Genomic DNA, 112358 nt, shown 5'->3' on the forward strand with positions numbered 1-112358 from the left:
GTGCGCCGAGGCGTGCAGCAGGACGCGCTGCAGCGCCTGACCGGCGGCCAGCCAGTCCTCGCGGGCGTCGCCCACCGTGGTCAGCACGGCGACCAGCCCGGTGGCGGCGGCCTCCGGATGCTCGGTGTCGCCGCCCCATCCGTGGCCGCGGGCGTAGTCGCGCTGCGCGAAGTGCTGCGGGTAGGTGCGCCCCGGCGCTCTCGGATACGCCTCCGCCGGCACGCCGTCACGCCGGGTGCTGCCGGGCGGCCGGCTCCAGCGGATCACCTCCAGGGTGAACAGGCGGTCCTGCGACTGGGCCTCCTGGGCCGCGTTGGTGATCGCGCCGAGCACGCGGACGGCGGCCGGCGACCGGACCGGCGTGAGATGCGCGCCCTCCATGCGCGCCTGCTCCACCAACTCCTCGACCAGGGCTTCCGGCAGCGCCTGCTCGGTGAACCCGCCCCGGTGCGTGCGGCGCCGCTCGACCTGCGCGTACAGCATGCGGGCGTGCTCGTCGGCCGCCGCACCGGCCCCTGGCCGGACCCTCGCCAGCAGAGAGGGACGGTCCGGATCGGGCAGGAGCGCCACCTCGGGCGGGTGTCCGAGCGCGTACAGCGCGATGCGCACGTCCAGCAGGGCCGCGCCGCAGCTGATCAGCATCTGCCGGCCCGACGGGTCGGCCACCGGCAGGATCCTGTCGAGGTCGGCGCGCAGGCTGATCTCGTCACCGGCCACGGTGAACGACCACGGCTGGGTGTTGTGCACCGAGGGCGCGTGGATCGCCGCCTCCACCGCGGACCGGACCGCGTGCGCGGCCCCGCCGGCCGACGCGCGAGTGTTCATGGGTCTCCCTCCCTGCCGGCGCGCCGTCACCGGCGGCCGGAGCGGCAAGCGTTCGCCTCACTTTCCGTACTCCCCAGGGCGGGACCGGATATCCGGGGCCGCTGGTCCCGCGCGTGCGGGCCGAAAGGCCCATGACCCGGGAGCACGCCCGGGCGGTGACGACCCTCGGGCCGGGTGCGGCGGCCGGAGGGGCTGCTAAGAGCGCGCCATGCGGGACGCCATCTCGACCAGCCGGTTGGCGTACCCCCATTCGTTGTCATACCAGCCGAAGACCTTCACCAGCGTGCCGTCGGCCTCGGTAAGGGCCGAGTCGTAGACGCAGGAGGCGGCCTCGCCGATGATGTCGCGGGAGACAAGGGGATCGGTGCTGTAGCGCAGGATGCCGCGCAGGTCCCCGAGCGCCGCCTCGGCGAACGCGTGGTCGACCTCCTCCAGCTCCGCCGGGCGCGACAGCAGGACCGTGAGATCGGTGAGCGAGCCGTCCTCCACCGGCACTCTCAGCGCGACGCCGTCCAGCCTGCCGGCCAGCTCGGGCAGCACCTCGCCGACCATGCGGGCCGCGCCCGTGGTCGTCGGGACGATGTTGACCGCGGCGGAGCGGGCACGGCGCGGATCCTTGTGCGGGGCGTCCAGCAGCCTCTGGTCGCCGGTGTAGGCGTGGATCGTCGTCATGAAGCCCTTGACGATGCCGAAGTTCTCGTGCAGCACCTTGGCCATCGGCGCGACGCAGTTGGTGGTGCAGGACGCGAGGGAGACGATCTCGTGGCGCGCCGCGTCGTAGACGCCGTCGTTGACGCCGGGGACGATCGTCGCGTCCACGTTCTTGCCCGGAGCGGAGATGAGGACCTTGCGGGCGCCCCCCTTGAGGTGGCGGGCCGCGTCGTCCCTGGCCCGGAACCTGCCGGTGGCCTCGATGACGAGGTCGGCGCCGTAGGCGGCCCAGTCGATGTGCGCGGGGTCGCGGTGGGCGGTGACGGGGATGACCCGGCCGCCGACCTGGATCGTCGAGCCCGACCCCTTGACGGGGACGCCGAAGGGGCCATAGGTGGAGTCGTACTTGAGCAGATGCGCCAGTGTCTCCGCGTCGGTCACGTCGTTGATGGCGACGATGTCCATGTCCGCGGACAGGCCGCGGCGGAGCACGGCCCTGCCGATCCGGCCGAACCCGTTGATTCCGATCTTCATTGTGGTTCCTCCCTGCCGAGCCTCTGGCGCCATGGTGCGGCCGGCGCCGTCCCCCGCTGTAGGGGACGAAGGGCCACGGCGGCGGGCGCAACGGCCCGGGAATCGGGGACTTGCGGCTCTCCACTCCCGGCGGGAACGGCGGTGAACTCGGGGGAGAGGCACTGTGCACGGAGGAGGCCACCATGCGGGTGAAGGTGAACGAGGTCATGACCCGGGACGTCGCGTCGGTCAACGGCAGCACGCCGTTCAAGGACGTCGCGGAGGTGCTCATCGCCCACGGCGTGAGCGCGGTACCGGTCGTCGACGGGGAGAACCACGTCATCGGTGTGGTCTCCGAAGCGGATCTGCTGCTGAAAGAGGAGTTCAAGGAGCAGTACTACCGCGAGGGGTACCAGCCGCCGCTGCGGGCGCGGCTGCGCCACCGCCTCGGCCAGGAGGGCGGCACGGCCCGCGAGAAGGCGCGGGGAGACACGGCCGCCGAGCTGATGACCAGCCCGGCCGTCACCATCAGGCCGCAGGCGTCGGTGGTGCACGCCATGCGGCTGATGGACGAGCACGGCGTGAAGCGCCTGCCCGTCGTCACCGAGGACGGCGTGCTGCAGGGAGTGGTGAGCCGCCGTGACGTGCTCAAGGTCTTCGTCCGCCCGGACGCGGACATCGCCAAGGAGATCATGGAGGACGTCCTGCGCCGGTCGCTGTGGATGGACGCCTCCCGTGTGAGGACCACAGTGCGGCGGGGCGTCGTCACGCTGGCTGGGGAGATGGACCGTCGCAGCAACGCGCACATCGCCGCCCGCGCCGTCATGCGGGTCAACGGCGTGGTGGACGTGGTCGACGAGCTCAAGTGGGACGAGGATGACACTCCCACGTGGGAGTCACGGTGAGCCCGGCGCCGGGCCGTCCGGCACGACGTGGGAGGACGCGATAGCGGGAGCCGGGCTGTCCGGCACGACGAAGGAGAAGATCATGTTCGGGCTTGTCACTGTCGCGGTCGACGGTTCCCCCTCCGCTCTGGCGGCGGTCGACTGGGCGGCCGACGACGCGGCGCGCACCGGGAGCGCGCTGCGCGTCGTGCACGTCCGCGAACCCTGGGCCACCGAGTTCCCGTTCCACCGCGTCGATGGGTTCGACCAGTCCCTGACCGACTTCTGCGAGGGGGTGCTGGCGAAGGCCGCCGAGCACGCCCGCGAGCGGGCCCCGGGCGTCGCCGTCACGACCGAGCTGATCACCGGCGCGGTCGTGGAGCGGCTGCGGCACGAGTCGGAGAAGACCGACACCCTGGTGCTCGGCAGCCGCGGCATGGGCGGCTTCACCGGCCTGGTCGTCGGGTCGGTGGGCATCGCGCTCGCCGGGCACGCCGCCGGGCCCGTCGTGGTCGTGCGCGACCCGCCGCACGAGAGGTTCGGCGAGATCGTCGTCGGCGTCGACGGGTCGCCGCACTCGGAGTCCGCCCTGGAGTATGCCCTTGATCAGGCGCTGCTGCGCGGGGCGCGCGTGCACGCCGTGTACGCCTGGATGGCCCCGATGTTCTCGCCGTTCATGGTCGCCTACACCGATGCCGTCCAGGGCATCTTCGAGGCGGGGCTTGAGCGGGTCAAGCAGTGGCTCGTCCCCTGGCACGAGAGGTACCCGCAGGTGACGCTGGTGGAGTCGGGCGTGTGCGGGCACCCCATTCCCGCCCTGGTGGAGGCGTCCGAGAAGGCCGACCTGCTCGTCGTCGGATCCCGCGGTCTCGGCGGGTTCAAGGGAGCCGTGCTCGGTTCGGTCGGCCACGGCGCGCTGCACGGGGCCCACTGCCCCGTCGCCGTCGTCCGCCCCCGCGTCCATGAAGAGTGACCCGGTCAGCCCGCGCCCCCCGTCACCGCGTGCCGGGATGCCGGCCGGCTCCGGCCGGTCCGCCCGTGGGCTGCCGGACGGGGGGAGGCGGCCCGGCATACGACCCAGTGCCTCCGGACTGCCCGGGATGACCGGCGCTAGTCGCGGGATGTCACGCCCGTCAACGGGTCCAGCGGGCTCTTCGAGCAGGTGGCGGCCGGCCCATGGGCGAGCCGCCGGCGGGAGCCGCGGACGTCACGCCAAGGCGTGACCGTCTCCGTCGGATTTCGAGGCTGATCCCGCGTTCCTCTTCGGTCGTGTCAGCGCTTCTTGCGCAGCGCCGACGCCTTGTGCACGGCGCTCTTGCCGCTCTTCTCGCTGCGCACGAGGTACTGCGGCTCCTCGTCCGAGGCGTCGACGACGCGGCCGGCCCGCTCGGTGCGCTCGGTGATCTTCTCTTCGACCTTTCCGGAGGCGGTGGACCCGTGGCTCTTCCAGGTGACCTCGTCGCCGACGGCCACTTTTCGATGTTCGGTGGTTCTGGCCATAAGGGTGACATGCCCGGCCGGCAAGCCGGGCATTCCACGCGACATGTCTACAAATCACCCTTGGTGCGTGTGGGAGGAGGTCAGGAACGCAGGCTCCAGCGCGGGCCCTGCGAGGTGTCCTCGATGACGACACCGCCCTCGGTGAGGACCTCCCGCACCGCGTCCGCCGTCTCGTACGCCCCCTCCTTGCGCAGCCGTCCGCGCAGGGCGACGAGGGGGTCGACCAGCGGGGCGAGCCGATCTCGAGGGGAGCGCAGGTCGGCCAGGCGGCCGAGCCGGACGACCAGGTGGCGCAGCACCGCACGCGCCTGGTCGACGCCGCCCTCGTCCTCCTCGGTGTCGGCGGCCCAGCGGCTGATCTCGGCCTCCAGCTGCAGCACGGCCTCGCTCAGCGCGGCGGAGTCGCCGCACTCGGCGGCGTCGTCGAACCGCGACTCGCACTGGTGCACCGACTCCGCCAGCGTGGCGCTCGGGGCGTCCTCCTCGGCCTCGGGCGCGACCCGCTCGGCGGGAACGAACCCCGTGACGCCCTTGGCCAGCTCGCGCAGCTCGTCCAGGCCGAGCACGCTGCCGGTGGGGAACACGGTCTGCGCTCCCTGGCGGCGCACCGTCATCGAGCCGCGCCCGCGCACCGTGACGGTCTCGGCCCGCAGGTCGATCTCGACGGCCGTGTGCTCGTCGATGCCCAGCACCGCGGCCTCCTCCGGCAGCTCGCGCTCCATCTGGGACAGCCGCCGCTCACCCAGATAGCAGAAGCGCGTGTCGTGCGTGCCGCCTTCGGTGTTGTCATAGTGAGGGATCACCACGACCGGCAGCCCCAGCGCCGACAGCAGGTCGATGCCCTCACGCCAGTGCGGCTCCGCGCCCACCTTGTAGATCTCGTACACCGGCACCGCCGCCACACCCACCGTGCAGGCCGCCGCCGAGGCCAGCACCGTGGCGCCACTGCGGGAGCCGACCCGGGCGCGCAGCTCGGCGCCCACCTCCGACGCCCGCCACTGGTCCAGCGCGTAGGTCGGGCTTCCCGGCCCTGAGAACACCCAGTCGGCGTCGATGAGGGCGCCGGCGCCCGAGGCGACCTCCACCGCCAGCCCGACGCTGTCCGCGAAGTAACGTCTGGCACGCGCGGAAATCTCAGCGGCGTTCTCCTGGAACGCGTACGGCGTGTCGAGCAGCAGGGCACGCGGTCCACGGCCCAGCCTCCGGACGACTGCTCGATGTACCTCCACCATGGTCGGGCTGGTCTCCCCCGACCCCATGAGCACCAGCACTCCCGCTTTCTCCGGCATCGCACTCGCCTCCTCATGTGGCACCGAGTCCAAGCCACGCACACAAGCGGCACTTACGGCAATAGCAGAGATGCGATGCGTGGTGCCCGCTCCTGCATACTCGTTGCAATAGCCCTGTTGGGGGCGCCACCGGTGGGCCGAGGACGGGATGGAAGCGCATGTTGACAGATGAGATCGCCACTTCCACGACGACGGTGACAATAGAGACACTGGCCTTGAGGGTGGACCTCTCCGGCAGCTGGGCGTACCGCCGGCTGGTCACCACGCCCCTTCCCGGCGAGAGCCCCGACCAGGCCGCCCGCCGCGTGTCCGGGGTGAGCGCCGACCAGACGGCCGTGACCGTCCACTCCACCAGCTGGCGGTACGAGCCGGGCGGCGAGGTCGTGCTGACGTACGCGGTCTGCCCCGACCCCTGGACGCACCTGCCCGCCGTCCGGTTGCCCTACATGCGCGTGGCGAGGGGAGGCGCGCCGGCCACTCCCAGCCCGGTCGACATGACGGTGGCGAACGTGGTGGCCCACGGCATCCGCCATCTGGCGTACTTGAAGGTCACCGACCCGGTCGTGCGCGCGACGCTGGAGGTCGTGCCCGAGATCGCCGCGGGGCTGGACAAGCTCTGCCCGATCTCCAGCCTGGGAGTGACCGTGCCGCAGAGCATGTTCCTCTGACCGGCGGCCATGCGGCACGGCGTCCCCTCGCGGTGGCGCGCCGCGCCGCGGGACGTCTGTTCGTGAAGGACGGCCTGCGCTCGTGAACGGGAGCCCGGGCGCGGATGTCCGGGCGTCCCGGCGAGTTGAAAGTTTCAGCTTGTTCTCCCGCGTCTCACCGCCGGGGCGCGGGCGGGTGCGCCGCGTCGCGGTGGCGTCTTGCGATGTAGCGAGGGCGGGCGGACGTCTCCGGCCGTGTGCGGCCGAGCCGGGAAGGTCGCGCCGCGCTCGCCGGGCCGCGCACGCGCTGTACATCCGTGCGGGATGCGCCGAACATGGGAGCGCTCCCACAACCGACGATTCCCGGCGTCCCCAGGCGGCCCCGCCACCGAAGGCGCAGAAACTCCTTTCCTGACGATCCGCGTGCGGGTGCCGGGGGCGCCCGCACCGCTTTCCCGGCCTTCCCGCGGGCGAAGGCCGATCATGCCGATTGACTTAACCGGTTAATTGCTCCCCCACGAAAGGTGACCAATGAAAAAGCGACTCCGGATGGCGGGGGCGGCGATCATCCCCCTGTTCGCCCTCCTCCTCTCGATGCTCGTCGCCGCACAACCCGCGAACGCCGCCGTGGGGCTGCACGTGAGCGGCAGGAACATCGTCGAGGCGAACGGAAGCAACCTCATCCTGCGGGGCGTCAGCCTCCCCCACGCCTGGTACACCGGCCAGACCGCCTCCTCGCTCGCGGGCATCAAGTCCCTCGGCGCCAACTCGGTGCGCATCGTGCTGAGCGGCGGCCGCTGGCCGGCCAACGGCGCGAGCGACGTCGCGAACGTCATCGCGCAGTGCAAGGCGAACCGGTTGATCTGCATCCTGGAGAACCACGACACGACCGGTTACGGCGAGCAGAGCGGCGCCGTCACGCTGGACGCCGCCGTCGACTACTGGATCAGCGTCAAGAGCGCCCTCGCCGGCCAGGAGGACTACGTCGTCCTGAACATCGGCAACGAGCCGTACGGCAACAACAACGTCAGCGGCTGGACCCAGGCGACCTCGAGCGCGATCAGCCGGCTGCGCGGCAACGGCTTCCAGCACCTGATCATGGTGGACGCGCCCAACTGGGGCCAGGACTGGCAGTTCGTCATGCGCGACAACGCCGCGGCCGTCGCCGCCGCCGACTCCCAGCGCAACACCGTGTTCTCCATCCACATGTACGGGGTCTTCGACACCGCCGCGGAGATCAACGCCTACCTCGGCGCCTTCCAGACGGCAGGGTTGCCGCTGGTCATCGGCGAGTTCGGCGACAACCACTCCGACGGCAACCCCGACGAGGACACGATCATGTCGCAGGCGCAGTCGCGCGGCGTCGGCTATCTCGGCTGGTCGTGGAGCGGCAACGGCGGCGGCGTCGAGTACCTCGACATGGTCACCAACTTCAACGCCAGCGCGCTGACCTCCTGGGGGCAGCGGATCTTCAACGGCGCCAACGGCATCAGGCAGACGGCCAAGGAGGCGACGATCTTCGGTGGCGGCAACCCGTCCGACACGACGGCTCCGACGACGCCGGGCACTCCCGCGGCGTCCGGCGTGACCTCCTCGGGCGCCACGCTGACCTGGACCGCCTCGACCGACTCCGGCGGTTCCGGCCTCGCGGGCTACAACGTCTACCGGGAGCAGGGCGCGACCGACCCGCAGCTCGGCCAGACGGCCACCAACTCCATCACCCTCACCGGCCTGAGCGCGAGCACGCAGTACCAGGTCTACGTGCGGGCCCGTGACGGCGCGGGGAACCTCTCCGGCAACTCCAGCCTGGTGACCTTCACCACCACGGCCGGAGGCGGCGGCGGCGGATGCAGCGTCACCGCCACCGCGCAGAGCCAGTGGGGGAACGGCTACGTCGTCCAGCCGGTCACGGTCACCAACACCGGCACCTCACCCGTCACGAGCTGGACGGTGACCTTCACCCTGCCCTCGGGGCACACCGTCGTCGGGTCGTGGGGCGCCTCACTCACCACCAGCGGGCAGACGGTGACCGCCCGCAACGCCTCCTACAACGGCTCCCTGGGAGCGAAAGCCAGCACGACCTTCGGTTTCCAGGGCGAACGTCCCAGCGGCAACACCTCGGTGCCGTCGGGTTACACCTGCACCGCCTCCTGACCGGCACGGGCGGGGGTACGGCCACTCGGCCGTACCCCCGCTTTTTTATTGCCGCTCATTGCCCTATATGCCTTTGCAACGCATATGACCTCTTTGCTGGGTCTTACCGGTAGATGTCCGTGTCCCTCGCGGCGGTGGGGAAGGTTTTCATTGCCCGACGGCGAGAAACCCGAGGCACCGCGGCGAGAACACGAGGGGAACGCAATGGCGAAGAGCAAGACCATGCCCGAGCTGATGGACGAGAACGACGTGGTGGGGCTGCTGATCCGCCAGCACGCGACCATCAGGGACATGTTCGACGAAGTGGAGCAGGCCACCGGGGACGCACGGGCTGAGGCGTTCCAGGATCTCGTGCGGTTCCTGGCCGTCCACGAGACCGCCGAGGAGGAGATCGTCCACCCGTACGCCAGGCGCGCGCTCGACGGCGGCGACGCCGTCGTCGACGAACGGCTGCGCGAGGAGAACGAGGCCAAGCAGCTCCTCACGCTGATGGAGGAGCGGGGCACCGACGACGCGTCGTTCCCCTCGCACCTGCAGAAACTGCGCATGGCCGTCGAGGAGCACGCCCGGGCGGAGGAGCGCTACGAGTTCGCCCAGCTGGTCAGGGAGACCAGTTCGGCCGAGCGGCGGACGATGGCGCTCGGCGTCAAGGCGGCAGAGGCGCTCGCCCCCACGCACCCGCATCCGGGGGTGGAGTCCGCCACCAAGAACGTCCTGATAGGCACCCCGACCGCCATGATGGACCGCGTCCGCGACGTGGTCCGCCAGGCGATGGGCAGGAAGGGACGCCGCTGACCTGCCCGCCCCGTCCGCTGAACGGCCCGGCGCCCCCCGTCCGCTGAACGCGACCGCGCCGGCCCGCCTCGTCCGGGCGGGCCGGCGCCTGCCGTCCCTCCTCCGCCGGCCTCGCCGGTGACCGGGCGTGGCGGGCCCGGTTCGTCAGTGGTGCGCAGGGCGGCGCATGCTGGGCACGGGGTGCGGGCCCTCGGTCTCCATCCGGTAGTCCTGCCCGAACTTCGCCCGGGTCTCCTCCAGCACCAGATCGCTCGGCGCCGTCTCGCCGCCGTGCAAGCGGTCCTGGAAGCGCTGGAACCGCTCGTGGGCGTCGCGCACGTAGCCCGTCCCGAGCGTGGTCAGGTCGATCTGCGTGGCGAGAATGTCGCGGATGTAGGACTTGTTCGGCTCGAAGGTCACCGGCGCGGGGAACCGCGGCGCCAGCATCTCGGCCGGCTCGCGTCCCTGGTGGCGGCGCATCAGATCACAGGCGATGCGCAGGTGCTCCAGCTCCATGGCGAGATGGAGCTCCCACATCGCCTTCAGCCGGTCGTCCGACTCCGTCTCCATGAACGAGTAGTACATGTAGCACTCGTTGTACTCGTGGTTGACGAGCTGCTCCCACCACGTCTCATTCGGGTCGAGCAGCGACTCGTAGTGGGTAACGTGCTCCTCCTCGATCAGCCCGATCTCCTGGTACAGCTGGCGGGCGATCTGCTCCATGTACTCCGGCCCGACGTTCATGTAGAAGTTCATGGTCTGCTGCTCGGCGGCCATGATCGTCAGGGTGTGCAGCTTGGAGAGCGGGCTCGCGGTGTCCTTGTCGTAGTGGTCGCGGACGTTGTCGATCGGGTGCCGGTGGTGCAGCGGCGTGGGGCGTCCGGGCATGACCTCGGTCAGCGCGTCGACGATCTTCTCGGCCTTGCGGTGCTCGATCAGCTCGTACAGGTTGGCGTACCGGTACAGGTGATCGAAGTCCTCCAGCATGCCGAACTCGAACGCCTGCTTCAGATAGGGGTCGGGCTCCATCCGGGCGACCCACGCGGTCAGGTCGACGGCCACCTGCTCGTAGGCGATCGTGGTCTCCAGCACCGACGCGAGGCCGGGGAGCAGCCAGTTGACCGCCTTCTGCTGCTGCTGCTCGATGTAGCGCACCTCCGCGAGCTGCCGGCGCACGTCCAGGTCGGGGCAGCGCCGCGCGAACTGGTGGCTGAACATCACCGCTTCGATCTCGAGGCCGTTCATGGCGATGACCCGGCATCGGGCGTAGGGATCGGAGTGGTCGGGGTCGAGTTGGGGGACGTTGAGTTCCCGCCAGTTGCGCAGTTGCTGGTCCAGCGGGATTCCCTGCTGTTCCAAAGGGTTGAAAGTCATTGATATGACTCCTTTTGTCCTATTTCGGCAGGCGAGGACCATGTACCCGAGCCGAACGGACCACAACCAGATCCGCAAAACGCCGATTCCACTCCATATCAAGACTTGTTGCTGCGTTTGCGTTCCCGTTTCGATGACCGCGCATGACGGTATTCGCTCGCGATCGGAAAACCCGGCGTCTCAGACCGCCTCCGTCGCCTGCCCCACGCCTTGCAAAGCCCGCGAGAAATGCTGCTCGGCCAGGAAATGCCCGAAACCGATGATCAGCGCCAGCGGCCACTCGATGATCTCGAAGGCGCTGAGCAGGCCCAGCGCGACGTAGAAGGCCACCCGGTCGGGCGACGGCATGACCACCCGGCCGATCAGCGGCAACGTCACGCCGGGACGCCCGGCGGCCCGTCCGGGCCCGGTGTCCTCCGAGGCGTCGCGCTCCGGGGCGGCGGTCGTCTTCTGCGCCATGGCGGCCTCCGTCGAGTCAGAGATGTCAATGCCATCCCCGGCGGAAGATGTCCGGTAACGCCGCTTGGCGGGGACTTTACGGAGCCTCGCGAAGATCACGAAGCTCGGGCCTGCCGTGGCCTGGGGTGACCCCAGGCCTGCCGGCGCGATGCCCCGCCTTCCGCGCCCATGACGTACCGTCCCTTTCATGTGCCGGAGCATCAAGACCCTTCGCGAGCCCTACACCAGTGACGTCACCGAAGAGGACGTGCGGGCCGCCGCGCTGCAGTACGTCCGCAAGATCTCGGGGTTCCGCGCCCCGTCCGCGCGCAACACCGAGGCCTTCGAGCGAGCCGTCGAGGCCGTCGCCGCGGCGACCAACACCCTGCTGGAGGAGCTCCAGCTGAAGTCGCTCACCCGCTGAGCGCCAGGACGGGCTCGGCATCAGTCGTCGATCGCCTGGTAGACCGTGGTCCAGAAGTCGTGGATGAGCCGTGCCGAGTCCGGGACCGACATGCCGACCTGGGTGAGCAGGATGCCGGTGAGCCGGTTGGCGGGGTCGGCGTAGGTCGAGGTGCCGCTTCCGCCGTCCCAGCCGAACTGGCCGACGGGCGCGTAGTCGCCGCGGTAGGTGCGCACCGCCATCCCGAATCCCCAGCCGCCGTGCTGCCCCTGGCCGAACGACACGTGGACGTTGTCGGTGGCCATGGCGGTTCGGACGGCTCGCTGGCCGGGGGTGAGGCGGTCGGTGGTCATCAGCTCGACGGCGGGCCGGGACAGGATCCGCTCGCCGCCGTGCATCCCGCCGTTGAGCAGCATCCGGAAGTAGGCATGGTAGTCGTCGGCGGTGGAGACCAGCCCGCCCCCGCCGCCCTGGAACGCCGGAGGCCGGCTCCACCGGCCCTCTTTGGCCTCGTCCCACACGTTGAACTCTCCGGTGCGCGGGTCGGGGGCGTAGAGGGTCGGCAACCGGTCGATCTCGCCGGCGGGCACGTGGAAACCGGTGTCGGTCATCCCCAGCGGGCCGAAGATGCGTTCACGCAGGAACGTCTCGAACGACCGGCCCGTGACCCGGGCCACCAGCACCCCGAGCAGATCGTTGCTGATGTGGTACTGCCAGCGCTCTCCGGGCTGGTGCATCAGCGGGAGCGTGCCGAGGCGGCGCATCCACTCGTCCGGCTCGGGCATCGGCTCCGGCAGGTCGGGCGTGAGCCCCTGCTCGAAGATCGCACCCATGATCGGCGTGCCCAGCGACGTCATGTCCATGCCGAGCCCGAACGTCGAGGTCAGCAGGTCCCGTACGGTGATCGGCCGCCGTGCCGGCACGGTGTCGTCCAGCGGGCCGTCGATCCGCTTGAGCACCCGCCGGTCGGCGAGTTCGGGCAGCCACTGCTCAACAAGGTCGTCCAGCCGAAGCCGGCACTCGTCCAGCAGGACCATCGCCGCCGCGATCGCGACCGGCTTGGACGTCGAGGCCATCCGGAAGATCGTGTCCCGGCGCATCGGGGCGCCACCGTCGTGGCGCATCGTCCCGATCGCCTCGACGTGCGTCTCACCGCCCCGGCCGACCAAAGCGACAAGCCCGGGAATCCTTCCGGAATCGACATGCCGTGCCAGCACCGCACGCAATCTGCGCAGCCCCGCTTCGGAGAAGCCGCCGTTGCTCGTTTCCATGGTGAAACTCCTTGTTTCCGTTCATGCACAGATAGTGATCGAGGGTGAGCGGCGCCGGTCCAAGGGCCATCTCACAGGGGAGATCAGGCGCCGCCGGGCGCCGTCACGGCGGTGCTCCTCAGAGGCCGCGGGTCACAGGCTGCGGGCGACGATGTCGCCGTAGGCGGTGGTCGCGTGGATGCCGAGCTGGGCGTCGGCGCCTTCGGTGTTCTTGAGCGCGTTGTGGATCCGGCCGAAGGAGGTGCCGGCGTCCAGGGAGGCCGAGACCCCGGCGGCGGCGCCGACCGACACGTCGCCGGCCTCGGTGCGCAGCACGACCGTGCCGCGCACGGCCTCGGCGACGCGGATGTCGCCCTTTCCGGTGGTGATCTCTGCGGGACCGTTGAGACGGCCGACCGAGACGTCACCGGCGAGGGTGGTCAACCGTACGCTCGCGGCCTCGTCGAGTTTGATCGAGCCGTGCGCGCCGTCGAAGGCGACGTCGCCGAACCGTCCGACGGCGCGGAATTCGGCGCTGGCGGCCTTGGCCTCGACGCGGGAGTCCGCGGGAAGCTGGACCGTCACCTCGATGGACCCGGAAGCGCCGAGGAGCTGGTTCTTCGCCGACGCCTCGATGCGCAGGACGCCGTCGCCGTACTCGACCTTGGTCTGCTCCGCCACCTTCACGTCGCGCCCCTTCGAGGCGTCCGCGGGCAGGACCTCGACCGAGGTGTCGGCCCGGTCGGCGGCGATGAACCGGACGCGCCCCGCGGGAATGTCAAGGACGACGGAGATCGGGGCGGGGGTGTCGAACTTCTGCATCGTGCTCTCCTGTGCTCGTTGTTTCCGACACCGGAAACGCTACGTTGCATTCAGGAGTCCTGCAACATCATCGTTGCGAACGATAGGCGTTTACGCAGGTAGTAGCTAGATAATCGTTGCAGTGGCTCTGCCGGTAACGCAACAACAGCTCTCTGTGTGTTGCAATCGCTTGGGAGTGAACGCTATGCTCTCAGCATCGGAGGGACACGAAGGAGATCGCGATGCCGGGAGGCAGGCTCACCCAGCAGGACCGCCAGCAGATCGCGCTGGGGCTGGCCGAGGGCCTCGCCTACGCGGAGGTGGCAAGACGCATCGACCGTCCGACCTCGACGGTCACGCGTGAGGTGATGCGCAACGGCGGCCCCACCGCCTACCGCGCCGACCTGGCCCACCGCGCCACCGAACGCCGCACACACCGGCGCAGGCAGGACGCGCCGAGGGGGGCGGAGGCGCCCCCGCAGCCCCACGGGCGCGACGCCGAGGCCGTGCGCGAGTACGAGGAGACGTTCACCACCATCCTCATGGAGTCGGGCCTGCCCAAGATGATGTCCCGGGTGCTGGGCTGCCTCTACACCACCGACGCGGGAAGCCTCACCACGTCCGAACTCGTCCAGCGCCTCCAGGTCAGCCCGGCGTCCATCTCCAAGGCGATCACGTTTCTGGAGAGCCAGCAGCTCGTCCGCCGCGAACGCGACGAACGCCGCCGCGAGCGCTACGTCGTCGACGACGAGCTCTGGTACCAGTCGATGATCGCCAGCGCCCGGGCCAACGCCCAGCTCGTCGAGATCGCACGGCAGGGCGTCGGCGTCCTCGGCCCCGGCACCCCGGCCGCCGCCCGTCTCGAGAACATCGCCCGTTTCCTCGACTTCGTCTCCGAGAGCATCGCCCGCGCCGCGGAACAGGCACGCGAGGTCCTCCACACGAACGCCCAAGCGGCCCCGGGCGGCACCGCCACGCCCGGTTCGGATCGCGAATAGACGCTCACCGAGCATGCCGCGATCCGTTCGCCTTCCTCGACGGGCGCGAGTGACCGCCGCGCCCCCGATGCGCGCGCCCGCCGACTCACGGCGGTCACTCGTCGGACGCCCCGCCCGTCGCGCCCCCTCCCGGGCCTACTCGGCCTGCTCTTCCTCCGGGGTCCGCCGCGTCTCCGGGCCTTGGCCGTCCTCCTGCTGGGTGCCCAGGGTCCTGCGGTGCTTCGGGCCATCCGGGTCCAGGGCCGGCAGGGCGCACGACAACGTGACCGCGTCCTTCTTGTCGCCGTCCGGAGTCGCCCCACTCTCGCCGGTGCCGTCCTCCACCCGGAGGCTCTCGGCCTTCTCCCCCTTCTCACCGGGCTCCGGCGCCCCCGCGGCCGGCGGCACGCCCTCGCCCTGGGGCGGGACCGGCACCGGTGTCGCCCCCTCTGGCACGGCACCGGTCGGCGGCAGGGCAGGGAAGGCGGGCGCCGCCTCGCCGGGCTTCAGCTCCTTGGGGCCCGTGCCGTCGTCGACGTAGACCTTGCCGTCTTTGTGCACCACCATCATGGTGTGCCCGCAGACGCGGGAGACCCGCGGCGGCGCCGTGGGCTCGTCGCCGGATGCGTTGTCGGCGTTCGCGGAGGCGGTGAGCGTGGCGGCCAGGGCCACCCCGAGCACCCCGGCGGACAGCGCCACGCGCAGGCGTTTGGTGATCATGGGCTTCTCCTTGTGACCGGCCGGCCCGTCACGGGCCGGCCTCGCGGGTCCTTTTGAACAAGGAGCCTGCCGACGGGCACCTGAAGCCACCCTGAAGCCGGCCGAAATGATCTTTAGCCGCCTTTCAGGTGGCTTCAGGCACCCTTGACCCATGCGCGTGCTACTGGTCGAGGATGAGCGCCGCCTGGCGGCCCTGGTCAAGAACGGTCTGGCGAACGAGGGCTTCGCCGTCGACATCGCCCACGACGGGCCCGAGGGCCTGTGGATGGCGGCCGAGAACCCCTACGACGCGATCGTGCTCGACGTGATGCTGCCCCGGCTGAACGGGTACACGGTCTGCCGGCGCCTGCGCGATGGGGGCGACTGGACGCCGATCATGATGCTGACGGCCAAGGACGGCGAGTACGACGAGGCCGAGGCGCTGGACAACGGGGCCGACGACTTCCTGTCCAAGCCGTTCTCGTATGTCGTGCTGCTCGCCCGGCTGCGCGCCCTCGTGCGGCGGGGCGGCCGCGAGCGGCCGGTCGCGCTGATGGTCGGCGACCTGGTGGTCGACCCTGCCGGGATGCGGTGCAGCCGAGCCGGGGTGGACATCGCCCTCACGCCCAAGGAGTTCGCGGTGCTTCACGGCCTCGCCCGGCGGCCCGGCGAGGTGGTCTCCAAGGCCGAGCTGCTGCGGCAGGCGTGGGACTTCGCCTACGAAGGGGATCCGAGCATCGTGGAGGTCTACATCAGCGCGCTGCGCCGCAAGGTGGACACCCCGTTCGGCCGTTCCTCGCTGGTCACCGTGCGGGGCGCCGGCTACCGCCTCGACGGGCGAAGCTGATGCGGTGGTCGGTCCGGGTGCGCGCGACCGTGGCCGCCACCCTCATCGTCGCGGTCGCCCTCGCGGCGGCGGCCGTCGCCCTGACCATGACCCTGCGCGCCAACCTGGAGCGCGGCGCGAACGTGGAGGCCGCGCAACGGGCCGGGCTGGCGGCGAGCCGCCTGGCCGCCGGCCCCGTGCCTGCCCTCCCCGGATCCCGGGCGAAGGGAACCCCTTCGCCCGGCCCGGCGAAGGTGGCCGGCGCCCCCGCCTCGACGAAGGGCGCATCGCTCACGATCATCGACGAGGCCACGTCCGGCGCGCCGAGCGACCTGCGGACGGTCCCCGACCCGGACGTCCATATCGGACTTCCCGAGGACCCGGGCCCCGGCTGGGGCGCCGGGGAGTACACGACGGTCAGCACCGTCGTGGAGACCCACGCCGGGCCGGTGACCGTCATCGCGCGCAGTTCGCTGGGCCCGGCGCACGAGGCGCTGGGGGCGCTGAACCGGCTGCTGATCTTCGGCATCCCGGTCCTGTTGCTGCTGGTGGCCGCGATGACCTGGTTCTTCGTGGGCCGGGCCCTGGTCCCGGTGTCCGGCATACGGGCCCGGCTGGCCGACATCACCTCCCGTGACCTGCATCGCCGCGTGCCCGTGCCGGCGGCGCGGGACGAGGTCGCGGCGCTCGCCCGCACCGTCAACGCCACCCTCGACCGCCTGGAGAGGGCCGTCGAGCAGCACAGGCGGTTCGTCGCCGACGCGGCCCACGAGCTGCGCAGCCCGATCGCGACGCTGCGCACCCGCCTGGAGCTGGCCCCTCCGGGCGAGACGGTCGTCGAGGCGCTGTGCGACGTGCGGCGGCTGCAGTCGCTGGCCGCCGACCTGCTGCTGCTCGCGGCTCTGGACGCCGGGGCGCCGCCGAGGGCCGGCGAGGTGGACCTCGGGCAGGTGGCGGCGGAGGAGTCGCTGCGCCCGCGCCCGCGAGCGGGGGTCCGCGTCGAGCTGGACGTCGAGCCGGACGTGGTGGTGCGCGGCTCCCGCCCGCACCTCACGCGGGTGATCGTCAACCTGGTGGACAACGCCGTGCGGCACGCGTCGTCGTCGGTCAAGGTCCGCGTGGCCGCCGAGGGGCCGGACGGGGACGGCGCCGTGCTGGAGGTGCGCGACGACGGCCCCGGCATCCCCGTGGAGGACCGTGACGCCGTCTTCGACCGTTTCACCAGGCTCGACGAGGCCCGCACGAGGGACGCGGGCGGCTCGGGCCTGGGCCTTGCGATCGTCCGGGAGATCGTCGTCCTGCACGGCGGCGCCGTGGCGGTCACCGGAGCCGGGGGCGGCGCGTGCTTCACCGTCCGCCTGCCCGCGCATCGACAAACTTCCACAAACGACTCATAGCCAAACTATCCGCCTGAACATCATTTATCGTCTTGAAGCATTATCGGAGGGCTTTGGGACGGACTGCACACGGAAAGCCGAGGACCTATATCGAATCGGTCCCAGTTGGCCGATCCCAGAGTAAGGTTCGATTCATGAGCCCTTCAGAGACCTCCCGGCTGGAATCCCGCTCGGGCAGGCTCGGTCCGGCTTTCCGACGCTGGAGGGCGTCCAGATCGTTGCTGTTGTGAGGTCATCGAGGTGCTTGCTGACATAAGTGGGAAACGGTGGCGTTTATCCCGTTTCGTAGCCACTCAAGATTCTTCTGGTGAGCGTGTTCCGCACGAGCGCCGCCCCCTGTCCGATTCACCGGCTCGTGGGCATGCCCCGACCCGTCATCCCCATAGCCGCGCAGCCCGCGTCTGTGGCCGTCGCGTAAGGCCTGAACGCTGTTCGCCGTTTCACCGCCTTGTTACAGTTGCCGCGGAGCACCGGGAAGTCTGGTCGGCATTCCACCGAGATGGACCTATTCCGCGGAGGCATCCCGTGACGAACCACCGGCGTCGACAACGACCCGTCCCGGCAGCGGGGCGCCGCCTATGAGCGCGGTCAATCGCAGAACGCAGCGGCTCATGGGCGCACTGCCCTTCGCTTCCCTGGGCATCGTCACCGCGGTCGACCTCATCTCAGGACCCGACCTCGGGTACCTCTCTCTGCTCGCGGTCGGCCCCGCGTTCGCCAGCCTGGTGGGCGGCGTCCGGCGCACGGTGCTGATCGGCGCCGTGGCGCTGTTCCTGTCGCTGCTCCTCGCCCTGTACTCGGGCGTCCTCGGCGACCGGCAGAGCAACATGAGCCTGATCTCCATCATCGGCGTCACCGCGGCGAGCATCCTGGCCACGGTCGGGCGGCAGCGGCGCGAGCGCGAGCTCGCGAGCGTCCGCTCCGTCGCCGAGGTGGCGCAGCGGGTGCTGCTCAGGCCGGTCCCGCGGCGTGCGGGCCACCTGCGCGCGGCCGTCTCCTACACCTCGGCCAACGCCGAGGCGCGCATCGGCGGCGACCTGTACGAGGTCGTCACCGGCCCGGGCGGGGTCCGGGCCATCGTCGGGGACGTGCAGGGCAAGGGCCTCGAGGCCGTCGAGACCGCGGCGCTGGTGCTCGGCGCGTTCCGCGAAGCCGCCCACGACGAAGCCGACCTGCGCGGCGTCAGCGGCCGGCTCGAGAAGGCACTCAACCGGCGCCTGTCGGGCGAGGAGTTCGTCACCGCCATCCTCGTCGACGCCGACCCTTGCGGACGGCTCACGCTGCTCAACTACGGCCATCCGCCGCCGCTGATCCTGCGCGCCAACGGCGAGATCACGCTGGCCGAGCCCGACGACACCGCCCCGCCGCTCGGCCTGGCCTCCCTGGAGGTCGAGGGCCCCAATCCCCACCAGGTCGATTTCGCCTCAGGAGACCAGATCCTGCTGTACACCGACGGGGTGATCGAGGCCCGCGACCGCTCGGGCCGCTTCTACCCGCTCGCCGACCGGGCGTTCCTGCTCAAGGACGACGATCCGGAGGCCGCGCTGGAGTCCCTCCGGCTCGACCTGGTCGCCCACGTCGACGCGCCCCTGCACGACGACGCCGCGATGCTCCTCCTGCGCTGCCGCGACAACTGATCACCACCCGCCCCCGCCCGCGCGACCCTTGAGCGGGCGGGGGGCTCCTGGTCTCATTCATCCCTTCAGCGGTCTCCCCCGGTTCTTACGAGCTGCGAACGTCTCGCCGTTCCCTCTGCGGATCCGCGGCGCCCGTGACTAGCGTCGGCGGCGTGAGAGCACTGGTCACCGGCGCGGCCGGTTTCATCGGAAGTCACGTCGCCGAGGCCCTCGGCGCGGCCGGGTACGAGGTCACCGGCCTCGACCTGCGGCGGACGCCGTACGGCCCGGCCGGCGACGTGCGCGACGCCGAGGCCGTGGACCGGGCGCTGGCGGGCGCCGACCTGGTCGTGCACCAGGCGGCCAAGGTGGGGCTCGGGGTCGACGTCGCCGACCTTCCCGACTACGTCTCCGTCAACGCCCACGGCACCGCCGTGCTGCTCGCCGCCATGGCCCGGCGCGATGTGCGCCGCCTGGTGCTGGCCTCCTCCATGGTCGTGTACGGCGAGGGGGCCTACGACTGCCGCGAACACGGCCGCGTGCGTCCGGGGCCGCGCACGGCCCGCGACCTGGCCGATGGGGTGTTCGAGCCGCGCTGCCCAGCCTGCGGCGCCGAACTGGCCGGCGCCACGATCGGCGAGGACGCGCCGCCCGACCCGCGCAACGCGTACGCCACCACCAAGCTCGCGCAGGAGCACCTCGCCGCCAACTGGGCGCGCGAGACCGGCGGCACGGTGGTCGCGCTGCGCTACCACAACGTCTACGGCCCGAGGATGCCCAAGGACACGCCCTATTCTGGGGTCGCGGCCATCTTCCGTTCGGCGCTGGAGGCCGGCCGCGCGCCGCGCGTCTTCGAGGACGGCCGCCAGCGCCGTGACTTCGTCCACGTCCATGACGTGGCAGCCGCCAACGTCGCCGCCGCGCGGGCGCAGGGAACGCCCGGCGCGCTGCGGGCGTACAACGTCGCGAGCGGCGAGCCGCACACGATCGGCGAGATGGCGAGCGCCCTCGCGGCCGAGCGCGGCGGACCCGAGCCCGTGATCACCGGCGAGTACCGCCTCGGCGACGTCAGGCACATCGTCGCCTCCCCGGCCCGCGCGACCGGCGAGCTGGGATTCCACGCCACCGTCGCCTTCGCCGACGGCATGAAGTCCTTCGCCGCCGCCCCCCTCGGCTGACCCGGCCCGCTTCCCGCCCCTGCGCGTCCCACGCGGGCGCGCCTACCAGGGCGAGACCACCAGCGCCTGAAGCGCAAGGCCGGTGACGACCTGGACGGCGAGTCGGCGGCGGCCGGCCGCCATGCTCGCGGCCAGCCCGATCCAGAGCGCGTACGGCACCCAGATGCGCTCGACCTCCCCGCGGGTCACCCCGCTCACGTCCAGGGCCAGCACGGCCACCAGCGCCGCTCCCACGAGCGCCGCCAGGGCGCGCGTCCCGGGCATGATCAGCACCGCGGCCTCTCCCCGCCTCGGCCGGGCGGCCTGTGCGGCGGGCGCGAACCGGGACAGGCCGACGGCCGTCGCGAGCCGCGACAGGCCCACGGCCGTCGCGAGTCGTGACAGGCCGATGGCGGTCGCGGGGCCGGTCATCAGGGCCAGGACCGCCAAATTGGCCACCAGGAAGTACGCGTACGGCCGGGCCGAGCCCGGATCGGCCGCCCATTCGGCGTGCGTGGCCAGCACCCCGGCGGGCCAGAGGAACCCCGCGGCGGCGAAGGCCGCGGACACGGCGCCCGCGCCGGCCAGAGCCGCCGCCACCGCCGCAGGGGGAACGCGGGCGACCACGCCTGCCACCAGGGGGATCAGCAGATAAGGCACCAGTCCGTAGCTGAGATACGGCAGGGAGCCGAGCACGATTCCCGCCGCGAGCCCGCAGAGCGGCGGGCGAAACGCCGCAGGCCACGTGCGGGCGCCACGAGGCGCCGCGGACTTCTCGCGCGGGCCGCGTGCCGTCGCGGGGCTTGTGCGCGGGCGGCGAAGCGGCGAGGGCCATGTGCGCGGGCGACGCCGTCCGCGTCCGCCGTGACCGGCGAGGACGAGCAAGGCCACCCCCCAGGCGCCCACTCCCGCGAAGAAGGCGTCCATGCTGGTGGCGATCCACACCGCCGCCGGGGTGAGCGCGAGGTAGGGCAGGGCCCGGCGTGCGGACGACTCGCCCGCCAGCTCGCGCACCACGATCCCTATCGCCACCGTCGCCGAGCACCCGACGGTGACGACCAGCACGGATGCGGGCGACGCCCCCGGCAGCCCGGCCCGCGCGAGCGCCCAGAGCAGCAGAACGGCCAGCGGCGGGTGCCCGCGCACGTGCGTCGGGTAGCCGGGAAGGCGCTCGGTGAACGTCCTGAGCCAGCCCAGCGGGTCGTCGCCCACGGCGGGCAGCACCGCCAGGTACTCCGTCGACCTGGCCAGCGGCGCCGCCAGTCCTTCCGCGGAGACGGCGAGAAGCACCGTCCACACCAGCGCGCAGCCGTACGAGAGCGCGAGCGCGCGCCCGAACCCGCCGTGCGCGGTGAGGCGGGGCAGCGCCCGGACCGCGACGGCGGCGAAGGCCGCGGCGGGCAGCAGCGTCACCGTCAGCACCCGGAAGTGGGCGTGCAGGGGCGGCAGGTGGTCGATGGTGAGCACCCCGAGCGCGTGGAGGACGCCGCCGGCCGCGAAGGCGCAGGCGATCAGCCCCGCCCACGCCGCCACCGCCGCCCGCGCCCCCGGCCCTTCGGCGGACCGTGGCACGGCCGAGCCGGTCGCGGCCGGTCGTGCCGCGGCGGAGCCGGTCGCGGCGACTTCGAAGCCTCGTACGGACGGGGCCGGCGGACGACGCCGTCGCGCCGGTGGTTCGATCACGAGGCCACACTAGGCACGCACCGGCCGCCGCCCACAGGCACGGGCACGCACGTCATCACCTCGTAAGGGTTGGGCGGCCCACGGGCGTCTACGGTCACAGGCATGGAGATCGACGTGGTGCTCCCCTGCCTGGACGAGGAGTCCGCCCTGCCCTGGGTGCTCGAGCGTATGCCCGCCGGCTACCGCCCGATCGTGGTGGACAACGGCTCCACCGACGGATCGGCCGAAGTGGCGGCCCGCCTCGGCGCGCGCGTCGTGAGCGAGCCGAGGAGGGGCTTCGGCGCCGCCTGCCACGCCGGGCTCGTCGCGGCGACGGCCGACGTCGTCTGCTTCATGGACTGCGACGCCTCCCTCGACCCCCGGCAGCTCCCCCGGGTGAGCGATCCCGTCCTCGCCGGGCGGGCGGAGCTGGTGCTCGGCCGCCGAAGGCTCAGCGCGGACGCCTCATGGCCCGCGCACGCGCGCCTGGGCAACGCCGTGCTCGCCGGCAGGCTGCGCCGCAGGACCGGCACGCCGCTCCACGATCTCGGGCCGATGCGGGCGGCGTCCCGCGAGGGCCTCGTCGCGCTCGGCATGGCGGACCGCCGGTTCGGCTACCCGCTGGAGACGGTGCTGCTGGCGGCGGCGGCCGGCTGGCGCATCGCCGAGGCGGAGGTCGACTACCTCCCGCGGGCGGGCCGTTCCAAGGTGACGGGAACGGTCAGGGGGACCCTGCGCGCGATCGGCGACATGCGCCGCGTCATGGCCGCTCAGGGGAGCGCCCGATGAGAGAGGCGCGAGCCCGTGGCCAGGTCGTGGTCATCGCCAAGGAGCCGGTGCCCGGCAGGGTGAAGACCAGGCTGACCCCGCCTTTCACCCCACAGGAGGCCGCGGGGCTGGCCGCCGCGGCGCTGGCCGACACGCTCGACGCGGTGGCCCGCGTCCCGGCCGCGGGGCGCGTGCTGGCGCTGGAGGGGAATCCGGGCCCCTGGGTGCCCGCCGGGTTCGCGGTGGTGCCGCAGCGCGGACGCGGTCTGGACGAGCGGCTGGCGGCGGCCTTCGAGGACGCCCACCGGCGGCTGCCCGAGCCGGTCGTGCTGATCGGCATGGACACGCCGCAGGTCACCCCGGAGACGCTGTCGACGGCCCTTGCCCTGCTCGGCTCCCACGACGCCGTCTTCGGGCCGGCGGCCGACGGCGGATTCTGGCTGCTCGGCCTCCGTTCCCCCCGGGCGGACCTGCTGCTCGGCGTGCCCATGTCCCAGTCCTGCACCGGGGCCGCCCAGCTGGCGCGGCTGCGCGAGGCCGGGCTGGACGTCGTCCTGCTGCCCTGCCTGACCGACGTGGACACCGCGCAGGACGCGGCCGAGGTGGCGGCGGCGGCCGAGGGGACCCGGTTCGCCGGCGCGCTCGCCCGCCTCGGGGCGTTGCGGTGATCGGCGAGCTGTACGCGGCGTCCCTGACCGGGCTGAGGGTCTGGGTCGAGCACGCCGACGGCACGCGCCGGCCCCTGGAGTCGGACCGCTGGCTCGGCCCGGTCGACGGTGACGAGGAGATGCTGTCGCGCTGCCTGCCGCCCGTGCTGGACGTGGGCTCGGGACCGGGCAGGCTCACCGTCGAGCTGACCAGACGCGGCCTGCCCGCGCTGGGCATCGACATCACCCCGCACGCCGTGCGGCTCACGCGGGTCGCGGGGGGCCTTGCCCTCTGCCGTGACGTCTTCGGCCACGTGCCCGGAAGCGGCCGGTGGCGCACCGTCCTGCTGGCCGACGGGAACATCGGCATCGGCGGCGATCCCGACGCGCTGCTGCGCCGGGTACGTGAGCTGGTCAGGCCCGGCGGCTCGGTGATCGCCGAGGTGGCCCCGCCGGGCACGGCCACCCGCGTCGACCGGGTGAGACTGCGGCGGGGACGGTCGGCCGGCGCCTGGTTCGACTGGGCGACCGTCTCGGCGACCGACCTGCCGGAGCTGGCCGGCCGCGCCGGCTTCCCGAGCGCCCACTGCTGGACCGCCGCCGGCCGCTGGTTCGCCGCCCTCGGCTGAGGACGGCGCGCTCAGCCGGGAGGCTCGGTGCCCATGTCCTCGTGGGACGGGCGGGGCGGAGTCGCGGTGGTGCGGAGAACGGCCTGCTGGAGGGCGCGGGTGAGGTCCGCGGTGGTGACCATGCCGACGACGTGACCGGCGTCAGCGACCACGGCCATCAGCTCGCCGGTGAAGGACGAGAGCCCGAGGATGCGGCCGGCCTCGTCGTCCGGGTCGAGCACGTGGTCGGGGGGCAGGGGCCTGCACACGGTCGCGACGCGGCGGTCGTGCCGCTGTCCCGGCGGGATCGACGTCAGCGTCTCGAGGGAGAGCGTGCCCGTCGAGTGCCCGGAGACGTCGACCACGGGGAACACCAGCTGGTGGGAGCGCAGCGCCGTGTTCTCCACGAAGTCGTCGATGTCCTGCCAGGCGGGGGCGACGTCGGGCGACGGGGTCATGACGTCACGCACCCGCCAGCCCTTGAGCCCCTCGTGGGCGGTGCGGACCAGCCCTTCGCCGCGCGCGGCGCTGATGAGGAACCAGCCGATCAGCATCGTCCACGCTCCCCCGGTCCAGGCCAGGAGGATCAGTTCCACACCGCCGATCGCGATCAGCGTCATGCCGAGCGCCTGCCCCGCCCTGGCGGCCGACCTGTCCGCCCGGGTGCGGTCGCCGTGCCTGCGCCACAGGAAGGCGTGCAGCACCCGCCCGCCGTCCAGCGGAGCCCCGGGGAGCAGGTTGAACACGGCCAGCACGAGGTTCATCAGCGCGAGCCACCGCAGGGCCGAGATCAGCAGGGCCGGGCCCTCGGAGGGCAGCGCCGCCAGGAAGAACAGGCCGGACAGGGCGAAACTGGCGAGCGGGCCCGCCACCGACACCTGGAACTCGTCCTTCGGAGTCCTCGCCTCCTCGCCGGCGAACTCGGTGACCCCGCCGAGCAGCCACAGCGTTATCGACCTGACCGTGATCCCCCGGCGGCGGGCGACCAGCGCGTGAGCGAGCTCGTGGGCGAGCAGAGAAGCGAGGAACACGACGGAGGTGGCCACGGCGACCATCCAGTAGCGCACCGCGTTCTCCCCCGGGACGGCCTCGGGCAGGACGGAGAGGGCCAGCACCCCGCCGATCAGCGCGACGATCACCAGCGTGGACCAGTGCGCCCCCAAGGGGATGCCGGCCACGCGGCCGAGCCGGAGACTCTGTCTCATCCGCCCGGGCTCCCGTCCGCCGGGCTGAGGGGACGCGAACGCACGACGGCGACCGGGCTGTAGGCGTGATGGAGCACGCCGTGGCCGACCGAGCCGAGCACGGCGGAGCCGAGGCCGCCCCTTCCCCGCGATCCGACGACGAGCAGGTCGGCCTCGGAGGACGCCTGGCACAGGGCCTCCACCGGATGGGCCCGCACGACCGAGTCGCGCAGGCGCACACGCGGGAACTTCTCCCGCCACGGCGCCAGCTGATCCTGGGCGGCGCTCCTGCCGAAGTCGTAGATCCTTTCCAGGTCGGAGGTGTAGCTCGCGAACATCGGCAGGAAGACGTCCACCTGCCAGGCGTAGATGGCGCGCAGCACGGCGCCCCTGCGGGCGGCCTCCTCGAAGGCGTACCCCAGGGCGGCGTCGGACTCCGGCGAGGCGTCGTGGCCGACGACGATCTCCCCGTACGCGGCGGGCACGCCGGAGGCGGCCCGTCCGGCGTCCCTGACGACCACGACAGGGCAGCGGGCGTGTCCGGCGACGCCCATCGAGACCGAGCCGAGCACCAGGCCGAGAAATCCTCCAAGGCCCCGGCTGCCGACGACCAGCGTCTCGGCGTCCCTGGCGGCGATCAGCAGTTCCTCGCGGACGGTGCCGGTCAGGGTCGCCGTCCGCGTATCAAGCCCCGGGAAGTGCTCGCGGGCCGTGCCCGCGGCCTCGGCGAGCACGGCGGCGGATCGCTCGGACAGCGACTCGCGGAACCCCGGCGGGGTGGCGAGCGGCTGGTCGAACACCCACGGGTCGACGACATGGACGATCAGCAGGCCCCGCTCGCGCCGCATGGCGTCGCCGGCGGCCCAGCGTACGGCCGCCAGCGAGGGTGGTGACCCGTCGACGCCGGCGACAACGTGCCTGTTCATGTTCCGCCACCGTTCTTCAGGACCGGCGCGGGCGCCGCCACCGCCGGTGGAGTGCGGCCCAATCGTCGTCCCACTCGGCGTAGCGGCGGCGGTCGAGCAGCCACCGGACGAGCGCCAGGTTCAGGAAGAGGATGCCCGCGGCCCCGGCCATGACGCCGAATCCGGCGACGACGGAGTCGGCGAGCGTCTGCGGATGCGTCCGCGGAGCGGCGGCCGGGCGTCCTGCGGAGTCGACCCACATCTCAAGGGCGGTACCGGCCTTCGCCTGGGCGGGGACGGCCATGACCTCGGTGTGCGGCCGGCCGTCCGGGGTGTACCAGCGGACCTTGGCCTTGATCCCGAGCACGGCGCCCTGGGAGGAGACCGTGCTGGTGCTGGCGGCGTTCTCCAGCAGGACGGCGGTCACGTGCTTGCGCAGGACCGGCTCCTCGCGCTCGGCGGTGAGGCCCCGCTGGTAGACCACGTGAGCGGCGATGGCGGCGGGCCACAGGCTGATCAGGAGCGCCAGCAGCGTGACCAGCACGGCGACGCCCTCGATGCGGTCGGAGCGGCGGCGTAACGGGTTGCGGTCGAACCGATATCGGCGAGCACACCGCATCGTCCACCTGGCCAAGGATCGCATGGGGCACCTCCCTGTCAGGGAATCTGCTATCCAGATTCGGCCACGGCCGAGCGAACCGGCAGGGTCTTACGGTGCCTCTGCGGTGTGACGTTCGACCCTGCCCTTCACCTGTGCTTTCGTACGCTCTGTTACGCCTCTTAACCAAACTACGACGACTTTTCGGGAAGTGGTAGTCGACGGTGCCATCCGCCATGGCCTGCGGCTTAAGTGACCGATGTGAAGATTGCGAAAGTTGGACGAACTGTGAAGTTTCCAGACAGGTAGCTGTCGGAGCTGCTAAGAAGTTGCGCGGCCAGGTTTCACAGCAGAGAGGTTCGAGATGGACCGCGACGGCAACCCGAGATCCCATGACGAGGATCCTCTGAAGCAGACCGGTCCCTTCAGCATCGACTGGGCCGCGGAGCCGGAGCGCCCGGGTGGCGACGTACTGTCCGACGGATGGACCTCCGGGCACGAGCCCGTCCACGCCCACGGCGACGACTCCGCCGAGTTCGAGCGCCCGGACCACGAGCGGAGCGAGAGGTACGAGGGCCCCGCCGAGCGCACCGACGGTCACGACCGCGCCGACGGGCCCGGCGAGTACACCGAGAGCTATGAGGCGTCGCCCGACGACTACGAGCGGCCGGAAGGCTACGCGCGCCCGGACGGCGACGACTGGGCCCCCGGCGGCGAGCCCGAGGGCGAGGGGCGGCGCCGCGGGTTCCTCGGCTCCGGCTGGACGGGCGACAGCGACCTGGAGGAGGAGAAGGGCAGCAAGAACAAGGGCCTGATCCTCGCCATGGCCGCGATCGTCGTGCTCGCGGTCGCGGGCGGCTGGATCGTGTCCTCCTCGGTCGGCTCCAAGCCCGAGGCCGCGTGCGCCGCGCCCGCCGACTGCTCTCCCGCCGGGCAGAAGGCGCCCGGAGGCACCGGCAGCCCGGCCGCCGACCCGACCGGCGAGGCCACCGGCCCGGCCGCCGTCCCGGAGGAGACCGAGGAGGCGACGCAGGCGCCCAGTGCCTCGCCCACCGCCGCGCCCACGACGACCTCCCGGCCGCGGGCGACCCGGCAGCCGACGCCGCGGCCGTCGCCGACCCGCACCCGCCAGTCGTCGGCCCCGCCCACGCCGAGGTCCAGTCAGCCCCAGCAGGAGCCGGAGGACCCGCGACTGGAGGACGACACGCCGACGACGGAGCCCAGCCCCTCACCCTCGGCTCCTCCCACCACGCAGGCGCCCCCGCCTCAGCCCGCGCCGACCCCGACCGAGAGGAACGGCGGCCTGCTCGACTGGCTCTTCTGAGAGATCACCGGCTGTCCGGCGGCGCCGGAACTCTCCCGGCGCCGCCGCGGCACCCTCGGCGCGACGGCCGTCTCAGCGCCGCCGCAGCCTCTTGGCGCTGTCGCGGGCGGGCCCCCTCAGCGCCGCCGCGGCGTCCGCCGCACCGCCCAGGCGACCGCGCCGGCGGCCAGCACCCCGGCCCCGGCGAGCGCCGACGGCAGGGGGAGGCTGAAGGCCAGCAGCAGGCAGCCGGCCAGCCCGACAACGGGAACGGCCCGGACGGGACGGCCCTCGCCGGCCGCCAGGGTGAACGCCGAGGCGTTGGCGATCGCGTAGTACACGAGCACGCCGAAGGACGAGAAGCCGATCGCGCCGCGCACGTCGGCGACGCCGGCGACGACGGCCACCACCAGGCCCACGGCGAGCGTCGCGCGGTGCGGGACGCGGAAGCGCGGGTGGACGACGCCCAGCGGGCGGGGAAGGTGACCGTCCCTGGCCATCGCCAGCACCGTGCGCGAGACCCCGAGGACGAGCGCCAGCAGCGACCCGAGCGCGGCCGTCGCGGCCCCCACCGTGATCAGCGGGACCAGCCCCGCGGCCCCGGCGGCGCGGACGGCGTCCGCGATGGGCGCGGCTGAGCGGGCGAGACGCTCAGGACCGAGGGCGGCGAGCACGGCGACGGCCACGGCGGCATAGACGATCAAGGTCAGCCCCAGGGCGATGGGGATGGCCCTCGGGATGGTGCGCGCCGGGTCGCGCACCTCTTCGCCGAGGGTCGCGACGCGCGCGTATCCGGCGAAGGCGAAGAAGAGCAGCCCGGCCGCCTGGAGCACGCCGCCCGCCGTCATCCCGGCGGCCAGCGGGGACGGCGCCGCCCCGCCGCCGGCGAGGCAGGCGACGACGGCGACCGCCAGCACCACCAGGACGACCGCCACGATCAGCCGGGTGACCCAGGCCGCCCTGTGCACCCCCGCGTAGTCGACCGCCGTGATCGCCGCCACGGCCGCCACCGCCACCAGGTGCTCGTGCCCTGGCCAGGCGTAGGCCCCCACGGTCAGCGCCATCGCCGCGCAGCTCGCGGTCTTGCCGACCACGAAGGCCCAGCCCGCGAGGTACCCCCAGAACTCGCCCAGGCGCTCGCGGCCGTACACGTAGGTGCCGCCGGAGGCGGGGTAGCGGGCGGCGAGCCGGGCGGAGGAGGTGGCGTTGCAGTACGCGACCAGCGCCGCGAGGGCGAGCGCGGGCAGCAGCCCCGGGCCCGCGGCGGCCGCGGCCGGCCCGAACGCCGCGAACACCCCGGCGCCGATCATGGATCCGAGGCCGACCACGACGGCGTCGCCCGTGCCGAGGCGCCGCGCGAGCGTGGCAGGGGATCCGCCGCTGGAGTCCGGGGCCGGCGACCGCGTCATGGCGCCACTTTAGGCGGTGGCGCGCCCTCCCGGCCCGTCCGGGGGCGGAAGGGGCCGGCGAGACCGGTCAGGGCCGCAGCGCGCCCGCCTGCGTGGGGATCTCCCGCGCCGCGAGACGGCGGCCGGCCCTGCGCCGCCAGACGGTCATGAGGACGATCAGGAGCACGATCGTCGCGGCGGCCGGCCCCGCGCCGAAAACCGCGCCCGCCCCCTGATCCGCGGCCCGGCCGGGCGCCCATGGGATGGCGAGAGCGGCGTACCACTCGGACCCCTGCGCCGGGCCCGCGAGGAACAGCAGAGCCACCCAGACCTGGACGGCCAGCGCGCCCGCAAGCATGCGGACGCGCACGGCCAGTCCGATCGCCCTGGGCAGCGGATCGAGCCCGAGCACGACGACGAAGAACCACGTTCCCGTCAGCCCCATGACGGCCATCGCGGTCAGGCGCACGGCGAGGCTCGACTGCACCGGCTCGAACAGGCCGGTGACATAGAGCAACAGGTACGGCAGGGCGTACACGGCCGTGGCGGCCGCTGGATGTGTCAGCGCGGTCGCCGACGGGCCGCCTGTCGCGCGGCCCAGCAGCGGCGCCGCCTCCCGAAGCGGCGTCACAAGGGCGCCGAGGGCGAGAAGCGCCGGACCGACGGTGCCGATGAGTGCGTACTGCAGGGCGTGCATGGAGAACATCGCCGGGCCGTACGCGGCCACCCCGCCCGCCACGCCGTACAGCAGGACCAGGACGCCGGCCATCGCGGCCGCCGTACGGCCGGCCGGCCATCCCTCGCCTCGGCGGGCCAGTCGCCGCACACCGACGAGGTAGGCGACGCCCACGCCGGCCACGGCCAGGATCATCAGCGGGTCCGGCCGGGTCTCGGTGAGGAGCCGCCAGGGCGTGAACGGCGGCAGCGAGTAGCCGAGCAGTTCGTGCTGGCCGTGCGGCGCGTCGGCACGCGGCGGCGGGGTGCGCGACAGGCCGACCGCCAGCGCGACGGTGCACGCCATCACCCCCACCTCGGCGGCAGCCAGCCGCAGGAACGTCCCACGGCCGCCGCCGTCACCTCCGTCGCCCGGCACCACGGACGCGGCGGACGCGACGGAGGTGGCGGACTCGGCGGAGGTGGCGGACTCAGTAGACGCGGTGGACGCGGCGGATTCGGTGGACGCGGCCGGTTCGGTGGACGTCCCTGGTCGGGCCGGTTCGGCGGCGCCGGCCTCCAGGGCCGCGATGGTGGAGCGGCGGTGGGTCCAGCCGAACCAGCCGAGCACGCCCAGTGCCGCGAGTTTGGCCAGGACCAGCAGGCCGTACCGGGTCGTCCAGAACTCGGCCGCCCCGCCGAGGCGGATCCAGGCGTTGACCAGGCCGGAGGCCCCGACCGCGACATAGCAGCAGAGCGCGACCGCGCTGAACCGCCGCACCGCGACGGCGCGCCCGGCCCCCCGGGACTCCGGGCGGCGCAGGTGGACGATCAGCGCGAACAGGCCGCCCACCCAGAGCGTCACCCCGGCGATGTGCACCATGAGGCTGGAGACGGCGATGTTGTGGTCGGCGGCCGAGGCGGAGTGGCCGACATAGGCGGGCGGCAGGACGGCGAACAGCGCCACCGCGAGCAGCGCCGCCCGGCCCCAGAAGCCCAGACGCAGCGTGGTCGCCACCGCGAGGCCCACCGCGAGCAGCGTCACCAGCAGGAACGCCTGCCCCTGCGGCACCTCTGCGCTGTAGGTGAGCAGGAATCCCGACGCGAGCGCTTCCCCGATCGGCAGCCCGAGCAGGTCGGACATGGTGAGGATCTGGGTGAGCGCCGCGGCGAGGGCCCATCCGAGCGCCCACGGCCCGGCGGCGCGGGTGATCGCGCGCCGCTCGTCCGTGTCGCCGGCCAGCGCCGCCGCCGCGAGCAGGGTGCCGACCGTCGCGACCGCGCACACGTCCAGGAGCACCCGCACGACGGGCAGCCCCGCGGTGGTGAGGGGGCCGGGCGAGGGAAGGCCGGGAATCTGCCGCGGCGGCCAGCCGCCACCGAACAACAGAGCCGCGAAGAGCACGGCGAGCGCCGCGAGCACCACGGCGGCAACCGCCGTGGACACGAACACGATCGAGCGCCGGGGGGAGGCCATGGTCCTGCTTCCTCGTCGTTGGATACGCACTGCCGCTGTTGCCCGCGCCTGATCAAGTATGTCGGCGTTTTCAGGCCGTGGCGAGCTCTCCCCGCTCGTCCCGGCCGCTTTGCCCGCGCCTGGCGGGGACTTGACGGAGTGGATGGCCGACGGCGGCGTTTACCCGTCCCTGCACCGGACAGGTGCAGTAGCGGGACAGAGCCACTGCGAAGGGGGACTGATCATGGGCGCTGACGACAAGATCGCCAACAAGGCCGAGCAGCTCAAGGGCAAGGTCAAGCAGGGCGTCGGTGAGGCGACCGACGACGAGGAGCTCAGGGCCGAAGGCGAGGCCGACGAGGCCAAGGGCAGCCTGAAGCAGGCCGGTGAGCGTGTGAAGGACGCCGCGAAGAACGTGAAGGACGCCTTCAAGGACTGAACCGTTCACGCCTGACGCCGCCACGCGTACCCGCCCGGTGGAAGGCGGGTGCGCGTGGCGGCGCGAAGGCGGGTCAGAGGGCGCGGCGGAGTTTGGCGACCATGTCCTCCTTGTACCGGTCGGCCTCCGCCAGGGTGGCGCCCTCGCGGAGCGCCGCGACGACGTTCTCCTCGGCGTCGGCGTACATGTAGGAGTCGGCGAACACGTCGGTCGAGGGCAGGGCGATCACCCCCGCGCCGTCCATGACGATGGTGGTGCTCTCGTCCACCGTCACGTCCCCGATCTTCACAGGGCCGCCGAGCGCGGCGACGTGCACATCAAATCCTGGCCCGGCCGTCGCCTCGTACAGGGCCCATACGGGCAGGCCGAGGTCGCGGTGGGCGTTGACGTCGCGCACCCCGCCCTCGACCAGGAGGCCGCGCGCGCCACGTGCGAGCGCCGCCCGGGTCAGGATCTCGTCCCAGACCGCTCCGGCCGCCGCCTGGGCGCCGGCAACGACGATCACCTGGTCCGCCAGGCAGTCGTCCATGAGCGTGCGGAGCGGTGCGAGGCCGTACTCGCCTGGTCCTGGTGCGAGTCGTACGGTACGGGCCTTGCCGAACAATCCCGGCGATCGGTGGATGGGGCGCAGCGGCGGGCTGAGCCAGCCCGTCTGGCCCCGTAATTGCAATACGTCCGCGATCGCGGTGGTAGGCGGAACCACGGTATCGATCACCTCTTATAGGTTGATTTCCGGATCTTGCCGACTGAGGTGGGCGCGCTACGCCCCTCGGGTGCGGTGTCAGACCTGCCGGAACGGGCCCTATCCAGTCGGGCCCCGCACGCGCGGCGCGATATGGACGACGCACATGGTTCCCTCCCCCACTTCTCCCGTTTGCCCTGTTTCTACTACTTGTCCTAGTTGTCCCGCTTCTTATGTGCGAAGCCGGCCCCGCGATCCGCCGTCGTCGTGCGGTCGCGGACATTCTGGAATCGAGTTCCGGTGAAGCGCTTCACTCCTTGCTCGTCGCCGCTCGCTCCTCGCCCGTCCGCCGCCCGCCGCCAGAGCCGGCCGCGGGGGCGTCACTCGGCCCAGAGCGTGCGCACTTCCTCGAACACCTTCTGATCGTTGGAGATCTCCACAACGTTGCCGTCGGGGTCGGTCAGGGCGCAGACGTAACCCACGGGGGGCGGCAACTGCGTCGGCTCCCAGTGCAGGCAGCCCAGCTCCCGCGCCCGCCCGGCGATCTCTTCGACGTCCTCGCGGCTCGGCACCTCCATGCCGAGGTGGGCGAACGGCGCCAGCTGCGGCTGCCTGCGGCCCCGGTCCTCGGCGAACTCCACCAGGACGAGCACGAACGGCGTCTCCACCTGCTTGTCGTTGGAGAGCCAGGCGTTGCGCCCGTCCTTGTCCTCGTGCGTGGAGACCACCACGAGCGGGGTCATGGTCGTGTAGAACTCGATGGCCTTGTCGAGGTCGCAGCTGGGCAGCGCGACGTGCGTCCAGCGCGCCTCCGTGAGCTTCTTGCCGAGCATCAGTGCCTCCTTGCCCCGTTCTGCTCGCCTCCGGCCGGTCCTCCTCGGCGGCTCCGCCCGTCCGGGATCCAACCCGTCGTCAGGCGGCCTTCGGCTTCCCTTACGTGGTACGTGCCCCGAATCGCCGCCGCGGAAGGGCCCCCGAGCCCGTCCGCGCCGCGGCACTGATGTCGCCTTCGCGTAGTATCCGATCGGCGCGCCGCCGTGCCTAGAGGGCCGGCAGCCGATTCGACCGGTCCAGCCGCCGGGGCCGTCCCCGGCCACCTCGGGGGGACCCCGCACGGCATTTCCCAGCGAGGGGCCGTGCCGGTACGGTTCCGGCCAGAGCCGGACAAGGCGCGGAGTCTGATCTACTGAAGAGGCGGACTCCACGGGAGGGCGAGACCGTGATCGTCGATCTGATCTTCCTGCTGGGCGCGCTGGCCCTTGTCATCGCGAACGGCGTCTTCGTCGCGGCGGAGTTCTCACTGGTGACCGTCGAGCGCGGCGAGGTCCAGCGGCTCGCCTCGGCGGGCGATCGCGGAGCCCAGGGCATCCTGGCGGCCGTGCGCAAGCTGTCCTTCCAGCTGTCCGGCGCCCAGCTCGGCATCACGATCACCTCGCTGATGCTCGGCGTCATCGCCGAGCCCTCCATCGCCCACCTGCTGCACCCCCTCGTCGAACGCATTCCCGGGCTGCCCGGCCGGGCGGGCGAGAGCGTGTCCGCGCTGCTCGGCCTGCTCGTCGCCACGGTGAGCCAGATGGTGCTCGGCGAGCTGGTGCCCAAGAACGCCGCGCTCTCCCGGCCGATGGCGATCGCCCGCTTCTCCGCGCCCCCGCAGCGCGCGTTCTCCGCGGTGTTCGCCCCGCTGATCAAGGCGTGCAACGCGACGGCGAACGCCCTGGTGCGCGCGCTCGGGGCCGAGCCGCAGGACGAGCTCGCGTCGGCCCGTTCCCCCGACGAGCTGAGCCTGCTGATGAGCCAGTCCGCCGAGGCCGGCGCCCTGCCGGGCGCCACCGCGGCCATGCTGCGCCGGGCGCTGAGCTTCGGGGACAGGACCGCCGCCGAGGCGATGACCCCGCGCACCGACTGCGTGACCGTGACCGACACCGACACCGTCGCCGACTTCCTGACGCTCGCACGCCGCGAGCGCCACCTGCGGCTGCCGGTGTCCGGCGGCGAACTGGACGACATCGTCGGCGTCGCCTCCGTCGTGGACGCCTTCGCCGTGCCCGAGACCGACCGGACGACGACGCTGGTTGCGGCGATCCGGCGCCCTCCCCTGCTGATCCCCGAGTCGCTCGACCTGGAGACCGTCCAAGAGCGGCTTTTCTCCGCTCGCAGGGAGATGGCGGTCGTGGTGGACGAGTACGGCGGCTTCGCCGGCATCGTCACCGTGGAGGACCTGGCGGAGGAGCTGATCGGCGACATCGCCGACGAGTACGACCTGCCCGAAGAGGGCTCGGACGAGCCCCAGGGCGCCCTGCTCGCCTCAGGGACGTCGGTGACCGTCCCAGCGCTGCTGAGAGCCCACGAAGTGGAGGAGCGCATCGGCTTCCAGATGCCGGAGGGGCCGTACGAGACGCTCGCGGGGCTGCTGATCAGCCGGCTCGGCCGGCTGCCCGATCCCGGGGACAGCGTGGTGGTCGATGGGTGGACGCTCAGGGCCGACACCGTGCGCCGCCACCGGATCGAGCAGATCACGCTGACCGCCCCGGCCGCGGAGGAGCACCAGTGACCCTCCTGGACGCCCTGGCCATCCTGGTCCTGCTCGGAGTCAACGGGTTCTTCGTCGGCGCCGAGTTCGCGCTGATCTCCGCGCGCCGCACCCAGATCGAACCGGCCGCCAAGGAGGGGTCGCGGCGGGCACGGGCCGTGCTGGCCGCCATGGACGCGGTGCCGCTGATGCTCGCCGCCGCGCAGCTCGGCGTGACCCTCGCCTCCCTGGCGCTCGGCGCCGTCGGCGAGCCGGTCGTGGCTCACGCGCTCGAGCCGCTGTTCGCCGCGCTCGGCCTCCCCCCCGGCCTGGTCCACCCCGCGGCGTTCGCCCTGGCCATGGTCATCGTGGTCTCCGCGCACGTGATCATCGGCGAGATGGTGCCGAAGAACCTCGCCCTGTCGGGCCCCGACCAGGCCGCGCTGTGGCTGGTGCCCACTCTGCGCGTCGTCGCCCGCGCGACCCGCCCCCTACTGGTGGTGATCAACGCCATCGCGGCGGGCGTCCTGCGGGCGCTGCGCATCCCGCGCATCGAGGAGGTGCGGTCGGTCTTCACCTCCGACGAGATGCCGGCGCTGATCCAGGAGTCGCACCGGCACCGGCTGCTCGACCAGGACGAGCACGACCGCATGATCGCCGCCCTCGCCCTCTACGCGCGCCCGGTGGAGTCGGTGATGGTGCCGATCGGCGAGGTGGTCAGCGTGCCGGCCACCACGCGGGCGGCCGAGCTCCAGGAGTACGCCGGCCGGTACGGCCACTCGCGCTTCCCGGTGAACGGCCCCGCCCCCGGGCGGCTGAGCGGCTACCTGCACGTCCTGGACGCGCTCAACGGCCACGCGCCGGACGAGCCGCTGCCGGCCCGCGACCTGCCGCACGTCGGCCACCGGACGACCATGGCGGACGTGCTGGCGACGATGCGCAGGCGCCGGGCGCAGCTCGCCGCGATCACCGCCGACGACGGCACGGTGGCCGGCGTCGTCACCCTGGAGGACGTCATCACCGGCCTGCTCCACCACGCCCACCAGGACCCCGCCGTCTGACCGGAGCACGGCCACGTGACCGGAGCACGGCCGAGACACTCCACCGGCGCACGGTCAAGACGCTGCGCCGGGGCGTGGCAGGACGTTCAGCGGGAGTGAACAGCGCGCCGACCACGGGTTGACGCCGGACGGCAGGACGGTGAAGACGTCCGGAGGCGGGTTAGACCCGCCGGTGCGCGGGGTAGCCAGGCGCGAATGCAGGTCACGACCCTCCCGAGGCCCCCGCTCTCGCCGCCGCCCGCCACGCGCCCGTCGCCGGCGGGCGTCCGGCAGTCCTGGCTGGACGCCCTTCGCGGGGTCGCCGCGCTGATCGTGGTCTTCGAGCACTCCCTGGACGCGCTGCTGCCGGAGGTCCGGGCGGCGATCAGCCCGTGGTTCGACTTCGGGCAGTACGGCGTGCTGGTTTTCTTCCTGGTCAGCGGCTATGTCGTTCCGATCTCGCTGGAACGGCGCGGCAGCGTCCGCGCTTTCTGGATCACCCGCTTGTTTCGCCTGTACCCCTTGTGGGCGTTGGCGGCGGCCGCGGGCGCCGTCTTCGCCGTCATCGGGGTGTACACCGTCCTTCCCGCCCAGATCGCCGAGCGACCGTGGAGCGCCGCCCTCGCGCACGTCACGATGCTGCAGGATCTGCTCCAGGTGCCGGGCGTCGTCAACGTCTTCTGGACGCTGTCGTACGAGATGGCGTTCTACCTGCTCGTGACCGCGATCTTCGTGCTCGGCGCACGCGGGGTCCGGGCCGGGGCCGGAGCCGCTGTGGCGCTGGCGGTGTGCGCGCCCGTCGCCGGCGCCCTCGTGCCCGCCGGGCTGCTGTCGCGGAGCCTTGGCGCAGGGACGGTCGTGGCCGTGACCGTGACCCTCCTGGCCGCAGGGGTCGCCGCCGTGCTCGTTCGCGACCCGGACGTGCGGCGGTACGGCGCCATCGCGATCGCGGCGCTCGCCCTCGTCCTGCTCACCTTCAACAGCAGGGTCGGCGCCTGGCAGAGCCTGGCCATCTTGGCGACGATGTTCGGCGGCACGGTCCTGCACCACATGGAGCGCGTCCCCGCTCTGCGCGCGAGGTGGTGGTGGGCGGTCGCGCTGGTGCCGGTGTCGTCGGTCGCCGCGGCGGTGTGGCTCGGCCCTGGGTGGGGCATGCCGGAGGCCGGGCAATCGGCGTTCAAGTGGAGCTGGTCGGCCGCCGTGATCGGGGCATGGCTGACCTTCGCCGCCGGGCTCGCCCTGCGCCGCCGGGCCATCCCGCCCGTCCTGGCCTGGCTTGGCCTGGTGAGCTACTCGATCTACCTGCTGCACCCGCTGGTGCTCCAGGTCGTGCGGCGGATCACCATCACATCACCCCTGCTTAACTCATGATTTGCTGCGAATACCCCGACAGGTCATCACATATATGACAGGCATGGCTAGACTTGCTCGCGGCTTGCCGGACGGGTGGATCCGGTGCCTGTTCGTCGGCGTGTGGCCCGAAGGCCACCAGCCCTGGCCATTCCGTGGGGACAATGAACGGCGGGCTTGTCGATGTGCGTCCTACCCAGCCCGTGGAGCCGCCCCCGGGCGGGCCGACCGGCGGCGCGAAGCGCGCACAACGGTGGAAGCCGTGGCTGTGGTGCCTGGTCGCGGCGGTCACGGGGGTCTCTCTCGCGGCAGGCGCCTCGCTCGTCGGCGCGTACACCAAGCTGAGCGGCAACATCAAGCACGTCGACGTGGACGCCAGAGAACTCGGCACCCGCCCCGCCAAGGTCAGCAAGGCGCTGAACATCCTGGTCGTGGGGTCGGACACCCGCGCCGGCGCGAACGTCAAGTACGGGCACCGGGAGTCGGGCGAACGCACCGACACGATCATCCTCGCGCACCTTTCCCCCGACCGGGGCAACGCGCTGCTGATCAGCTTCCCGCGTGACTCACTGGTGCAGTTGCCCGCCTGCACGCCGAAGAACGGGCTGCCCGGCCAGCGGCCGCACATCGGCATGATCAACGAGTCCTTCAACTTCGGCGGCATCGGCTGCACCTGGAAGACGATCGAGTCGCTCACCGGCATCCACATCGACCACTTCGCCAAGGTCGACTTCACCGGGTTCAAGAGCATGGTCAACGCGCTCGGCGGCGTCGAGATCTGCGTCCCCAAGGCGATCGACGACACCAAGGCCATGCTCCACCTGTCCGCCGGCCGCCAGGTCGTCAAGGGCGAGCAGGCCCTCGGCTACGTGCGCGCCCGCTACAGCCTCGGGGACGGGTCCGACATCGGCCGCATCCAGCGGCAGCAGATGTTCATCGCCTCGATGATCAAGAAGGCGATGAGCGGCGCCACGCTGGCCGACCCCGCCCGGCTGTTCCACTTCCTGGACGCCGCCACCAAGTCCGTCACCACCGACCCGCAGCTCACCGTGGGCGTCATGAAGGACCTGGCGACGAGCGCGCAAGGGCTCGCGGCCGGCAACATCCGCTTCGTCACCACCCCGTGGCGTTACTCGCTCACCCAGCCCGGCCGGGTCGAGTGGGTGCAGCCGCAGGCCAGGCAGCTCTTCCGGCTGGTCGCGACCGACACCAAGATCAAGGGCTCGAACGTCAAGACCGGCCGCCAGACCACCAAGGTGCCGAAGTCCAAGATCGAGATTTCGGTGCAGAACGGCACCTACCGGGGCGGACTCGGCCGCCAGGTCGCCGCGGCGCTGGAGCAGCGAGGCTACACGGTCGTGAAGGTCGGCGACCTCAAGCGCAAGCCGTACGCCAAGACGACGATCAGGTACGCCACCGACGGGCAGACCCGCGTGCCGACGCTCGCCGGCGACCTCGTGGTCTCGCGCAACCTTCCGGTGACCGACGTGACGACCACGCGACTCGTGCTGGTGATCGGCGCCGACTGGAAGGGGCTCAAGCCCGCTGCGGTCTCCGAGGACGACCTGAAGGGCATCGACGCGACGCAGGACTCCTGCTCGGCGAACTGAAACCCCCGCCGCCGTGCCCGTCCGTAGTTGGACCGGTGCGGTCCGGGGTACGGAACGGGGCATGTGTCACTCGCCGCACGCCACGCGGTGAGATCGGGCACGGCCGGGCCACCCGCCGATCGGGGCGCCGAGCGGCACAGGGGGCGGGCGATCGCCCGGCGTCACACAGGGACGGTGATCTATGCGACGCGGAGTCATCTTCGACATCGACGGAACGCTGGTCGACACGAACTACCTGCACGTGGTCGCCTGGTGGGAGGGGTTCCGGCGGCAGGGCCACCACATCCCGATGGTGGACATTCACGGGGCCATCGGGCGGGCCGACCGCGCACTGATCGACTATCTGCTCCCACGGGCGACCGATGAGGAGGCCGAGGCGATCTCCGAGACGCACGCCCGGCTGTACAAGCCGCGGCTCGACGAGGTGCGGCCGGTGCCGGGAGCGGGCGAACTGCTGAAAGCGGTCGCCGACCGCGGCCTGACCGTCGTGGTGGCGACCAGCGCGCCCAAGGACGACGCCGAGCGGCTGATCGCCCTCACGGGCGCGCAGGACGTGGTCTCCGAGCTTGTCCACGCGGACGACGTCGACAAGTCCAAACCCCATCCCGAACCCGTGCGGCAGGCGCTGAAGAAGGCCGGCCTGCGCGCACAGGACGCCATCATGCTGGGAGACACTCTCTGGGACATGCTGGCCGCCCGCTCGGCGAAGGTCGGGTGCGTGGGGGTGCGCTCGGGGGGCATCGACACCGCCTCCCTGCTCGACGCGGGCGCCGAAGCCGTCTACAAGGACTGCCAGGACCTCCTCCAGCATCTGGAGGACGGCCCGACAGGACGGCTTCTCCGGAATTGATCCGGCCCGTGCCCCGGTTACCTTGATGGCCTAGCGTGCGTGTGGAGGTCCCCCGCTCCATCGAACCGGATGGGTACTCACGGCGTATTGCCGGATCAAAGGGAGAGTGATCGGACATGGCACAGCAAGCGGTCATCGGCGTGACGGGCCTCGGAGTCATGGGCCGCAATCTGGCACGCAACTTCGCCCGGCACGGATACACGGTCGCGGCGCACAACCGGACCAACACCAAGACCAAGGCACTGATCGAGGAATTCGGTCACGAAGGGGAGTTCCTTCCCGCGGAGACGCCTGAGGCGTTCGTCGCCTCGCTGGCCCGTCCCCGCAAGATGGTGATCATGGTGCAGGCGGGCGCCGCGACGGACGCCGTGATCGACGAGTTCGCGCCGCTGCTCGAACCCGGCGACATCCTGATCGACGGAGGCAACGCCCACTTCGCCGACACCCGGCGCCGGGAGGCGGCCCTGCGCGAGCGCGGCATCCACTTCGTCGGCGTCGGCATCTCCGGCGGCGAGCAGGGGGCCCTGGACGGCCCGAGCATCATGCCGGGCGGGTCGCCCGAGGCCTACGAGTCGCTGGGCCCGATCCTGGAGGACATCGCGGCCAAGGTCGACGGCGTGCCGTGTTGCACCTACGTCGGCCCGGACGGCGCCGGGCACTTCGTGAAGATGGTGCACAACGGCATCGAGTACGCCGACATGCAGCTCATCGCGGAGGCCTACGACCTGCTGCGCAAGGCGTCGGGGATGACGCCAGGCGAGATCGCCGAGACCTTCCGCACCTGGAACGAGGGGCGGCTGGGCTCCTACCTCATCGAGATCACCGCCGACGTGCTGTCCCACGTGGACCGCGCCACCGGCAAGCCGTACGTGGACGTGGTGCTCGACCAGGCAGAGCAGAAGGGCACCGGCCGCTGGACCGTGCAGGCGGCCCTCGACCTCGGCGTCCCGGTCACCGGCATCGCCGAGGCGGTCTTCGCCCGGTCGCTGTCCGGGCACGTCGACATGCGCGGCGCGGCGCGTCAGCTCGCCGGTCCCTCCGGCGGCGGGCTCGACCACTCCTTCGCCGACGACGTCGAGCAGGCCCTGTACTCCTCGAAGGTCGTGGCCTACGCGCAGGGCTTCAACGAGATCCAGGCCGGCAGCGCGCAGTACGGCTGGAACATCGACCTCGGCGCGATGGCGACCATCTGGCGGGGCGGCTGCATCATCAGGGCCAAGTTCCTCGACCGCATCCGCGAGGCGTACGAGTCCGACCCGAACACGCCCACCCTGCTGACCGACGCGCGGTTCGCCGCCGAGGTGGGCGACGCGCAGAACGCGTGGCGCGACGTCGCCGTCACCGCGACCAAGAACGGCATCCCCGCTCCGGGTTTCGCCAGCTCGCTCGCCTACTACGACGGGCTGCGCGCCGACCGGCTCCCGGCGGCGCTGATCCAGGCGCAGCGCGACTTCTTCGGCGCCCACACCTACCGCAGGACCGACCGCGACGGGGTCTACCACACCCAGTGGGAGCTGCCCGACCGTCCCGAGACCCGCACCGACGCCTGACGGCGAAGGTGGAGTGAGGCACCTCGGTGGGGTCCGGCCTGGCGTCTGAACGGACGCGGGGTTCCTTGACGGGACATACCGGTCCCAGCAGGGGGACGCTCACGCACTCACCGGCCGCGGAGCGTGACCTTGCAGGAACCCGGCCGGGCCCGCCGGGCCCCGGTCGGGCCGGCCCGGCCGGGGGACGGGTCACGCGGGGCTCGGGCGGCCGGGTCGCGGGCGGGCCGGGGCGGGCTGTGCGGGCGCGGGGTCGGCCGTTCGGCCGATCAAGCCGGTTCCGGGGTCCGCTAGCCTCGCCTGGACCCCGTCACTCGCGGCCGCCGGTCTCTGCCCCTTCTCTCCGGCGGCCCTCCCCCGGAAGGTGCGCGCATTGATCGGCTGGTTCGAGGCCCTCGTGCTCGGTCTGGTGCAAGGGCTGACAGAGTTCCTGCCCATCTCCTCAAGCGCGCACATCAGGGTGGTGTCGGCGTTCTTCGGCTGGCACGACCCCGGCGCCGCCTTCACCGCGGTGATCCAGCTCGGCACCGAGACGGCCGTGCTCATCTACTTCCGCGCGCGCATCTGGGACATCATCTCCACCTGGACGCGGTCCCTGTGGACGCCGGAGCTGCGCCAGGACTCGGCGGCGCGCATGGGCTGGTACGTGATCGCGGGCAGCGTCCCCATCGGCGTGCTCGGCCTGGCGTTCCAGGACACGATCGAGACCACCCTGCGCGACCTGCGCCTGGTCGGCACGTGCCTGATCGTCTTCGGGCTGCTGCTGGCCGTCGCCGACCGCATGGCGCGCAACGAGCTGACCCTGGACAAGAACCTCAACCTGCCGCACGCCCTGACCTACGGCCTCGCCCAGGCGCTGGCCCTCATCCCGGGCGTCTCCCGCTCGGGCGGCACGACGGGCGCGGGCCTGCTGCTCGGCTACCGGCGCGAGGAGGCGGCGGAGTACTCCTTCCTGCTCGCCATCCCGGCCGTGCTCATGTCGGGTCTCCTGGAGCTGTTCAAGATCGGAGAGGGCCGCGCGCCGGCGTGGGGACCGACGATCGTCGCCACCGTGGTGTCGTTCGCCGTCGGCTACGCCGTGATCGCCTGGCTCATGCGTTACATCAGCACGCACCGTTTCACGCCGTTCATCGTCTACCGCGTCCTCCTCGGCGTCCTGGTCATCGTGGCCGTGAGCATCGACCTGATCCCCGCCGCCTGAGCGCCCCCTCCGCGCCCGCCGCTCGCGCCGCAAAGTTCGGTAGATTGCCGACAACAGGGGCATTCGATGACACGGAGGGGCGCGATGAAGGCCCGTATATCGGGCGTCGCGACGCATCTGCCTGAGCGCACCATGACCAGCGCCGACGTGGAGGCGCGCATCGAGGGGTACGTTCCGCACCGCGGCGTCATCGAGCGGATGACGGGCGTCGCGCGGCGGCACGTGGCGTCCGACGACCAGCAGGCGTCCGACCTCGCGGTCGCGGCGGCGCGGGGGCTGGACCACAGGGACGCCGACCTGCTGATCTTCGCGTCGGCCTCGCAGGACATGGTCGAGCCCGCGACCGCGCACATCGTGGCGGCGAAGCTCGGCCTGTCATGCCCGGTGTTCGACGTCAAGAACGCCTGCAACAGCCTGCTGAACGGGCTCCAGGTCGCCGACGCGCTGGTCCGCACGGGCGCGCACCGCAAGGTGCTCGTCTGCACGGGCGAGATGCCGTCCCGCGCCGTCCGCTGGCGGGTCGGCGGCCGCGCGCAGTTCGTGGACGCCTTCGCCGGGTACACGCTGTCGGACGCGGGAGCGGCCGTTCTGGTCACCGCGGACGCCGGCCGCGGCATCTTCTACCGCGACTTCTCGGCCGACTCCACCGCGTGGGCGATCGGCACGCTCCCCGGGGGCGGCTCCGCCCACCCGCGTGACCCCGAGTACTCCTACTTCCGCGGCGACGGGCGGCGGCTGAAGGAGGCGTTCGAGCTCATCGGCCCGGACATCTTCCTCAACGCGCTCAAGCGCACCGGGCTGACCTGGGAGGACTTCTCGCTGGTGGCCGTGCACCAGGTCGCCATGCCCTACCTGGCGGTCCTCACCCGGACGCTCGGCATCCCCGAGGACCGCCTGGTGGTGACGCTGCCCGAGCACGGCAACTGCGCCTCGGCCACCCTGCCGCTCCAGCTGTGCGCGGGAGGCGCCCGGCCGGGCGACCGCGTCGCGCTGCTCGGGCTGGGCGGCGGCGTCAGCCTCGGCGTGATGTTCGCGGACCTGTGAGAGGCACGCTCCATGGATCTGTGGGTGATCGTCCCCGCGTACAACGAGGCCAAGGGCATCGAGGCGACCCTGCGCGCGCTGGAGGCGCAGGACGATCCCGCCTTCACCCTGCTCGTGGTGGACAACATGAGCACCGACGGCACTGCTGAGGTGGTGAAGTCCTACGCCGCCACGTCCTCGATGACGATCCGGGTCGTCCAGGAGGTCCGCAAGGGCACCGGCGCCGCCTCCGACACCGGCGTGCGCCACGCCATCGCCCAGGGCGCCACCCACCTGGCCAGGACGGACGCCGACTGCGTGCCGCGCCGCGACTGGGTGCGGGCGATCAAACGGGCCTTCGGCGACGGGCTGGAGATGGTCGGCGGCAAGCTCAGGCCGCGCACGGACGAGTTCCCGCTCAAGCTGTGGGAACGGCGGCTCATCCCCTTCGTGGTCGCCGTGGCCGCCGCGTTCGGCCGCCTGCGGCCGGGCAACCGCGGCGCCGGCCACCTCGGGCCGTACATCATGATGCCCGGCGCCACCGTGGGCATCACGGCCTCGCTCTACGAGCGGTCGGGCGGCTTCCCCCGCACGGCGATCGAGGAGGTGCACGAGGACCGCGCCCTGGTCAACCGGGTGCGCAAGGTGACCGGCGCGTACGGCTCGCGGCGCGACGTGGTCGTGTACGGCTCGGTGCGCCGCCTGCGCGCCTACGGCCTGGCGGGCACCCTCGCCTGGTACGCCGACCACCACTACCGCCCCGACGTCGTCGACGTCCGATGACTCCCCCCGCCGGCGCCCGGCGCGACCCGGCCCCGCGGCCCGCCGCCGGCCATAAGGCGGCACGTGCCGTCACCCGCCGGTGGTCGCCGGACCACGAGACCCGCCTCTACCTGGCCGCGCATCCGGTCGCCTACCCGCTGATGCGGCTGCTCGCCCGGCTCGGCCCGGTGGTGCGGGTGCCCGGCGTCGGCGTCGTGGTCAACGACGCGGCCGCCGCCCGCGCCGTGCTGCTGGACGAGCGCTTCAGGAAGGACGGCCCCGGTTCCCCCGGCGACCTGTGGACGCCCGTGCTCGGCCCGTCGGTGCTGCTCAACATGGAGGGCGAGGCGCACGCCGCGCTGCGCCGCAGGCTCGCGCCGCTCTTCGCCCCCGCCCAGGTCGCCTCGCTGGTGTCGCAGGTGCTCCAGGCGCCGCTCGCGGCCCTGTCGGCGAGGCTCGCGCGCGGCGACACCGTGGACCTGGTCGACGAGATGCGGCTCATGGCGGGGGCGGTGATCTGCCGGCTGATCGGCATGGGAGAGGTCTCACCGGACGACGCCCGGGCGCTGTTCGCCGACGGGGAGCGCATCGTGTCCATGGTGTCGCTGCGCTCGCGCCGCCTGTCCGCGCGGCAGATCTCCGCCGCCCGCGAGGTGCTGGACCGCGTCGGCGCCATCGCGGCGGCCGCCTACGCACGGGGCGAGGAGACGACGGTCATGGGCCGCATGCGCTCCCTCGGCCTGTCCGAGGCCGAGGCGCGCGGCGCGGCGGGCGCGTTCTTCCTCACCGGCACCGAGACGGTGGCCACGTTCGTCCCCCGGCTGGTCGCGCTGCTGCACGACGCGGGCGTGCGCCCGGACGGGCCCGAGCACCTCGACCGGGCGATCGAGGAGGCGATGCGGGTCACCACCCCGACGCCGGTGATGCTGAGGTCCGTCGCCGCCCCCGCCCGTGTCGGCCGCGTGCCGGTGCGGCCGGGCGACCGCGTGCTGATCGCGACGCACAACTGCGCCCGCGCCTACGGCCCGTTCGATCCCGCGAGGACGCACCCGCAGGAGCTGCGCAGGCTCTGGTTCGGTGCGGGCCCGCACTTCTGCATCGGCTACCCGCTGGCGCTGGCCGAGACCCGCGCCGTGGCCGGCGTCGTGCTGTCCGCCCACGTCCGGGTGGTCGGCCGGAAGGCCGCCCGAGGAGTGCTCATCCCCACCTACCACCACCTGTGGATAAGGGCGGTGCCCCCGTGAAATCACCCCCTGTGGACAAAGGCGGTACCCGCGTGAAGCACCCCCTGTGGACAAAGGCCGTGCCCGCGTGAGCGACGTCGTCGCCGGCGTCCTCGACGCCGCCCGGCGCGCCCCCGGCGGCGTCGCGGTCGTCGACGGGCGCGGCGCGACGCTGACGTACGGCGAGCTCCGGCGCCGGGTCCTCGCCGTCGCCGGGGCCATGACCGGGCTGCGGCCGGGCGACGGGGTGCTCTTCGCGGCGCGACCCGGCCCGGACGCCGTGGCGCTCGCCCTCGGCGCGGTGGCGGCCGGAGGGATGCTGGTCCTCGCCGATCCGGGCCTGGCCCCCGACGTGGCCGCCGCGCGGCTGGCCGGCGTCGTGCCGGCATGGGTGGTCGCCGACTCGGTGGCCTACACGCTGAGCGGGCCGCTGCGCGCCCTGGCCCGCCGCCGCGGCCTGTCGCTGCCGCACCTGCGCGACCCCGCGCCGGGCCGTCCGGTGCGCCACCTGTACGCCGGCCCCTGGCTCCCGGGCGTCCCTCGCGGCGCCGTGCCGCTGCGCGCCGTGTACCGCGGGCGGCCTCCCGGCCCGCCGGGGGCGCACGAGGAGCGGCCGGACCAGCCGGCCGTGGTCGCGTTCACCTCGGGCACGACGGGACGGCCGCGCGGCGTCGTCCACACCCGGGGATCACTCGCGGAGGGGTCGGCGCTGTTCGGCTCGGCGGTCCCGCTGGCCCCCGGCGACGTCGTGCACACCGACCAGCTCATGCTGGGCCTGCCCGCCCTCATGGCCGGCGCCACCTGGTCGCTGCCCGGCGCGCGGCCGTTCGCCCGCGAGCTCGCCGAGCGGGGGGCCACCCATGCCTTCTGCGTCCCCGTGCGGCTCGACCGCATCCTGCGGGAGGACCCACGGCTGCCCGGCACCCTGCGCTGCCTGCTGCTGGGCACGGCGCCCTCCCCTCCCGCCGTGCTGCGCCGCGCCCGGGCCGCCGCCCCGCACGCCGAGATCTGGTCGGTGTACGCCATGACCGAGGCGCTGCCGATCGCGATCGCCTCGGCGGAGGACAAGCTGGCCTGCCAGGAGGGCGACCTGCTCGGCACGCCGCTGCCGGGCGTCGCCGTGCGCGTCTCCGGCGACGGTGAGCTGCACGTCTCGGGGCCTCAGCTCGCCCGGGGCTACCTCGGCGAGCCGCCGCTGCGCGAGGTGGCCACCGGCGACCTCGCCCGCGTCGACGAGAAGGGCCGGCTGATCCTGCTGGGCCGGAAGAAGGACATGATCCTCAGGGACGGATTCAACATCTACCCGGGGCTCTACGAGCCCGCGCTGGCCGCGCTGCCCGGCGTGGCCGAGGCGGCCATCGTGGGCGTGCCGGACGCGGAGACCGGCGACGAGGAGGTCGTGCTGGCCGTGGTGGCCGGCGACGGGTTCGACCCGGCGGCCCTGCGCAGGGCCCTGCCCCGTCTCGTGGACGCCGGGGCGCTGCCCGACCGGGTGGAGGTGCTCGCGGACTTCCCCCGCACGGGCCGGACGGACAAGCTCGACCGCACGACGCTGCGCGCCGCCGTCGCGAGGCGCCTGGACGGCGGCGGCCGATGAGGGTGGCGGTCACCGGGGCGTCGGGATTCGTGGGCGGGGCGGTGTGCCGGGTCGCGACGGCGGCGGGGTGGGAGGTCCACGCCTTCGGCCGCCGCCCCCGCGCGGCCCTGGGCGTGACGGGCGCGGACCCGGACGGTCGCCGGGGAGCGGCCGAGGCCCCGCCGTCCATGGGCGCCGTGGCGTCGTACCGCTCGTGGGACGTCACCCGGCCGCCGCCGGGCGACCTGCCCGAGGTGGACGCGGTGATCCACTGCGCCGGCACCGTCACCGACTGGGGCCCGGCCCGGGAGTTCTTCGAGGTGAACGCGCACGGCACGCTGCGGGTCCGGCGGTCCTTCCCCGATGCCCGGTTCGTCCACGTGAGCACGGCCAGCGTGTACGACCCGCTGCGTCCCACGGTGATGGCCCGCGAGGACGAGTGCCGCGCGGAACGGTACGTCAACGCCTACGGCGCCTCCAAGGCACTGGCCGAACGGCTGGTGCGGGACACGGCGGTGATGCTCAGGCCGCACGCGATCTACGGCCCCGGCGACCGCACCCTGATGCCCCGGCTGCTCGGCGCGGTGCGCCACGGCCGGCTGTGGGCGGTCGGCACCGGACGTCAGCGCATCAGCCTGACCTCGGTCGGCAACCTGGCACAGGCCTGCCTGGCGGCCGCCGCCGGGCCGCTCGAGGCCGGAGTGTTCAACGTGACCGACGCCGAGCCCGTCGTGCTGGACGACGCCCTGCGCGCCTTCTTGCGCGAGCGGGGCGTCACCGCCGACCCGGCCTACGTGCCCGCCGCCGTCGCCGGGCCGCTGGCCGCGGCCGCCGAGACGGCCTTCCGCGTGCTCGGCCGCTCGCGCCCGCCGCGCCTGACCCGCTACGCCGTCGGGCACCTCGCCGTGGAGCGCACCCTGGACATCACCGCGGCCCGCGACCGCCTCGGCTACCGCCCGGCCCCCACGTCCTTCCGCGGCGCCACCACCTGGTGACCCGGGCTCCCGAGACCGGCAGCCCACCCGCGCCGGCGCGGGTTCAGATCACCCGCCGGTCTGGGGGATCGGCGGCGGGCGCGTGTTCATTCCGTGCTCGTGGTCGCCGCCGCGGCATGGTCGCGGCGCATCAGCAGGTGGCCGCGGCGGAATCGTTCGCCCTCCAGAGGCTCGCGCAACATCCGCCCCACCTCGACGAACTCTTCCTTGCGTGCCAGGTCGGCCAGCTCGTCGATCGGCCACCGGTAGGCCGGCGTGACCTTGTGGTCGAACTCCAGCACCGGACCGCCCTCGGATTCGAAGAAACCGAGCAGGAGGTGACCACCCGGGGCCAGCACCCGGCGGAACTCGGCGAAGTACGGCGGCAGCTCCGGTGGCGGGACGTGGATGAGGGAGTACCAGGAGAGCAGGCCGCCCAGCTCGCCGTCGGCCACGTCGAGGGCGCCCATCGAACCGACGTCGAAACGCAGGTCAGGATGGTCCCTGCGGGCGATGTCGATCATCGCGGTAGACAGGTCGACGCCGAAGGCGTCCAGTCCGAGGTCACGCAGGTGTGCCGTCATGTACCCGGGGCCGCAGCCCGCCTCGGCGACGGGCCGGGGTTCGGCGGCCCGTACGAGTTCGGCGAACGCGGCGACCATCGCGCGATCCAGTGGCAGCCGGTCGAGCGAGTCACGGACGAAGTCGGCGTAGAGGTCGGCGACGGCGTCGTAGGCGTCCGTCGTCGCGGTCAGATAGGGGGAGGATTCGGCCACGGCGCACGACTGTAGTTCATCGCCCGGCGAGGGGCGTCGATCATCGACCGGTCGGCGCGGCCCGGTCGGCGGCCCAGGACCGCGGCAGGTAGAGCCGGACATCCAGCAGCGCCCGACCGGCCGCGCAGGCGTAGCCGAGGAACACCCCGATCTGGCTGTTTTCGACCTTCCCAAGGGATCGGCCAGGATCCCGCTCGACGCGGACCCGAAATCAGTGCCCGGTCAGGCGCACACCGCCTCGAGGATCGACACATCCGATGTCGTCGCAACGACCCGCTCGAGCCGGAAACCGCAGGTCTGCAACAGCGACTCGTGTTCGCTGTGGGTGCGTTGCCTGCCACCGGTGTGGACGAGCATCACGATGTCCATGGCTTTGGACCAGTCGGGCCCAGGGGCGTCGGGGATGACGCTCTCCACCAACAACAGCCGCGCATACGGCGGAGCGGCCTTCCGTACGGCGGCCAGGATCGCCGTGGCCCGCTCGACGTCCCAGTCGTGGATCACGTCCATGAGCATGTAGGTGTCGCAGACCGGCAGCGGGTCCTTGAAGAAGTCGCCGGCTTGCAGCGTGAGCCGATCGGAGGCGATCTCCGCGGCACGCTCGATCACCGGGGGCAGGTCGAAAAGGATGCCCGTGGTTCGCTCGGCCGCGTCCACCACCGCCCGCAGTAGGTGTCCTTGGCCGCCGCCGATGTCGGCGATCGTTCCGCAGTCCGAGAAGTCGTAGGCGGCCAGGACACTCGCGACTTGGATACGCGCCTTTGAGACCATCGCGGCGTCGAAGACCCGGCCCGCCTCGGGATCACTCTGAAGGATGGCGAAGAACCCGTCCGGATTCAGCTTGTTCGTGGCCGGGAGTCCAGTCTGGAGTGAGTAGTCGAAGTAACCCAGTTGCCTTGCAGTACGTTCGGTTCCGAATGTTGCCACGAAGTCACGCCAAGACTGGGGATGGTCGGAACGGAGCATTCGCGACGCGCCGGTGTGGGTGAAGCGGTCGTCGCCGGCCGCGAAGACGCCATGGGCGGCGAGGAGGCGAAGCACACGACTGAGGGCCTCGGGATCCGCCCCGGTGGCTTCGGCCAGCTCCTGGGCCGTCCGCGGCGTGTCGTCGAGCGCGTCGGCGACGCCGAACCTGGCCACGGAGGCCAGACAGTGCCCGACGAACAGGCCCCCGAGCGCCGCGGTCAGTGTGTCGAAGGGCCTCGTCTGTCGATCTGGCGCGGCGTGGTGGTCATCACTGGCGGCCATGAAACGCCTCCGATTTGTCCCCGGCACATGGACGGCGCAATCGTCGTCGCAATCATTGTGCGAGCCGTAAGGCGTCGTCGACAGAGGGATGGCCCTGGTTCGGTCCCGACGAAGCGTGGTCACTCAGCTGCGCCACGACCCGACTGCGTACCCCTGACAGGAGTCGAACCTCGCCCCGCATACGAGCTGAAGCGAAGGAGACCATCGTCATACGGATTCGAGGAGTGCGCTCAGAGCCCGGCAAAGAAGAAAAATAGGGAGTATCACCCATTGGCGCCGGGTGGGATCGGGGTCGTCTTTGGCGATCACTAAGTGTCAGGGCTTGTCTTGACAATGGGCATTGCGGGATCGCCGCTCGGGTGCGACCGTCGAAAGGACCGTTCGCAAAGGGGAGCGAACCGACGGAGGGACCCCCACCGTGTCCGATCTACCGCAGACGCCGTTTTCGCGAACTGACCCGCTCGACGTCCCGTCCGCCTACCGGGAGCTGCGCCAGGAGGCGCCGATCACCAGAGTGCGCACGCAGACCGGCGACGAGGCGTGGCTGGTCAGCGGGTACGAGATGGTCAGGCGGATGCTCGCCGACGAGCGTCTCGGCCGCTCGCACCCCGACCCCGCCTCGGCGACCCGGGTGTCCGGTTCGGTGCTCATGGGCGGCCCCACGGGCGACTACGACACCGAGAAGGAGCAGCACCAGCGGATGCGCAGGCTCCTTTCGCCCGCGTTCTCGGCCCGGCGGATGAAAGCCCTGTCGGGCCACGTCCAGGAGCTGGTCAGCGGCCTGCTCGACGACATGGCCGAGACGGCGCCGCCGGTCGACCTGCACGAGAACTTCTCATTCCCGCTGCCCGTGCTGGTGATCTGCGAGCTGCTCGGCGTGCCGTTCGAGGACCGTGAGCATTTCCGTGCCCTGTCGGACGGCGTGTCCATCACGGCGGACGCCGCCGCGTCGATGGCGGCGCTGGAGAAGTTCAGCGCCTACATGATGGAGTTGGTGAACCAGAAGCGCAGGCACCCGGCCGAGGACGTGCTGTCGGACCTCGCGCAGATGGACGCCGACGACCAGGAGATCGCCCAGCTCGGTGCGGGCCTGCTGTTCGCGGGGCACGAGACGACGGTCAACCGCATCGACTTCGGCGTGGTCTTCCTGCTGCGCGACCTCGCCCAGCGCGACGCCCTGGCGGCCGACCCCTCCCTGGCGCCTCAGGCGGTGGAGGAGATCCTGCGGATGACCTCGCCGACCGACCACGGCCTGGTGCGGTACGCCAAGTCCGACATCGAGGCCGGGGACGTGACCGTCCGCGCCGGGGAGGCGGTGATCATCATGTCCGCGGCGGCCAACCGCGACGAGACCGTCTTCCCCGGCCCCGACGTGTTCGACGTCCACCGCGCGCGGCCCGAGCCGCACGTCGCCTTCGGCTACGCCCACCATTACTGCATCGGGGCGAACCTGGCCAGGGTCGAGCTGAACGAGGTCTTCGGCACGCTGTTCCGGCGCTTCCCGACGATGGAGCTCGCGGTGCCGGTGGACGAGCTCCGGCCGCGCGAGGGCAGGCTGACCGGCGGCCTGCTGGAGGTGCCGGTCACCTGGTGATCCGGTGAAGCCCGGGGCGGCCTCGTCACCTCCCGGCACGTTCCGGACATCTTGGCACCTCGGACCACTTCTCCGGTGTGTCGCGGCACCGGCGCTGGGGTTGCGGCACTCGTCGTTACTAATCTGTGATCAACTGCTGGCGAGGTGACGATCCCTGGAAGGCGCTGCCGATGAGAGGTGAACCGGGCCCACGGCCGCTGAGCGCCGCCCTCGGGCTCACCCTCGCGTCCGCGCTGGTGTGGGGCCTCGCCCATCTGCGCGCCGGCCGGCGGACGGCCGGCCTCGCGCTGCTCTCGGCGTACGCGTCGCTGGTCGCGAGCGTGACGGCGGCGGCCACGGTGCTGCGTCCAGAGGCGCTCGCCCTGCTGGTGCGGCCCGACCGGCTGGCGGGGCTGGCCGTCGCGGCGACGATGACCGGCCTGGCCTGGGCGGTCGTGATCGTCGCGTCCTACCGGCTGCTGCGCCCGCCCGCTCCCGGCGGCGTTCGGGGCGCGCTCGCGCGGTCCGCCGTGGGGCTGATGTGCGCCGCGGTCCTGCTGCCCTCGTTCTACGCCGCCCGCCTGGCCTATGTGGGCCGGGAGGTGGTGACGACGGTGTTCGCCGAGCGCGGCGCCGCGACGGCCGTCGATCCCTGGCAGGACAGGTACCGCGTCAACATCCTGTTGCTGGGCGCGGACGCCGCGTCCGGGCGTCCGGGAGCGCGCACCGACAGCATGTCGGTGGCCGCCGTCGACACCAGGACGGGCAGGACGGTGCTGTTCGGCCTGCCGCGCAACCTGCAGCACGTGCCCATGCCCGGGGGACCGGCGCGGCGGATGTTCCCCTTCGGCTTCGCCGGCGACGGCACGCCCGGCCATCCGGGCCTGCTCAACGAGGTGTACCAGTGGGGCGAGGACCACCCGGCGGCGGTGCCGGGCGTCCCCGCGGGACGGCGCGGGCCCGAGCTGCTGAAACGCACGATCGGCGGCATCCTCGGCCTCCCCGTCGACTACTACGCGATGGTCGACATGAAGGGCTTCGCGCGGATCATCGACGCGACGGGCGGCGTCACCGTCACCGTGAAGCACGACATCCCGTACGGCCTGCAGGGCGGCGTGCTGCGGGCGGGCACCCGCAGGCTGACCGGGGCGCAGGCACTGTGGTTCGGCCGGTCCCGCTCGGACGGCGACGACTACGTGCGCATGGGGCGCCAGCGGTGCCTGCTGGACGCGGTCGCCAGGCAGGCCGACCCGCTCACGGTGATCAGGAGCTTCGACCGGCTCGCCGATGCGGCGAAACACTACATATCCACAGATATACCCCAAGAATCACTTCCTGCGTTTATAACGCTTTCTCGCAAGATAAAGGACGCTCGCCTCGAAAGCGTGCAATTCGTCCCGCCGCTCATCGACACCGCCGCCCCCGACTGGCAGCTCATCAAAGAGAAGGTGTCGGCCACGACCGGCGTCCCCCTGCCCGAGGACACCGGCGCACGGCGCAAGGACGACCAGGCCACCGCCGGGGCGCGCGCCTCCGGATCGCCGTCCGGCACACCCACCCGAGCGGAACGGCCGTCACCTGACGCTTCTTGTAACTGATTCTCATAACACCCCGTTAGGATTCAGTCGATCACCACGCTGATCGGGGAGACATGCTGAGCCTGTGGTACGACCGTCCCGCGGACGGGCCGGACGAGCATGACTCGTGGGAACGGCAGGCGCTGCCGATCGGCAACGGCAGGCTCGGCGCGATGGTATTCGGGCGGCTCGGCTCCGAACGCGTCGCGCTGAACGAGAGCACCCTGTGGACCGGCGGCCCGGGGTCCAAGGACGCCGGGCCCGGCGGCTACCGGTACGGCGACTGGCCCGCCCCCCGGCCGGGCGCCCTGGCCGAGGTCAGACGGCGCATCGCCGGGGAAGGCCGCGTCGACCCCGACGAGGCCGCCCGTCTGCTCGGCAACGTCGCCGGCATGGACGGCCACATCCCCGGCTTCGGCGCCTACCAGCCCTTCGGCGACCTGCTGCTCGAATTCGGCTCCCCGTCCTTCGCCGGCGGCGTCCGCGACTACCGCCGCGAGCTCGACCTGACGACGGCGGTCGCGACCGTGGGCTACACGGCCGGCGATGTGCGCCACAGCAGGGAGTACTTCGCCAGCCACCCCGCCCGGGTCATCGTCCTGCGCCTGACCGCCGACCGTCCCGGCCAGATCTCCCTGACCGTGCGCCTGTCACCGGGCCCGCTCACCGCGCCGCCCGAGTACGGCGTGGCCCGCGGCCGGCTGACGCTGCGCGGCGCACTGGAGGACAACGGGCTGCGGTACGAGGGACAGGTGCAGGTGACCGCGGAAGGCGGCAGCACGACCGACCAGGCCGGCGCGGTCGCGGTGCGGGGGGCCGACGCGGTGACGCTGGTCTTCTCGGCGGGCACCGACTACGCGTGCTCCCACCCGCACTATCGGGGGCCGCACCCGCACGAGGCGGTCACCGCGCACGTCGACCGGGCGTGCGCGCGGGCCTACGCCGACCTGCGCGCCGAGCACGTCGCCGACCACCGGTCCCTGTTCGGCCGCGTCAGGCTCGACGTCGGCGGCGACGCCGCGGCCTGCCCTCCGCCGACCGACCAGGCGCTCGCCGCGTACGGCGGGGGCGGGTCCGGCGACCGGGCGCTCGAGACGCTGCTGTTCGCCTACGGCCGTTACCTCCTCATCGCCTGCTCCCGCGAGGACTCACCGCTGCCGGCCGGCCTCCAGGGCCTGTGGAACGACAGCCCCGCCCCGCCGTGGAACCGCGACCGGCACACCAACGTCAGCGTCCAGATGAACTACTGGCCGGCCGAGGTCACCGCGCTGGGCGAGTGCGCCGTCCCGCTGCTGCGCTTCGTCGACGCGCTGCGGACCCCCGGAAGGATCACCGCGGCGACCATGTTCGGGTCGTCCGGCTGGGTCGTGCACTCCAGCACCAACCCCTTCGGGTTCACCGGCGTGCACGATCGGCCGACGGCGTTCTGGTTCCCCGAGGCCGCCGCCTGGCTCGCCCAGCACCTCTACGAGCACTACCTGTTCGGCGGCGATCTCGGCTATCTGCGCGACCACGCCTACCCCGTGCTCAGGGAGGCCGCGGACCTCTGGCTGGACAACCTGACCGAGGACGGCGGCCTGGTGGTGACCCCGAGCCACTCGCCCGAGCACGGGCCGTTCTCGGCCGGGGCCGCCGTCTCCCAGCAGGTCGTGTGGGACCTGCTGGCCAACACCGCCGAGGCCGCCGACGACCTCGGCGTCGACCCCGGTTACCGCATACTCAAGGCCCTCGGCGAGCTGGACGAGGGCCTCCGGGTCGGGTCGTTCGGGCAGTTACAGGAGTGGCGGCAGGACTGGGACGACCCCGAGGACACCCACCGGCACGTCTCGCACCTGTTCGCCCTGCATCCGGGCCGCCGCGTCCACCCGTGCACCGAGTACGGCGACGCCGCCAGGGTCACGCTGGAGCATCGGGGCGACGGGGGCACCGGCTGGAGCCGGGCCTGGAAGGTCAGCCTTTGGGCGCGGCTGCTCGACGGCGACCGGGCGCACCGCCTGCTGGGCGAGCAGATCCGGCTCGGCACGCATCCCAACCTGTGGAGCACGCGTCCGCCGCACCAGATCGACGGCAACCTCGGGACGACGGCCGGCATCGCCGAGATGCTGCTGCAGAGCCACCTCGGCGTGATCGACGTGCTGCCCGCGCCGCCTTCGGCGTGGCCGTGCGGCTCCTTCGACGGGCTGCGCGCCCGAGGCGGCCACACGGTGGGCGCCTCCTGGCGGGACGGCGCGCTGGTGGAGGTGCGGGTCCTGCCGGGTCGCGACGGCGAGGTGCGGCTGCGCAACCCGGCGTTCCTGAACGGCTGCCGCACGCACGTCCCGTGCTCCGTCGAGGGGGACACCGCCGCGTTCCAGGCGAGCGCCGGGCAGGCGTACCGCGTCGCCGTCGGCGGCTGACCGACGCCGCCGCGTCCGAATATGCGCATATATCGCCATACGCCCTGGTAGACGGGCTCGCATCGAGCACGAACCGATAACGACGAGCGCCGGAAACCCCTCTTCCGCTTGACATGACGCGTTCCATGTCGTGTTATGGCACTTAACCGACTTATTAAGTAGGAATTAGGGAGAGGTACATGAGGGTTCGCAGGCTACGAGGGATGGCGGCCGTGGTGGCCGCGGTCGCGGTGACCGCCCTCGCGGCTGCCTGCGGAGGGGATGGGGGATCCTCCGGCGGCGAAGCTGCCAAGACCGAGGTCAGGCTCGGTTTCTTTCCGAACATCACGCACTCCACGGCCCTGGTCGGGGTCCAGAAGGGCTTCTTCGCCAAGGCGCTCGGCTCGGGCGCCACGCTGAAGACGGCCACCTTCAACGCGGGACCGGCCGCGACGGAGGCGATCTTCTCCGACGCCGTCGACGCCACCTACATCGGGCCGAACCCCGCCATCAACGCCTGGTCGAAGTCCAAGGGCGAGGCCATCAAGATCGTCGCGGGCGCGGCCTCGGGCGGCGTCTACCTCGTCGTCAAGCCAACCATCAACGACGTGGCCGACCTCAAGGGCAAGAAGATCGCCACGCCGCAGCTCGGCAACACCCAGGACGTGGCGCTGCGCTACTGGCTCCAGGAGAAGGGGATCAAGACCGACACCAAGGGCGGCGGCGACGTCTCCATCGTCCCTCAGGAGAACTCCCAGACCCTGCAGACCTTCGCCACCGGCGACATCGACGGCGCGTGGGTCCCCGAGCCCTTCGCCAGCCGCCTCGTGCTCGAGAGCAAGGGCAAGATCCTGGTCACCGAGGCCGACCTGTGGCCGGACAAGAGGTTCGTGATCACGCACCTCATCGTCCGGCAGCAGTTCCTCAAGGAGCACCCCGACCTGGTCAAGAAGCTGATCGAGGCGCACGTCGAGTCGACCGCCTACATCACCTCCGACCCGGCGGGCGCCAAAGAGGCGATCAACGCCGAGCTGAAGGAGCTCACGGGCAAGCCGCTGAAGCCCGAGGTGCTGGACAGCGCGTTCAAGAACATCACCTTCACCAACGACCCGATCGCGTCCTCCCTGATCACCAGCGCCGACCACGCGCAGAAGGTCGGCCTGCTCGACCCGGTGGACCTCAACGGAATCTACGACCTCAAGATCCTCAACGAGGTGCTCGCCGCCAAGGGCCAGCAGGCGGTGAACGACAAGTGACCGGCCCCGCCCTCACGGGCGGGCACCATGGCCCGTCCGGCCCCCGCGGCCGGGCGGGCAGGCCGCCCCGATCCGCCGGCGCCCCCGGCCGGCGGGGCGCCCCAGGTCGAAACAGCCGACACGGCGCCCACGGCCACCGGCCGGCGGCGGTGCCGGGTGAGGAGAGAAAGTGACGGCTCCGATCAAGGAGCTGCGCTCCAGCCGGATCGACGGGCACGAGCCCGCGGTCCGGCTCGACGCGGTCTCCAAGGTGTACGGCAGGGAGTTGCTCGCCCTCGACCGTGTGACGCTGTCGGTGGGCAAGGGCGAGTTCGTCTGCCTGCTCGGCGCGTCCGGTTGCGGCAAGAGCACGCTGCTCAACCTGGTCGCCGGGCTCGACCGCGCGACCACCGGGAGCATCGACACGGCCGGCGCGCGCATCGCGATGATGTTCCAGGAGCCCGCCCTGTTCCCGTGGCTCACGGTCTCGGCCAACATCGAGCTGGCGCTGCGGGTCACCAGCAGCGCCCGCGGCACGACGAGGAAGGAGCGCCGCGCGCGGGCGGCCGAGTTGCTGGAGATCGTCCACCTGAGCGGTTTCGGCGCCAAGCGGCCGCACGAGCTGTCCGGCGGCATGCGCCAGCGGGTCGCGCTCGCCAGGGCGCTCGCCCAGGACGCCGACGTGCTCCTCATGGACGAGCCCTTCGGCGCGCTGGACGCCATGACCCGCGACCTGCTCCACGACGAGCTGGAGCGCATCTGGCGCGAGCGTCAGCTGACCGTGCTGTTCGTGACGCACAACGTGCGCGAGGCCGTCCGCCTCGGCGACCGGGTGGTCCTTCTGAGCAGCAGGCCCGGCACGGTGATCGAGGACTACCCCGTCACCCTGCCCCGGCCCCGCCGCACCGACTCCGGTGAGGTCGCCGAGCTGGCCTCCGGCATCACCGACCGGCTCCGTCAGGAGGTGCTGCGCCACGCGCGGCCCGCGCGGCAGGCCACCCCGGCCGGCGCCGTCTCCGCCGGAGCCGAACGATGACCGCCGACGTCTCCCAGCAGCTCGCCGGCCTGGACGCCCTGGAGCTGTCCGGCGGAGAGCGGCGCGGCGTCGCCGCGCGCGTCTGGGCGCGGGCGTGGCCGATGATCTCGGCGATCATCCTCGTCTTCGCCATCTGGGAGGTGGTGGTCCTCACCGGCTGGCGTCCCGAGTACGTCCTGCCCGGCCCCATCACGGTCCTCGGAGAGCTGGGGCACCGTCTCGGCGACCCCGATTTCTGGGGCGCCGTCGCGGTGACCATGCGCCGCGCCATCACGGGGTTCGCCGTCGCCGTGCTGGTGGGGCTCGTCGTCGGCGCCGCGGTGTCGCGGGTCCGGCCGCTGCGCGCGGCGTTCGGCTCCCTGATCACGGGTCTGCAGACCATGCCGTCCATCGCGTGGTTCCCGCTGGCGATCCTGCTGTTCAAGCTGAGCGAGAGCGCGATCTTGTTCGTGGTGGTCCTCGGCGCCGCGCCGTCCATCGCCAACGGCCTGATCGCCGGCGTGGACTACACCCCGCCGATCCTGCTGCGCGCCGGGCACATCCTCGGCCTGCGGCGCCTGGCGCTGTACCGGCACGTCATCCTGCCCGCGTCGCTGCCGTCGTTCCTGTCCGGCCTCAAGCAGGGCTGGGCGTTCGCGTGGCGGTCCCTCATGGCGGGAGAGCTGCTGGTGATCATCGCGCACCAGACGTCGATCGGCGAGCAGCTCGACAACGCGCGCGAACTGTCCGACGCCCCAGGCCTGCTCGCGACGATGATCGTGATTCTCGTCATCGGCATCGTCGTGGACATGTGCTTCGGTGCGGCCGACAACGCTCTCCGGCGTCGCTGGGGGCTCGACCAGCGCGTCGGCTGATGCGGATCTCCGCCAGAACGCAGTACGCCCTGCGCGCCACAGCGGAGCTCGCCGCCGCGCAGCTCGCGTCCGCTCCGTCGGGCCCGGTGTCCGCCGAGCGGATCGCGAGCTCCCAGGACATCCCCCGCAGATTCCTGGACAACATCCTGCTCCAGCTGCGGCGCGCGGGGCTCATCGAGAGCCAGCGAGGTCCCGACGGCGGGTACTGGCTGGCCAGGCCGGCCACGGAGATCACGCTGGCCGACATCATCCTGGTGATCGAGGGCGTGCCGTCGCACAGCGAGCGGTTCCCCGGCGTCGCGGAGCCGCTGGCCGAGGTGTGGACGGCCCTGCGCACGTTCGAGAACGCGACGCTGACCGAGATCACCCTTGCCCACATCGCCAGCGGCTCCCTCCCGCCGCTCTCGTCACCTCCCCTCTCCGCGCCGCCCCACTGACCGTCCTCCGCTCACCGGGCACCATGGTTGGAGCGCGCCGGTGGCGGCAACTGTGGAAGACTTCCCATCTGCTGACTTCTGGCTCTATCGCCCGCGAAGGGGCACTCTGGATGGGAACTCCTGGGCAACTGGTGGTGAAGCGGTACCGGCTGGTGCGGGCCCTCGGTCAGGGCGGCATGGGCATGGTGTGGGAGGGGCACGACACCCTCCTCGACCGGCCGGTCGCCGTCAAGGAGGTCCTCGTCCCGCGCAGGGTCGACTCGCGCCAGCGGCTCCAGATGCTCCACCGCACGTCCCGGGAGGCGCGCACGGCGGCGCGGCTCAACCACCGCACCATCGTCGGCGTCTACGACGTCGCGGAGGAGGACGGGCATCCCTGGATAATCATGGAACTCGTCCCCTCGCGCTCGCTGGACCGGGTGATCGGCAGCGAGGGCCCGTTGTCGGTGCCCCGCGCCGCGACGATCGCGAGCGAGGTGCTCACCGCGCTGTCGATCGCCCACTCGGCCGGGGTGGTCCACCGCGACGTCAAGCCGGCGAACATCCTGATCGGCTATGACGGGCGGGTGGTGCTCAGCGACTTCGGCATCGCCACCTCGCTCGAGGACCCCTACACGCAGCACAGCGGCACCGTCGGCTCTCACGGCTTCGTCGCGCCCGAACGCCTCGACGGCGCGACCGCCGCCCCCGAGGGCGACCTGTGGTCGCTGGGCGCGACGCTCTTCGCCACCGTCGTCGGCCGGCCGCCGTTCGAGAACTCCATGGGCCCGCTGGCCTCGCTGCTCACCCAGGACGCCGAACTGGCCCGGGTGCCCACAGAGCTGCGCCCGGCGCTGGCCGGCCTGCTGGCCAAGGACCCGGGCAAGCGGATGAGCGCCTCGCAGGCCAAGGAACTGCTCGAACCGCTCCGCTCGCCGGCGCCGCCGCAGGCCGCGGCCGGCGGCCGGCTCTCGCGCCGTACCAGGTTGCCGGCCGGCGTGGCGGTGGCCGTCGCGATCGCGGTCGCCATCGGCGGATGGGCCGCGCTGCGCCCCTCGGACACGGCCACCACCGTCCCGGACGGCGGCTCGTCCTCCTCGGGCTCGCCCACGTCGGGCGTGCTGTCCAGCCGTGCGGCCTCGGCCGGGACGGCTTCGCCCGCCCCGAGCCGGTTGCGGCTGAAGTGGTACGACGCCGACGACGGCTTCCGGGCCGCGGTCCCGCGCGACTGGCGGTTCTCCGTCAAGGATGGCCATCACACCTGGGCGGCCCCCACGGGCACCGCCTACCTCGGCGTGGAGGTCATCGACTCCGGCGGACGGGACCCGCTGGATCTGCTCGCCGAGGTGGAGACGTCCTTGTCCTCCTCGGTGCGCAAGTACCGCAGGGTCCGCCTGGAGAAGCTCCCCGCCGCGCCCCCGTCGTCTCCGGCGGCGACCGGGTCCCCCGCCGCCGAGAGCACCGGGGCGACGAAGCCGGCGCGTGCGAAGCGCGTCGTCATCGCCGAGTGGGAGAGCACCTGGACCGGCCCCGGCTACCACTCGTGGGCCGTCAAGGGCGTGCCCTACCACGAGGTGCAGCGGATGATCGTGTCCGGTGACAGGATCAACGTCATCGACTGGGTGACGACCCGGACGGAATGGGACCGGCTCAAGCCGACCCTCGACTCCGTCCTCAAGCACCACCGCCCCCGCACCTGACCTCCCCCGGCGAAGCGACGCCGTCCGGCCACGCGACGCGTCCGGCCAGGTGATGCGTCCGGCCAGGTGACACCGTCCCGCCACGCGACGCCGCCCCGTCAGGCGACGCCGTCCCGTCAGGCGACGCCGTCCACAGCCTGTGGACGAACCGCGCCCCTGGTTCTTCCTATATGGACATAAGGGGCACTGGAGACGACGCGCGGCATGTCACGGCCGTTGATACTTGCAATGGTTTTCATAACCAGGTTGGATTCCGCGTATGAGAGTCGCCTTCGTCGGCAAGGGCGGCAGCGGCAAGACCACGCTGTCGTCCCTGTTCGCCCGGTACGTCGCACGGCAGTGCGGTCCCGTCGTCGCCATCGACGCCGATATCAACCAGCATCTGGGCCTGGTGCTCGGCCTCGACCCGGCCGCCCTGCCCGAGCCGCTGGGCGCCCACATCGGCGAGATCAAGGAATACCTGCGCGGTGAGAACCCGCTGATCGCCTCGGCCGCCTCCATGGTCAAGACGACGCCGCCCGGCCGCGGGTCACGGCTGGTCGGCCTCACCGACCCCTTCTTCGCCGACCGGTTCACGACCACCGTCCAGGGGTTCGGCCTCATGGTCACCGGCCCGTTCAGCGAGGACGACCTCGGCGTCGCCTGCTACCACTCCAAGGTCGGCGCCGTCGAGCTGTTCCTCAACCACCTGGTCGACGGGCGCGACGAGTACGTCATCGTCGACATGACCGCCGGCGGCGACTCCTTCGCCTCGGGCATGTTCACCCGCTTCGACATGACCTTCCTGGTGGCCGAGCCCACCCGGCAGGGCGTGGGCGTCTACCGCCAGTACCGCGACCACGCCCGCGACTTCGGCGTGCCCATCGCGGTGGTCGGCAACAAGGTCCACTCGGCGGCCGACGTGGCGTTCCTCGAAGACCAGGTGGGCGACGACCTGCTCGTGTGCCTCGAGCACTCCCCGGCGATCCGCGCGATGGAGCAGGGCCGCGCGTTCACCCTCGCCGATCTGGAGCCGGCCAATCATGAGGCTCTCGGCGTCCTTCTCGGCCGCGTGCGGGAGCAGGAGAAGGACTGGGAGCGGTTCGGCCGCCAGACCATCGAGTTCCACGTCCGCAACGCGCGGGCCTGGGCCAACCGCGCCACCGGGGAGGACCTCCTCGAGCAGATCGACCACGGCTTCGTCTTCGGCGAGCGCCCCGCGGTCCCCGCGGGATGACGCGCCGGCGCACTCGGTCCGCGCCCACACGACTGTCCCCCCTCCGCCACCTAGAGCCGGCCCGGCATGACGCCTAACGTCGGATTCGCCCACCTCGAGAGGAGAACCCAGCATGTCGCTGACCGTTCCGAACGAGCTCATCGACCAAGCCCGCGCCGGTGACGTGGACGACGAGGCGTTCGTCGCCTGCGTCCGCGACTCCCTTCCGTACGCCTGGTCGCTGATCACCGGGCTGGTCCGGGAACGCCGGGAGAGCGGCGCCGAGTTCGCCGACAACCAGACGCCGCCACCCGACGAGGCCGCGCGGGGCCAGTTGCTGCGCTGCCTGGCGAGCGACGCGATGCGCGGCGCGCTCGAGCGCCACTTCGGCGTGCGGCTCGCGTTCCAGAACTGCCACCGCGTCGCGGTGTTCGACCCCACGGCCGAGAAGGCGCACGCGGAGTTCGTCACCGCGCGGGCCCAGATCCTCAACCAGCGGCCCGACCTGGTCGACTGCTGACGCCGATGTGAACCCGTCGCGCGCCCGGACCGCCGGGCCCGCGGACCCGCGCCTCGTCCCGTCCTTCCCCGCGCCGCCTTCACTCCCGGCCTCAGCGCACGGCCTCACCGCACGGCCTCCGCCGCGCGCGGCGGTCCCGTGCGCTGATCGGCGAAGGACCGGACGGGCGTGAGGTCGGCGGCGAGGTAGCGGGCCGCGACGTGCAGCGCCCGCAGCGTCGCGGCGACGGACGGGCGGTTGACACTGGCCGTCCTGACGACGGCCCGCACCTCCCGGGTGATCGGGTTGCCGGGGATCTCGCGCACCACGACGCCCCGTACGCCGGCGGCCAGGGCCAAGGCGGGCACGGCGGCGATCCCGATGCCCTTGGCGACCAGGCTGAGGATGGTGCCGAGCCCTTCGAACTCCCAGGGCACGGGCAGCGCGCCTCCGACGTCCGACAGCAGCCGGTCCACCGCCATCCGCGAGGGCTCCCCGTCGGGGGCGGCCATCCACGGCTCGTCGCGCAGCGCGAGCATGTCGACCGGCGCCGACGGGTCGGCCAGCCGGTGGCGGCGCGGCACGACGAGCACGATGGGGTCGTGCAGCAGCGGCAGCACGCGCAGGCTGTCGGTGCCGCGCGTGCGCATGCCCCCGTACCAGTCGTCGACGAGCGCGATGTCGGCCTCGCCCGCCTCGACCTCCCTGATCCCGCGGCCCGAACGTCCTTGACGCAGCCGCAGCGTCAGGCCGGTGTGCCGGCGCAGCGACCGTACGAGGACCGGGGCGAACGCGACGGCCGCCGTGGGGAAGGCGGTCAGGAGCACACGGCCCGATGGGGTGGCGGCGTGGGCGGACATGTCGGACTCGGCGGTCTCCACCAGGGAGAGGATCCGTTCGGCGTGCCGGACGAGCCGATGCCCGGCCTCCGTGAGCTCGGCGCTACGCGACGTCCGGTCCAGCAGTGCCGAGCCTGCCTCGCGTTCAAGGGCGGCGAGCTGCTGCGACACCGCCGAGGCGCTGTATCCGAGCGCGGCCGCCGTCGCGGCGATGCTGCCTCTGCGGGCGAACTCGCGGAGCAGGGACAGCCGCCGTAAGTCGAGCATCGGATCTCCTTATGCTCACCACCGAAAAGCCTCGCTTGTACCGATGGGTGTACCCGTTCAAGCTGGGCAGGTCCCCAATCACTAGGAGGTTATGACCATGAACGTCACACTTTCGGCCACACTGGCCGCTAATGAGGACATTGCCCGAAGACGCCGCGCCGGGGAACGGATCCTGAACCTGGCCTTCGGCGAGGCAGGGCTCCCCGTCCACCCGGCACTGCGCGAGCGCCTGGAGGCGGCGTCGCGGGAGAACGCCTACGGGCCGGTCGCGGGCGACGCGTCCCTGCGCGAGGCGGCGGCCGGCTACTGGGAGCGCCGGGGGCTGCCCACCGATCCCGGCCTGGTGGTCTGCGGTCCGGGCAGCAAGCCCTTGCTGTACGCCCTGCTGCTGGCGATCGGCGGCGACATCGTGCTGCCGATGCCGAGCTGGGTCAGCTACGCGGCGCAGGCGGGGCTCGCGGGCGTTCACCCGATCATGGTTCCCGCGCCCCCCGGCGAGGGGGGGACGCCGGATCCCGAGCAGGTGGAGGCGGCCGTGCTGGCGGCACGCGCCCGGGGCCGCGCCGTCCGCTCGGTGCTGGTGACGCTGCCCGACAACCCGACCGGCAGGCTCGCGAAGCCGCGGACCGTGCGGCGACTGGCCGAGGTGGCCCGCGAGCTGGACCTTGTGATCATCTCTGACGAGATCTACCGCGACCTGGTCCACGACCCCGGCGCCGCCTTCCTCAGCCCGGCCGCCGTCGCGCCCGAGCGCACCGTCGTCACGAGCGGGCTGAGCAAGAGCCTCGCCCTCGGCGGGTGGCGCATCGGTGTGGCGCGCGTGCCCTCGCGTCCGCTGCGGGACGCGGTGCTCGCCGTGGCGTCCGAGATCTGGTCCAGCCCGGCCGCCCCGGTGCAGCGCGCCGCGGCGTACGCCTACACCGAGCCGCCGGAACTGGTCGAGCGGGTCGCCGCGAGCAGGAGACTGCACGGCGTCGTGGCCCGGGAGGTGGCCGGCCGCTTCTCCCGGGCGGGCGCCATCGTGGCGGAGCCTCAGGGCGGTTTCTACCTTTATCCCGACTTCACCCCGCTGCAACGCTTCGGCACCTCCGCAGAGCTGAGCGCGGCGCTGCTCGACCGGCACGGCATCGGCGTGCTGCCTGGGACGGCCTTCGGCGACCGGCCCGGAAACCCGTGCGTGCGGGTCGCCACGAGCCTGCTGTACGGCGAGGGCGAGGAGCGGCGGCTGGCGACGCTCGAGAGCCGCGAACCACTCCGGATGCCCTGGGTGGCCGCCTCGCTCGGCCACCTGGACGACGCCCTCGCGGCGCTCACCGAGAAGGGGCGTCCGGACGCCTGGATCACCCCCGCGCTCGCACCCGTGACGCCCTGATCCCCATTACCGAACCTTTACCGTCGAGCAGGGCCGGACGATCATCGCGATCACGCCCCTGACCTGCTGTTTTACTTACATGATCACGGCTTTCCCGGACACTCACCCAGATGTTCCATCCGATTTGGTGCAGAGTCCGCCATAGAGCCCTCATCATGTGCTCATGCCCGCTTTCGTCACCCTGTCCGGGCGCTCCGTGCGCCTGGAACCACTCAGCCTCGCGGTGGTCGACGACCTGGTCGCCGCGGCGAGTGAAGACCGCTCCACGTATGCCTTCACTCGGGTTCCCGCCAGTCGGGAAGAGATGACCTCGTACGTCGAGGCTGCTCTGGCTGAGCAGGCGGAGGGCCACACCATGCCCTTCGCCATCCGGTGGCTGCACACCGACAGAATCGTCGGTGCCACCCGTCTCATGCACCTGGAGTACTGGCAGGGACCCCTGCCCTGGCCTCCCGGCGCGCGGGGCGTGGTGGGAGAGGTCCCGTCCGTGGCGGACATCGGTTACACCTGGCTGGCCGCATCGGCCCAGGGCACCAGCGTGAACCGGGAGAGCAAGTACCTCATGCTCTCGCTCGCCTTCGAGACCTGGCAGGTCCACCGCATCACCCTCAAAGCAGACGTACGCAACCAGCGTTCCCGTGCCGCCATCGAAGCCCTCGGCGCACACCTCGACGGTGTGCGGCGGGCGGAGACCCGAGGCGCCGACGACACGGTCCGAGATACGGCGTACTACTCCATCCTCAGCTGCGAGTGGCCTGCGGTCCGAGAACGGATGCACGCGAGGCTCGGCCTCGTGGAAGCGGCGTGAGACCCCCGTACCTTCGATGAACCCATGGAACGCACAGCCCGCCCGGCAGCCTCATCGGCCGCCGGGCGGGCTGTGTGTTCTCCCCCTGCTGTTCCCCGTGTACTTCGAGCTCCCCCTGCTCTCCGGGTCTCCCCGGCACCACCCCCGTGTCACCCGGTTTCCCGGCGCACCCCCCGTGCGCCGGTTCCCCGGCACCAACCCCGTACCTTCCGGTTCCCGGACCCAGCCCACAACCTTCCGGTTCTCCGGCCCCAGCCCCCCTACCCTCCGGTTCCCCGGCACGCACCCCCCGTGCGTGCCGGCTCCCCGGCGTCGCCCCCGCCCGGTTCCCCGGCGCACCCCCCGTGCGCCGGTTCCCCGGTACCGTCCCCGCGTCTTCCGGGTCTCCCCGGTGATAACGCCCCAGGAGGTGTCACTTCCCCCGTTCAACCTCCTGGGGCGTCCCCTGTGGTGCTCCCGTGGCACGTCCCCAACGTGCCGCGGGCTCGCCGCGCGGACGAGGCGTGGGGCCTCGTCCGGCGGACGCATCAGCGGCGTGGATCACTCGCCGTCGGTCTCGTAGATGTAGTTCCAGCGGCCGCAGTACTTCTTGGCGCCGTGGTGGTTGGACCAGTAGCAGGTGCGGACCTGGATGCTGTCGACGTCGCTCGAGGAGAAGTGGAAGTAGCGGTAGCCGCTGGAGCCGCACTTCTTGGCCCAGTAGGTCGACTCGTCGCCGTCCTCGTCCTCGAACTTCACCTGGACGTAGCCGCACAGCCAGCCCGGCGAGTACTTGTCGTACAGCTTGCCCTCGACGTGGAAGTCCCCGTCCTCGTCCTCGTAGACGTGGCCCTTGGCCTTGGCCCGCGAGCCGTCGTAGTACTTGGAGTAGTAGTAGCCCCAGTAGTCGTCGTAGTCATAGCTCGAGGCCGAGGCCGTCTTCGTGGCGGTCGCCGCGGAGGCCGAGGAGGCGACGGCGGGGAGGCCCACCGCGATCACCGCGGAGGCGGCGGCGAGGCCGAGGACGTTGCGGATGGAGTGGCGCATTTGTGGTTCTCCTAATGAGGGTCTCCCCCGTGTGCTTGCTGCCTCGGGGCTTATGTCCTAAGTGATAGAGCCCAGCGCCTGCAGAACGCTTACAACGGCCTTACCTCCGCCTGCAAGGGGCTTGCCTACCCCTGCCGGACCCCGGTTCCCGAGACCCGGATCCGGCGGTGGCGCCGCCGCCGGCCGCGGCCGCCCCCGTTCAGCGGGGCCACGTTCGACGTGCCATCAGCATCGCCGGGACCGCTCAACGCCAGATCAACGAGGAATCAACGACTCGATTAACGCGAGGGCGGTCGCATAGGGCAGAAAGCATGTGGGGACCTATCATTTGGAAATAGAACTGTCTTAAGGGTGGGGAAGCAGAGAAAATGGCTGGTCAAGAGGGTTCGGCTGGCCTTCGCTTCGCGGTGCTCGGACCGGTTCAGGCGTGGCTGTCGGGCCGGGAGGTCGAGCTGGGCACGCCCCTGCAACGGTCCATCCTCGCCATGCTGCTGCTCCGCGAGGGCCGGGCGGTGACCCCGATGGAGATGATCGACGCCATCTGGGGGGAGGACGCGCCGCCCCGGGCGCTGGGCGCGCTGCGTACGTACGTGTCCCGGCTGCGGGCCGTGCTGGAGCCCGATCGCTCCCCGCGCATGCGCCCCGAGCTGCTGACCTCGGTGGGCCGGGGATACGCGCTGCGCCTGGCCCCCGACGCCCTCGACCTGGCGGTCTTCGAACGCTCGGTGGCCGCGGCGGAGGCGCGGCGCAAGGGGGGCGACCTGGTGGGCGCGGCCGACACCGTGCGCGACGCCCTCGCCCTGTGGTCGGGCGAGCCGCTCGCCGGCGCCCTCGGCCCTTACATCGAGAGCCAGCGGGGCAGGCTCGTCGAACGCCGCATCGGCGTCGTCGAGAGCCTGATGGAGCTGGACCTGTCGCTCGGCCGGCACGCCGACGTCATCCCTGAGCTGCTCGCCCTGACCTCCGAACACCCGCTCAGAGAGCGGCTGCGCGGCCAGCTCATGCTCGCCTACTACCGCTGCGGGCGGCAGGCGGAGGCGCTGGCGGTGTTCTCCGACACCCGGCGGGCACTCGTCGACGAGCTGGGCATCGACCCCGGCCACGAGCTGTCATCCCTGCACCAGAGCATCCTCGTCGCCGATCCCCGGCTGGCCTGGGCTCCGATCTCGACCGAGCGGCGCGCCGCCGCGCCCGCCTCGTCCACGGGCGCCGGGGAGCGTCGCGAACCGGCGCGCGAGCCGCACGCCCCCGCCTCGGCGAAGGGCGGCGACACGTCGTTCTCCGGAGGGGAGGCCGAGGAGGCCGAGCACGAGGGCTTCCAGGACATGCCGCGTCCCGCGCAGCTCCCGGCCGCCGTGAGCGACTTCACCGGACGCAGGCAGGTCGTCAACCGGCTGCGCACCCTGCTGACGAGCGCCACCGGCACCGAGGGCATGCCCGTCGCCGCCGTCTCCGGCATCGGCGGCGTCGGCAAGACGACCGTCGCCGTGCACGTGGCCCACTCGCTCCATGACGTCTTCCCCGACGGGCAGCTCTACGCCGACCTGCGCGGCTACGGCAAGGAGCCGACGGCCCCCGAGTCGGTGCTGGCGGCGTTCCTGCGCGCGCTCGGCATCCCGGTGGACATCATCCCCGACGGCCTCGGCGAGCGCGGGGCGCTGTTCCGCTCGCTGCTCGCCGACCGGCAGATGATCGTCCTGCTGGACAACGCCCGCGACGCCGAGCAGGTGGAGCACCTGCTCCCGGGCACGGCCGGGTGCGCGGCGATCATCACGAGCCGGGGCAAGCTGGCCGACCTGCCCTCGGCCCGGCTGCTGGACCTCGAGGTCATGGAGCCGGACGAGGCGCTGACGCTGTTCGCGGCGGTCGCAGGCCCCGAGCGCGTGGCGGCGGAGCGCCCCGCCGCGATGGACGTGGTCGCCATCTGCGGTTTCCTGCCGCTGGCCGTCCGCATCGTGGCGGCCAGGCTCGCGGCGCGGCCCTCGTGGACGGTGGCCTCCCTCGTCCCCCGGCTCGCCGACGAGCGCCGCCGCCTTTCCGAGATGCGTATCGGGCACCTGGCCGTGGACGCCACCTTCTCGCTGGGCTACGGGCATCTCGACCCGGGGCAGGCGCGGGCGTTCCGCCTGCTCTCGCTGCCGAACGGCGCGGACATCGGCATCCAGGCCGCCGCCGCGGTGCTGTCGCTCAGCATGATCGAGACCGAGGACATCCTGGAGTCGCTGGTCGACGTCAGCCTGCTGGAGGCCCCGGCGCCCGGCCGCTACCGCTTCCACGACCTGCTGCGGCTGTTCGCCCGCAAGCAGGCGGAGGCGACCGAGAGCCCGGAGGCCCAGGCGCTGGCGCTGCGCCGCCTGCTCGGCTTCTACCTGTCGTCGGCGCAGGCCGCGCACCGGCTCGCGTACGAGGGCAGCGTGATCTCCGACCACCTGGTGTCCTCGGGCGTTCCCGGGCGCGGCTTCGCGGGCGCGGACGAGGCCGTGACGTGGCTCACCGTCGAGGCCGAGGCGCTGTTCGCCACGATCGGGCAGATCGCCGAGTCCGGCCCGACGGCCGAGGCGCTGCCGCCCGCCGCCGATCTGCTGGTCGCCATGGAGCCGCTGCTGGAGTCCGGCGCCTACGTCCGCGAGTTCGCCTCCCGCACGAGCACGGTGATCGCGGCGGCGCAGGCCGTCAACGACAAGGTGAGCGAGCTGCGCTGCCGCTACGTCCTCGGCCGGGTCCTGTTCGGCAGCAACCGGATGGACGACGCCGAGGAGCAGTTCCGCGCGGCCCTGAACCTGGCCGACTCCACCGGCGACCACATCGTCACCGGTGAGATCTACAACGGCCTGGCCGTCGTCGCCGGACGCAGGCGCCGCCACGAGGACGCGCTGGCGCTGTTCGACTCCGCGCTCAAGGCCTATCAGGACATCGGCGCCGCGGCGGGTGAGGCGCTCGTGGCCAGCTACTCGGCCCGTGATCATCTGGGGCTCGGCAACAGCGAGGAGGCGATCGCCGCCGCCCACCGAGGGCTGGCGATCTTCACCGAACTGGGCAGCGATCCCGGCATGGCCCGCGCGCGCTACCAGCTCGGCATCGTCCTGTCGCGGGTGGGCCGCCTCACCGAGGCGGTGGTGCACCACGCCGAGTGCCTGGACTTCTTCAGGGCCGGCGGCCAGAAGGTCTGGGAGCAGCGGGTGTGCACCCGGCTCGCCGAGACGTTCATCGCCGCCGAGCGCTACAAGGACGCGGCCAGGTACGCCGAGCAGGCGCTCACGCTGAGCAGGGAGATCGGCCACCCGTACGGGGAGGCGCTGTCCCTGACCGTGCTAGGCCGGGCCCTCGCCGGCCTCGGCAGCGTCCGCCGGAGCGGCGACTGCCTCAAGCGGGCTCTGGAGATCTTCACCCGGCTGGGATCCCCCGAGGCCGGCGACCTTCGCGCGCTCCTGAAGCTGGATCAGGTCGGCGATTAGCTCGCGGACCCCGCTCATGGGCTCGTCGTCTAATCGCGTCATCCACACGTGATTTATCACTGCACATCCCCGACATATCGCATGGCGTTCTTCTCTGGGCATGGAGTTGTCCGGCCGATCGTCTGCCGCCGCTGGGCGCCGGGGGCCCGGTTGGTTCGCCGGTGGCGCCTTCGCGGCGACCGACCGCCTCAGGACGACGACCGGCCGGACGTGCGCACAGATCTTGAACCCCCCAAGCTCCGTGCGCGCCATCACAGGCTCCCGCCCGGCGCTCAACGTCGGATCAATGGCGGATCAACCCCCCGAGAATGGGACACGCACCGGATCACCTGGGGTACCGGGAGGGTCAAGTCAACGGCAAGCAGTGAGTAAGCGGGTACATGTACGACTGGGGGCGTACGCCCGCACCACCCGCACCAAGGAGCGGAACCCGATGCTGATCCCTTGCTTCGCCTGCGAGTCCCGGTTCGATCCTGACGAGTACTTCCTGGCGTGTCACGACTACAACCGCGGCATGGATCTCGTCGCATGGACGTGCCCGCGCTGCGGCAACCGGGACGACCTCCGGGTGCTGCCCGACGCCATCGGGCTGGCATACCCCCGCCGCGGGCGCTTCGACGTGCAAGACCGCTTCCGGGTCCCGGGCCTGCGCCGCCACCGTCTGGACATGCGCCTGGACATCTCGCTGGACAAGGAGATCTGGCGCGTCCCCACCCGTCTCCGCCAGCTCACCTAGACACCCGCGCCTCGGCGCCGGCGCCCTTCACCGGCCCATCGGCAGCGGCGCCTTCACCGGCCCGCCTGCCCGCGCCGGCGCGCCGACGCGGTAGGCGCGCGGAGAGACGCCCATGACCCGCTTGAAGGCATTGCTGAAGGCGCTCTCGGACCCATACCCCCAGTCGGCCGCGATGGAGTGGACCGTACGGCCCGTCTGGCGCAGTTCCTGGCCGGCGGAGTGCATGCGCCAGCGCAGCAGATGGTCCAGCGGCGCCGAGCCGACGGCGGTCTTGAACCTCAGCGCGAAGCTCGACCGTGACATGCCCACCGCGGTGGCCAGCTCCGCCACCGTCCACTGGCGCGCCTTGTCCTCGTGCATGAGCCGGAGGGCGGGGCCGATCTGCGGGTCCATGAGCGCGCTGAGCCAGCCGCCCGGCGGGCGGCCCTCGGCCGCCGCGGCCGCCGCGTGCGCGCGCAGGGTCTGGACGAAGACGATGCGCGCGATGAGGTCGGCCATGAATTCGCCGCCGAGGCCGGGGGCGGTGCTCTCGTGGGCCAGCAACCCCAGCGCGGCGCGCAGCGCCTCGGCCTGGCCGGACCTCGCGGGCACGTGGACGAACGGCGGCAGGATGTCCAGCAGCAGCCGGGCGTTCGCCTCGTCCAGCCCGATCGGCCCGCCGACGATGACGACCTCGTCGGCGGTGCCGTAGCGGAGCACGCCGTCCACGGCCTCGCGGTAGGCGACGGGCGCGTGCACGGCCTCGGTCTTCAGATCGCCGGCCATGCGATAGGGCGCGCCGCCGCTGATCAGGTAGCAGTCCCCCGCCTCGACCCGCACCGGCTCCATGTCTCCCACCGTGACCCAGCAGGACCCGGCGAGCACGGCGCCGCACTTCACGTGACGGTAGCCGTCGAAGCGCAACGCCCAGGGACCGCCCGCCTCCAGACGCGACGGCGTGATGCTCTGGATGTTCAGCAGGGACAGCACGTTGGACAGAGGATCCACACCGGCTCCGGACGATCGCTCAAGAAAATCGGACTTTCTCGCATGGATTGTCGCGGACGGACTCCGTAACGTGCAAGACGAAGGTTAGCGAGGGGGATAAATCATGAAATTTCGTCCACTGGGGCGCACCGGGGTCTACGTGTCCGAGATCTGCCTGGGCACGATGACGTTCGGCGGAGCCGGCCACCCCGTGTACAGGATGGTCGGCGGGCTGGGGCTGGAGGAGACCGGCCAGATCGTCGGCACCGCCCTGGACGCGGGGGTCAACTTCATCGACACGGCGGACGTCTACGCCGACGGCGAGTCGGAGACGCTGCTCGGCCGGGTGCTCAAGGACCGCCGCGACGACGTCGTCCTGGCCACCAAGCTCGCCGCTCGCGTCGGCCCCGGGCCGAACGACGTAGGGCTCTCGCGCCTGCACGTGATGCGCGCCCTGGAGGACAGCCTGCGCAGGTTGCGCACCGACCACATCGACCTGTATCAGATCCACAACATCGACCCCCGCACGCCGGTGGAGGAGACGCTGCGCGCTCTGGACGACGCCGTGCGCCAGGGCAAGATCCGCTACATCGGCTGCTCCAACCACGCGGCGTGGGAGGTCACCAAGGCGCTCGGCGTCTCCGCCGCGCGCGGGCTGGCGGAGTTCGTCTCGGTGCAGGCGTACTACTCTCTGGCCGGCCGGGACGTGGAACGCGAGCTGGTCCCGATGCTCAGGTCCGAGGATCTGGCCCTGATGGTGTGGAGCCCGCTCGCCGGGGGCCTGCTGTCGGGCAAGTCCGACCGCGACGGCACCTCCGACGAGGGCGCGCGGCACGCACAGTCGCAGTTCGTGCCGGTCGACAGGGAGAAGGCCTACGACATCATCGACGCGCTCAAGGCCGTCGCCGCCCGCCACGAGGTCAGCGCGGCGCGCGTCGCGCTCGCCTGGGTGCTGGCCCGGCCCGCCGTCACGAGCGTCATCATCGGCGCCCGGCGGGTCGGCCAGCTCACCGACAACCTGGCCGCGACCGATCTGACGCTGACCGCCGAGGACCTGGCCCAGCTCGACGAGGTGAGCGGCGAGCCCACCCCCTACCCGACGTGGGTCCAGCAGTTCGGACAGCAGAACAGGCTTCCGCAGCAGGTCTGAACATGGGAGAAACCTCCGTTATCTATCATTTCGGATAGATCGGATAAATCGGCCTTGGAGGGCGCGGCGCGCGCGTCGTCCAAGGCCGATTTCGCGCATTCTCCGGGATCCTTCATCTGGTCTGACCGGATGAAGGGAAAAGTCTCGACCGCATCAGCGACCCGCCGTTTCGAGGCCCGGTGCCGGAGCCCGGGATCTGTCAAGTGATACAGCGGAAATCGCGGTATCTGGCACCATAATCTTCTCGCACCGATTTCAGAGAAGAGGGGGGTGGCTTTGGCAGGTCGCGTACGAGGCCCGCAGGTCGGCGGGGCGGTCGCGGCCATGCTCGCCGCATCTGTGCTCATCCCCTTCTCCGGAACCCTGACCACCCGGCCGCAGGGAGAAGGATGCGTCGGCGACAGCACGATCCCCATCGTCGCCTCCGTCGACAAGATCGGCGTCGTACGGCGCCTGGCCCGGGAGTTCACCGGCCCGCACGGCTACGAGATGGACGGCGAGCGAGTCTGCCTGGACGTCCTCAACTCCCAGTCGGGGTCGGCCCTTCTCAAACTGATCGAGGCCTGGCGCCGGCACGACGCGCCCGGCGCGGTGGACGCGCCCGGGCCGTTCGACGACTATCCGCTGATCTGGATGCCTGCCTCGTCCATGTGGTGGGTGCAGCTCAAGGAGCGCACCGACTCGTGCGGTGACCGCGCGAACGCCTACCAGTGCGCCAGGAACGAACTGGGCCTGTCCAACCGCCCGCCCAAGTCCCTGGCGCGCTCACCCATGGTCGTGGCCGTGCGCCGGTCCGACCGGAGCTCGCTGGACAGGTTCAAGACCGCCACCATCACCTGGAAGGACTTCACCGACTGCGGGGACACGCCCTGCGATCCGCCTTTGGGGAAGACCAATCCGAACGTCTCGACGATCGGGCTGGAGGCCGCGCTCGGCATGATCTGGGAGGCGGGCGACCCGAAGAAGGGGGGCGCGGTCAAGGAGATCTCCGACATGGTGCGGAAGCCGGACGCCGGGAAGCCGTTCCCCGCCGAGATCACGAGGCTGCGGGCGAAGGTGCGCGAGGGCGTCCGCGCGATGGAGAAGGCCTTCGGCCACTACGGGCACACCACGATCGACCTGCTGTGCGGGCTCACCAGGAAGTCCGGGAACTCACGGCAGGCGATCGTCATCGAGGAACAGACGGTGTGGCTGTACAACACCGGCGGACCCGCCAAGGTGGGCTGCCCGGACGCCGGGCCGGAGCGACGGCCGGACGACCCGCTGGTGCCGATCTTCCTCAAGCACCGCTCCATACTCTCGGACCACCCGTTCGTGCTCATCGATCCCGCGCCGAAGACGCATCCGGCGGAGAACAAGGTGGCGCAGGCGTTCCAGGAGCACCTTCTCGCGCCCGAGCGGCAGAAGGAGTTCCAGGATCTCGGCTTCCGGGTGACCGATCCGGCGACCCAGCGCTCGCTCGCCCTCGGCGCGCGGCAGGTCCAGGATCTGTATCCGGGCGAATACAAGGCGGTCTACGAAGAGGGCTTCAATGATCATCTGCAGGAACCGCCCTGCGTCGCCGCCGAACCTGCGGGGAACAATGGCACGATCAGCTGCCCGCGTGGATTCTTCGACGACGTCCTCACCACATGGGCGACCGAGCTGCGCAAACCCCTGCGGGCCCAAATGCTCATCGACTATTCGGGGTCGATGGACGACCCGGTAAGGGAAACCGGCGCCGCGAAAATCGACATCGCGATGGCGGGGGTCGAGCAGATGATCGCCGGCTTCCACGAAGGCGACGCGGTCGGGGTCCGCGTCTTCGCCACCCTGCATCCGGAGCGGAAACGCGACTGGGAGGACATCCTCCCCCTCTCCAAGGTCACGAAGAGCACCTTGGCCGACGTACAGACGAACTTCCGGCGATTCGCCACCACGAGACACCCTTCGGGCACGCGCGGAACCGGGCTTTACGACAGCATCGCCGACGCCGTCGCGAACCTTGCCGGGCGGTGCGAGACCGGCTCCACCAGTTCGGTCATCGTCCTGACGGACGGCGCGGACTCCAAGAAGAAGGGGCTGACCCTCGACGGACTGGCCGGGAAGCTCGGCGGCGACGACCAGAACTGCGCGGTCAGAGTCCTGATCGTCGCCTACGGCACGGACATCGATTCCAAGGCTGCGCGGGCCATGGGCCGGATCGCCGACGCCACCTCCGGCCAGGTCTACTACGCCACCGATCCGGCCTCTCTCGGAACGGTGCTCACCGATCTCATAGCGGACTTCTGAAGGGACGCGGCTCCATGCGGGTTTCGACCCCCCACCGGATCGCGGCCGTGGTGTCCGGGACGCTCGCGGCGGCCATCTCGCACTTCACCGGGCATCCGCCGCCCGGCGTCGTCCTGCTCGTCGGAGTCGTGGTCTGCGGCGCCTACGTCGCTGGCCTGGTCCTGGGCGACGCGGCGCCACATCTGGTCAGCCACCTCCGCCACCTGCCGCGGCGGCGGACCGCCTTCCTGGCCACCTGCTCCATCGGCCTCGCGGTGCTGACCGTGGTTATCGCCGGGGAGGTCACACTGCGCGCCGTGCTCGAGGCGGTGACGGCGCTGTTCGCGCCGTTCCTCCTGGACCTGGCCCTGGCCGCCCACCAGCGGGAGTCCGGGCCGCGAACCGCCGTCCCGGAACCCCCGGCGTCACCGGCCGCCTCCGAGCCGGCCAGGAGCACCCGCGTCTGACGCCCCGGCGAACGCGATCGGCCGGTGGCGGTTCTACCGACGCCCTGGCGAACGCGATCGGCCGGTAGGGGTCGACGACCGCGCCATGGGCCGCGGCGCATGGAAGGAGCCGGGTGGCCGGCGAAGTCTCGCGGCCACCCGGCTCCGGCTTCGGAACGGGTCAGGGTCAGGGTCAGGTCAGGGTCAGGTCGGGGTTCGGTCGGGCCGGGCCGGGATCAGTCGACGCTCGCCAGGAGGCGCGCGTCCTGCAGACCTTCGGCGTTCCCGGCGCGGACGGCGTCCTCGGAGCCGTCGGCCTCGTCGGCCTGGCCGGCCTGCGGAGCGGGCGCGGCGGGGACGCCGCTGTCTCGCAGGATGATCGCCGACAGGATGGCCAGGCCGACGAAGATGGTCGCCCCGACGGCGGCGACGACGTTCAGGCCGCTGGTGAAGGCGGTGCGGGCCGCGTCGACCAGGTCGACGGCGAGCCGGTCGCCGAGCTGCTGCGCGGCGCCGAGCGCGGCGGTGATGCTCTGGTGCGCGGTGTCGGCGGCGTCGGCGGGGACACCGGCCGGCAGGTCGCCGGTGAGCCGGGTGCGGTAGACGAAGGTGCCGAGGCTGCCGAGCGCGGCGATTCCCATGGCGACGCCGAACTCACCGCTGGTCTCGCTGATCGCGGCGGCCGATCCGGCCTTCTCGGGGACGACCGAGGCCATGATGAGGTTCATGGTCAGCGACATGGGGAGCGCGATGCCGAAGGACGTGAGCACCAGTCCGGTGACCAGCAGCGGCAGGCCGTCGACGCTCGGCACCTGGGTGTGGGCGACCAGACCGGCCGCGGCGACCAGCAGGCCGATGGTGATGACGTAGGCCGGACGGATCTTGCGGGCCAGCGCCGGGGCGGTCATCGAACCGGCCACCATCGCGACGTTCTGCGGGAGGAGCCACAGCCCGGCGTCCATCGGGCCGAGGCCCTGGACGGTCTGCAGGTAGAGGCTGGACAGCAGGCAGGTGCCGGCCATGACGATGCCCGCCATGAGGCCGACCGCCATCGAGGTGCTGAAGGTGCGGTTGGCGAACAGGCGCAGGTCGAGCAGCGGGTTGGCGAGGCCGCGCTGGCGCAGGACGAACACGGCGCCCACGGCGAGGCCGGCCGCCAGAGCGGCGACGGGCAGCGTCTGCACGCCGTTGCGCGCCAGTTCCTTCAGGCCGTAGATGGCGGGGAGGATCGCGCCCAGCGACAGTGCGACGCTCGCCAGGTCGAGCCGGCCGGCGTTCGGGTCGCGGTACTCGGGCAGCAGGCGGGGGCCGGCGATCAGCAGGAGCACCATGACGGGGACGCCGAGCAGGAAGGCCGAGCCCCACCAGAAGTGCTCCAGCAGCAGCCCGCCGACCAGCGGGCCGACGGTCATGCCGCCCATGAAGCAGGCGAACCAGATGCCGATCGCGGCGCCCATCTGCTTGGGGTCGCGGAACAGGTTGCGGATCAGCGCCATCGTCGAGGGCATCAACGCGGCGCCGGCGATGCCGAGCAGCGCCCGGGAGGCGATGAGCATCTGCGGGTTCACCGAGTACGCGGCGAGGATGGAGGCGGCGCCGAAGGCGGCGGCGCCGGCCAGCAGGAGCCTGCGGCGGCCGATGCGGTCGCCGAGCGTGCCCATGGTCACCAGGAAGCCGGCGAGCATGAACGAGTAGATGTCCAAGATCCACAGCTGCTGGGTGGAGTCGGCGCCGATGCCGGAGCTCAGGTGCGGCAGCGCCAGGTACAGGACGCTGATGTCCAGCGACATGAGCAGGGTCGGCAGGGCCAGCACCGCGAGCCCGATCCATTCGCGCCGCCCGGCCCGCGGGCCGGCGGTGATCTCGCCATTGGCATTCATCGCACATTCCTTCGTGGTCGGTGGTCGGCTACGCGGAGTCCCCGGCGAGATCGCCGCCCGGCCGGGCTTCGATCAGCGCCACTTCGTGCATACGAGTACCGTCTCACCGACAAACTTTATTGTCAAGACGATTCCAGCTTTCGGTGAGTGGAGCGCGGCCACCCGCCGTCGCCCGCCGCGACGTGGACAAGCAATGTGGGCGGCCGACGTGGATTCCCGCAGGTCAGGGTGATGCCGCTCAGGGGAGGCTGTGGGCGATGCGCTCGACCTGACCGGGGTCGGCGGCCCAGCAGTAGAGCATGACCTCGTCGGCGCCGACGTCGCCGAAGGCCGTGACGGCGCCCCTGATCGCCGCGGGCGTGGTGAGCATGCCGTGGACGACCTTGTCCCGATAGCCGCCGAAGTCGTAGTACGCCCGGATGGCTCTCCTGGCGGCGTCGACGACCGGCTCAGGTCCGAGCGCCACGTTGGCCTGCGCCACAAGGCGGGGGCGGCCGTCGCGCCCGGCCACCCGCCAGGCGTTCTCCACCGCGCGGAAGAACCGGCCCATCTCCCCGGGATCGGACATCGCCCCGAGGAAGCCGTCTCCGTGGCGCGCGACGCGGTCGGCGGTCGCGGGGACGAACCCGCCGAAGAGCATCTCGGGACCGCCCGCGCGGACCGGCGCGGGCCCGACCGGCCCGGCGCCCTCGCCGTACGCCTCACCCGCCCACAGGCGCCGCATCGTCCTGACCTGCTCGTCCAGGCGCCTGCCACGACCGTGGTAGTCGACGTGCGCCACCTGGAAGTCGTCCTCGCGCACCCCCACGCCCACGCCCAGCGTGAGACGGCCGCCGGACAGCCGGTCGAGGGTCGCGCACTGCTTGGCGAGCAGGGCGGCCGGCCGCAGCGGGGCGATCAGCACCTCGGTCATCAGCCGGATGCGCGAAGTGGCCCCGGCGATGACCGCGAGGGTCACCAGCGGCTCGGGGTTGTCGTACACGATGCGGTCGAGGAGGCCGAGCGTCGAGAACGGGCCGGCCTCGGCGCGGCACGCCCAGGCGCGCAGGGCCTCCAGATCGCCGACGGGCAGACCGAGGCCGACGTTCATGGCGGTCGCTCCCCGTCCTGTGGCGTCTGCCGGAGTGGTACGGAACGGGGTTGACCCACTCTAAACGGCCGGCCCGAGGTTCAGCCGCAGGCACGCCGACGCCCCGCGCCGCCCCAGGGACACGGCGCGATCTGTGCTCAGGCGAGGCGGAGGCTGAGCCAGGCGGCCTCGCACAGGGCCCTGATCTCATCTTCGGTCGGCTGGTGGGCGCCGGAGAACCACAGGCGGCACATCTCCGTGGCCGGGCCGAGCCACAGCACGTAACACATGGTGGGGTGCACCGGGCGCAGCACGCCGTCCTTCATGTGCGGGCGCCACCAGTCGGACACCTGACGGAAGAAGGCGCGCCGCGACTCGGCGACCTCGGGGCCGCCCGGCTCCTCGCGGCGCGGCGGGCGTTCGCTGATCAGGAGGCGGGCCCGCTCGGGATGCTCGCCGCACCACGCCATGTGCATGGCGACGATCGCCTCGATGCCTCCCCGCGCGCTCTCGTGCCGGCACAGTTCGTCGACGAAGGCCCGCTGGTACATGTTCTGGATCTCGGAGTAGAGCACCCCGAAGACGTGTTCCTTGCTGGCGAAGTGGTGGTAGAAGCTCCCCACGCTGACGCCGCTCTCTTCGCGGAGGCTGGCGAGCGTGGTGGCCGAGACTCCGTCCTGGCTGAAGCGGCGCAGGGCACCCTCGATGATGCGGGTGCGGCCGTCTCGTCCGTTCTTCGCGGTCTTCACAGTGTCAATGGTTACTCAACAGAACGTTGTTCTGCAAACCCCGCGGCGCGCCCCATCTTAGCGACCTTGACCGAGCCGGCGTCATCGGGGCCGATTCTTCATCCGGCCGCGGCGACCTCCAGGGACGCGGCGATCTCCACGGCGCCGGACGCGGCCCGCATCTCCGCGTGCGGCCACCATCGGCCGACCATGGCGAGCACCTTGCGGTTCTCGCCCATGACGTCCATCGTGACGGCCCTCGCGCCGCGCGCGACGGCCCGCCGCAGCAGCGTGCGCACGAGCCTGGACCCGAGCCCCACCCCCTGCCACTCGTCCGCCACGACCACCGCGATCTCGGTCGACGCCTCGCGGGTGAAGCTCATCGCGTGCCCGATGACCCGCTCGCCGGCGTCCACCGCCACGAGGACGTCGCGGGCCTCACTGCTGGTGATCATGGCCCGCACCAGCGCCCCGCCGGGCCGGGGCACCCCGCTGAAGAAGCGCAGCGACCTGCTCGCCGGGGAGAGCCCTTCGACGAAGGAGCGCACCCTCGCCTCGTCGTCCAGCCGGCCTGGACGGATCAGCACGGCGGCCGCCGGTCCGGGACCGGAGAGCGTCTCGGGCGCCGTGCGGGCGCGGGGGGCGAGGAGGACGGGGGCCGGCAGCGTCCGGCGAGCCTCCTCCTGGGTCTGATTCATAGACTCAGACTCGCGCAGCGCACCTGAGTCTGTCAACTAGACTTAGCTGCGTTGGAGGGAGGGAAAGTGAGCGCCTACGATGCCTCCATGTCCGAGCCGGCCCTTTTCAGGGTGGAGAACTGCTCGATCGAGCGCACGCTCGCGATCCTCGGCGAGAAATGGACGCTGCTCGTGCTGAAGGAGGCGTTCAACGGCGTCCGCCGGTTCGCCGACATGCAGGCCGGCACCGGCGCGCCCCGGCAGGTGCTCAGCTCCCGCCTCGCGCGACTGGTGGACGAAGGGGTGCTGCGCAAGGTCCCCTACCGCGAGCCGGGCAGCCGGCGCCGCGACGAGTACCGTCTCACGCAGAAGGGCCTCGACCTGTATCCGATCATGGTCAGCCTGATGCACTGGGGCGACCGTCACATGGCCGACCCCGAAGGCCCCCCGGTCGTCCTCACCCACCGCGACTGCGGCTCGCCCGTCGAGCTGCACCTGCGCTGCACGGACGGCCACGAGGTGCCCTCACCCCGCGAGGTCACCCCCCACGCCGGCCCCGGCGCCCGCCTCGCCGGTTAGCGGAGGCGGGGTCACAGCCGCTGCTGGACGATCCGGAGCACCCGTTTGAAGGCGAGGATCGACGCCGCGGCGGCGAGCACCATGAGGACGGCCACCGCGGACGTGCGGACGATCAGGTAGGTCTCGATCGACTCGCTGAACAGCAGCCACAGGCTCAGCGTTCCGTTGACCAGCTGGACCATGCCCCACAGCAGCGACAGGTGGACGAAGAACCTGCGCATCACGGGATGGTGGACGAGGTGGTCGGGCAACGGCACCAGGTCGGTGGTGACCCGCTGGATCAGCGGGCGCGGGGCGGCCGCGGTCGACAGGAACGCGAGGCTCGCGCAGAACACGCCGAGCGTCGGCTGCAGGAAGTAGATGACCACGTCGCCGGTCACCAGCGCCAGCACCGCCCGCACCGTGATCGCGAGCATCGCCAGCAGCACGGTGCCGGGCACCTTCTGCCGCTTGACCAGCCGCAGCGCCGCCCCTCCGTACACCCACGCCACCGCCATGGCCAGCCCGCCTTTGACGCCGGCCACCAGCATCCCGGCGTAGAACACGGCGACCGGAAGGATCATGCCCTCGAGCACGCGCGGCGCGGCGTGCCTGATGAGAACGGAGATCCTTGGAAGCACCATGTGCTGTGGCGAGGGCGGCAGCGCGAGAGTGGACGCGGTCATATGCGAGACGGCTCCTGTGGGACAGAGCGACGTGCCGTGGATGAAATCGGTACGACCGTACGGCATGCCTCCGCCGTTCGCGACTGGTTCCACGAGATCATGATCGGCCGGTGGGCGGACCTTCACCACGTACAAGGACGCGCATGGCGAGACCCTGCCCGCCGTGGCCGGGTCGGGGACCACTCGCCGGCCTGCCTAGGCTGAGAGCGTGTACCGGTTCCTCCTGAGGCCCCGCTGGCTGGCGTTCCACCTGCTGGTCCTGCTGCTCATCCCCGCGTTCGTCTTCCTGGGCAGATGGCAGTTCGGACGCTACGAAGAACGGTCGGCGGCGAGCGAACGGGCCAACGGGAACATCGCCGCGGCGGCGGTGCCGCTGTCCGAGCTGGACAGGCCGGGGGCGAGCGTGCCCGAGGCGGTGAAGTTCCGCACGGTCACGGCCACCGGTCACTACGACCCCGCGCATGAGCTGGTCGTACGGCGCCGTCCGCAGAACGGCCGGCCCGGGTTCTACGTGCTCACGCCCCTCGTCACGGCGGACGGCACCGCGGTGATCGTCAACCGGGGCTGGGTGACGATGGGGCCGACCGCCGACACCCCGCCGGAGGTCCCTCCGCCGACCGCCGGTGAGGTAACTGTCACCGGCCGGCTACATCCGGCGGAGAACGAGGACAACGCCGGCATCACCGACCGCGCCGGGCTGCCGCCCCGCCAGGTCCTGCTGATCGACACCCCGAAGCTCGCCCAGGCGATGCCCTACAAGCTGTTCGGCGGATACGTCGAGCTGACCGGGCAGCGCCCCGCCGCCGCCGCCGAGCCCGAGCCGGTTCCCGAGCCGGACCTGGGCGGAGGCGGCGGCCTCAACCTGGCCTATGCCGTGCAGTGGTGGTTGTTCATCGGCATCGCGATCGGCGGGTGGTTCACGCTGATCCGCCGCGAGGCGAAGGACCTCGACGCCGAACGCCGCGCCGCCCCGGCCACCGACGGCGTCCCCGCTGGAGACACCGTCCCATGACTGACCGCTTGTCGTAATCGTCACGCTTTGAGGTAAGGCCTCTCACGACGGCGGACGCCGCTCCGCGCGCGAACGGATACCGATCGGAGACCTCCCAGCTTGTCTGGTGTTATTCCTGCGGCATACGGTTTTCCCTGTGAACTCATCGCTGCCCCCTGACCCCGAGCCGAGGCGGCGAGATTATGTGATCATCAGCGTCGACGATCACCTGATCGAACCGCCGGACCTTTTCGAGGGCCGGCTCCCCGAAAGGTACGTCGACATGGCCCCCAAGGTCGTGGAGACCGAAGCGGGCCATCAGGTGTGGCGGTACAGCGGCGCGACCTACGCGTGCGCCGGCATGGACGCCGGCGCCGGGCTGCCGCGCGACCAGTGGACGCTCGACCCGGTGCGCTTCGAAGAGATGCGGCCCGGGTGCCACGACATCGAGGCCCGCATCAAGGACATGGACATCGCCGGCGTGTGGGCGGCGCTCAGCTTCCCCGGCATGCTGGCCGTGCAGTCGGGCATGGCCTTCGCCAAGACCCGCGACCAGGACCTCGGCCTGGCGCTCACCCGCGCCTGGAACGACTGGCACTGCGACGTCTGGGCCGGCACCTACCCCGAGCGCATCATCGCCCTCCAGCTCCCATGGCTGCCCGACCCCGAGGTCGCGGCCAAGGAGATCCGCGCCAACGCCGCCCGCGGCTTCAAGGCCGTGGTCTTCCCCGAGTTCCCGACCCGGCTGCGGCTGCCGTCCATCCACACCGGTCACTGGGACCCGTTCTTCGCCGCCTGCGAAGAGACCGGCACGGTCGTCTGCCTGCACACCGGCGCCTCGTCGTGGTCGCCGGTCCCCTCGCCGGACACGCCCATCGAGGCCATCACGACCATGATCCCGGCGAGCGCCATGTTCGCCTGCGCCGACTGGCTCTGGTCGGGCATTCCGCTGCGCTTCCCCAAACTGCGCATTCTCATCGTCGAGGGCGGCGTCGGGTGGCTGCCCATGCTCGCGGCGCGAGCCGACTACGCCCTGGACCACCCCGTCGCCGGCGAGGCGACATGGGAGGGCGGCCTCAAGCCGAGCGAGGTACTCCGCCGCAACTTCTACTTCGGCACGCTGGACGACTACGCCCTGTCCGGCGTGCGCCTGGCCGTCGGCCTGGAGCACGTCCTGCTCGAGAGCGGCTACCCCCGCTCCGAGTCCACCTGGCCGGACGTCCAGCAGGCCCTGGCCCGCAACCTGGGAAGCCTGCCCCCGGCCGACATCGGCAGGGTGGCGTACGGCAACGCCGCCCGCCTGTTCGGCCATCCCCTGCCCTCACGGGCCTGGCTCCTCCGCGAAGGCGAAGACTGAGCCCCGCCCCGTCCCTGGCGGTCTCAGGCGAGCTCGCCGCGCAGCCGCTTGCGCTCCCACTCGACGTAGCGGCCGCTCTCGCCGAACAGAGAGGTCATGAGCCACAGGAACGCGCCGAAGTCGTCCGCGACTCCGATCAGCGGCAGGAAGTCGGGCAGCACGTCGATCGGCGAGACGATGTAGAGCACGCCCAGCCCCATGAGGGCCAGCTTGCTCTTGCCCAGGTCGCGGTACTCCCCGCGCAGCGAACCGCCGATCATCCGCGGCACTGCCCTGAGGCGCGCCATCAGGCTTGGCGAGCCCGGGCGGCTGATGTCCTGATAAGCGCGATAGGCCGCGGCCGCGCGTCCAGCCTTGCTCATGAGGGCCACCTCCGTCTGTGCCGCCGTCACACGCGCACGGCCGGGTCTCGTCGACCCACGCAACTACCCCGCCCCGCACCCGGATAACGCCGCCCCGCGCCGCGGAGTTCCGCTCAAGGCGCGGCGGAGGCGGGGAAAGCGGCGGAGGCGGCCGGAGCGAGGGCGCGGACGGCCTCGGGGATGGGGACGTCGCCCATCGCGATCGGGGCCAGCACGGGCGTCGTGAGGCCGTTGTCGACGTACTCCTGAACGCGTGCCCGGCAGGTCGCCGCGTCCCCGTGCACGATCAGCGCGTCCACGACCTCGTCCGGGATGACGTCGAGCGCGCCCTGACGGTCGCCCGCGGCCCACGCCTCGTGCATGGGCCGCAGCACTTCGCCCCGTCCCAGCCACTCGTGGAAGGCCGCGTAGACCGGCACCGTCAGGTAGGCGGCCAGCATGCGCTTGCCCAGCCTCCTGACCTTCTCGGCGTCCTCACTGACGCAGACGAACAGGCGGGCGATCAGCTCGGTGCCCGCGCCCAGCTCGGCGCGCACCTTGCCCACGTCCTGCGGCGACAGCCAGTTGGTGATCGCCCCGTCGGCCTCCTCCGCCGCCAGGCGCAGCATGCGCGGGCGCAGGGCGGCCAGCACGATCTTCGGCTGCACCTTTGGCGCCCGATCGAGCCGGAATCCTCGGACCTCGAAGGTCTCGTACTTCTCCGTGACCTTCTCCCCCGCGAGGGCCTGCTTGAGGAAGCGCAGGGTGTCGCGCGTCCTGCCGTACGGCTTGACGAACTCGCCGGCGTTCCACCGCTCCACGATGACCGGGGACGAGGCGCCGATGCCGAGCACGAAACGCCCGGGCGCGAGGTCGGCGAGCGTCGCGGCCGACATGGCGAGCAGGCCGGGCCCCCGGGTGGACACCGGGATGATCGCGCTGCCGAGCCTGAGCTCGGGAGCCCAGTCGGCGGCCAAGGCAAGGGGGACGAAACCGTCGGTGCCGCTGACCTCCGCGGACCAGGCGTCGGTGTACCCGAGCCCCGGCAGCTCGGCCACCAGTTCCTTGGACTCGGCCATGGTGCGATCGAAGAACGGGATCGTGATGCCCCAACGCTTCACTGTCCACCTCCTGACGGCGACCATACCAACCGGCCGGTATGTCGCGCACCAGATCGGTTCGGCGGCCTCCGGCATGGCGGTGATCAGCCGCGCAGCTCGCGCATGGCGGTGATGAAGTCCTTGGTCACCCCGCGCAGGCCGGGCAGGTGGGAGAGGCCCACGAGCCGGTCGATCAGCGGCACCATGACCTCGATCAACCGGTACGTGCGCTCGCACCCCGGCGAGGCGTCGTGCACCCAGAACAGCACCACGCCCAGGGAGGACAGCCACAGCAGCTCGGGCAGCTCCTCGCGCAACTCCGCGTCGATGCGATCGGAGGAGCCCTCGACGACCTGCCGGTAGATGCCGATGGCCGCCTCACGGGCCGGCGTCGACTCGCCGCTGAAAGGGCTCAGCGGGTTGGTCGGCTCCGAGGCGTGCTTGAAGAACTTGACGGCGAACCCGTGGTAGGGCTCGGAGACCTGGACCCACGCCCGCAGCACCCCGGTCAGCCGGGCGGCGAACCTCCGCTCGCCCGCCAGCAGGTCCCGGCACGCGGCCTCGTGCTCGCACTGCGCCCGATCGTAGTAGGCCTGGACCAACTGCTCTTTCGACGCAAAGTAGTAGTAAGCGTTTCCCACGGAGACGCCCGCCTCGGCCGCGATGGCCCGCATGGTCGTCGCCTCGTACCCGCGCTCACGGAACAGGCGCAGGGCCGTCTCGACGATGACCTCCCGCGTCTTTTCTCCCCCACGCGCTCTCGGCGTCGATTCGACCACGTGGCCACTGTACGGCCCGAAACCCTTCATGGTCACAGACGCACAGCATGGCCGCCATTTTCCCACCAAAACACGCAGAGTAGTGGAGTCAGCACTCCGAGTGGGTGGGATAGATCCCCTGGCGGAGGGGCGCCCTGCGACAGAGGATCAATATGGGTGTGCATCCATGCACTCGGGGGCCCGCGTGGCTTGGTGCCTGCGCGTTGCTCGCCGTGCAGATCACAGTGACGGCGTTGGGTTCGGCGGAGCCCGCCTCGGCGGCGACTCCGCGGCCGGGCGGTGCGGCGGGGTTCCGGGTCGAGCCGGAGATGACGAACGGGCCCTTGGGCTCACAGGCGGAGGTGACCACACGGACGGCGAACGCGGCCTTTCCTCGACGAGCCGCGCTCGGACGCGCCATCGCGGAACGCGCGACGCCGCGGCGGGCGACCCCGCATGCCGCGGGCCCGGACGCGGCCACGCGCCGCACGGCGCTCCCTCGCAAGGCCACCGCCTCCCGGCAGGCCGCTCTCCGGCAGCGCGAACTCCCATGGGACGCCGCCGTATCCCGGCAGGCCGAATCTCCCCACAAGGCCGCCATATCCCGGCGCGTCCAGCCCTCCCGCCAGGCAGCGTCGCCCCGCAAGGCCGCCCTTTCCGGTCGCGTCACGGCCGCCCAACGCGTCGCGGAGGCTCGAAGAACCGTGCGCGGCCGGCGGGCGGCGACCGCCCCGAAGCTCACGCCCACCCTGGGGGTCACCCCCGCACGGCAGACCACCCGTTCACAACAGGGCGCCGCTTCCAAGCGCGTAGCCCGCTCGCGGCGAACCGCCACATCCGAAAGCATCACCCGCTCCCGGCAAGCCACCGCTTCCCGGCGCGTAGCCCGCTCCCAGCGCGCCACCGCCTCCCGGATGACCGCCGGCTCCCAGAGCGTCGGCGCCCTCCGGCGGACCTCGGCCGTCCGCCGGGCGCCGATCACGCGTCGCGTGGCCGCCGCACGGCGTGCGCTGCCCTCGCGGCAGGCGGCACGCGGCATCGCCAGAGCCGCCGGAATGGTCAGCCCGGTGCTGTGGACGCAGCATCGCCGATTCCAGGCCCTCCGGCTCCAGCACCCGCAGGCGGCGCGGCGCCTGCGGCACGCGGGCCTGCGGTGGCGGTCTTCGGGCAACTGCGTCAACCGGCACCGGACCTCGTGCACCTCCCTGGCCACCGTGCGACTGCAGACCCTGTGGGGCCTTGTGAACCTCAAACGGCGCAGCGGCTGCGACGTGCTGGTCACCGGAGGCACCGAGACCGGCCACGCCGGCGGCCGGTACAGCCACGGCAAGGGCTACAAGATCGACATAGCCCACAACAGGTGCATCGACCGGTTCATCCGGAGCAGGCACCAGGGACGGGTCCGCGGCGACGGCGCCCGGCTCTACTACGAGAAGCGCCCCCAGGGCCACACCATCTACGCCGACGAGCCGAGCCACTGGGACATCATGTTCCGCTGACCCCGGCACGGCGGCCACCCCGCCGGCCTAGGGACGCCACCAGCCGGCTCCGGACGGCCTCCGCCGACCGCGGACACGCCAACCAAGGAGGCCACCCGCCGACCGCAGACACGACTCCCGGGGTGCGCGATCGTTTGCGATGGAACGACCGCGCGCTCCGGGGCTCTTCCTCTAGCGCGCCGAGAGTTCGGCGGCGACGAGCTCGGCGATCTCGGCGGTGTTCAGCGCGGCGCCCTTGCGGAGGTTGTCACCGCAGACGAACATGTCGAGCGTGTTGGGGAAGTCGAGCGCCTGGCGGATGCGCCCGACATAGGTGGGGTCGGTGCCGACGACATCGGCGGGCGTGGGGAACACGCCGTTCGCCGGGTCGTCCAGGACGACCACCGTCGGCGCGGCCTCCAGCACCGCGCGCGCGGTCGCGACCGTCACCGGCTCGGCGAAGGTGGCGTGCACGGCCAGCGAGTGCGTGGTGACGACCGGCACGCGGACGCAGGTGGCCGAGACCTTGAGGTCGGGAATGCCGAGGATCTTGCGGGACTCGTTGCGCACCTTGAGCTCTTCGGAGAACCAGCCGTCGTCCTTGAGCGAGCCCGCGGCGGGCACCACGTTGAACGCCAGCGGCGCCGGGAAGGGCGAGCCGGCCAGATCGGGCACGGCCTTGCGGACGTCGCCGGCCACGGTGCCGATGGTGCGGTTGCCCGCCACGGCGGCGATCTCGTCGTAGAGCCGCTCGGGCCCGGAGACCCCCATGCCGGAGACGGCCTGGTAGGACGCCACGACCAGCTCGCGCAGGCCGTACTCGCGGTGCAGGGCGCCGAGGGCGGCCATCATCGACAGCGTGGTGCAGTTGGGGTTGGCGATGATGCCCTTGGGCCGCCGCTGGACCGCGTCGGCGTTGCACTCGGGCACCACGAGCGGCACGTCGGGATCCATGCGGAAGGCGCCGGAGTTGTCCACCGCGACCGCGCCGCGCGCGGCGGCGACGGGCGCCCACTGAGCCGACACCTCGTCGGGCACGTCGAACATGGCGACGTCGACGCCGTCGAAGGCCTCGGGCGAGAGCGCGACGACCTCGACCTCACGCCCGCGGACGACGAGCTTCTTGCCCGCCGAGCGCGGGGAGGCGATGAGGCGGATCTCGCCCCAGACGTCGGGCCGGCTGGACAGGATCTCAAGCATCACCGTGCCGACCGCGCCGGTGGCGCCGACGACGGCCAGGGTGGGCTTGGCGGTGTTCACTGCTCGGTCACTCTCCTCGCCGGATCGCCTCAGGTCGTCGCTCATCGTCCGGTACCTCCGTAGACCACGGCCTCGACCTGGTCGACGTCGAGGTCGAAGGCGCGGTGGGCGGCCGCCACGGCCGCGTCGACCTCGTCCTGGCCGACGATGACCGAGATGCGGATCTCGGAGGTCGAGATCATCTCGATGTTGATGCCGGCGTCGGCCAGAGCGCCGAAGAAGGTGGCGGTGACACCGGGGTGGGACCGCATGCCGGCGCCGATCAGCGACACCTTGCCGATCTGGTCGTCGAAGAGGATCTTCTCGAAGCCGATCTGCTCCTGGATGCGCTTGAGCGCCGTGACGGCCGCCGTGCCGTCGGCCGAGGGCAGCGTGAAGGAGATGTCGGTGCGTCCGGTGGCGGCGGCCGAGATGTTCTGGACGATCATGTCGATGTTGATCTCGGCGGTCGCGAGCGTTCTGAAGATGGCCGCGGCCTCTCCGACCTTGTCGGGCACCCCGACAACGGTGATCTTTGCCTCGCTCCGGTCGTGCGCGACGCCGGAGATGATCGGCTGCTCCATCTCGTTTCCTTCAGTGTTGGGATCGGAGACGACCCACGTGCCTTCCTTGCTGCTGAACGAGCTTCTGACGTGGATCGGCAGGTTGAACCGCCTGGCGTACTCCACGCAGCGCAGGTGCAGGATCTTGGCGCCGCAGGCCGCCATCTCCATCGACTCCTCATAGGAGATGCGCGGGATCTGGCGGGCGGCGGGGACGATGCGCGGATCGGCGGTGAAGATGCCGTCGACATCGGTGTAGATCTCGCAGACGTCGGCCTCCAGGGCGGCGGCGAGCGCGACGGCCGTGGTGTCGGAACCGCCCCGCCCGAGCGTCGTGATGTCCTTGGTGTCCTGGGAGACGCCCTGGAAGCCGGCCACGATCGCGATCTGGCCGTCGCGCACGGCGTCCTGGATGCGGCCCGGGGTGACGTCGATGATGCGCGCCTTGCCGTGGGTGGAGTCGGTGATCACACCGGCCTGGGAGCCGGTGAACGACCGCGCCTCGTGGCCGAGGTTGGCGATGGCCATCGCCAGCAGCGCCATCGAGATGCGCTCGCCGGCGGTCAGCAGCATGTCGAGCTCGCGCCCTGGAGGCAGCGGCGTCACCTGCTGGGCCAGGTCGAGCAGCTCGTCTGTCGTGTCACCCATCGCCGAGACGATCACCACGACGTCGTTGCCGGCTTTTTTCGTCGCGACGATCCGCTGGGCCACCCGCTTGATGCGAGAGGCGTCGGCGACGGAGGAACCACCGTATTTCTGGACAACGAGCGCCACGGGATGTCTCCCAAAGGTTCAGTTTGCGGAGCTCACAGTCTACTGGGGGCTCCCAGAGCCGCCGCTGATTTAGCCCAGCATGTGGACAACCGACGCCGTGAGCGGCCGAAACGGACACCACCTGTGGATGACCGGTCCGATCGCCGGGCACGCCCGCGCCCGGCGCGGGCGTGCCGCCCGGCGTACCTGGATCAAGCGGTGGTCGTCTCCTCCACCACATCGAGGCGCGTGTGGGCCACCAGCGCCTGCAGCGCCCGCATCGCCGCACCCGCGTGGTTGCCCCAGGTGTTGAAGTAGGAGTACTGCCACCACCACAGAGCCTCCAGCGGACGCCCCGCGCGGTAATGGCCGAGCCCGTGGATCAGATCGGCCGCGACGGCCGCCAGGTCGTCGGACAGGCGGTAGGCGGTGACCCCCGTGTCCTTGTACGGGTCGAAGACCTCGGCGTAGTCGTCCACGGGACCAAGACGCGTGGCGAGCGCCGTGCGCACCCCGTCGAGATCGGGGTCGGGACCGGTCGCGGGCTCGAAGTTGCCCTGCAGGATCACGTCCTGCGCGGCCCCGAGCTGCGCGCCCGCCAAGCTGACCTGCGCGACCTCGACGAGCAGCATCGGCAGCATGGCATCTCCGCCCTCGCCGCCCGCCAGCCTGGTCAGGCCGTCGAGGTAATTCTGCGCGTGCGCGGCGATGCGGTCCGCCATGGCGTTCCACTCGTCAAACATCCAGCAGCCTCCGTCCTTCGAAAGCGCGGCCCAAGGTGACCTCGTCGGCGTACTCGAGGTCTCCGCCCACTGGCAGACCGCTGGCCAATCGTGTCACTTTCAAACCCATCGGTTTCACCAATCTGGCCAGATAGGTGGCTGTGGCCTCCCCTTCCAGGTTGGGATCGGTCGCGAGGATCAGCTCGGTGACCCGGCCGTCTGCCAGCCTCGTCATCAGCTCGCGGATGCGCAGGTCGTCCGGGCCCACGCCTTCGATGGGGCTGATCGCCCCGCCGAGCACGTGGTAGCGGCCGCGGAACTCGCGCGTCTTCTCGATGGCGACGACGTCCTTGGACTCCTCGACGACGCAGATGACGTGGGGGTCACGCCGGGTGTCGCGGCAGATGCGGCACTCCTCCTCGGCCGCGACGTTCCCGCAGACGCGGCAGAACCGGACGCGCTCTTTGACCTCCAGCAGGACGTTTGCCAGCCGCTTGACGTCCGCCGGGTCGGCGGCCAGCAGGTGGAACGCTATGCGCTGCGCGCTCTTGGGACCGACGCCGGGCAGCAGGCCCAGCTCGTCGATCAGATTCTGGACGACCCCTTCATACATGGCGGTCAGAACCCCGGAAGCTGGAATCCGCCCCCGCCGAGGCCCTGGGCGAGCGGACCGAGCTTCTCTTGCTGGAGGTCGGCCGCCGCGCGGACGGCGTCGCGCACCGCCGCGATCACCAGGTCGGCGATCGTGTCGGCCGTGTCCTGCGGGTCGCCGGCGTCGATGGCCTTTGGACTGATCTTGAGTTCGAGCAGCTCGCCACTGCCGTTCACCGTGGCGACGACCAGGCCGCCACCGGCAGTTCCCTCGACCTCGGCGTCGTTGAGCTCCTGCTGTGCCGTCGCGAGCTGCTGCTGCATGAGCTGCGCCTGCTCGAGCAACTGCTGCAGGTTGACATCACCTGGATTCACGATCGTGCGCTCCTCATGGCTTCGCGTGTGGCACGAGCCTACGGGGTTTGCCACGGATGTTGCACTGGCGTCGGCCGGTGGCGGCGAGCGGGAGCCCGCCGCGGGCCACGGCGCCGCAGGTGCCCGCCCCAGTAGGAGAGCGCGTCACGCGGGGCGGCGGCGGCCGTCCGCGGCGTGCCGGCGCGTGTCGTCCCACCGCGCCCCCGGACCCGGTGCGGCCTCCGCCCGGTGCGCGACTCCAGCGTCGCAGAACCGGCGAGGGGACGGTGTCAAGCGGGGGCATGCATCACGTCAAGACCACATGAGGACGCCCGGAACACGTGGACACCCCATGGGGACGCCCCGGAACGCGCGCCGACGCCCGCCGCGGCGCCCGCGGCGAATCGCGCCAGGGGCCTATGTGTGGTCGATCTCGCCGATGATCTTGCCGCCCAGCTCGCGCTCGACGAGGGCCATGCCGGTCAGCGCGTCGGCGTCCGCGTCGGCGTCGTTGTCCGGGTCGACCTCGTCGGCATCGGCCGACGAGGGGCCGGAGCGGCCCGGGACGGCGTCCGGCCAGCCTGCGGCGCCCGCCTGCCGCGGACCCGACTGGGCCGCCGCCTGCGCGGCCGAGCGCGCCGCGGCGAGCCCCGGACGGGCCTCGCCGAACCCCGGGCTCGGAGCGTGCCCCTCGTCGTCCGGCGGCGGCGCGTCCGGCCACGGCTCGTCCGACGCGGCGGGCGCCGGTCGCTGCGCGGCGGCCTGCCGCCGCCCCTGCGACGGCGTGCTCGGCGCGGGCTGTGCGGGAGCCTGAGGGGGTGCCTGAGCGGCGGGCGGGCTTTCAGGGCGCGGAGACGACGCCGGCCTGCCCGCCGGCGACTGCCGTGCCGGGGCCGGGGCCGGGGGCGCCGAGCCGCCCGGCGCGTTGCCGACCACCGCCTCGACGCGCCAGTGGCCGCTCATGACCTCGGCGATGGCCGCCGCTACGACGGCGTCCTTGGCGCCGTTGACGAAGTTGCGCATCGCGCCGACCTGGCTGAAGCCGAGCGTGACGATGTTGTCCTCGACGCCGATGAGCTGCGAGTTGGTGTTGACGTTCGCCCAGACGGCCGGCGAGCGCCGCTTGAGCACGTCCAGAACCTGCGGCCAGGTGTGCTGGAAGGCGCCGGCCGCCGCCTGGACCACCGGCCCTGAGGGGGAGGCGTCCGGCCTGCGCGACTGCGCCTGCGGCCCGGGAACCGCCTGCGACTCGGCCTGCGCGCCGGCCCTCGCCGGGGCCGGCCAGTCGTCCGCGGACGGCCGCGCGGCGGACGTCCCCGCCCCGGCCGGCTGCGCCTGACCGGGGACGGCGTTCACGGCCTGCCCGGCGTGCTGCGAGGCCCCCGCGAGGTGCTGGGACTGACCGGGCTGCGGGAACTGCGGTTCGGCGGCCGTCTGCGCATCGGGGGACGCGCCGGCCCGCGCGCCCGGACCGGATGAGGCGGGCGCCGGTGCGGCGGCCGCCACCACGCCGGTGCGCTCGAGCCGTTCCAGACGGGCGAGCAACGCGCCCTCGCCCTGGGCTGCGCCGGGGAGCAGGACCCGGGCGCACATGAGCTCGAGCAGCAGCCGGGGAGAGGCCGCGCCCCGCATCTCGGTCAGACCGGCGTTGAACAGCTCGGCCGCGCGGGTCAGCTCGGCGGGGCCCATGGAGGCGGCCTGCTCGGCCAGCCGCTCCAGCTCGTCGGCCGGCCGGTCGAGCAGGCCGTTGCCCGCGGCCTCGGGCACGTTGGCGAGAATCACCAGGTCGCGGAAGCGCTCGAGCAGGTCCATGGCGAACCGGCGCGGGTCGTGGCCGCCCTCGGCCACCCGGTTGACCGCCTGGAAGACCGCGGCGCCGTCGCGCCGGGCGAACGCGGCGACGATCTCGTCCAGCAGCCCGCCGTCGGTGTACCCCAGAAGGGACACGGCGCGGGCGTAGGTGATGCCGGCCTCGTCGGCTCCGGCCAGCAGTTGGTCCAGGATCGAGAGCGAGTCGCGGGCCGAGCCCGCACCCGCGCGCACGACCAGCGGCAGCGCCGCCGGCTCGTACGGCACCGACTCGGAGCCGAGGATCTCCTCCAGCAGCTGCCGCAGCGTCGCCGGAGGCATGAGCCGGAACGGGTAGTGGTGGGTGCGGGACTTGATGGTGCCGATGACCTTCTCAGGCTCGGTGGTCGCGAAGACGAACTTCAGGTGCGGCGGGGGCTCTTCGACGAGCTTGAGCAGCGCGTTGAATCCCTCACGGGTCACCATGTGCGCTTCGTCGATGATGTAGATCTTGAAGCGTGCGGAGACCGGGGCGAAGAAGGCGCGTTCGCGCAGGTCGCGGGCATCGTCCACGCCACCGTGGGACGCGGCGTCGATCTCGATGACGTCGAGGTGGCCGGCGCCGGTGGGGGCCAGCGCCACGCACGAGTCGCACTCGCCGCAGGGATCGGGCGTCGGGCCCTTCTCGCAGTTCAGCGAGCGGGCGAGGATGCGCGCGCTGGAGGTCTTGCCGCATCCGCGCGGCCCGCTGAAGAGATAGGCGTGGTTGATACGGCCGGTGCTGAGCGCCTGCCGCAGCGGCTCGGTGACGTGCTCCTGCCCCTTGACTTCGGCGAACGTCCCAGGCCGGTATTTGCGGTAGAGAGCGAGACTCATGCCGTCTCCTCGCCTAGGGGGTCGGAGTGGGTGATCGCCGGAGCGCCGTGAGGACCGTATGCGCCGACCATCGCGATCATGTGACGACACCGCCTTGAGGCTTCAGCGAAGAGACCCCTCGCACACCCGACAGAGCCCGCTTATCCTTGCTGCCTTCCGGCCCTGGGGAGGTTCACAGGATGACGCCGTGCGAGGGGTCCGGTGACAGTCTAGCCGTGCGCGGCAGTGCTCGGGGCGGCTCCGGACGGGAACACCGAGACCGATTCGCCGTCATCTTCATGGTCTCGGCGGCCTCCGAAGTCCGGTAAGCTTCTCGACGGAGGATTCGCCTAGTTGGCCTAGGGCGCACGCTTGGAAAGCGTGTTGGGGGCAACCCCTCAGGAGTTCGAATCTCCTATCCTCCGCGCTTGGTTGAGCAGCAAGAACACGAGGGCCCCGGTCGATCCAACCGGGGCCTTCGTGCTGTCCGGGTCTCAATGGGGGTCTCAGTCGGGGCACATCACCCCAGCCAGCATGGCCATCGCTGAGCAGATCGACTGTCCCTTCCAAGTGATGTTGTCGAAGCGGACACGCATGACCCGTAGTCCGACATGTTGATGCGGACAGGTTCGGGTGGAGTCGTTCAGGTCTTGTTGTCGGTGAACTGACGATCGGCGTCTCCTCCCCTTCAAGGCCACTTCCCGTGATCGTCCACTACGGTGCTTTTGTGATGTTGCCTGTAGACAGTCACGTGCACAGCGAGTGGTCCTGGGACGCCCCGAACGCCTCGATGGAGAACGCTTGCGCGCGGGCGGTGGAGCTTGGGCTCCCGGCGATCGCCTTCACCGAACACCTTGACCACACGTCGTTGAACATCGGTTCCGCGGATGACGCTCATCTGCTGTCGCTGAGCTCGCCGGAGGGGGTGTTGAGCCCTCCGGCGTTCGACGTGGACGGGTATCTGGACTCGATCGAGCGGTGTCGCGAGCGCTTCCCCGGGCTACGGATCCTGAGTGGGCTGGAGGTCGGGGAGCCGCACTGGCACGCCGAGGCCGTGGCAAAGGTACTCGCGGCCGGGCGGTTCGACAGGATCCTCGGCTCTCTGCACTGCCTGCCCGACGGCGACGGGTTCGCGGAACCGTGGGGGCTATACGACCACCGGGTTGCGGCCGAGGTCATCCGGGAGTACCTGGCCGAGGTCGCCGGACTGGCGGCAGGAAGCGATGTGTTCTCCGTGCTCGCCCACATCGACTACCCAGTGCGGTCCTGGCCTACGGAGGTCATGCCTTTCGATCCGCTGGCCTTCGAGGAGGAGTTCCGGCATGCGCTGCGGGCGACCGCCTCGTCGGGGCGGGCCCTGGAGATCAACACGAGGTTGCCGCTGTCACCGGTGATCCTGCGATGGTGGCACGAGGAGGGCGGACCGGCGGTCAGCTTCGGCAGCGACGCCCACGACCCATCCCTCGTAGCTCACGAGTTCCGAGAGGCGGCAGACATGGCAGAGGCGCACGGATTCCGCCCTGGGCAGGACCCGTACGATTTCTGGGCGCGTGTGGACTGACGGTGAGTGTCTGGAATCTCAAACACAGCGTCGGCAGCCCCATGGCGTCGTCAGGTCTGTTGTCGGTGAACCGGTTTGTGGTGCGTTGGCTTTGCCAGATATCGACGGCCGAGGGTCTCAGTCGGGGTCTGAGATCACGCCCGTTCGCGCTTGTTCAGCAGTGCCCGCCGTCCCCCTAGCTCCCAGGTCATAGCCGGTCACGTACGGGCACGTACGAAGATCCGCAGACTGGGAAAGCGTGTTGGGGGCAACCCCTCAGGAGTTCGAATCTCCTATCCTCCGCGCTTGGTTGAGCAGCAAGAAGGGCCCGGTCGATCCAACCGGGCCCTTCGTGTTTCTCCATCCGATTCCTCCACCCGACGAGAGCGTCAGATCCGGTCGCGGATGGCGGCCAGCATGCGCGGGGTCTCCGACGCGGGCATCGCCAGGATGCTGAGCCTGTCCAGGACGCCGGCGTAGTCGTCGAGGTCGGCGCGCTTGTCCAGGTACAGAGCGCCGGTGAGCTGTTCGAGGTAGACGATGTCGGGCAGAGCGGGCTCGGCGAAGCGCAGGATGCTGAACGGACCGCATGTCGCGGCGTGGCCGCCGGCCTCGAACGGCAGCACCTGCAGGGTGACGTTCGGCATGGCGGCGACCTCGATCAGGTGGTCGAGCTGGGCACGCTGCACCTCCCAGCCCCCGAAGGGCCGATAAACGGCCGCCTCGTCCACGACGCACCACAGCCGTGGGCCGCCCTCTCTGGCGATGATGCGCTGGCGCCCCATCAGCAGGCCGAGGCGGCGGTCCACTTCGAAGGGCGGCGCCTCGTCATGGCACACCTGGATGAGGGCACGGGCGTAGTCCTCGGTCTGCAGCAGAGCGGGCACGATCTGGACGTCATAGGTGCGGATGACGGTGGCGGCCTCCTCAAGGCCCACGTACGCCTCCGACCAGCCCGGCAGGACGTCGCCGTACTTGTGCCACCAGCCATGGGCGTTGGCCTGCGCGGCCAGCGAGAGCAGCGCCCGGCGTTCGGCGTCGCCGGTGACGCCGTACAGGGTGAGCAGGTCGGACACGTCCCGGGCCTTGAACGGGCTGCGCCCGAGCTCCAGCCGTCCGATCTTGGACGCGCTTCCGCGGATCGCGTATCCGGCCTCGTCCCGGGTGATGCCCTTGGCCTCGCGGAGGTCGCGCAATCGGCCGCCGAGGACCATGCGCAAGGCCGTCGGACCGGTGCCGGGGGGCGGGAGAACCTCGTCGGCCGGCGTACCGCCTCGCAGGTGTTCCCCGGTCATTCGAGCGCTCCCTGGACAGGTGGACGGCGCGGCGGAGCCGCCGGTACTCAGCGGGACATCGTACGCCTTCCTTCGTTGACGACGGTGCAAATGCACGTGCATATGAAGAATAATTCTCTCGTGCAAGTGCACTTGCACACGGTGCGATCAGTAGAGCAGGATAGCCGCGCGAGAGGTTCCATCCGCGATCAGCGGCAGAAAAGCGAACGGCCCCCTGTGGTCTAGACAGGGAGCCGTTCTAGTCCATCCCCGCACTCCAACCGCACGAGAAGGACATCGCCGATGAGAATACCTTGGCGGCAGCCTGCCCAGAACGCCCCCTTTTCCACGCAGCCGACCCGGCTACCGCAACGCTGGGTGCTCATCTTGGGGCTCTCAGGCAACCTCACCACGAACATGACCACGGCGATGGGGCCGGGCGTCGGACTGCCCGCCGGGCTCGCCGCCGTCGGCCTGCTTCACTCGATCATGGACTGAGAGGGGACGCCGGGGCACGGCCGCCGCCGGCCTGCCCACACGAAGGATGCAGGCCCAGGCCGACTCCCGCGCCGGCCGAGAACGCGAGAACCAGTCCCGCGACGAACGGCCCGTGGGAGGCGGCCAGGGCCCGCAGCCACGCGCCCGTCGGCATGATCGGCAGGCTGCGCACGAAGTAGGCCGGAGGGGGCACCTCGTCGCGGGAAGGAGGCGGCGCCTCATCATGGGAGGGAGGCGGCGCCTCATACCTGGCACTCAAGGTGACTCCCGTCCCACCTGCGGTGATCGTTGATCATCACCGTAACGCGCCTCCGGCCGCCGGCCTTGGAACCGGCACCCGCACGAAGCCGATCACGGCGCCGCGTTGACCCTCGGCGGGGATGACCTTGGCGAACGGCTCTTCGTGCGGCGCCATGGCCGCCCGGGGCTTGAGCTGGGCTTGATCTCTCTCCGCCGAAGCGCATGATCGTTTCTCTCCGGGGCACTAGGCAGGGGCAGACGACACCCCTGAGGACCGAAGAAAAAGGAACGGGCCGATGGATTTCCGTGACGATGTCGATCTAGACGCCTCCCAGGTCGAGAACCGTGGTGGCGGAGGCGGGCTCCGCGGTGGCGGCCTCGCCATCGGAGGAGGCGCGGCGGGCATCATCGCCCTCATCGCCGCGCTCATATTCGGGATCAACCCCGGTGACATCACCGGGGGCGGTGGAGGCGACACGACGGGCGTCCAGCCGACCTCCGACCTCTCCCAGGAGTGCAAGAAGGGCTCCGACGCCGATCAGTCCGAGAACTGCCGGGTGGTGGGCGTGGTCAACAGCATCCAGGCGTACTGGAAGGGCGCCTTCGGCCAGAGCGGCGGCGGCGCGTACACGCCGGCGAAGACCGTGCTGTTCACCCAGGCGGTGGACACCGGGTGCGGGCAGGCCACCTCGCAGGTCGGGCCGTTCTACTGCCCGAGCGACAAGCACGTCTATCTCGACCTCAGCTTCTTCGACGACCTGCAGAGCAAGTTCGGCGCCAAGGGCGGTCCGTTCGCGCAGGCGTACGTCATCGCCCACGAGTACGGCCACCACGTGCAGGATCTCCTCGGGACCATGGACCGCGTCGGCGGCGACAGCCAGGGCGCCGAGAGCGCCTCGGTCCGGCTGGAACTCCAGGCGGACTGCTACGGCGGCGTGTGGGCCAAGAACGCCGTGGACACCGGCTTCTACGACAAGCCCTTCACCGAGACCGACATCCAGGAGGCGCTCGACGCCGCGTCGGCGGTCGGCGACGACCGCATCCAGGAGAAGACGCAGGGACGCGTGGACCCGGAGTCCTTCACGCACGGCACGGCCGCCCAGCGGACGAAGTGGTTCAGCGCCGGCTACACCTCGGGCGATCCGGCGAAGTGCGACACCTTCGCCGGCGGAATCTGAGCTGTTCCGCACTGCACCACGCACCCACTGAAGCAGGGCGAACCGGAAACCTCTCTTAAACTGCGTAGGGTGATCTTCAAGTCAGTCGGTGATGGCCGCCCGTACCCCGAGCATGGCCTGTCGCATCGCGAGTGGGCACAGATTCCGCCCCGGCAGGTCAGGCTCGACGATCTGGTCACCACGAAAGCGGTTCTCGACCTGCATTCCCTGCTCGCCAAGGACTCCACGTTCTACGGCGACCTGTTCCCCCACGTGGTGCAGTGGCACGGTGAGCTGTACCTGGAGGACGGCCTGCACCGCGCCCTGCGCGCGGCCCTGCACCAGCGCTCGGTCCTGCACGCGCGCGTGCTGGAGCTTGACGACTCCGGCGGATCCTCTCCCGAATGACGCCGTGTGAGACCGGGGGTGCAGGCGAAATGAGTGAGGTGACGGCACCGATCGACGAGGCCCCGTAGGCAGAAGAGTTCCCCGTACGGGGCCCCGCGCCGCCCCTCGGATATTTCCGTTGACACCCCATGCGCGCGGAGGTCAGCCTGAGCGAATGCTGATACGCCGTGAGCTCCCCACCGACATCCCGGCCATCCGTGAGGTGCACGACGCCGCCTTCGCCAAGCCGGACGCGCCTGGGGAGCCGACCATGGAGGCCGGCCTGGTGGACGCCCTGCGGGCCTGCGACGCCTGGCTGCCGCCGCTCTCGCTGGTGGCCACCGCGGCGGACGGCTCCGTCGTGGGGCACGTCGTCTGCACCCGGGCCTCGGTGGGCCCCGCTCCCGTGCTCGGGCTCGGACCGCTCGGGGTGCTCCCGGCCCATCAGCGCCGGGGCGTCGGCCACGCCCTCATGCACGCCGTGCTCGGAGCGGCGGACGCGTTCGGCGAACCGCTGGTCGTGCTCCTCGGCCACCGCGACTACTATCCGCGATTCGGTTTCCGGCCGGCCACCGAGCTCGAGATCATCTCGCCGGTCCCGCAGTGGGGCGATGCCTTCCAGGTGCGCGCGCTGACCGCCTACTCGCCGGCCATCCGCGGCGCGTTCGCGTACGCCAAGCCCTTCGACGAGCTGTAGCGGCAGGCGCCGTCCTGGCGGGGGCGTGTGCCGGCCGTACCTGCGAGGCCGCGAGGCCGGTGGAGGCGGCGCTCTCGGGATGATCCGTGGGAGGCGCTCACGGGCGCGGGCCACGCGATGCCGGCCGGAGAACGGAAAGGGCCTGCCGCCGGTCTCCCGGCGCAGGCCCTTCGTTGTGGCGGTGGAGGTGGGATTTGAACCCACGGATAGGTTGCCCCATCACACGCTTTCGAGGCGTGCGCCCTCGGCCACTAGGCGACTCCACCGCCGAGCAGCCTACCGGATCCGTGGCCCTGTTCGCTCGCAGAACCCGTCTGATATGCCCCAAATGCCGTTTTCATTGGCGCCGGTCGGCGAAGAAGTCCCTGAGCACGGCCGCGCAGTCCCCGGCGAGGACCCCGGCGATCACCTCAGGACGGTGATTCAGCCGCCGGTCGCGCACCACGTCCCACAGCGAGCCGGCCGCGCCGGCCTTCTCGTCGGCGGCCCCGAAGACGATCGTGCCCACCCGGGCGAGCACCGCGGCCCCCGCGCACATCGTGCACGGTTCGAGGGTCACCGCCAGCGTGCAGCCGGTCAGCCGCCACTCGCCTCGCCGGCGGGCCGCCTCGCGCAGGGCGAGCACCTCGGCATGGGCGGTCGGGTCGGCGCTCGCCTCGCGGTCGTTGCCCGCGGCCGCCAGCACCTCGCCGCCGGGCCCGAGGACGACGGCCCCCACCGGCACCTCTCCGCGCCCGCCTGCCAGCACGGCCTGTTCGAGCGCGAGCCGCATGGCAGCCTCGAACGTGACGGACGGCGGACCGCTCACGGGCGCCGGCCCGCGGGCGACGCCGCGCCGGACAGGACGCTAGTGCAGCCGGTCGAGCTCATCGGCGAAGGCGAGCTTCTCGGCGATGACCGAGAGGGTGTCGGCGGGAAGCACCCCCTCCTCCATGCTCAGCTCGAGCAGTTCCTCGGCGCTGACCCCAAGGTCGCTGAGCAACTCGAAGTCGCCCGCCGGACGGACGCCGAGATCGGCCTCCTTGTCGGGCACCACGACGCCGGCCAGCTCGTTGAACAGCTCTCCGATGCCGTCACCGGCCGCCGCGTGGGCGTCTGAGAGGAACGCCCGCGGCTCGGCGTCGCCGTCGTAGCGGACGATCGCGAACCATTCGTCCTCGACCTCGACGCAGAGCAGGGCGAGCTCCTCACCGATGAGGCCCAGGGCGTCCGAGACGGCGTCCCCCAGGTCGTCGGCGATCTCGGCGTTGGTGAGATCGACCTCGGCGCCGCTCCACCCCTCGGGCGTGCGGACGAAGGCCGCGGCGAACAAAGCGCTGTGTGTTGGTCTCGAGGGCATGATCGGGGCTCCCGAGGTCAGCCGATGGCTGAATCGACGGCACGTTCAAACGGCTGGGAGAACCCCAGCCGTGCGGCGATGCTGGATAGCACCTCATCGGGCAGCAGTTCGAGGTCACCGGAGAGAGCGCCCAGCTCCATCTCGTCGAGCCCCAGATCGGCGAAGATCGAAAGATCTCCGGCCGGGAGGACCATGTCGAGTTCCTCCTCCTCCGGCACGGGGACGTCGAGGTACTCCAGCACCTGCTGGGCGAGTGGCCAGTCCCACGACGCGGTGATGTCGGACAGGAAGACATCGACGCGCTCGCCGAACATCCTCAATGCCACGAAGAAGTCATCCCCAACGGCGACGAGGCCAATCGTGGCACCCATGCTCGGCTGCTGACGGAGGGCATGGATCAACCCGTGGAGATCCGCGGTCAGGCCCACGGGCAACATCTCGGCTTCCCAGCGGTCGTCCTCGCGGTAGACCACGATGGCGAAGTCAAGAGCATCTACGTCTGTCATCTTCACCCCACCGACGCGGTTCTTACGGTTGGTAATGCTCCCAGAATCACTGGGGTCCCGTAGGCCCCTCAGGCAAATTGTGATCAAAAACGGCCGTGCCCGGCCCGCTTGGGGCGTGTGGGGGGTTACCAGGCTGCTCGTACCGTTCACCCGGTCACAGGAGATAGCGTTGGCAGCCATGAAGACCCTCGTCGTCGACCACCCGCTGGTCGCTCACAAGCTGACGGCTCTCAGGGACGTGCGCACCGACTCCCCGACGTTCCGCCGGCTCGCCGACGAGCTGGTGACGCTGCTGGCGTACGAGGCGACCCGCGACGTCCGCGTCACCGAGGCGACGGTCGAGACCCCTGTGGCCCCCGCGCACGGCGTGCGCCTGGCCCGCCCCGCACCGCTCGTCGTCCCGATCTTGCGCGCCGGCCTCGGCATGCTCGACGGCATGACCCGCCTGCTGCCCACGGCCGAGGTGGGCTTCCTCGGCATGATCCGCGACGAGGGCACCCTCAAGGCGCAGACCTACGCCACCCGCCTGCCCGAAGACCTCAGCGGCCGCCAGTGCTTCGTGCTGGACCCCATGCTGGCCACCGGCGGCACGCTCGCCGCGGCCATCGAACTGCTGTTCGCGCGCGGCGCCGAGGATGTCACGGCCATCTGCCTTCTCGCCGCCCCCGAAGGCGTGGCCTATCTGGAGCAGGTCTTCACCGACTCGAGCAACCCGGTGCGGGTCGTGACCGCGGGCCTGGACGAGCGGCTCAACGAGCTCGGCTACATCGTCCCCGGCTTGGGCGACGCGGGAGACCGCCTGTACGGCGTCGTCTGAATCTTTTTCATTCTTCTTCCTCAGGTTGACACACCCTTCGTTACATACTGTGTTTCAGAGGGTACACAGAGTGATGACAATGTCACTGTGTTCCCGGCCCCCATGGGGGCCGTGGACGCACACCTGGGAGAGCGATGGACCAACTGCCGGATTTTGACGCCTACACACAGGTCGAGACCGCGCTGAAGGTCGAGTTCGCCGGGGTGCATCCCGCCGCGACGGTGACACGCTGCATAGAAGCGGCGCACCACGGCGCGATGGAGGTCACTGGTTACGCGTACCCGAGCCTCGTCGAGCGGATCGCGCGCAAGCACCTTCAGGTGCTGGCCACGGTCGTCGGCGAGCAAGGGTGACGCAGGTCACATCCAGACCCCTAAAGACTGTGGGGTCGGGATGCCTTTACCGAGCCAATGGGCTGGGTAATGTATACGGTGGGTGCAGTGGGTGAGTTGGTTAACGGAGGCGGCAGTGCAGGTCAAGAAGGTTCTAACGTACGCAGCCATCGCGTTTGTGGCTTTCTACCTGTTCACCAGACCGGCTGACGCGGCGAGCGCGGTCAGAGGAGCAATGAACACTGTGGTGAACGCCGCGGATTCGCTGGCGCTATTCGTCGCGAAGCTGACATGAGACTTGTGACCCACGGGGACTCTGCTCCGTCGTCGGTCAATCGTTACCTTCTGCCCCACGAACACCAGGTCATCATGGTGCGGCGCCACCCGGCCGTGCTGCTGCGGCCGGTCGCCGAGGTCTTCGGCGGCCTGGTCTTAGCGGGGCTGCTGAGCAAGTGGCTCGGGGAGAACCAAGGGTCTCAGGCTTTGGTGATCGTCTGGTGGGCCTGGCTTCTCTTACTCATCCGCTTCGTGTGGAAAGTGGCCGAGTGGTCCGTCGACTACTTCGTGGTGACATCCAAACGCATGCTTCTCACCACTGGTTTGATCACTCGCCGAGTGGCGATGATGCCACTCGGCAAGGTGACCGACATGAGCTTCCAGCGCTCATTGCTCGGCCGCATGCTCGGGTACGGGGAGTTCGTCCTTGAGTCCGCCGGTCAGGACCAGGCGCTCTCGACGGTCCCCTTCATCCCGTATCCGGAGACCTTGTACCTAGAGGTTTGCCAGATGCTCTTTCCCAGTTCCGACGACGATGATTAGTCCGGGTTCGTCCTGAATCTCGAGGGATGAGACGGGCTTGCCCCTCGGGATTCTTGACGTGGGTATACCCGATTCGGCCGCTTCGTGCCATCATGGCGAGACCATTGACCATAACATCGCCTTAAGAGATCACATGCCGAGTCAGGGAACCATCGGTGATCGCGTCCGCGGGCTGCGTCTGAGCAGGCGTATGTCTCAGGCCCAGCTGGCCGGACCCGACCTCTCCGACAGTTATGTCTCACTCATCGAGTCCGGAAAGCGCACGCCGACGCCGGTGGTCGCCCGCCTTCTCGCGGAGCGCCTTGGATGCACCACTGAGTTCCTGCTTCACGGGATCGAGCCGCGCCAGCGCATCGACACCGAGCTCGGCCTGCGCCATGCCGAGTTGGAGCTCTACCACGGGGACGCGGCCCTGGCCGCCGACCGGTTCGGTGACATCGTCAAGGCCGCCGGCGAGGACAACGCGCTCCTGGCCGCCCACGCCCGTCTGGGGCGTGCGCGTGCTCTGGAAGCGCAGGGCAAGCTCGGCCGCGCGGTAGAGGCGTACGAGCGCCTTCGCCGCGAGGCCGCGGCGCACCCCGAGCGGCTGGCGGACATGCCGCTCACCGTCGCGCTGTGCCGGTGCTACCACAAGGCCGGGGACGTGCTGCGTGCCCGCGACCTCGGCGCCAAGGCGCTGGAGCAGGTAACGCAACTGTCACTCTTCCACGGTGAGGTCGCGGTGGACCTCGCCGCGGCGCTCGCCGACGCCGAGATCGGCCTGCCCTACGTCGAGCAGGTGCTCGAGGTCACGGGCGTGCCGGTGCCGGCGGACCGCACGACAGAGATCCTCTCGCTCTGGCAGGCCAGCGTCTCGGCCGCCGAGGGCGAGGACTCCGCGCTCGCGGTGCAGTTCGCCGACGACGCGTTGTCGGCCGGGCGGCCCGCTCGCATCGCGGTCCAGATGGCGAAGATCGCCATGCGCTGGGCCGAGATCTCCGCTGCCCACTCCAGTGGTGACCACTCCGATGCGCTGGTCTCCCGCGCCTCCGAGGTCTTCTCCGCGCTGCCCGCCGAATCCGTGGAGTACGCGCACAGCCTCATCGTGCTCGCCCGCGTGCACCTGCGATCGGGGGACACCCGCGGCGCCGACGACCTCGCGTCGAAGGCGCTGGATCTGCTGGCCGACGAACCGAGCACCGTCGGGGCGTCCGCGCTGCTGGTGCGCGCCGAAGGCGCTTTGGCACGGTCCGACAGCGCGGTCAAGACCTACCTCGAGCGCGCCGGGGACGTCCTGGCGGCGGTGCCGTCGTCGGGCGCGATCCGCGACCGGGAGGTCGCCGAGGTGTGGCGCGAACTGGGTGACCTATGGGGCAAGGCCGGTGACCGCGGGCGGCAGACGCGCGCGTATCGTGGGGCACTCGAAGCGGTCGGGGTCAGGTCGACCGTCGCCGGTGCCGTCACCGCCACGGTTTTCGCACGGTAGGCCTCCCCACCAGGGCCCCGGATTTGGCTCGGGGCCCTGGAATAAATAAGGTCGACCAATCATTGACTCGTAGGATGATTGGTTACCCGGAGGAGGCAGACTGTGAGTCTGCGTACGGCGCAGCGGGCTTCCCTCGTCGACCAGGTGATCGAGCAGCTCAAAGAGCAGATCACCTCTGGGTCCTGGCAGCTGCATGCCAAGATCCCTACGGAGACCGTCCTCGCTGAGCAGCTCGGCGTGGGCCGCAACACCGTGCGGGAGGCGGTGCGCGCGCTCACCCACGCGGGCCTCCTCGAATGCCGCCAGGGTGACGGCACGTACGTGCGTGCCACCAGCGAGCTCTCGGGCGCCATGGCGCGGCGCCTGCGAGCCGCCGAACATCTGGAGATCCTCGAGGTGCGTCGTGCCCTGGAGGTAGAAGCGGCCCGGCTCGCCGCCGTCCGGCGCACCGAGGGCGACATCGAGCTCATCGAGGCCGCCCTGCTCAAGCGCGAGGAGGCGTGGGCCGAGGGCGAGGTCGACGCCTTCGTGGAGGCCGACCTGGCCTTCCACGTCTCGGTCGTCGAGGCGACGCACAACCGCGTGCTGATCGAGCTGTACAAGGACTTCTCGGCGGCGCTGCGCGCCAGCATCGCCGCCGCGGGCGCACCGCTGCAGAACGGCCACATCCCGCACGACGCCATCGCCCGCGCCATCGCCTCCGGTGACGCTGCCGCCGCCGAGCGTGCGGGCCACGCCTGCATGGAGCACATCGCGATCGCGCTCGCCGAGACCCCTGAGCTGATCGACTGACCCGCCGCCCCGGGGCCGGCGGGCAGGCCGGCCTCAGGACAGGCGCAGAGACATCACCAGATAGCGGTACGCCGGGTCGTCGCCCTCGTCGGTGATCAGCGCCGGGCGGGTGGGCGAGGCCATGTTGATGCAGGCCTTCTCGGTCTCCACACCGGCCAGGCCGTCCAGCAGATAGTGCGGCTGGAAGGCGATCTGGATGTCCTCTCCTGAAAGGTCGGCCGCGACCGCCTCCGCTCCCCGGCCGATGTCCCCGCCGCCGGCCTGCACGAGCACCTGCCCTTGCGTGAAGGACAGGCTGATGGCGGTGTGACGCTCGGCGACCAGGGCGACGCGCTTGACGGCCTCGACGAACGGCGCCACCGTGACATCGGCGCGGATCGCCCAGGTGTCGACGAGCCGCGATCGGTAATCGATGAACTGCTCGTCCAGCAAGCGGACGGTGGTGGTGCGGCCGGCGCACTCGAAGCCGGCCACCCCGTCGCCGAGGCCGATCGACACCTCGCCGGCGCGCAGGGAACGGCCCACCTCCACCATGACCTTCGCGGGCACCATGATCGCGGCCTGCTGGTCGGGCCGCTCCGGGTGCCACAGGAAGTCGCGGGCCGCGATGCGGTAGCGGTCGGTCGCCGCCATGGAGACGCCGGCGCCGTCGATGTCCACGCGGATGCCCGTGAGCATGGGAAGGGTGTTGTCCCGGCTGGCGGCGGTCGCCACCTGGGCGACGGCGGAGGCGAACACGCCACCCCCGACGGCGCCGGCCTTGGGCGGCATGGCGGGGAGCGTGGGGAAGTCCTCCACCGGCATGGTCAGCAGGCCGAACTCGGCGCCGCCGCAGGTCAGCACGGCCTCGGCCCCGGAGGTGACGATCTGCACGGACTCGGGCGGCAGGCTGCGGGTGATCTCGGCGAGCACCTTGCCGGGGATCAGCACCTTGCCGGGCTCGGCGACGTCGGCGTCCACCACGGCGCGGGCCGAGACGTCGTAGTCGAACACCGAGAGCATGAGGCTGTCGTCCAGCGCCTCCAACAGGATGCCCGACAGCACCGGCATCGCAGGACGGCCCGGTAGCGTCCGGGCGCTCCATGCCACCGCGTCGGCGAGGACATCGCGGTCCACCTGGAACTTCACCCTGATCCATCCCCTTCGGTCACGTCCGCTCCCAGAAAGGTAGCGCCTGGGTCGGACATTTACCCGCGAAGCGGGTGGAGCATCACCTATGCCGTCCCCCTGCTTCGGACAGGTCAGCCCCGGGTGCCGTTGAGGTAGGCCAGGACGGCGAGGACGCGCCGGTTGTCGTCGTCGGACACGGCCAGGTCGAGCTTGGCGAAGATGCTCGCGGTGTGCTTGGCCACGGCGCTCTCGCTGAGGAACAGGCGCTGGGCGATGGCGGCGTTCGACCGCCCCTCGGCCATGAGCCCGAGCACCTCGCGCTCGCGCGGGCTGAGCCGGCCCAGCGGCTCGTGACGGGCGTTGCTGGCCATCAGCTTGGCGATCACGTCGGGGTCCATGGCGGTGCCTCCCGCGGCCACCCGCCGCACCGCGTCGACGAACTGGGCGGAGTTGAACACCCGGTCTTTGAGCAGGTAGCCGACCCCGCCGGTGCCGTCGGCGAGGAGCTCTCTGGCGTACAGCTGCTCGACGTGCTGGGAGAGGACGAGCACGGGCAGGCCGGGGATCGAACGGCGGGCCACCAGCGCCGCCTGCAACCCCTCGTCGGTGAAGGTGGGCGGCAGCCGGACGTCGACCACCGCGACCTGCGGGCGCTCGTCGAGCAGCGCCTTGAGCAGCTCGGGCCCTGACTCGACCGCCGCGACGATCTCGAACCCGTGAGCCTCGAGGAGGCGGACCAGGCCGTCGCGGAGGAGGTAGAGGTCCTCGGCCAGGACCACCCTCACGTGTTGACCTCTGACTCCAGCTGCTTGGCCTGCTGGGTGAGGCCCTGCGCGACGATGAGCATGGCCGTACCGAGAGCGATCATGAAGATGATGGTGGGCCACTGGAGCACCTCGGGCAAGTAGAGCGCCAGGAACCAGCTCCGCTCGTCGGCGCCGAAAATCTTGAAGCCCGCCGCGACCAACCCCTGCGGGAACAGCGGCAACCAGCCCAGCCCCCAGCAGAGGGCCATCAGGCTCTGCTTCCAGGCGGGCAGCTTGGTGCGGCACGAGGCCTGCCCGTCGAAGGCGCGGGGGATGTCCACACTGGCCGTGGTCGGCCCTCCCGCGGGGCTGTGGAGGGCCAGGACGCCGTCGAACGCGGCCACCCGCCGCTCGATGCCGCGCAGGCCGCTGCCGCGCGACGGATCGGCTCCGCCCTGCCCGTCGTCGATGACGGTGATGCGCAGGGCCGCGCCGCGGCGGCTGATGTCCACCGCGACACGGCCGGCGCCGCCGTGCCTGCTGGCGTTGGTGAGCAGCTCACTGACCACGAAGTAGACGGCGGACTCGACCGGGGCCTCCGGCCGCAGGGGCAACTCGACACTGACGGAGACCTTCAGCGGGCTGTCGAGGGCCAGGGCCCGCACCGCGTCGCCGAGACCACGCTCGGCGAGCACGGGCGGGTGAATGCCGCGCACGAGTTGGCGCAACTCGACCAGCGACGCGGCCGACGCCTCGCGCACCCTGGCGATCAGGGCTTTGGCGGCCGCCGGATCGGAGTCGACGAGCTCCTCGGCCGCGCCGAGCGTCATGCCGATGGCCACCAGGCGGGCCTGCGCGCCATCGTGCAGATCGCGCTCGATGCGCCGCAGCTCGGCGGCCTGGGTGTCGATCGCCTCGGTGTGCACCTGCGTCAGGTGGTGCATGGCGTTGGTCAGGCGGGCGCGGTAGGTGGGGGCCAGCAGCTTGCGCGTCCACACACCGTGCAGGCGGACCGCGCGCGGAGCCAGCAGCGGCCCTGCGACCATCAGCACCACCCCGGCCACCGCCCGCGCCGGGCCCTGCGCGACCAGCACCGCACCGCCCGCCACCATGAGCGGCGGCACCAGGACCAGCACCCCGCCGAGCAGCGGGTCGGCGATCAGCCAGGCGAGGTCGCGCCAGGTGGCCGGGTCTTTGAACATCCAGTCGAAGGTGCGCATGAAATTCGGCACCAGGGAGGTGCGGTAGAGGCTGCGGCCCTCGCGGTACCAGCCGTCGCGCTGCGGCACTGGCGGCGGCGGCGCGGCGCGGTAGGGCGGGACGATCTGCACGTCGGCGAAGGCGAGGGCGAGCCTGCGCGCCTGGACGGCCCGGCGGCGGACCAGGCGGACGGTGGCCGGGAAGAGGAAGACGAGGCCGAGGCCGAAGCACAGCAAGATCAACAGCAGGGCCAGCGCGCCGATCGCCGCGTTCACCACGGCCAGGGCGAGCAGCGCCAGAGCGCGCCCGAAGCCGACCACCGTCCGGGTAACCATGGCACCAAGTCTGCGATATCCGGCGCTTAGCTCGTAGTGGCCGTGACGCCCGTTCGAAGGTGTACTTAAGTACACCCCCGCCGGGGCCGCAGACGCATTCCGCCCGCCACGCCGCGCTTCCTAACGTCGGCCGCATGGAACTCATCGAGATCACCGATCTGCGCAAGCTGTACGGAGAGCAGGTGGCGGTCGACGGCGTGTCGTTCACGGTGCGCGAGGGCGAGCTGTTCGGTGTGGTGGGCCGCAACGGCGCCGGCAAGACCACGACCGTCGAATGCGTGTGCGGCCTTCGCACCCCTGACGGCGGCGCCATCACCGTCACCGGCCTCGATCCGCGCAAAGACCGCGCCCTGCTCCGTCAGCGGGTCGGCGTGCAGCTCCAAGACTGCTCGCTGCCCGACAGGCTGCGGGTCGGAGAGGCCCTTGAGCTGTACGCCTCCTTCTACGACCGTCCGGCCGACTGGCGCGCGCTGCTGGAGGAGGTCGGGCTCGGCCCCAAGCGCGACACCGCGTTCGCCAAGCTGTCGGGCGGGCAGCGGCAACGGCTGTCGATCGCCCTGGCCCTGGTCGGCGCCCCCCGCGTGGCCATCCTCGACGAGCTGACCACCGGCCTCGACCCCCTGGCGCGCCGCGAGACCTGGGAGCTCATCGAGCAGATCAAGCGACGCGGCGTCACGATCATCCTGGTCACCCACTTCATGGAGGAGGCCGAGCGGCTGTGCGACCGCATCGCGGTGATCGACCAGGGTCGCGTGGCCGCGGTCGACACGCCCGCGGGCCTGATCGCCCGGGTGGACGGCGGCCAGCGTCTCCGGTTCCGCAGCGCGCCCGGCGCCGACCAGGTGCTGAAGGCGCTCCCCGAGGTGGCGACCGTCATCCGTGAGGGCGACACGGTCACGGTGACCGGGCCGGACGGCCTCCTGCTCGCCGTGACGACGGCCCTCGCGGCCTGCCAGATCGTCCCCGCGGGCCTCCAGATGGAGCGCGCCACGCTGGACGACGCCTTCCTCGCCCTCACCGGCCGCCCCGCCGTCGACGCCTCCTAGCCGGACGGCCTCCCGCCGACCGGCCGAGTGCTCACCGATGCCATGACCCAGCACATCCAGGAGATCCCATGACGACGACCGGCTCACCGCCTCTCCGCCCGGCCTACAAAGGCCGCTCGGCGCTGCGCAAGGTGCTGCTCACCGAGACCCGGCTCTATCTGCGCGAGCCTCTCACGGCCTTCTTCACCATCGGCCTCCCGCTCGGCCTGCTGCTGATCCTGGGCAGCACCATCCCCGGCTTCCGCGAGGCCGATCCCTCCCTCGGGGGTGAGCGGGTGGTCGACACCCAGCTGCCCGCCATGATGATCATGCTGGCGGTGTCGACCTCGGCCTTCAGCATCATCCCCAGCGTCCTCGCCACCTACCGCGAGCGCGGCGTGTTGCGCAGGCTCTCCGTCACCCCCGCCTCGCCGGGGACGCTGCTCGGCGCCCAGCTGGTGCTGAACCTGGTCACGTCGGTCCTCGCCGCGTTCCTGACCATCCTCTTCGGGCACCTCGTCCTGGACACGCGCGTGCCGGCCGCACTGCTGTGGTTCGTGCCCTGCTTCGTCATCGGGGTGTGCGCCATGTTCGCGCTCGGCCTGTCGGTCGCCGCCGTGGTGCCGAACGGCCGCGTCGCCGGGGGCGTCGGCTCGGTGGTGATGTTCCCGTTGCTGTTCATCGGCGGCATGTGGCTCCCCCGCGAGTTGATGCCGGACGTGCTGCGGCGGCTCAGCGACTTCACCCCGACGGGCGCGTTCGGCCAGGTGATGCGCGACACCTGGGCCGGCGCGGCTCCGCAACCGCTTCACCTCGGCGTCCTTTTGGGGTGGGCGCTGGTGGGGGGCGTGTTCGCGGCGCGGGTCTTCCGCTGGGAGTGACGGCTGACGAGCGTGCGCTGACGGTCCGCGGGGGCGGCCGTCACCGCTTTTATTAGACCGTACAGTCTTGATAGGGTCGGATGCCATGGCACGCACGAAGGAGTTCGACCCCGAGAAGGCCCTCCAGGCCGCCCTCGAGCTGTTCTGGGAACGCGGCTACGAGGCGACCTCGATGGCCGACCTGGTCGACAGGCTCGGCATCGCCCGTGCCAGCCTCTATTCCACCTTCGGCGGCAAACACGAGTTGTTCGTGCTCGCCTTGCGCCGCTACATCGAGACTCGCAGGCCCTCGCCCCTCGAGATCCTCTCCCAGCCCGGCCCCGCGTTGCCGGCCGTGCGCGCGCTGGTCGAGTTCTACGCCGCCGACTCCATGAGCGACCCGCGACGGCGCGGGTGCATGGTGGTCAACGCCGCCGCCGAGATGCTCCCGGGCGACGAGGAGGTCACCCGCATCCTCGACGCCAACTGGACGGCCATGGAGACCGCGCTGGCCTCGGCCCTGACCCGGGCCCGCGCGCAGGGCGAACTGCCGGACGACCGCGACCCGCGGGCGCTGGCCCGCTTCCTGCTGGTCTTCCTGCAAGGCCTGCGGCTGGTGAGCAAGGGCTCTCCCGACCATCAGCGGCTGCGTGACGCCGCGGCGCAGGCCCTGTCGGTACTCGACTGAATACCAGAACGAACGATCTAATATTGGAAAGAATCACGCAGGCATCCGCCAGGGAGAAACCATGAGGTTCGACGGCAAAGTGGTACTGGTCACCGGGGCGGGGTCCGGCA

The 112358-nt window shown here is 71.5% G+C and carries 108 protein-coding genes, 2 tRNA genes, 1 other RNA gene and 1 pseudogene (2 of these 112 only partly in view); 65 read left to right on the plus strand and 47 right to left on the minus strand.

The window, feature by feature from the left end; translation table 11 throughout:
- Both ACFO60_RS08110 and gap read right to left on the minus strand, forming a co-directional pair.
- Positions 1-825: the 5' portion of an Acg family FMN-binding oxidoreductase gene (locus ACFO60_RS08110; RefSeq protein ID WP_380838761.1), read on the minus strand. It extends 174 nt beyond the left edge of the window; only the first 825 of its 999 coding nucleotides appear in the window; its start codon is at positions 823-825; its stop codon lies beyond the left edge, outside the window.
- Positions 826-1020: 195 nt separating this feature from the next.
- Positions 1021-2010, minus strand: a complete 990-nt coding sequence (gene gap, locus ACFO60_RS08115; RefSeq protein ID WP_380838763.1) for a type I glyceraldehyde-3-phosphate dehydrogenase — start codon at positions 2008-2010, stop codon at positions 1021-1023.
- Between the two features lie 182 nt (positions 2011-2192).
- Here gap and ACFO60_RS08120 point away from each other — a divergent pair, with 182 nt between their 5' ends.
- Together ACFO60_RS08120 and ACFO60_RS08125 are read left to right on the plus strand one after the other, a co-directional pair.
- Positions 2193-2894, plus strand: coding sequence for a CBS domain-containing protein (locus tag ACFO60_RS08120; protein ID WP_380838765.1), 702 nt, complete (start codon positions 2193-2195; stop codon positions 2892-2894).
- A gap of 82 nt (positions 2895-2976) precedes the next feature.
- Positions 2977-3846, plus strand: coding sequence for a universal stress protein (locus ACFO60_RS08125; protein WP_380838767.1), 870 nt, complete (start codon positions 2977-2979; stop codon positions 3844-3846).
- A gap of 299 nt (positions 3847-4145) precedes the next feature.
- Here the strand turns inward: ACFO60_RS08125 and ACFO60_RS08130 are convergent, their stop codons facing one another.
- Entirely contained in the window at positions 4146-4346 is a 201-nt protein-coding gene (locus tag ACFO60_RS08130) for a hypervirulence associated TUDOR domain-containing protein (protein WP_380838768.1), read from the minus strand.
- 107 nt (positions 4347-4453) lie between these two features.
- A complete protein-coding gene (locus ACFO60_RS08135; RefSeq protein WP_380838770.1) occupies positions 4454-5662 on the minus strand; it encodes a hypothetical protein in 1209 nt (402 codons plus the stop codon).
- 158 nt (positions 5663-5820) lie between these two features.
- On the opposite strand from ACFO60_RS08135, the gene ACFO60_RS08140 reads away from it, so the two are divergent.
- The 3 genes from ACFO60_RS08140 to ACFO60_RS08150 all read left to right on the plus strand — a co-directional run bounded on the left by ACFO60_RS08140 (position 5821) and on the right by ACFO60_RS08150 (position 9258).
- Entirely contained in the window at positions 5821-6330 is a 510-nt protein-coding gene (locus ACFO60_RS08140; RefSeq protein ID WP_380838772.1) for a hypothetical protein, read from the plus strand.
- Between the two features lie 510 nt (positions 6331-6840).
- Positions 6841-8463: a cellulase family glycosylhydrolase gene (locus ACFO60_RS08145; protein WP_380838774.1), complete on the plus strand. Its 1623-nt coding sequence runs from the start codon at positions 6841-6843 to the stop codon at positions 8461-8463.
- Between the two features lie 204 nt (positions 8464-8667).
- On the plus strand, positions 8668-9258 hold the full coding sequence (locus ACFO60_RS08150) for a hemerythrin domain-containing protein (RefSeq protein ID WP_380838776.1): 591 nt from the start codon (positions 8668-8670) through the stop codon (positions 9256-9258).
- Positions 9259-9402: 144 nt separating this feature from the next.
- On the opposite strand, the gene ACFO60_RS08155 is transcribed toward ACFO60_RS08150, so the two are convergent.
- Positions 9403-10611 carry a hypothetical protein gene (locus ACFO60_RS08155; RefSeq protein WP_380838778.1) on the minus strand — a complete coding sequence of 403 codons (1209 nt, stop codon included), beginning with the start codon at positions 10609-10611 and terminating at the stop codon, positions 9403-9405.
- A 180-nt stretch (positions 10612-10791) separates the two neighbouring features.
- On the minus strand, positions 10792-11070 hold the full coding sequence (locus ACFO60_RS08160) for a hypothetical protein (protein ID WP_380838780.1): 279 nt from the start codon (positions 11068-11070) through the stop codon (positions 10792-10794).
- 187 nt (positions 11071-11257) lie between these two features.
- Between ACFO60_RS08160 and ACFO60_RS08165 the strand changes: the two genes are divergently transcribed.
- Complete coding sequence (locus ACFO60_RS08165; RefSeq protein ID WP_380838781.1) at positions 11258-11473, plus strand: DUF2277 domain-containing protein; 216 nt, start codon at positions 11258-11260, stop codon at positions 11471-11473.
- A gap of 20 nt (positions 11474-11493) precedes the next feature.
- Here the strand turns inward: ACFO60_RS08165 and ACFO60_RS08170 are convergent, their stop codons facing one another.
- Together ACFO60_RS08170 and ACFO60_RS08175 are read right to left on the minus strand one after the other, a co-directional pair.
- Positions 11494-12723 (minus strand): serine hydrolase domain-containing protein, encoded by a 1230-nt coding sequence (locus tag ACFO60_RS08170; protein WP_380838782.1) that lies wholly within the window; start codon positions 12721-12723, stop codon positions 11494-11496.
- Between the two features lie 132 nt (positions 12724-12855).
- Positions 12856-13524, minus strand: coding sequence for a DUF4097 family beta strand repeat-containing protein (locus ACFO60_RS08175; protein WP_380838784.1), 669 nt, complete (start codon positions 13522-13524; stop codon positions 12856-12858).
- Between the two features lie 221 nt (positions 13525-13745).
- Between ACFO60_RS08175 and ACFO60_RS08180 the strand changes: the two genes are divergently transcribed.
- Positions 13746-14501, plus strand: coding sequence for a helix-turn-helix domain-containing protein (locus ACFO60_RS08180; RefSeq protein ID WP_380838785.1), 756 nt, complete (start codon positions 13746-13748; stop codon positions 14499-14501).
- A 135-nt stretch (positions 14502-14636) separates the two neighbouring features.
- Here ACFO60_RS08180 and ACFO60_RS08185 read toward each other — a convergent pair whose 3' ends face one another.
- A complete protein-coding gene (locus ACFO60_RS08185; protein ID WP_380838786.1) occupies positions 14637-15200 on the minus strand; it encodes a hypothetical protein in 564 nt (187 codons plus the stop codon).
- 151 nt (positions 15201-15351) lie between these two features.
- Between ACFO60_RS08185 and ACFO60_RS08190 the strand changes: the two genes are divergently transcribed.
- The 4 genes from ACFO60_RS08190 (at position 15352) to ACFO60_RS08205 (ending at position 20196) form a co-directional block, all read left to right on the plus strand.
- The gene (locus ACFO60_RS08190) at positions 15352-16026 is read left to right on the plus strand and encodes a response regulator transcription factor (RefSeq protein ID WP_380838788.1); all 675 of its coding nucleotides are present in this window, start codon (positions 15352-15354) and stop codon (positions 16024-16026) included.
- On the plus strand, positions 16026-17402 hold the full coding sequence (locus tag ACFO60_RS08195) for a sensor histidine kinase (RefSeq protein WP_380838790.1): 1377 nt from the start codon (positions 16026-16028) through the stop codon (positions 17400-17402). The genes ACFO60_RS08190 and ACFO60_RS08195 overlap by 1 nt, the downstream gene beginning before the upstream one ends.
- 611 nt (positions 17403-18013) lie before the next feature.
- A complete protein-coding gene (locus ACFO60_RS08200) occupies positions 18014-19039 on the plus strand; it encodes a PP2C family protein-serine/threonine phosphatase (protein WP_380838792.1) in 1026 nt (341 codons plus the stop codon).
- A gap of 152 nt (positions 19040-19191) precedes the next feature.
- Positions 19192-20196 carry an NAD-dependent epimerase/dehydratase family protein gene (locus ACFO60_RS08205; protein ID WP_380838793.1) on the plus strand — a complete coding sequence of 335 codons (1005 nt, stop codon included), beginning with the start codon at positions 19192-19194 and terminating at the stop codon, positions 20194-20196.
- Positions 20197-20238: 42 nt separating this feature from the next.
- Here the strand turns inward: ACFO60_RS08205 and ACFO60_RS08210 are convergent, their stop codons facing one another.
- A complete protein-coding gene (locus ACFO60_RS08210) occupies positions 20239-21858 on the minus strand; it encodes a hypothetical protein (RefSeq protein ID WP_380838794.1) in 1620 nt (539 codons plus the stop codon).
- Positions 21859-21960: 102 nt separating this feature from the next.
- Here ACFO60_RS08210 and ACFO60_RS08215 point away from each other — a divergent pair, with 102 nt between their 5' ends.
- Genes ACFO60_RS08215 through ACFO60_RS08225 form a run of 3 tightly spaced genes read left to right on the plus strand, consistent with a single transcriptional unit; the run spans position 21961 to position 23881 of the window.
- A complete protein-coding gene (locus ACFO60_RS08215; RefSeq protein WP_380838796.1) occupies positions 21961-22626 on the plus strand; it encodes a glycosyltransferase family 2 protein in 666 nt (221 codons plus the stop codon).
- Complete coding sequence (locus ACFO60_RS08220; RefSeq protein ID WP_380838798.1) at positions 22623-23273, plus strand: TIGR04282 family arsenosugar biosynthesis glycosyltransferase; 651 nt, start codon at positions 22623-22625, stop codon at positions 23271-23273. The genes ACFO60_RS08215 and ACFO60_RS08220 overlap by 4 nt, the downstream gene beginning before the upstream one ends.
- The gene (locus ACFO60_RS08225; protein WP_380838800.1) at positions 23270-23881 is read left to right on the plus strand and encodes a class I SAM-dependent methyltransferase; all 612 of its coding nucleotides are present in this window, start codon (positions 23270-23272) and stop codon (positions 23879-23881) included. Before ACFO60_RS08220 ends, ACFO60_RS08225 begins: the two co-directional genes overlap by 4 nt.
- An 11-nt stretch (positions 23882-23892) precedes the next feature.
- Here the strand turns inward: ACFO60_RS08225 and ACFO60_RS08230 are convergent, their stop codons facing one another.
- From ACFO60_RS08230 to ACFO60_RS08240, 3 genes are read right to left on the minus strand one after another with little or no spacing between them, the layout of a single operon-like run.
- Positions 23893-25065, minus strand: coding sequence for a M50 family metallopeptidase (locus ACFO60_RS08230; protein ID WP_380838802.1), 1173 nt, complete (start codon positions 25063-25065; stop codon positions 23893-23895).
- On the minus strand, positions 25062-25970 hold the full coding sequence (locus ACFO60_RS08235) for a universal stress protein (RefSeq protein WP_380838803.1): 909 nt from the start codon (positions 25968-25970) through the stop codon (positions 25062-25064). Before ACFO60_RS08235 ends, ACFO60_RS08230 begins: the two co-directional genes overlap by 4 nt.
- 16 nt (positions 25971-25986) lie before the next feature.
- Positions 25987-26592, minus strand: coding sequence for an Rv1733c family protein (locus tag ACFO60_RS08240; RefSeq protein WP_380838804.1), 606 nt, complete (start codon positions 26590-26592; stop codon positions 25987-25989).
- 319 nt (positions 26593-26911) lie between these two features.
- Between ACFO60_RS08240 and ACFO60_RS08245 the strand changes: the two genes are divergently transcribed.
- Entirely contained in the window at positions 26912-27871 is a 960-nt protein-coding gene (locus ACFO60_RS08245; RefSeq protein WP_380838805.1) for a hypothetical protein, read from the plus strand.
- Positions 27872-27987: 116 nt separating this feature from the next.
- Here the strand turns inward: ACFO60_RS08245 and ACFO60_RS08250 are convergent, their stop codons facing one another.
- Entirely contained in the window at positions 27988-29259 is a 1272-nt protein-coding gene (locus ACFO60_RS08250; RefSeq protein WP_380838806.1) for an APC family permease, read from the minus strand.
- A gap of 67 nt (positions 29260-29326) precedes the next feature.
- Positions 29327-31369 (minus strand): bifunctional copper resistance protein CopD/cytochrome c oxidase assembly protein, encoded by a 2043-nt coding sequence (locus ACFO60_RS08255; protein WP_380838808.1) that lies wholly within the window; start codon positions 31367-31369, stop codon positions 29327-29329.
- Positions 31370-31592: 223 nt separating this feature from the next.
- On the opposite strand from ACFO60_RS08255, the gene ACFO60_RS08260 reads away from it, so the two are divergent.
- Complete coding sequence (locus tag ACFO60_RS08260; protein WP_380838809.1) at positions 31593-31787, plus strand: CsbD family protein; 195 nt, start codon at positions 31593-31595, stop codon at positions 31785-31787.
- 73 nt (positions 31788-31860) lie between these two features.
- Here ACFO60_RS08260 and ACFO60_RS08265 read toward each other — a convergent pair whose 3' ends face one another.
- A complete protein-coding gene (locus ACFO60_RS08265; RefSeq protein WP_380838811.1) occupies positions 31861-32502 on the minus strand; it encodes an RraA family protein in 642 nt (213 codons plus the stop codon).
- A gap of 347 nt (positions 32503-32849) precedes the next feature.
- Entirely contained in the window at positions 32850-33302 is a 453-nt protein-coding gene (locus ACFO60_RS08270) for a VOC family protein (RefSeq protein WP_380838812.1), read from the minus strand.
- A gap of 386 nt (positions 33303-33688) precedes the next feature.
- Here ACFO60_RS08270 and ACFO60_RS08275 point away from each other — a divergent pair, with 386 nt between their 5' ends.
- From ACFO60_RS08275 to ACFO60_RS08330, 12 genes are all read left to right on the plus strand, one after another.
- On the plus strand, positions 33689-35020 hold the full coding sequence (locus ACFO60_RS08275) for a hemolysin family protein (RefSeq protein ID WP_380838814.1): 1332 nt from the start codon (positions 33689-33691) through the stop codon (positions 35018-35020).
- On the plus strand, positions 35017-36039 hold the full coding sequence (locus ACFO60_RS08280; RefSeq protein WP_380838815.1) for a hemolysin family protein: 1023 nt from the start codon (positions 35017-35019) through the stop codon (positions 36037-36039). The genes ACFO60_RS08275 and ACFO60_RS08280 overlap by 4 nt, the downstream gene beginning before the upstream one ends.
- 195 nt (positions 36040-36234) lie before the next feature.
- Positions 36235-37389, plus strand: coding sequence for an acyltransferase family protein (locus ACFO60_RS08285; protein WP_380838817.1), 1155 nt, complete (start codon positions 36235-36237; stop codon positions 37387-37389).
- 143 nt (positions 37390-37532) lie between these two features.
- Positions 37533-38978, plus strand: coding sequence for an LCP family protein (locus ACFO60_RS08290; RefSeq protein WP_380838819.1), 1446 nt, complete (start codon positions 37533-37535; stop codon positions 38976-38978).
- Positions 38979-39159: 181 nt separating this feature from the next.
- Positions 39160-39828 carry an HAD family hydrolase gene (locus ACFO60_RS08295; RefSeq protein ID WP_380838821.1) on the plus strand — a complete coding sequence of 223 codons (669 nt, stop codon included), beginning with the start codon at positions 39160-39162 and terminating at the stop codon, positions 39826-39828.
- A 116-nt stretch (positions 39829-39944) separates the two neighbouring features.
- On the plus strand, positions 39945-41378 hold the full coding sequence (gene gndA / locus ACFO60_RS08300) for an NADP-dependent phosphogluconate dehydrogenase (protein ID WP_380838822.1): 1434 nt from the start codon (positions 39945-39947) through the stop codon (positions 41376-41378).
- Between the two features lie 361 nt (positions 41379-41739).
- A complete protein-coding gene (locus ACFO60_RS08305; protein ID WP_380838824.1) occupies positions 41740-42576 on the plus strand; it encodes an undecaprenyl-diphosphate phosphatase in 837 nt (278 codons plus the stop codon).
- 84 nt (positions 42577-42660) lie between these two features.
- Positions 42661-43620, plus strand: coding sequence for a 3-oxoacyl-ACP synthase III family protein (locus ACFO60_RS08310; RefSeq protein WP_380838825.1), 960 nt, complete (start codon positions 42661-42663; stop codon positions 43618-43620).
- Positions 43621-43632: 12 nt separating this feature from the next.
- A complete protein-coding gene (locus tag ACFO60_RS08315) occupies positions 43633-44382 on the plus strand; it encodes a glycosyltransferase family A protein (RefSeq protein ID WP_380838827.1) in 750 nt (249 codons plus the stop codon).
- A complete protein-coding gene (locus ACFO60_RS08320) occupies positions 44379-45605 on the plus strand; it encodes a cytochrome P450 (protein WP_380838829.1) in 1227 nt (408 codons plus the stop codon). Before ACFO60_RS08315 ends, ACFO60_RS08320 begins: the two co-directional genes overlap by 4 nt.
- Before the next feature lie 67 nt (positions 45606-45672).
- Positions 45673-47181, plus strand: a complete 1509-nt coding sequence (locus ACFO60_RS08325; RefSeq protein ID WP_380838830.1) for a class I adenylate-forming enzyme family protein — start codon at positions 45673-45675, stop codon at positions 47179-47181.
- The gene (locus ACFO60_RS08330) at positions 47178-48155 is read left to right on the plus strand and encodes an NAD-dependent epimerase/dehydratase family protein (RefSeq protein WP_380838832.1); all 978 of its coding nucleotides are present in this window, start codon (positions 47178-47180) and stop codon (positions 48153-48155) included. The genes ACFO60_RS08325 and ACFO60_RS08330 overlap by 4 nt, the downstream gene beginning before the upstream one ends.
- 86 nt (positions 48156-48241) lie before the next feature.
- On the opposite strand, the gene ACFO60_RS08335 is transcribed toward ACFO60_RS08330, so the two are convergent.
- The 3 genes and pseudogenes from ACFO60_RS08335 to ACFO60_RS08345 form a co-directional block, all read right to left on the minus strand.
- Positions 48242-48910, minus strand: a complete 669-nt coding sequence (locus ACFO60_RS08335) for a class I SAM-dependent DNA methyltransferase (protein ID WP_380838834.1) — start codon at positions 48908-48910, stop codon at positions 48242-48244.
- Positions 48911-48971: 61 nt separating this feature from the next.
- Positions 48972-49100, minus strand: a pseudogene (locus tag ACFO60_RS08340) (transposase); the annotation flags it as partial.
- 32 nt (positions 49101-49132) lie between these two features.
- On the minus strand, positions 49133-50158 hold the full coding sequence (locus ACFO60_RS08345; RefSeq protein ID WP_380838836.1) for a methyltransferase: 1026 nt from the start codon (positions 50156-50158) through the stop codon (positions 49133-49135).
- 418 nt (positions 50159-50576) lie between these two features.
- Between ACFO60_RS08345 and ACFO60_RS08350 the strand changes: the two genes are divergently transcribed.
- The 10 genes from ACFO60_RS08350 (at position 50577) to ACFO60_RS08395 (ending at position 62639) form a co-directional block, all read left to right on the plus strand.
- The gene (locus ACFO60_RS08350) at positions 50577-51752 is read left to right on the plus strand and encodes a cytochrome P450 (RefSeq protein ID WP_380838837.1); all 1176 of its coding nucleotides are present in this window, start codon (positions 50577-50579) and stop codon (positions 51750-51752) included.
- A 170-nt stretch (positions 51753-51922) separates the two neighbouring features.
- A complete protein-coding gene (locus ACFO60_RS08355) occupies positions 51923-53329 on the plus strand; it encodes an LCP family protein (protein ID WP_380838839.1) in 1407 nt (468 codons plus the stop codon).
- A 53-nt stretch (positions 53330-53382) separates the two neighbouring features.
- Positions 53383-55704, plus strand: a complete 2322-nt coding sequence (locus ACFO60_RS08360; protein ID WP_380838841.1) for a glycoside hydrolase family 95 protein — start codon at positions 53383-53385, stop codon at positions 55702-55704.
- 179 nt (positions 55705-55883) lie between these two features.
- Positions 55884-56939, plus strand: coding sequence for an ABC transporter substrate-binding protein (locus ACFO60_RS08365; RefSeq protein ID WP_380838843.1), 1056 nt, complete (start codon positions 55884-55886; stop codon positions 56937-56939).
- 169 nt (positions 56940-57108) lie between these two features.
- Positions 57109-57954 (plus strand): ABC transporter ATP-binding protein, encoded by an 846-nt coding sequence (locus tag ACFO60_RS08370; RefSeq protein ID WP_380838845.1) that lies wholly within the window; start codon positions 57109-57111, stop codon positions 57952-57954.
- Complete coding sequence (locus ACFO60_RS08375) at positions 57951-58808, plus strand: ABC transporter permease (protein ID WP_380838847.1); 858 nt, start codon at positions 57951-57953, stop codon at positions 58806-58808. Before ACFO60_RS08370 ends, ACFO60_RS08375 begins: the two co-directional genes overlap by 4 nt.
- On the plus strand, positions 58808-59245 hold the full coding sequence (locus ACFO60_RS08380; protein ID WP_380838849.1) for an RrF2 family transcriptional regulator: 438 nt from the start codon (positions 58808-58810) through the stop codon (positions 59243-59245). Before ACFO60_RS08375 ends, ACFO60_RS08380 begins: the two co-directional genes overlap by 1 nt.
- A gap of 110 nt (positions 59246-59355) precedes the next feature.
- Positions 59356-60924 (plus strand): serine/threonine-protein kinase, encoded by a 1569-nt coding sequence (locus ACFO60_RS08385; RefSeq protein WP_380838850.1) that lies wholly within the window; start codon positions 59356-59358, stop codon positions 60922-60924.
- A gap of 259 nt (positions 60925-61183) precedes the next feature.
- Positions 61184-62140 carry an ATP-binding protein gene (locus tag ACFO60_RS08390; protein ID WP_380838852.1) on the plus strand — a complete coding sequence of 319 codons (957 nt, stop codon included), beginning with the start codon at positions 61184-61186 and terminating at the stop codon, positions 62138-62140.
- Between the two features lie 112 nt (positions 62141-62252).
- Complete coding sequence (locus tag ACFO60_RS08395; protein WP_380838853.1) at positions 62253-62639, plus strand: SCO5389 family protein; 387 nt, start codon at positions 62253-62255, stop codon at positions 62637-62639.
- Between the two features lie 104 nt (positions 62640-62743).
- Here ACFO60_RS08395 and ACFO60_RS08400 read toward each other — a convergent pair whose 3' ends face one another.
- Complete coding sequence (locus ACFO60_RS08400; protein WP_380838855.1) at positions 62744-63724, minus strand: LysR family transcriptional regulator; 981 nt, start codon at positions 63722-63724, stop codon at positions 62744-62746.
- A gap of 97 nt (positions 63725-63821) precedes the next feature.
- On the opposite strand from ACFO60_RS08400, the gene ACFO60_RS08405 reads away from it, so the two are divergent.
- Positions 63822-65096 carry a pyridoxal phosphate-dependent aminotransferase gene (locus ACFO60_RS08405; protein WP_380838856.1) on the plus strand — a complete coding sequence of 425 codons (1275 nt, stop codon included), beginning with the start codon at positions 63822-63824 and terminating at the stop codon, positions 65094-65096.
- A 163-nt stretch (positions 65097-65259) separates the two neighbouring features.
- Positions 65260-65904: a GNAT family N-acetyltransferase gene (locus ACFO60_RS08410; RefSeq protein ID WP_380838858.1), complete on the plus strand. Its 645-nt coding sequence runs from the start codon at positions 65260-65262 to the stop codon at positions 65902-65904.
- A gap of 540 nt (positions 65905-66444) precedes the next feature.
- Here ACFO60_RS08410 and ACFO60_RS08415 read toward each other — a convergent pair.
- Complete coding sequence (locus tag ACFO60_RS08415) at positions 66445-66930, minus strand: hypothetical protein (protein ID WP_380838859.1); 486 nt, start codon at positions 66928-66930, stop codon at positions 66445-66447.
- Between the two features lie 407 nt (positions 66931-67337).
- Between ACFO60_RS08415 and ACFO60_RS08420 the strand changes: the two genes are divergently transcribed.
- Together ACFO60_RS08420 and ACFO60_RS08425 are read left to right on the plus strand one after the other, a co-directional pair.
- Complete coding sequence (locus tag ACFO60_RS08420) at positions 67338-70385, plus strand: AfsR/SARP family transcriptional regulator (RefSeq protein WP_380838861.1); 3048 nt, start codon at positions 67338-67340, stop codon at positions 70383-70385.
- Between the two features lie 433 nt (positions 70386-70818).
- Positions 70819-71121 (plus strand): hypothetical protein, encoded by a 303-nt coding sequence (locus tag ACFO60_RS08425; protein WP_380838863.1) that lies wholly within the window; start codon positions 70819-70821, stop codon positions 71119-71121.
- 27 nt (positions 71122-71148) lie between these two features.
- Here ACFO60_RS08425 and ACFO60_RS08430 read toward each other — a convergent pair whose 3' ends face one another.
- The gene (locus ACFO60_RS08430; RefSeq protein ID WP_380838865.1) at positions 71149-72108 is read right to left on the minus strand and encodes an AraC family transcriptional regulator; all 960 of its coding nucleotides are present in this window, start codon (positions 72106-72108) and stop codon (positions 71149-71151) included.
- A gap of 103 nt (positions 72109-72211) precedes the next feature.
- Between ACFO60_RS08430 and ACFO60_RS08435 the strand changes: the two genes are divergently transcribed.
- The 3 genes from ACFO60_RS08435 to ACFO60_RS08445 all read left to right on the plus strand — a co-directional run bounded on the left by ACFO60_RS08435 (position 72212) and on the right by ACFO60_RS08445 (position 75954).
- On the plus strand, positions 72212-73237 hold the full coding sequence (locus ACFO60_RS08435; protein WP_380838867.1) for an aldo/keto reductase: 1026 nt from the start codon (positions 72212-72214) through the stop codon (positions 73235-73237).
- Between the two features lie 270 nt (positions 73238-73507).
- Positions 73508-75508, plus strand: a complete 2001-nt coding sequence (locus ACFO60_RS08440) for a vWA domain-containing protein (RefSeq protein WP_380838869.1) — start codon at positions 73508-73510, stop codon at positions 75506-75508.
- Positions 75509-75522: 14 nt separating this feature from the next.
- Positions 75523-75954 (plus strand): hypothetical protein, encoded by a 432-nt coding sequence (locus tag ACFO60_RS08445; RefSeq protein ID WP_380838871.1) that lies wholly within the window; start codon positions 75523-75525, stop codon positions 75952-75954.
- 215 nt (positions 75955-76169) lie between these two features.
- Here ACFO60_RS08445 and ACFO60_RS08450 read toward each other — a convergent pair whose 3' ends face one another.
- The 4 genes from ACFO60_RS08450 to ACFO60_RS08465 all read right to left on the minus strand — a co-directional run bounded on the left by ACFO60_RS08450 (position 76170) and on the right by ACFO60_RS08465 (position 80308).
- The gene (locus ACFO60_RS08450) at positions 76170-77813 is read right to left on the minus strand and encodes an MFS transporter (protein WP_380838873.1); all 1644 of its coding nucleotides are present in this window, start codon (positions 77811-77813) and stop codon (positions 76170-76172) included.
- 238 nt (positions 77814-78051) lie between these two features.
- Positions 78052-78903: an LLM class flavin-dependent oxidoreductase gene (locus ACFO60_RS08455; RefSeq protein WP_380838875.1), complete on the minus strand. Its 852-nt coding sequence runs from the start codon at positions 78901-78903 to the stop codon at positions 78052-78054.
- Positions 78904-79040: 137 nt separating this feature from the next.
- Positions 79041-79631, minus strand: coding sequence for a TetR/AcrR family transcriptional regulator (locus ACFO60_RS08460; protein WP_380838876.1), 591 nt, complete (start codon positions 79629-79631; stop codon positions 79041-79043).
- 98 nt (positions 79632-79729) lie between these two features.
- The gene (locus ACFO60_RS08465; protein WP_380838878.1) at positions 79730-80308 is read right to left on the minus strand and encodes a GNAT family N-acetyltransferase; all 579 of its coding nucleotides are present in this window, start codon (positions 80306-80308) and stop codon (positions 79730-79732) included.
- 66 nt (positions 80309-80374) lie between these two features.
- On the opposite strand from ACFO60_RS08465, the gene ACFO60_RS08470 reads away from it, so the two are divergent.
- The gene (locus tag ACFO60_RS08470) at positions 80375-80866 is read left to right on the plus strand and encodes a winged helix-turn-helix transcriptional regulator (RefSeq protein WP_380838880.1); all 492 of its coding nucleotides are present in this window, start codon (positions 80375-80377) and stop codon (positions 80864-80866) included.
- An 11-nt stretch (positions 80867-80877) separates the two neighbouring features.
- Here ACFO60_RS08470 and ACFO60_RS08475 read toward each other — a convergent pair whose 3' ends face one another.
- Positions 80878-81531, minus strand: a complete 654-nt coding sequence (locus tag ACFO60_RS08475) for a VC0807 family protein (RefSeq protein ID WP_380838881.1) — start codon at positions 81529-81531, stop codon at positions 80878-80880.
- Between the two features lie 208 nt (positions 81532-81739).
- On the opposite strand from ACFO60_RS08475, the gene ACFO60_RS08480 reads away from it, so the two are divergent.
- The gene (locus ACFO60_RS08480) at positions 81740-82543 is read left to right on the plus strand and encodes an SURF1 family cytochrome oxidase biogenesis protein (protein WP_380838883.1); all 804 of its coding nucleotides are present in this window, start codon (positions 81740-81742) and stop codon (positions 82541-82543) included.
- A gap of 136 nt (positions 82544-82679) precedes the next feature.
- Entirely contained in the window at positions 82680-83879 is a 1200-nt protein-coding gene (locus tag ACFO60_RS08485) for an amidohydrolase family protein (RefSeq protein WP_380838885.1), read from the plus strand.
- 23 nt (positions 83880-83902) lie between these two features.
- Here the strand turns inward: ACFO60_RS08485 and ACFO60_RS08490 are convergent, their stop codons facing one another.
- From ACFO60_RS08490 to ACFO60_RS08500, 3 genes are all read right to left on the minus strand, one after another.
- Positions 83903-84241: a YkvA family protein gene (locus ACFO60_RS08490; RefSeq protein ID WP_380838887.1), complete on the minus strand. Its 339-nt coding sequence runs from the start codon at positions 84239-84241 to the stop codon at positions 83903-83905.
- 113 nt (positions 84242-84354) lie between these two features.
- Positions 84355-85365, minus strand: coding sequence for an LLM class F420-dependent oxidoreductase (locus ACFO60_RS08495; protein WP_380838889.1), 1011 nt, complete (start codon positions 85363-85365; stop codon positions 84355-84357).
- Positions 85366-85424: 59 nt separating this feature from the next.
- Positions 85425-86099, minus strand: coding sequence for a TetR/AcrR family transcriptional regulator (locus ACFO60_RS08500; RefSeq protein ID WP_380838891.1), 675 nt, complete (start codon positions 86097-86099; stop codon positions 85425-85427).
- An 893-nt stretch (positions 86100-86992) separates the two neighbouring features.
- Between ACFO60_RS08500 and ACFO60_RS08505 the strand changes: the two genes are divergently transcribed.
- On the plus strand, positions 86993-87577 hold the full coding sequence (locus ACFO60_RS08505) for a hypothetical protein (protein WP_380838893.1): 585 nt from the start codon (positions 86993-86995) through the stop codon (positions 87575-87577).
- Between the two features lie 171 nt (positions 87578-87748).
- Here the strand turns inward: ACFO60_RS08505 and ACFO60_RS08510 are convergent, their stop codons facing one another.
- From ACFO60_RS08510 to ffs, 7 genes are all read right to left on the minus strand, one after another.
- Positions 87749-88861 carry an aspartate-semialdehyde dehydrogenase gene (locus ACFO60_RS08510; protein WP_380838895.1) on the minus strand — a complete coding sequence of 371 codons (1113 nt, stop codon included), beginning with the start codon at positions 88859-88861 and terminating at the stop codon, positions 87749-87751.
- A complete protein-coding gene (locus tag ACFO60_RS08515) occupies positions 88858-90132 on the minus strand; it encodes an aspartate kinase (protein ID WP_380838897.1) in 1275 nt (424 codons plus the stop codon). Before ACFO60_RS08515 ends, ACFO60_RS08510 begins: the two co-directional genes overlap by 4 nt.
- Before the next feature lie 191 nt (positions 90133-90323).
- Positions 90324-90854, minus strand: a complete 531-nt coding sequence (locus ACFO60_RS08520) for a DUF5063 domain-containing protein (RefSeq protein WP_380838899.1) — start codon at positions 90852-90854, stop codon at positions 90324-90326.
- Complete coding sequence (gene recR, locus ACFO60_RS08525) at positions 90847-91446, minus strand: recombination mediator RecR (RefSeq protein ID WP_380838901.1); 600 nt, start codon at positions 91444-91446, stop codon at positions 90847-90849. The genes ACFO60_RS08520 and recR overlap by 8 nt, the downstream gene beginning before the upstream one ends.
- 5 nt (positions 91447-91451) lie before the next feature.
- Positions 91452-91799, minus strand: a complete 348-nt coding sequence (locus tag ACFO60_RS08530; protein ID WP_380838903.1) for a YbaB/EbfC family nucleoid-associated protein — start codon at positions 91797-91799, stop codon at positions 91452-91454.
- A gap of 396 nt (positions 91800-92195) precedes the next feature.
- Positions 92196-94442: a DNA polymerase III subunit gamma and tau gene (locus tag ACFO60_RS08535; protein WP_380838904.1), complete on the minus strand. Its 2247-nt coding sequence runs from the start codon at positions 94440-94442 to the stop codon at positions 92196-92198.
- A 106-nt stretch (positions 94443-94548) separates the two neighbouring features.
- An RNA gene (gene ffs, locus ACFO60_RS08540) (signal recognition particle sRNA small type) lies at positions 94549-94644 on the minus strand.
- Between the two features lie 116 nt (positions 94645-94760).
- Here ffs and ACFO60_RS08545 point away from each other — a divergent pair.
- Positions 94761-94846 (plus strand) — tRNA-Ser (locus ACFO60_RS08545).
- 278 nt (positions 94847-95124) lie between these two features.
- On the plus strand, positions 95125-95982 hold the full coding sequence (locus ACFO60_RS08550; RefSeq protein WP_380838906.1) for a PHP domain-containing protein: 858 nt from the start codon (positions 95125-95127) through the stop codon (positions 95980-95982).
- A 368-nt stretch (positions 95983-96350) separates the two neighbouring features.
- Here the strand turns inward: ACFO60_RS08550 and ACFO60_RS08555 are convergent, their stop codons facing one another.
- The gene (locus tag ACFO60_RS08555) at positions 96351-97256 is read right to left on the minus strand and encodes a helix-turn-helix domain-containing protein (protein ID WP_380838908.1); all 906 of its coding nucleotides are present in this window, start codon (positions 97254-97256) and stop codon (positions 96351-96353) included.
- A 282-nt stretch (positions 97257-97538) separates the two neighbouring features.
- Between ACFO60_RS08555 and ACFO60_RS08560 the strand changes: the two genes are divergently transcribed.
- Positions 97539-97733: a hypothetical protein gene (locus ACFO60_RS08560; protein ID WP_380838910.1), complete on the plus strand. Its 195-nt coding sequence runs from the start codon at positions 97539-97541 to the stop codon at positions 97731-97733.
- Here the strand turns inward: ACFO60_RS08560 and ACFO60_RS08565 are convergent.
- Complete coding sequence (locus ACFO60_RS08565) at positions 97723-97992, minus strand: hypothetical protein (protein WP_380838912.1); 270 nt, start codon at positions 97990-97992, stop codon at positions 97723-97725. The genes ACFO60_RS08560 and ACFO60_RS08565 overlap by 11 nt on opposite strands.
- 277 nt (positions 97993-98269) lie before the next feature.
- Here ACFO60_RS08565 and ypfJ point away from each other — a divergent pair, with 277 nt between their 5' ends.
- The 3 genes from ypfJ (at position 98270) to ACFO60_RS08580 (ending at position 100214) form a co-directional block, all read left to right on the plus strand.
- Positions 98270-99151 (plus strand): KPN_02809 family neutral zinc metallopeptidase, encoded by an 882-nt coding sequence (gene ypfJ / locus ACFO60_RS08570; RefSeq protein ID WP_380838914.1) that lies wholly within the window; start codon positions 98270-98272, stop codon positions 99149-99151.
- Positions 99152-99220: 69 nt separating this feature from the next.
- Entirely contained in the window at positions 99221-99538 is a 318-nt protein-coding gene (locus tag ACFO60_RS08575) for a type II toxin-antitoxin system VapB family antitoxin (protein WP_380838916.1), read from the plus strand.
- A gap of 154 nt (positions 99539-99692) precedes the next feature.
- Positions 99693-100214: a GNAT family N-acetyltransferase gene (locus tag ACFO60_RS08580; RefSeq protein WP_380838918.1), complete on the plus strand. Its 522-nt coding sequence runs from the start codon at positions 99693-99695 to the stop codon at positions 100212-100214.
- A gap of 176 nt (positions 100215-100390) precedes the next feature.
- On the opposite strand, the gene ACFO60_RS08585 is transcribed toward ACFO60_RS08580, so the two are convergent.
- The 4 genes from ACFO60_RS08585 to ACFO60_RS08600 form a co-directional block, all read right to left on the minus strand.
- Positions 100391-100480, minus strand: a tRNA-Ser gene (locus tag ACFO60_RS08585).
- 71 nt (positions 100481-100551) lie between these two features.
- Complete coding sequence (tadA, locus tag ACFO60_RS08590; protein ID WP_380838920.1) at positions 100552-100986, minus strand: tRNA adenosine(34) deaminase TadA; 435 nt, start codon at positions 100984-100986, stop codon at positions 100552-100554.
- Between the two features lie 75 nt (positions 100987-101061).
- The gene (locus ACFO60_RS08595; protein WP_380838922.1) at positions 101062-101553 is read right to left on the minus strand and encodes a tRNA adenosine deaminase-associated protein; all 492 of its coding nucleotides are present in this window, start codon (positions 101551-101553) and stop codon (positions 101062-101064) included.
- Between the two features lie 17 nt (positions 101554-101570).
- Entirely contained in the window at positions 101571-102059 is a 489-nt protein-coding gene (locus ACFO60_RS08600; protein WP_380838924.1) for a tRNA adenosine deaminase-associated protein, read from the minus strand.
- Between the two features lie 178 nt (positions 102060-102237).
- Here ACFO60_RS08600 and upp point away from each other — a divergent pair, with 178 nt between their 5' ends.
- The 6 genes from upp (at position 102238) to ACFO60_RS08630 (ending at position 106284) form a co-directional block, all read left to right on the plus strand.
- The gene (gene upp, locus ACFO60_RS08605) at positions 102238-102876 is read left to right on the plus strand and encodes a uracil phosphoribosyltransferase (protein WP_380838926.1); all 639 of its coding nucleotides are present in this window, start codon (positions 102238-102240) and stop codon (positions 102874-102876) included.
- A 134-nt stretch (positions 102877-103010) separates the two neighbouring features.
- Positions 103011-103229 (plus strand): three-helix bundle dimerization domain-containing protein, encoded by a 219-nt coding sequence (locus ACFO60_RS08610; protein WP_380838928.1) that lies wholly within the window; start codon positions 103011-103013, stop codon positions 103227-103229.
- A gap of 115 nt (positions 103230-103344) precedes the next feature.
- Positions 103345-103503: a hypothetical protein gene (locus ACFO60_RS08615; RefSeq protein ID WP_380838930.1), complete on the plus strand. Its 159-nt coding sequence runs from the start codon at positions 103345-103347 to the stop codon at positions 103501-103503.
- Complete coding sequence (locus ACFO60_RS08620) at positions 103500-104027, plus strand: PH domain-containing protein (RefSeq protein ID WP_248964684.1); 528 nt, start codon at positions 103500-103502, stop codon at positions 104025-104027. Before ACFO60_RS08615 ends, ACFO60_RS08620 begins: the two co-directional genes overlap by 4 nt.
- Before the next feature lie 133 nt (positions 104028-104160).
- Positions 104161-105492 (plus strand): helix-turn-helix domain-containing protein, encoded by a 1332-nt coding sequence (locus ACFO60_RS08625; protein WP_380838933.1) that lies wholly within the window; start codon positions 104161-104163, stop codon positions 105490-105492.
- Between the two features lie 102 nt (positions 105493-105594).
- Positions 105595-106284 carry a FadR/GntR family transcriptional regulator gene (locus ACFO60_RS08630; protein ID WP_380838935.1) on the plus strand — a complete coding sequence of 230 codons (690 nt, stop codon included), beginning with the start codon at positions 105595-105597 and terminating at the stop codon, positions 106282-106284.
- A 33-nt stretch (positions 106285-106317) separates the two neighbouring features.
- Here ACFO60_RS08630 and dnaN read toward each other — a convergent pair whose 3' ends face one another.
- From dnaN to ACFO60_RS08645, 3 genes are all read right to left on the minus strand, one after another.
- Positions 106318-107412: a DNA polymerase III subunit beta gene (gene dnaN / locus ACFO60_RS08635; RefSeq protein WP_380838937.1), complete on the minus strand. Its 1095-nt coding sequence runs from the start codon at positions 107410-107412 to the stop codon at positions 106318-106320.
- A gap of 113 nt (positions 107413-107525) precedes the next feature.
- Positions 107526-108179: a LuxR C-terminal-related transcriptional regulator gene (locus ACFO60_RS08640; protein ID WP_380838939.1), complete on the minus strand. Its 654-nt coding sequence runs from the start codon at positions 108177-108179 to the stop codon at positions 107526-107528.
- Complete coding sequence (locus ACFO60_RS08645) at positions 108176-109675, minus strand: sensor histidine kinase (RefSeq protein WP_380838941.1); 1500 nt, start codon at positions 109673-109675, stop codon at positions 108176-108178. Before ACFO60_RS08645 ends, ACFO60_RS08640 begins: the two co-directional genes overlap by 4 nt.
- A gap of 134 nt (positions 109676-109809) precedes the next feature.
- On the opposite strand from ACFO60_RS08645, the gene ACFO60_RS08650 reads away from it, so the two are divergent.
- The 4 genes from ACFO60_RS08650 to ACFO60_RS08665 all read left to right on the plus strand — a co-directional run.
- Positions 109810-110721, plus strand: a complete 912-nt coding sequence (locus ACFO60_RS08650; protein WP_380838943.1) for an ABC transporter ATP-binding protein — start codon at positions 109810-109812, stop codon at positions 110719-110721.
- A gap of 68 nt (positions 110722-110789) precedes the next feature.
- Positions 110790-111581 (plus strand): ABC transporter permease, encoded by a 792-nt coding sequence (locus ACFO60_RS08655; RefSeq protein WP_380838945.1) that lies wholly within the window; start codon positions 110790-110792, stop codon positions 111579-111581.
- An 85-nt stretch (positions 111582-111666) separates the two neighbouring features.
- Positions 111667-112248 carry a TetR/AcrR family transcriptional regulator gene (locus ACFO60_RS08660; protein WP_380838947.1) on the plus strand — a complete coding sequence of 194 codons (582 nt, stop codon included), beginning with the start codon at positions 111667-111669 and terminating at the stop codon, positions 112246-112248.
- A gap of 61 nt (positions 112249-112309) precedes the next feature.
- A protein-coding gene (locus tag ACFO60_RS08665) for an SDR family NAD(P)-dependent oxidoreductase (protein WP_380838949.1) crosses the window boundary here: on the plus strand, positions 112310-112358 show its 5' portion. 704 nt of this gene lie beyond the right edge of the window; 49 of the gene's 753 nt are visible here — the first part of the coding sequence; the start codon lies at positions 112310-112312; its stop codon lies beyond the right edge, outside the window.

The organism is Sphaerisporangium dianthi, assembly GCF_042654065.1.
Lineage (GTDB): Bacteria > Actinomycetota > Actinomycetes > Streptosporangiales > Streptosporangiaceae > Sphaerisporangium > Sphaerisporangium dianthi.

Coding starts and splice junctions, on each gene's coding strand:
- ACFO60_RS08320 (WP_380838829.1), top strand. CDS start 44,379: ATGACTCCCCCCGCCGGCGCCCGGCGCGACCCGGCCCCGCGGCCCGCC.
- ACFO60_RS08400 (WP_380838855.1), bottom strand. CDS start 63,724: ATGCTCGACTTACGGCGGCTGTCCCTGCTCCGCGAGTTCGCCCGCAGA.
- gap (WP_380838763.1), bottom strand. CDS start 2,010: ATGAAGATCGGAATCAACGGGTTCGGCCGGATCGGCAGGGCCGTGCTC.
- ACFO60_RS08285 (WP_380838817.1), top strand. CDS start 36,235: ATGCAGGTCACGACCCTCCCGAGGCCCCCGCTCTCGCCGCCGCCCGCC.
- ACFO60_RS08645 (WP_380838941.1), bottom strand. CDS start 109,675: ATGGTTACCCGGACGGTGGTCGGCTTCGGGCGCGCTCTGGCGCTGCTC.
- ACFO60_RS08660 (WP_380838947.1), top strand. CDS start 111,667: ATGGCACGCACGAAGGAGTTCGACCCCGAGAAGGCCCTCCAGGCCGCC.
- ACFO60_RS08520 (WP_380838899.1), bottom strand. CDS start 90,854: ATGTTTGACGAGTGGAACGCCATGGCGGACCGCATCGCCGCGCACGCG.
- ACFO60_RS08125 (WP_380838767.1), top strand. CDS start 2,977: ATGTTCGGGCTTGTCACTGTCGCGGTCGACGGTTCCCCCTCCGCTCTG.
- ACFO60_RS08145 (WP_380838774.1), top strand. CDS start 6,841: ATGAAAAAGCGACTCCGGATGGCGGGGGCGGCGATCATCCCCCTGTTC.
- ACFO60_RS08435 (WP_380838867.1), top strand. CDS start 72,212: ATGAAATTTCGTCCACTGGGGCGCACCGGGGTCTACGTGTCCGAGATC.
- ACFO60_RS08555 (WP_380838908.1), bottom strand. CDS start 97,256: ATGACCGGGGAACACCTGCGAGGCGGTACGCCGGCCGACGAGGTTCTC.
- ACFO60_RS08140 (WP_380838772.1), top strand. CDS start 5,821: ATGTTGACAGATGAGATCGCCACTTCCACGACGACGGTGACAATAGAG.
- ACFO60_RS08245 (WP_380838805.1), top strand. CDS start 26,912: ATGGACCGCGACGGCAACCCGAGATCCCATGACGAGGATCCTCTGAAG.
- upp (WP_380838926.1), top strand. CDS start 102,238: ATGAAGACCCTCGTCGTCGACCACCCGCTGGTCGCTCACAAGCTGACG.
- ACFO60_RS08535 (WP_380838904.1), bottom strand. CDS start 94,442: ATGAGTCTCGCTCTCTACCGCAAATACCGGCCTGGGACGTTCGCCGAA.
- ACFO60_RS08230 (WP_380838802.1), bottom strand. CDS start 25,065: ATGAGACAGAGTCTCCGGCTCGGCCGCGTGGCCGGCATCCCCTTGGGG.
- ACFO60_RS08120 (WP_380838765.1), top strand. CDS start 2,193: ATGCGGGTGAAGGTGAACGAGGTCATGACCCGGGACGTCGCGTCGGTC.
- ACFO60_RS08175 (WP_380838784.1), bottom strand. CDS start 13,524: ATGCAGAAGTTCGACACCCCCGCCCCGATCTCCGTCGTCCTTGACATT.
- ACFO60_RS08625 (WP_380838933.1), top strand. CDS start 104,161: ATGCCGAGTCAGGGAACCATCGGTGATCGCGTCCGCGGGCTGCGTCTG.
- ACFO60_RS08170 (WP_380838782.1), bottom strand. CDS start 12,723: ATGGAAACGAGCAACGGCGGCTTCTCCGAAGCGGGGCTGCGCAGATTG.
- ACFO60_RS08655 (WP_380838945.1), top strand. CDS start 110,790: ATGACGACGACCGGCTCACCGCCTCTCCGCCCGGCCTACAAAGGCCGC.
- ACFO60_RS08650 (WP_380838943.1), top strand. CDS start 109,810: ATGGAACTCATCGAGATCACCGATCTGCGCAAGCTGTACGGAGAGCAG.
- ACFO60_RS08380 (WP_380838849.1), top strand. CDS start 58,808: ATGCGGATCTCCGCCAGAACGCAGTACGCCCTGCGCGCCACAGCGGAG.
- ACFO60_RS08415 (WP_380838859.1), bottom strand. CDS start 66,930: ATGCGCCACTCCATCCGCAACGTCCTCGGCCTCGCCGCCGCCTCCGCG.
- ACFO60_RS08620 (WP_248964684.1), top strand. CDS start 103,500: ATGAGACTTGTGACCCACGGGGACTCTGCTCCGTCGTCGGTCAATCGT.
- ACFO60_RS08600 (WP_380838924.1), bottom strand. CDS start 102,059: ATGACAGACGTAGATGCTCTTGACTTCGCCATCGTGGTCTACCGCGAG.
- ACFO60_RS08250 (WP_380838806.1), bottom strand. CDS start 29,259: ATGACGCGGTCGCCGGCCCCGGACTCCAGCGGCGGATCCCCTGCCACG.
- ACFO60_RS08135 (WP_380838770.1), bottom strand. CDS start 5,662: ATGCCGGAGAAAGCGGGAGTGCTGGTGCTCATGGGGTCGGGGGAGACC.
- ypfJ (WP_380838914.1), top strand. CDS start 98,270: ATGGATTTCCGTGACGATGTCGATCTAGACGCCTCCCAGGTCGAGAAC.
- ACFO60_RS08610 (WP_380838928.1), top strand. CDS start 103,011: ATGGACCAACTGCCGGATTTTGACGCCTACACACAGGTCGAGACCGCG.
- ACFO60_RS08290 (WP_380838819.1), top strand. CDS start 37,533: ATGAACGGCGGGCTTGTCGATGTGCGTCCTACCCAGCCCGTGGAGCCG.
- ACFO60_RS08505 (WP_380838893.1), top strand. CDS start 86,993: ATGACCGCCGGCTCCCAGAGCGTCGGCGCCCTCCGGCGGACCTCGGCC.
- ACFO60_RS08195 (WP_380838790.1), top strand. CDS start 16,026: ATGCGGTGGTCGGTCCGGGTGCGCGCGACCGTGGCCGCCACCCTCATC.
- ACFO60_RS08375 (WP_380838847.1), top strand. CDS start 57,951: ATGACCGCCGACGTCTCCCAGCAGCTCGCCGGCCTGGACGCCCTGGAG.
- ACFO60_RS08240 (WP_380838804.1), bottom strand. CDS start 26,592: ATGCGATCCTTGGCCAGGTGGACGATGCGGTGTGCTCGCCGATATCGG.
- ACFO60_RS08425 (WP_380838863.1), top strand. CDS start 70,819: ATGCTGATCCCTTGCTTCGCCTGCGAGTCCCGGTTCGATCCTGACGAG.
- ACFO60_RS08490 (WP_380838887.1), bottom strand. CDS start 84,241: ATGAGCAAGGCTGGACGCGCGGCCGCGGCCTATCGCGCTTATCAGGAC.
- ACFO60_RS08355 (WP_380838839.1), top strand. CDS start 51,923: ATGAGAGGTGAACCGGGCCCACGGCCGCTGAGCGCCGCCCTCGGGCTC.
- ACFO60_RS08185 (WP_380838786.1), bottom strand. CDS start 15,200: ATGATCACCAAACGCCTGCGCGTGGCGCTGTCCGCCGGGGTGCTCGGG.
- ACFO60_RS08455 (WP_380838875.1), bottom strand. CDS start 78,903: ATGAACGTCGGCCTCGGTCTGCCCGTCGGCGATCTGGAGGCCCTGCGC.
- ACFO60_RS08560 (WP_380838910.1), top strand. CDS start 97,539: ATGAGAATACCTTGGCGGCAGCCTGCCCAGAACGCCCCCTTTTCCACG.
- recR (WP_380838901.1), bottom strand. CDS start 91,446: ATGTATGAAGGGGTCGTCCAGAATCTGATCGACGAGCTGGGCCTGCTG.
- ACFO60_RS08405 (WP_380838856.1), top strand. CDS start 63,822: ATGAACGTCACACTTTCGGCCACACTGGCCGCTAATGAGGACATTGCC.
- ACFO60_RS08200 (WP_380838792.1), top strand. CDS start 18,014: ATGGGCGCACTGCCCTTCGCTTCCCTGGGCATCGTCACCGCGGTCGAC.
- ACFO60_RS08330 (WP_380838832.1), top strand. CDS start 47,178: ATGAGGGTGGCGGTCACCGGGGCGTCGGGATTCGTGGGCGGGGCGGTG.
- ACFO60_RS08345 (WP_380838836.1), bottom strand. CDS start 50,158: ATGGCCGCCAGTGATGACCACCACGCCGCGCCAGATCGACAGACGAGG.
- ACFO60_RS08220 (WP_380838798.1), top strand. CDS start 22,623: ATGAGAGAGGCGCGAGCCCGTGGCCAGGTCGTGGTCATCGCCAAGGAG.
- ACFO60_RS08580 (WP_380838918.1), top strand. CDS start 99,693: ATGCTGATACGCCGTGAGCTCCCCACCGACATCCCGGCCATCCGTGAG.
- ACFO60_RS08215 (WP_380838796.1), top strand. CDS start 21,961: ATGGAGATCGACGTGGTGCTCCCCTGCCTGGACGAGGAGTCCGCCCTG.
- ACFO60_RS08360 (WP_380838841.1), top strand. CDS start 53,383: ATGCTGAGCCTGTGGTACGACCGTCCCGCGGACGGGCCGGACGAGCAT.
- ACFO60_RS08155 (WP_380838778.1), bottom strand. CDS start 10,611: ATGACTTTCAACCCTTTGGAACAGCAGGGAATCCCGCTGGACCAGCAA.
- ACFO60_RS08255 (WP_380838808.1), bottom strand. CDS start 31,369: ATGGCCTCCCCCCGGCGCTCGATCGTGTTCGTGTCCACGGCGGTTGCC.
- ACFO60_RS08595 (WP_380838922.1), bottom strand. CDS start 101,553: ATGCCCTCGAGACCAACACACAGCGCTTTGTTCGCCGCGGCCTTCGTC.
- ACFO60_RS08180 (WP_380838785.1), top strand. CDS start 13,746: ATGCCGGGAGGCAGGCTCACCCAGCAGGACCGCCAGCAGATCGCGCTG.
- ACFO60_RS08160 (WP_380838780.1), bottom strand. CDS start 11,070: ATGGCGCAGAAGACGACCGCCGCCCCGGAGCGCGACGCCTCGGAGGAC.
- ACFO60_RS08465 (WP_380838878.1), bottom strand. CDS start 80,308: ATGAATCAGACCCAGGAGGAGGCTCGCCGGACGCTGCCGGCCCCCGTC.
- ACFO60_RS08310 (WP_380838825.1), top strand. CDS start 42,661: ATGAAGGCCCGTATATCGGGCGTCGCGACGCATCTGCCTGAGCGCACC.
- ACFO60_RS08385 (WP_380838850.1), top strand. CDS start 59,356: ATGGGAACTCCTGGGCAACTGGTGGTGAAGCGGTACCGGCTGGTGCGG.
- ACFO60_RS08475 (WP_380838881.1), bottom strand. CDS start 81,531: ATGACCGCGTCCACTCTCGCGCTGCCGCCCTCGCCACAGCACATGGTG.
- ACFO60_RS08165 (WP_380838781.1), top strand. CDS start 11,258: ATGTGCCGGAGCATCAAGACCCTTCGCGAGCCCTACACCAGTGACGTC.
- ACFO60_RS08150 (WP_380838776.1), top strand. CDS start 8,668: ATGGCGAAGAGCAAGACCATGCCCGAGCTGATGGACGAGAACGACGTG.
- ACFO60_RS08235 (WP_380838803.1), bottom strand. CDS start 25,970: ATGAACAGGCACGTTGTCGCCGGCGTCGACGGGTCACCACCCTCGCTG.
- ACFO60_RS08260 (WP_380838809.1), top strand. CDS start 31,593: ATGGGCGCTGACGACAAGATCGCCAACAAGGCCGAGCAGCTCAAGGGC.
- ACFO60_RS08495 (WP_380838889.1), bottom strand. CDS start 85,365: ATGGTCGCCGTCAGGAGGTGGACAGTGAAGCGTTGGGGCATCACGATC.
- ACFO60_RS08410 (WP_380838858.1), top strand. CDS start 65,260: ATGCCCGCTTTCGTCACCCTGTCCGGGCGCTCCGTGCGCCTGGAACCA.
- ACFO60_RS08445 (WP_380838871.1), top strand. CDS start 75,523: ATGCGGGTTTCGACCCCCCACCGGATCGCGGCCGTGGTGTCCGGGACG.
- ACFO60_RS08295 (WP_380838821.1), top strand. CDS start 39,160: ATGCGACGCGGAGTCATCTTCGACATCGACGGAACGCTGGTCGACACG.
- ACFO60_RS08390 (WP_380838852.1), top strand. CDS start 61,184: ATGAGAGTCGCCTTCGTCGGCAAGGGCGGCAGCGGCAAGACCACGCTG.
- gndA (WP_380838822.1), top strand. CDS start 39,945: ATGGCACAGCAAGCGGTCATCGGCGTGACGGGCCTCGGAGTCATGGGC.
- ACFO60_RS08270 (WP_380838812.1), bottom strand. CDS start 33,302: ATGCTCGGCAAGAAGCTCACGGAGGCGCGCTGGACGCACGTCGCGCTG.
- ACFO60_RS08190 (WP_380838788.1), top strand. CDS start 15,352: ATGCGCGTGCTACTGGTCGAGGATGAGCGCCGCCTGGCGGCCCTGGTC.
- tadA (WP_380838920.1), bottom strand. CDS start 100,986: ATGCGGCTCGCGCTCGAACAGGCCGTGCTGGCAGGCGGGCGCGGAGAG.
- ACFO60_RS08510 (WP_380838895.1), bottom strand. CDS start 88,861: ATGAGCGACGACCTGAGGCGATCCGGCGAGGAGAGTGACCGAGCAGTG.
- ACFO60_RS08315 (WP_380838827.1), top strand. CDS start 43,633: ATGGATCTGTGGGTGATCGTCCCCGCGTACAACGAGGCCAAGGGCATC.
- ACFO60_RS08365 (WP_380838843.1), top strand. CDS start 55,884: ATGAGGGTTCGCAGGCTACGAGGGATGGCGGCCGTGGTGGCCGCGGTC.
- ACFO60_RS08395 (WP_380838853.1), top strand. CDS start 62,253: ATGTCGCTGACCGTTCCGAACGAGCTCATCGACCAAGCCCGCGCCGGT.
- ACFO60_RS08450 (WP_380838873.1), bottom strand. CDS start 77,813: ATGAATGCCAATGGCGAGATCACCGCCGGCCCGCGGGCCGGGCGGCGC.